Raw genomic sequence first — 84,891 nt, 5'->3', positions numbered from 1 at the left:
CTTCTTTAACCCATTTGACTTGTTTTGACATAGCTTTGCAACTCTATTTTTTAGAGCTATGAAAGACAAAAATCTGAAATAAAATCTTTTCCCCTCAGTTAATACTATAAGTTTGTTTGTCATGACGCACGTAAACTGATTTGTTGCACTAGGTGTAGATAATGTGAAAGAAATGGGTGTTTGGATTGTTATCAGATTTGGACACCAACATTATTGGAGTCTTTACTGCAAAGCGAATAGCCTCATAAATCTATCTTTCTTATTGCTTCGTATCTTTATTTACTCACTGAGCCTATTGGTAGAACGGTTTTTCCATGAACTTCGTTTAACACTTCTGCTAGGGCGAGGTAGACTGCACTTAAGCCGCAGATTATACCTTCATATCCTGCTATAGTGCCTATTATTGCGCTACCTGTCAAGTCTCGTGTTGTCAGCAAGAAGAACAGTATAGATAAGCTTAGGAACACAAACTGCAATGCACGATTCGCTTTCAATGTGCCGAAGAACATGACGAAGGTGAAAAGGCCCCACATGAAGAAATACGCTGCCATCGAAGTTGTTGAATGAGTTTCTACTGTAAGGAAGGAAATACTCGGCATGATGATTAACGCCACTAGAGACCACCAGAACAATCCATAAGAACAGAAAGCAGTCGTTCCAAATGTGTTACCCTTACGATACTCCATAATACCCGCGATTATTTGAGCTAAACCACCATATGCGAGGCCCATAGCTAGAATCATGCTGTCTAAAGGGTAGAAGCCAGCGTTGTGAAGATTCAATAGCACCGTTGTCAATCCGAAGCCCAAAAGTCCAAGGGGCGCTGGATTTGCAAATTTTTCATTCAATTATGATACCTCGTGTTGTTATGAAGACGTTAGGCGTTGAATCTGCAGAATATAAACCTTTTCGAAACCGTTAAAAGCACAAGCATGATATCTCATGAAGACCTCGTGGGGTAAGATAAAAAATGGGTTTGCTAATAATAGCGCCAATAGCTGGCTTAGCCTCTATTATTTGTGCGCTATACTTGTACTATTACTTAAGCAAACAAGAAACTGGCTCTTCAAAAATGAAAGAGATTGCAGACGCCATCAAAATTGGTGCTAACGCCTATCTCAGAAGACAGAACATGACGCTGGCAGTCTTCATCTTGATCATGGCATTAGTTCTAGCAATCTTTCTCGGAGCTCATATAGCACTGGCTTACGTTTTCGGAGCACTTTGCACAACATTAGCAAGCTATATTGGTATGGCTGCAGCAGTAAGAGCAAATGTGAAAACTGCGAATGCCGCAAGAAAGGGATTAAATGAGGCATTTCCAACCGCGTTTTTCGGAGGTTCAATAATGGGCTTGTCCATAGTTGGATTGGCTCTTTTGGGACTAGGCGTCCTTTACGCCCTCTGCACATTGATCAGTATAGAGTTCGCGCTTGATAGCATTCTAGGATTTAGCTTCGGAGCAAGTGCCCTCGCCCTTTTCGCGAAAGCTGGCGGAGGCATTTACACAAAAACCGCAGATATAGGCGCAGACTTGGTTGGCAAAGTTGAAATGGGTATCCCTGAAGATGACCCAAGAAACCCTGCTGTAATCGCTGACAATGTAGGCGATAATGTAGGCGATGTCGCAGGTATGGGCGCAGATCTCGTTGACTCTTACATCGCCGCTATTATGGCCGCAATGGTAATAGGCTGGGGAATTGGCGGAGCTTCCAGTGAGATTTTCATGATTCTTCCACTGTTAATTGCCTCAGTAGGAGTTTTGGCGTCCATAATTGGAATTGTTCTAATAAAAATCTGGAGAAAAGATAATCCAGGAGCATCTCTTAACAGAGGAACTTTTTCAACATGTTTCATATTCGTAGGGTTAATGTTCTTGATAATTCATTATTTGGAGCTTGGAGATAGCGGGCTCGGAATATTTTATGCAACACTCTCTGGACTGATTGCAGGAATGGTCATTGGTATTACAACTGACTATTTTACATCAATAGACCGCTCACCCGTCTTGAAGACCGCAGAAGCTGCAAAAACTGGCGCGGCGATAAACATTCTGTCTGGATTCTCATATGGCTTAATGAGCATTGTACCGCCTGTCATTGGTATATGCGTGGCTATTTTGGCATCATGGCATTTTGCTGGTTTATATGGTGTTGCAATGTCAGCTGTTGGAATGTTGTCCATTGTTGGGATTATAATTTCTGCCGATGCTTATGGACCAATAGTGGACAACGCTAAGGGAATCGCTGAACAATCTGGTCTGGAACAGGAAGTTATAGATGTGGCTGATAGGCTTGATGCTGCAGGTAATACTTCCAAGGCCATAACAAAAGGGTTCGCTATAGGTGCTGCGGCCTTGACAGTTCTAGCTCTATTTGCGATGTATGGTGAGATAGTTGAGCGAGTAACAGGCGAGGCATTAGTTATGGAGTTAACAAATCCTACAGTCATAACTGGTCTCTTTATTGGTGCGATGATGCCCCCACTGCTTTCAGCTCTTCTTATCTTGGCTGTGGGGACAAACGCTGACAGAATGATTGAGGAAATTAGAAGACAGTTTAGAGAAATCCCTGGCTTGCTTGAGGGAAAGGCTAAACCTGATTATGCTAAATGCGTTGATATAGCTACAAAAGGTGCCTTGAAAGAGCTTATACTTCCATGTGTGTTGGCAATTGTATCTCCTCTTGCAATAGGATTTATTCTCGGCAAAGAAGCTCTAGGAGGCTTCCTCGGAGGTAGCATAATTACAGGCGTAATCTTCGCGTTGTTTATGGCAAATTCCGGTGGCGCTTGGGACAACGCTAAGAAGTACATTGAAGCCGGAAAACTTGGAGGCAAAGGCTCAGATGCCCATAAGGCCGCAGTTATAGGTGACACTGTTGGCGACCCTTTCAAAGACACTGCAGGGCCATCACTGAATACGATGATAACAGTTATGTCGCTAGTTGCCTCGATTTTCGCTCCTCTGATAGTTGTCTTTTCCTTGTTGTAAGCTATGGAAAAGGTTTAGAGCTTCTAAAAATCTCACAGATTACACGGGAGAAGTTGTCAGTTTGTGTTTGGGGTAGGCAATTCCGGCCTTGGTCTTTCATCCTCGACAAATATGGATCTGAAACTTCTGCGGAATTTTTGTTTCTATAAGGTTGTTGTGCTTCCATTTTGGTTTTTCATTGGATGCCTCTTTGTTCAAGGATATTATGAATTTCTTTGCAAAGGTGAACCCTTTTCCTTTGTGGAAGAGCTAGCAGATCAACGGTTTGTTTCTCCTTTTGGTTTTTCAAGAGTCGCGCCTAAAAGACAACGTATCGTAAATCTTAATAAAACACTTATTTCGAAAATCGACATATATCAATAAGAGACTATCAGCAAAGAATTCAGTGCGTGCACTTTGAGAAAAATCATCTCTCTTCACCACAACTGTTTCAGGCAAATGCCTAATATTCTATTCTAAGCTCTGCACACACAAAACTTTTCTTCAAATACATCCTTCCAGTAAACATACTTGCTGAGGCCACTAATTGAGGAAGACCAAAAAGATCACATTGGAATTACTGAACGAAGAAGAGTACAGACGTGTCATTTGCTATCCAACATGTAAAGCAGAAGAATTAATGCGTCGCCTTAAAGAATTAAAGGAATTAAGAATTGAAGCAATCCAATTTGTAGGACAGAAATACGTCCAGAATATACCTGTCTTGGGAAAAGGCTGCGTAGGCATAGTAGTCATAGCTTATAGAGAAAACAAAAAAGTCGCCCTAAAGATTCGCAGAACAGATGCAGACAGATTAACGATGCAACGTGAGGCGCAAATGCTCAGAAAAGCAAACAAGACAGATGTTGGCCCTCGCCTACTCGGAACCACCAAAAACTTTCTGTTAATGGAATATGTTGAAGGTACATTGCTTCCAGAGTGGATAAAAACGCTTGATGGAAAAAACACAAGAGAAAGGCTCTGCTACATTTTGCGTTTAGTTTTAGAACAGGCTTGGAGATTGGACAAGGCAGGTTTAGATCATGGCGAGCTAAGCCATGCACCAAAGCACATAATTATCAAACAGAATGACTCACCCTGCCTTGTGGATTTCGAGACTGCGAGCATTTCTAGACGTGTCTCGAATGTCACTTCTCTTTGCCAATACCTTTTCATAGGAAGTCTAACTGCAAAGTTGATTCAAAAAGAAATTGTGAATATCAGCGAAGATGAGTTAGTGAATGCTTTGAGAACGTATAAGAAAAATAGAAACAGAAGAAATTTCGATGAAGTTCTCAGGAAATGTAAAGTTTTGAAAGGTACTTCATGCCATATAGAACAGTGTACAAGAAATATAGTAAAGAATAATGAATAATGCGCCTGACTTTCTGTCGACCTTTTCTCTTAGCGAATACTATCCCGAAGATCAAAGACGTTACCGTTTCCCTTTAACATCTTTCATAATCATATACAAGATTGCTAATAATATTTCAGCTATATGCGTAGTTAAAAGGATTAATTTGACATTACCATTGGTGTCAGCAAATAGGTTTATGTTATAGAAAATACTTATATAATATATCTAGATAAGCCATGAAGTTGGATTTTCCGTCAGGGAGAAGGGGATCTCTGGTAATTACAGTGACCATTTTGAGAGCCGCAAGAAAAGGCATATTGAAAACACATTTGCTCAGCTCAGTTTCATTAAGTTTCGAGCAGTTCAACAGATACCTTGGTTTTCTAAAAGCCAAAGGTTTTGTCGAAGAATATGGTAGATTGTATAAAACTACTGAGAAAGGGTTGGAGTTAATTTCGGAATTTGAATCTTCGCCATTAACACGCAGCGTACTAACAACTTAAAACCACGACATTGACACATATCTTCCCTTTTTTTCTAATCCTCCCGACACAGCAGTATTCTGCTTTAATAATGTGGTAGGATATTGGCTATGTCTATTCAATTGTGATAATGATTGACATGACTGAAATATTCTGATTTCAATACTGATGGATAGCGAAATAATCCATTGCATTAACCAAAAATAGTAACATCTTAATACGTTCTAAAACGTCAAAAACGAACGCTTGGTTATTTTGTCTGGTTAAGATATCGTATTCTAAAATGCAGATATATAGAGCTAAATGAGTTCTGCCAATTCTGTCCATTTTCCGACGAAACTAAGCCCCTTTGGAGTTGTAGCATATTTAATTGGGCTATTATGAACTTCCAGTAGCCCTTGTGATTGAAGGTAGGAGAGATACTTCACTAAAACTTTCCATGATAGACTCACACTATACATCACTTTTGTCTTCGCCTGTGGTCGCTTGCATAAACTCAATATTTCTGCCATAATTTGGAGCCTGTTTCTTCTTTTCATTGAAATCCCTCAAGGCTGTTCGAGTGCAATGGAAGTACAAACATAAAAATCTTCTGCAAGCGTCTTGATCTTCCAGGCATGATTACGAACAGTCTCATATTCTTGATTCAAGTCAACAGAGAGGAAAGCCTTAAAATTTGAGATTACACCACAAAGGTTACTGGCTTCACTTGTGGGGTCGTCGTCTAGCTTGGTCTAGGATACCAGCCATTAGGGCTTAGTAATTTTCTATTGTCTTGCATTTTAGTAGGTCTCCATTAAGGCTTAGTATTCTTCTATCTTTTCTATCTTTTGTTTGTTTTGTTAGGATTACTATAAGTTGTTTAGCTGGTTCGTTCTAAGGTTTAGCCCATTGTTACATGGGTTCTTCTTTGGTTTGTGTTTTACTGTCTGCCTTTCTTTCGGGGTTGAAGAAAGGTGTTGTTTTTTATTTTTATTCTTCAGCGTTTCTTTCTTAGCTGTTATGCGTTGTTACGTTGGTTTACCTTAGAATGTTTTTGTGATCTGCTGGATACGTTCTGCTGGAGATTTTTGCACCTCGACCTACTGGGAGAGGCTTTGTTCTATGCAAAAATCCGACGATACCGATGATGATGCTTCAGCGTTCTCTTATCATGTAGAAGGCTGTTACTATCTTGTGATGTTACATAGAGAGGCTCTATGGTAGCCTAATGGTGTTTTCACTGTGGACAGCCCGAATGGCTCATCTTATGGAATCAATTATTGAAATAGCTCAATGGCAATCTGAGAGGCTGATGCGTTTTGCGTCGTGATGTTGCGTCGTCGTTGTTGTCGTCGTCATTAGCGTCTTCAGCGTCAGAAAGAGTCATTTTGTTTTTTCGTCTTTTCAAGAGGACAGATTTAGAGTTGCGTTTTTTGAAGGAACGTCTATTGCACCCGCATAATGTTTTTAGAGTCGGCAATGTGTGTGCGCGCTGGGAATTTACCAGTGTTCGTGGTGAACAATCTCGGTGAGTGGTTTTCTGCTTTTTACTGGGCGCTTTTCTTCGGCTGGGTGGCCTAAGGGAGTCATGGCGACCACGCGAATGTTTGAGGGTAGTTTGAGCGCTTTTCGGATAGCTTTTTCGTCGAAGTCGGCGATCCAGCAAGTTCCCAGACCGAGTTCTGTGGCTGTTAGGATCATGTTCTGCATGGCGATTGCCACGTCTACCATCCAATATTCTTGACCGTCCATTCTCGTCCAAGCTTCCTCGGGAACAGCGCATCCTATGATAATTACGGGTGCAGAGACGAACCATTCTTCGTCATAGGCTACTCTAAGTTTCTCTTTGACTTTCTTGTCGGTTACTACTATGAATCGCCATGGCTGTTTGTTGCTGGCAGAAGGCGCTAATCTACCTGCTTCCAAAATGCGATGGAGTTTCTTCTTCTCCACTGGTTTTTTCTCATACAATCGGATGCTACGTCTCTTCCCTATGATCGTAAAAACTTCCATTTGAATGCACCGAATATCACATGAAGAGTTCAGGTTTATCATTTTTGCTATATGTTCGCGCGCTAACACCAAAGACAGATGAAATCGCCATCAGAAAAAACCATATGTGCGCGCGCTTTTCGAGGTAGAGCGCGGAAAATCTTATACTGAAAGGACACGGTGATAATGTGTTCAGTGAAAGCATGTCTGTTAGAGAGAACGTGTCAAAACAGGAGACGTTGATAGGTAGAAGGGTTTACCTGAGACCTTTTGAAAGAGATGATTTGCCCTACATTCAGAAGTGGTCCAATGACGCTGAACTCAGAAGACTTATAGGTCGAGTTGCACCGATGAGTCGAGCCGAAACTGAGAAATGGTACAAGGAAATGCTTGCTGACAGGGATCGGATGTGGTTTGTGATTGCCCTCAAAAAAGGTGACCGGGTAATAGGGGAAGCTGGATTTTTGAGAATGTTTAGACCTTGGCGAAATACAGACATGACCATCATAATCGGCGAGAAGGACGCTTGGGGAAAAGGATACGGAACTGAGACAGGTCACTTGCTCCTTGACCATGCCTTTAGACGATTGGGCTTTCATAAGATTTCGATAGGGGTGGTCGGTTTCAACAAGAGAGCACTGAAATTTTGGGAAAATCTTGGCTTCAAAAAGGAAGGCGTTGAGAGAGATGAATATTACTACGACAACGAATACAGCGACGGTATCATGATGAGTATTCTGGAAGACGAATATAGAGAATTATTCGAAGCTCACTAACCAAATCCCATAGCGCGCGCGTCATGGAAACCTAGAATTGCAGAACTTCCGAGCTTGTGCGCTGGGCGCGCTAGGGAGGCAAAAGCCTAGTTTGAAGCATTACTAGTTCTTAATATGTGAGCAAAGAGTATGTAGTAAGCAAGATAGGCATAGGCTGAGTTTCTATGAAGTGGGCTGCGAAGAAACGCAAGAAAAGGGAAAGATACTTGAAGAGAATGCACAGGCCACCCAAGAAGAAAAGGCGCGCTAGAACCACTTCCTCCTAGTTTGCCCGCGCTAAAGTTTTAGTGGTAAGTTGTATTCTGTTTGTTGTTGTTTGTTTGATGCGAGCGGAACGGAGTGACGCGAGCATCGGATTAGAATGATTGACTGATATAAAAAAAAAGAGGGTTGTCTTGGTTAAATTGGCGGGCGTAGGCGTGACAACGACTACGCGGTCATTTACGTTTTTTGAATAGTTTGAGTCCATCCATTTCTGTGATGTATTGGAATCCATTTTCTATTAGGTCGGTGGCTTCTTTTACGGTGTTGGCGGTCTTGCATGTGTATTCTTCTTCTTCGTTGAATGTGATTAGTTGTGTGTAGAACATCGTTGTTTCGATTTTCTTGTGTCCTAGTCTCTGTTTTACGAGTAAGATGTCTTTCGTTTTGTCGTATAGTCGTGTTGCGTGGTAGTGTCTTAGGTTTCTAAGTGGGATTGTTTTGAGTTGTGGTTGTTGTAGTGTTTGTGATAGTTTGTTTCTTGCTTTTCTCCATGCTTCGCCCATTGCTCTTGAGTTTGGGAATGGTTGGTTTTGTGTGTAGGTGTGTAGGTAGTGTCTGAGCATGTCGGCGGTCTTTGACTTGAGTTTCAATGCTCTTGAGTTGTGTCCTTTACAACCTTGTGCGCTTATTATTCCTTGTTCGCTGTCTATGTGTTGGCGTGTGGTTGTTGCTAGTTCGTGTCCTTCTAAGCCTGTTTCTTTGAGTATTGTGAAGATTGTTGCGTATTTTCTTGTTGATGCTGATATTATCTTGTCTATGTTTGCGGTGGTTGGTATGATTGGTATTTTTCTTTCCCATTTGTACTTTGGTCTTGTCCATTGGATATTATTGGTTTGGCAGAACCAGTTGTATGCAAAACAGAGTTTTGTTTTGGTGGCGTTGCAGACTGTTGAGTTGGCAAGATAGGTTTTTACTTCCTCAGGGTTTTTGAGGTCTGCGTTTTTGTTGAGTTGCCTTAGGCTGTATGAGATTGAGCGTACGGTGTTTTTGGCTTTTCCTGAGTTTTTGGCTTTTATCAAAGTGTTTATTATCAAGTCGTCGTATTTTGTTGGCTGTTGGGGTCGTCGTCTAGTTAGTGTTTCGTTGGGTATCATGGTGCCCAAACACCTTGAATGGTCTAGGATACCAGCCTGGGGCGCTGGCGGTCCTGGGTTCAAATCCCAGCGACCCCACCATAACCGCTTTTTTCAGAATGTTACCTTTGTAGGTTGACTTGTGAGTCTCTCTAGGATTGTTATCTGTGTTGAGGGGAAGGTTTAATGCAGATTGATACTATTGATGTGCTTCTGTCGAAGCTAGGAGCAGTTAGTTTGGTCTTGCTTGACCCTGTGGTGGCGCTTGTTGCTTCATTCGTCTTTCTAGCAGTTATGTTGTATAAACGTGTGAGTATAGGAGTGACGTTGGTTTCTACCGCAATAATTATGAGCTTTCTTTCAATGGGTCTAGCTGGTGTTTTCAAGGTCTTGGTTGAAACCACTTTTAACCTACTTACAATATCGCTTGTGGCAGTAACATGGGGGATAATGCTGTTGAGCCTTCTTTACAGGGAAACAAAAGCTTTAGAGTCCCTTAGCAGAAGCTTCAGCGGTTTACTTAAAAATCCTAAACTCATAGTAAGTGCACTTCCAGCCATGATAGGGCTTCTTGCAGTGCCAGGAGGAGCTTTGATGTCAGCGCCACTCGTGGAGAAAGAAGCGGAAAAGCTCAAACTGGAAGAAAATAAGAAAGCTTTTGTGAACGTGTGGTTCAGACACGTAATCTTTCCAGTGTACCCGATGAGCCAAGTCATAATACTTGCAGCGACCCTTACACACACGTCGATAACGTCGATAGTTATAAGCCAGATTCCTGTCGCCATTACTATGATAGTAATAGGATATTTTACTGTTCTCAAGAAAGCTACTGTTGCTGAAGACGTGATCTTAAAGACAAAATTTCAGGAGAATCTTAAGAGGTTCTTAATATCATTTTCGCCAATATTGGTGATGATTTTGACTGCTGTAATTTTTGGGGTTGACGTTTCCATCGCGGCATTTATAGGGATAGCCTTGCTGCTCCTCATCACCAGACCTCGCCGATGTATTATTCTTAAAACGGTCTCAAACGTCGCAGTTTACAAGATAACTTTGGCTGCGTACGGCGCCATGTTACTGCGTAACGCCACTATGACTTCTGGAGTATCAGAGGTTCTGGGTCAAACAATTGCTACATGGAACGCGAACGAGGTTTTATTACTATCAGCGGTTCCAGCAGTTCTAGGATTCCTTGTCGGTTCACCTTCTGGAAGTATAGCCATAAGCGTGCCAATACTTGAGGGAATATTGAATTTTACTTCTAGAAGTGCAAGTTTGCTTTATATTTCAGCTTTCCTAGGGTATTTAGCAGCCCCTACTCATCTCTGCCTGGTTTTGACTGCTGATTACTTCAAAATTTCACTAAACAAAGTGTACAAGTTTTTGGTGCCATCATTAGCAATATCGTTTGCTGCGGCTTTACTAGTCTACCATGTAATGTGATGCATTTTCTGAAATTCGCATGTGTATACCTCAAAAAAAATGCTTTTTTCCATTGAGTTTACACATAAATCACGCGAATTGACATGTAAACCTTAAAAACTTATTTACATGTTCGCATTTTCTGAGTGAAGGTTAAATAAAGCAAAACGGAAGATAATGAGGGGCCTAAATGAAACAGCTGATTCACAACGGTGTCCTTATCCCGAAAAAGCCTGAATGGAAAGAACTATACATTACATTGCAGAGTAAACGTGTGAACTTGACGCCAAAGCAGGAGGAAATGGCTGTCGCGTGGGTCAAGAAGCTTAACACGGAATACGTAAAAGACCCTATTTTCGTCAAGAACTTCTTCAAAGACTTTCGCAAAGCATTGGGCATAAAAAATAAGATACCGCCAGAAAACTTCGACTTCTCAGTTATAATCAAACATGTTGAAAAAGAAAAAACCTACAAACTGAGCCTTACAAAAGAGCAAAAAAGGAAATTGGCTGCCAAACGCAAGGCGATTAGAGAGAAAAACAAAGAGAAATATGGCTTTGCCAAAGTGGATGATTTCAAAGTAGAAATCGGTAACTACACTGCTGAGCCCTCAAGCATTTTCATGGGACGAGGAAAACATCCGTTACGAGGACGCTGGAAACATGGTGCGCACAAAAGCGACATAATTCTTAACCTTTCACCAGATGCGCCAAAGCCACTGGGTAACTGGAAAGAAATAGTGTGGAACCCAGATAATATGTGGATAGCCAAGTGGGACGATAAACTTCGAGGTAAAGAGAAATATGTGTGGCTAGCGGATTCATCACCTTTAAAGCAACGGAAAGATATTGAAAAATTCAACAAGGCTATTGAGCTTAGCAAAAAGATAGAAGAGGTCCGAAAACATATAGCAGCTAATCTGGATGCCGAAGACGTTACAAGGCGCAAAATTGCCACTGTGTGTTATCTGATTGATGCTTTGAAATTGCGTGTGGGCGACGAGAAAGAAGCTGATGAAGCGGACACGGTAGGTGCCACAACGCTGAGACCTGAACATGTAAAATTTGGAAAAAACCGTGTGGTAACCTTTGACTTTCTAGGTAAAGACGCGGTTAGGTGGCAAAAGCGAATACGACTACCTGAACAGATCATTAATAATATTCAGGAGTCTATGAAAATTGCCAATTCATCAATTTTTGAAGGAGTAAGGTCAAATAATGTCTCACTTTTTCTCGACGAAGTCGTGACGGGTATTTCAAGCAAAGTTTTCAGAACCTACCACGCCTCCAAAGTAGTGGATGATTTTCTTTATAGTTCGGATGTTTCTAAGCCAGATCCAGATTATGAAAAGAAGCACATTGCTACTATGGCTAATCTTGAAGCTGCCATCATTTGTAATCACAAAAGAAAGCCTAGGAAGAACTGGAAGGAGTCATTGGAAAAGAAGATGGATAGGTTAAATAAATTAAAGGCTAAAGGTACCCCTAGCGCGAAGAAACGAGCTAAGATTCTTCGGTCCAAGATTAAGGCTTTTCGTGAAACAAGAGATTATAATCTTGGGACTTCTTTGAAGAGTTACATTGACCCGCGAATTTATTATCGGTGGGGGAGAAAAGTAGATTTTGATTGGAAGCTTTATTATCCCAAGGCTTTACAAAAGAAGTTTTCATGGGTTGAACGCAAAACGAACTAAATTTTTTTGAAGCGTATAATGTAGACTAGTTGATCTTCGTTCCATTCACCGTGCTTCTCTTTCCAAATTTCCTTAAATTCTTCTAATGAATATCTTCCTTCTGCCTTGGCGTCTTCTTCGTTGAAATACTTTAATCGTTTTCTTTCAACTGAGATGATGCGTAGATCCGTGAAGTGTGGTTCTAATACTGTGGCGTAAACTATTTTGCCGGTTTTTATTTTTGTATCTGGAGGGGCTATTCTTGTGGTTTGAGTTTGCAAGCCTTTTAGAATGGGGTCTCTGTTGGGTGCGGTGAAGGTGAGTTCGCAAGGTTCTTCAATGATCTCTTTGACGATTTCTTCAACAGGTTTTTTTGGTTCTTTGGCAGCTTTTGCAATTACTCGGCGTGCTTTTCTGCCGTGAACTGGTTTGCTGGCGATTTCTTTAGCGACTTCAATTTGCCTTGTTGGTCCCTCGATTTGGCGGGTGATTGTGAGGGCTGTGCTGTAGTCAAGCTTGCCAAGTTCTCGTGGCACGCCTACTTTTTCTGTGGGTGTAATCATTTTTTGGATTTCTGTGGGTGCTTCTGTTAGTTTAAGCCAGTTGTTGATGGTGCCGGAGGAGACGCTGATTTTCTTTCCGATAACTTCTTTCGACGGGTATTTTTCAGGATATTTTTCTAGGAGTTGTTTACAGCAGTTTCCTTTTTCTACAGCATTTAGGTCTTCCCTTTGTATGTTTTCGATAAGGTTCAACTCTATTACTTGCTCATCTGTGAAGTTCCGAATGATTGCAGGAACCCTTCGCAGTCCTGCCTGTTGCGATGCACGATAGCGTCGTTCGCCTACAACAACCTCGTATTTGTCGTCCATAGGTCGGAGTATAAGCGGTTCCAGAAGACCTACTTGTTTAATGCTGTCAGCAAGCTCATTGAGCCTTTCAATGTTCATGTCAAGGCGTGGATTTAGCCTGTTTGGGCGAATTCTGTTTAATTCGATTTGCCTTAGCTCGACCATACGTTGTTCGCCTTTCTCTTCTTTAAGAAGAAGTTGTTCTTAATCTTTTAAACTACATGTGAGCGCGCCGCCTTTGAAGTTCTCTCAATTTTCATTTGGCTCTAAGCAGGCGACTAATAAAAGTCAAATAGGGCATGAATGGTGAAAATGTCACAAATTGCTGCGCGCGTACATAGATATGAGCCTTTTTGCGTCACAGTTTTTGGAGGAAGGAATTGAGCTTTCCATAATGTTTAAATGTTTTATGTGTCAAGCCACTATTTCTTCAAACAAGGAGAAATAACCAGTAATGACCGAAGAAAAAGTCACCGTTGAACAATTACTCGAAAAAGCTAAACGCCCCGCAAAACTGGCCCTAGCTTACCATCCCTTCTACGAAGGTAAAGTTCAAGTCATGCCAAAATGTGCCATCCGCAGCCCGGCTGACTTCGCTATCTGGTACACCCCAGGTGTCGCCGCCAGCTGCCGCAAAATTAAAGAAAATCCATCGGAAGTCTGGACCCAAACCAACCGAGCTAACTATGTAGCTGTAGTCAGCGATGGCACCCGCGTCCTCGGCCTAGGCGATATTGGCCCTAAGGCAGGCATGCCCGTCATGGAAGGCAAAGCATTACTCTTCAAATACCTAGGCGGGGTTGACGCGTTTCCAATTTGCCTCAATACCAAAGACCCCGATGAAATTGTCCATGCTTGTGAGCTTATCGAGCCTACTTTCGGTGGCATAAACCTCGAAGACATTAGCAAACCCAAATGCTTCTATGTACTAGACCAAGCCCGCAAAAAACTCAACATACCCGTTTGGCACGATGACCAACAAGGCACCGCAACAGTCATCCTAGCAGGCTTGCTTAATGCGCTGAAGATCGTAGGCAAAAAACCCTCCGAAGCCCTCATCACCCTCATAGGCGTCGGCTCTGCCAACACTCGTACCGCCTACGTCCTCTTCCGCGCCGGATTCAAACCAGGAAATATTATTCTCGTCGACTCCAAAGGCATCCTCCACCCCGGAAGACCCGACATAGAAAAAATAAAAGAAGAAAACCCGTGGAAATACGATCTAACCCAGAAAACCAACGCAGAAGGCAGAACAGGCGACATGGCAGCAGCCCTCAAAGGCGCAGACGCGATGGTAGCCGCCAGCAAACCAGGCCCAGGCACCATCAAAAAAGAATGGATAAGCCAAATGGCTACAAACAGCATAGTCTTCGCCTGCGCTAACCCCATCCCAGAAATCTGGCCATGGGAAGCAAAAGAAGCAGGCGCACGAATAATAGGCACAGGACGCAGCGACTTCCCCAACCAAATCAACAACAGCCTAGGCTTTCCAGCTATATTCCGCGGCGTCCTAGATGTCAAAGCCACCACAGTAACAGACGACATGTGCGTAGCCGCAGCCAACGAGCTAGCCCAGTTCGCTGAAGAGAGAGGCATAAACGAAAACGACATCGCCCCACGCATGGAAGAATGGGAAGTCTACCCACGGGAGGCAGTTGCCTGCGCCCTACAAAGCATAAAAGAAGGTGTCGCACGTATCAAACCCTCCAAACAAGAACTGTGGGAAAGAGCTGTAGCCATCATCAAGAACGCAAGAGAGTCAACTCACCTCCTAATGAAACATGGACTAATCAAAACGCTGCCGCCAGAAGAGGACATACTAGCTACTGGTCCATAGTTCCTCCCTTCTCTATTTTTTTTAACACTCACATATTTTTGTAACAAGCACACTAGATTCAATTAATTCTCAAATTTATAAATCAATTAAAGATTTCATAAACTTCCAAATCTCGCTCTGTACTCAAAAAGCCGTAAACTAAGGACCATACTATATTATGTGCAATCCAAGCACAAACTACTTCCCTTTAATAACATTACAGAAAATGCTAGATTCGTCAACTTCAATGATAGACGCATTCAACCCAGATTCATCAAACAAACTGGCGAATTGGTCGTTGCTTACAGTAGTGGCCTCAAAACCGTCCGTGCACACAATAGTTCCGTCGCAGGTCTTTTCCTCATCTATCTCTCCTATAAGACCAACTCGTGATTGTTGTCTAAACCATTCCACACGAGCTTCCCATATTTTTGGAGAATAACTAGAAAAGAGAATAACTCCATCGTCTTTTGTCACTCTTACCGATTCGGCGATGAGCCGTTTCTTATTGACCCCAAGTGCAGATATGCCGTTTTGAATACAAAACACAGCATCAAAAATGCATGAACGAAATGACATTTGAGATGCATCCATCAGAAACACGCTATAGTTTTTGTGACTTCTCATATATGACCTTGCTAGTTCTAAGCTTTCCTTGGAAATATCATTTCCAACAATATGTGAAACAAACTGTGATACCGCTTTCATAACTCTACCATAACCACATCCAAGTTCAAGAACCAAATCTGTACCATGAAAGTTAGAAATGACGAATTGGACTTCTGCGTCAAGATACTGTTTAATCCTTGGAGGAGCTATCTCATAACATCTAAGAAGCTTATTAGCTGAAAGCTTCTCTTTGTAATAAGTGCCTTTGCGCATGGACCAATTTAAGGAAAAAATCAAGATTTAAATCCGTTGGCTCCTATTTCAGTGCGTACTATCGAAACTTGTTTTGTCAAAGCAGCGGTGATTTGCATGGAGATTACCATTCTGGAGAAGCCAAAACATAGCTTGGTCAAAGTATTATCAGATTGTTTAGATATTTTTTTGGCTGATAAGACTCTATGAAAATTGGCAAGATTGAGTTCGCTGAGCTTGAGAGGGAGATTTCAGAGACAGGCAAATCTTCCTTAGAATATTTGGCTCCCGACCTTGGAAAAGTCTATGTTGTCGCTATTGCTAGGGATGGGTGCTCAGCATGTGAAAAGCAGAAACCGAAGCTGAACGAATTAGCAACAGAAGTAGCACAAAAGTTTGAAGGCAAAGTAGTTTTCACTCAAATACACACTAAGCACTTGCCTAGTTCAAATGAAGAATCATTGCGAAGCAAAGATATATTTGGTCACTATTTCTATCCTACTAACCTGATTCTGATAAGGACTAGAGACCGCGGAGCGATAGAGCTTTACAGAAACGTTTCACCGGATATGGATGAGCTAAAAAAGAACATTGTCGTTGCTGTTGAAATTACAACAATGATTGAAAAAGAGATCACTTGATATTGAGAGAATGCCTTTGATTGATGGAAGTTTCTAAATGTCCTTAATCTTTATCACACCAACCTTTAGAATTTGAAGTGAAATTGAGGGCTGCCAGCGACAGGCTTTAGAAAAATTTATATTGCTAAGCTGTTTCTGTTGTTCCGCGTAATAAAAGAAAGAAGGTGTATGTAAAATTGTCAGTAGGACTATCAGGAACTCCTGTTTTAATTCTCCGTGAAGGCTCCTCAAGATCAAAAGGAAGAGAAGCTCAACACGCCAACATTATGGCAGCAAAAATCGTCGCAGAAGCCGTAAAATCCTCACTCGGCCCGAAAGGTATGGACAAAATGCTCGTTGACAGTTTCGGCGACGTCACTATAACAAGCGACGGACGCACAATTTTAGACGAAATGGACATACAACATCCAGCAGCCAAAATGATGGTAGAAGTGGCTAAAACCCAAGACAACGAGGTCGGCGACGGCACAACTACAGCCGTAGTCTTCTCAGGCGAGCTCCTATCACTAGCTGAAGACCTCATCAACAAAAGCGTTCATCCCACCGTTATCATAGACGGATACAAAAAGGCAGCTGAAAAAGCTCTAGAAACACTGGAGAAAATCGCTATCAAAGTAGACTCTACAAACAAGAAATTCCTCAAAAAAATAGCCATGACTTCCATGGCAAGCAAACTCGTATCAGAAAGCCGTGACTATCTTGCGGACTTGGCGGTGGACGCTATTCTTTCCGTGGCAGAAAAAACTGGAACAGAATACAAGGTCGACTTGGACGACGTGAAAATCCAGAAGAAGCCGGGCGAATCCATTAGGGGAACCAAGCTCATCAATGGCATCGTAGTTGACAAAGAAATAGTTCACTCAGGAATGCCAAAACTAGTTGAAAAAGCGAAAATAGCGTTGCTTGACACCGCTTTAGAGATTGAGAAAACTGAATTTGACGCAAAAATCAACATTGAAAGCCCCGAACAAATGGAAGCTTTCCTTAAACAAGAAGAAAACATGATAAAAGCAATGGTGAACAAACTCGCGAAAGTAGGCGCAAGTGTGGTCATTTGCCAAAAGGGCATCGACGACTTAGCCCAACATTTCATGGCGAGAAAGAATATTCTAGCGGTGCGGCGGGTCAAAAAGTCAGACATGGAAGGCTTGACTAAAGCCACTGGTGGAAAAATTGTTAGCAACTTAGATAGCATAACCAAGAAAGACCTTGGCTACGCTGCAGTCGTGGAAGAACGCAAGATAGGCGACGATAAAATGACCTTCATTGAAGGATGCAAGCACCCCCACTCGGTAACAATTCTAATACGCGGCGGAACAGAACGCATCGTAGATGAAGCTGAACGCTCAATACACGACGCCCTCTGCGTCATCAGAGACGTAGTGAAAGAACCAAGAATTGTAGCGGGCGGAGGCGCACCAGAACTTGAAGCAGGAAGAATATTGAAAAACTACGCAGAAACCTTACCTGGAAGAGAGCAACTAGCAGTAATGCGTTTTGCAGAAGCATTAGAAGCAATACCGACGACTTTAGCTGAAAACGCAGGACTAGACCCAATAGATATCATATCTGAGTTAAGGGCACGCCACGAAAAGAAGCAGACATGGGCAGGAGTAGACGTTTTCAACGGCAAAGTAGGCGACATGAACAAAGCAGACGTTTACGAACCCCTCGCCGTAAAGAAGCAAATTATAAAATCCGCAACTGAAGCCGCAACAATGATCTTGAAGATCGACGACATCATCGCATCCGGCAAAGCGAAAATGCCTGCTGGACCTCCGGGCGGTCCTGGAGGCATGGGTGGTATGGGTGGTATGGGTGGTATGGGCGGTATGGGCGGGATGCCTCCTGGCGGTGGGGAGTTTTAAGGAGACGTCTTCCCACAATAAAATCCAAATAGGTCCTCCGAAGTTAACACGTTTCGAGAAGGCTCGCATAGTTGGTGCTAGGGCGCTTCAAGTCGCTATGGGTGCCCCCCTCCTTGTAGAGCCTTCCACTCTTTCTAGCCCCATTGATATTGCCCTGAGTGAACTTGAAAGCGGTATGCTTCCCATGACTATTCGCAGAACGTTGCCGGACGGCACGTTTCAAGATATACCGCTTAAATGGCTTCTTCAAGAAAAATAAGCTGCCTTGTTACCCATCTAGCATTTTATTTGCTTCTTTCAATGTTTCAGTAATTCTTTTCCAGTGGGCTCCTTGCCAATAGATTTTTCCACATTTTGGGCATTCCCAAAACTCTTTGTAATAAGTTTTGGTTGAGGGCGGGATTTTGTCGAAGATTTTATCTTTCTTAACAGATTTTATTTTGGCGTTGCATTTAGGGCACCGAGAAGCGTCAGGGTTGAGTTCAAGCTTTAGGTTGAACTGTTTTGAGAGAGCTGCGAGTCGTTCTGCCTCGTTTTTTCCTTTGACGAGAAAAGCTTCTGCATGTTGACTCGTTGCTTGTCGATATAGTTCAACGTCTCGTGTTAAGAGGACGCGTTTTTCTGTTTTTGCAATTTCTACAAGTAATTTATCTTCTATGTTATTAGCATATTCTACATTGTGGCCTAGCATGCGTAGCCATCGTGTTAGCTTGCCCAGCATACCGTTTGTGATAAACTTCAATCCTTCTCACCTTCTCGATTTTACATTATCTTGTTTCCTTCATAAAACACTTCTTTTGACAGAATTATTATCCATGTTTTAGGAATGCTTAGGCTACTTTTAAGTTCCAAGAAGCGTCTAGGTAGAACCGTTGGAGAAGGCTCTCAGGTCATTTATGTCCCATATTAAGATGCGCAGTTCTTGAGGGAACACTTTGCCAGCAAACTGGCTTTTCAGTTCGTCCACAACTTTCTTGTTTATGGCTTCTGGGATTTCCCATTGACTTGAATAGGCTCTTTGGCTCAAATAAGCAAGGCGCTCATCCGCGTTATTAGTATAAGAAGCCACAAACACCGACTTTGAAGGCTTGACTAAGTCTTTCAGTTCCCATTCTCCTTTCCCAAGTCTACGGCTTTCATATCCGTAGTTTCTGAGCAGTCGGTTATAGGTTTCTCTAATCGGGTTTTTAAGCACATAAATTATTGAAACCATAAGTTTTTGAGTAACTCTGCAGATTTCCTGTAGAGCCATTTTCCACTCACTGATTAGATGAAGAATATGTATGCAAACCGTAACGTCGAAAGAGTCGTCTCTAAAAGGAAGAAAGCACACATCACCTTGAAGCAAATCACGTACATCTTTTTCCACCGCCTTGTCTATCATCTTCTTGGCGATGTCCACGCCTACTACCTCAAATCCGTTGTCCTGTAAAGACTTAGAAAATCTTCCAGTTCCAACACCAGCATCCAAAACTGTGTTGTAGCCGTGCAATTCGTCGATCAGTGTTTTGACAAGTTGCTTCATAACTTGCTCGGGAGGACCCCTTGTTTTGTCATAGATTTCTGCCGCCAAGTCAAATGATATTTTCATCTCGAACCACCCAAACATGTGCACGCGTTTAGTAATGGAATTATTGGAGCATCAAAAGCGTAAGAGTACATAAGCAAAAAAGGTATTCGGAGAGACAGTTAAAGCTATTTGAAACGATGTTCACTTATCCGAGGATTGACATCAATAATTGCGAAGGATAGGGATTGAAACAAATAAGAATCCAAACCTTGACCATCGAAAATTACGACACCATAATTGAGCTTTGGAAGCAAGTAGGCTTACCCTTCAAGCCGAAAGGCAGAGACAGCAAACAAATGATGGAGAAGCAGATGAAAGCTTTTCCAGAGTTCTTCATCGGTGCTTTCCACGAAGAAAAGCTTGTAGGAGTTGTGATCGGCAGCTATGAAGGAAGAATGAAGGGATGGATAAACCGCCTAGCAGTAGACCCTGAATATAAGCGGAGAGGAATCGCTCAGCAGCTCATTAACATGGTAGAGAAAACCCTAGAAAAATATGGCGCCGCAATTTTCTGCGCGTTAATTGAAACGCCAAACGAAGAATCACTCAAACTCTTTCAAAGAATGGGATATGTGACTCATCAAGACATTTCATACGTTTCTAAACGGAAAAGCAAAGACATCTGAAAAACCGTATATTCTATCGCAAAGCTTGCCTGTGCAGAACTCTACCAACTCCTGCTTCAGCGACGATTTCTCCTTCATCCATAACCAATAGTCCATTTACAAACGTCTTCACTGGCATGCCCTTCACCTGGCAACCATGAAAAGGAGAATATTTTGCCTTCGAACAAAACCTGCTCGCATCTATTTTGACTCGTCGATGCATATCAACAACTGTGATATTGGCGTTGTAGTCTTCCTTTAAAAACCCGTCGCCGTTAAAGCGGAATATTTTGGCTGGTTTTTCAGCTGTCAACCTGACCAAATCATCCAAAGTAAGTTGCCCTTCATTCACTTTCGTTAAAAGCAACGGCAATGATGTTTCAAGTCCAGGAATTCCTGGCTTCACGTCCCAGACAGAATCTGCTTTTTTCTCGGTTACTAGGTGTGGTGCATGGTCGGATGCTATAATGTCAACTTGACCATTTCTTACTGTGTTCCAAAGCTCCTCTACAATGTTTTTGCTTCTCACTGGAGGGTCGGTAAGCAACATTGTGCTTTGCTGTTTCAAGTCTTCAGATGTCAATAACAAGTGATGCGGCGTGACTTCACAACTAACTCTCAACCCGTTTTTTCTTGCGTTATAAATGAGGCTAACTGCTTTTTTGGAGCTGATGTGACAGAAGTGAATTTGCACATTAGATTTGAAAGCAATTTTAAGGATTCTTTCAACCGCTTTAGTCTCTACTTCAGGCGTGTGTGCTTTGAGGTATGCTTCAACATCATTATGCCCAAGCCGCTGTTCAGCCTTTGCAACATTCTCCACCGTTTCATTGTCTTCGGCATGAACCGCCACAGGAACTCCAAGCTCACTGACCATATTGAAGGCGCGTAGCAAGGCTTCATCATCATTGATGTCAAGTCCACCTATCTGAGCGGCAAGATAAAGCTTGAAAGCCATCGCCCCTTCTCTGACCACTTTGCCAATTTCGTCTAGATTTTCAGGGAATGCAGAGTAGAAACCTACATTTGCCAATATGCGACGCTTAGCCACTCGCATCCGTTCTCTAAGAGAAGATGAATCCATAGTTACTGGCTTGTTGTTAGGCATATCAAGAACTGATGTGATACCGCCTGCAATAGCAGCCGCCGTTCCAGTGAAAAAGTCTTCCTCAAAAGCCTGCAGTTGACCACGGAGATGAACGTGCACGTCAATTAAGCCGGGAAGCGCTAAACATCTATTCAAGTCTATTCTATCAGAAGCAGGGGGCAAATTCAGTTCTTTCGCAACCTTAACTATCTTGCCTTCTTCAACCGCAATTCCAGCGTCTACGATTTCGCCTTCACAGTAGACTTTCGCGTTGTAAAGAACAAGGTCAACGGTCAAAGTTTTCTTTCACCCACCTCTCCAGTTTCATAAGATACTTTGCTTCGCATCGGTTAAATACAAACTCATCCCATTCCTTTTTTGGCTTGCGGTTTATGAGTGAATCTTAGTGAATGCATGGAAGAAAGTCTGATTATTTCAGCTCTCCCTTTCACAAATGCAATGAGCCGCAAGCCCCCTTTTTTGTCAGGTGTATCCGTCTAATGGTCCCTTTGTTTCCGGCTTGAATTTGTTGCAGGTCACATGTTCTGGGTCAACGTAATCGCATTTTTGTTGGCGCCAAAAGCGATCTTTAGAAATTAGGTAGTTGACGAAGCAGCAATCATGACATGACTTAAGAGACATGTGCAGGCGTTCTATTCGCTGATGAGTTTAAAGAAGTCACGTTCTGTAATTATACCAACCAGCCGTTCATCATCAACGACTAATAGTGCACCAATATTTTTTTCGTTCATGATTCTTGCTGCTTCGCTCAAATCTGCGCTAGGCATAATGGTAATCAGGTCCTTGACGCCTATTTCTAAGGCAGGGGTTTGAAGGACTTGAAGCATAGTTCCGGAGCGTAGATGTTGGAATACTTTGCCCGAACCAAAGAACCTAACCACATCCATGGCAGTCACTATGCCAACAATTTTTCCATCAGAAATAATAGGTAGGCGGCGGAAGCTCTTCTCTACCATTGTTCTTTCAGCTTCAAATATTGTCGTTCTAGGATTTGCGGTTACCACGTTTTTTGTCATCAAATCAGCAATTTTGGCTCCGCTTATTTTACTCTTAAAAATCCTTACCATATCTCTTTCAGTAACTATGGCCCACACGCGATCTGCATGGTCTAATATGGGTAAGCCACCTACGCCGTGTTGCTTCATTAGTCTAATTGCGTCGCCTATGGTGGCAGTGGTTTCAATTGATGGTGGATTTGATTGCATGATGGACTTAATTGATTCGTTTATTGCTTTGAAGAAGGAGCCTTTGAATTTTTGTTGGATTATCTGAAATTTTTCGCCTCCGCCAAAATAATTGACCATATCAGTGCTCGTAACTATTCCTTGAAGCCTATTTGTTCCGGGATCTACGATTGGTATGCGGCGGAAACCTTCCGTCGCCATAATTTGAACAACGTCATAGACAGACGTTGTGAGCGACGCCGTGATGACTGAACGCTTTGCAATCGTCATGATTTCTCCTTCACGTGGCTTAGATGCGTGAGTCTTCAGTTTTACTGGTCCATCTCCCCGCAATGTCCGCCTGAAACTTTCATTTTTTCTGCTATAAGACAATTTGAAACCTCAAACAAGTAATTTTGTGATATCCTCTCGATCTACGATGCCGACAAGCTCGCCTTTCTCGTCAACAACGGGTAACCGTCCTATGTTTTTTTCAAGTAGGAGTTCAGCAGCTTCTCTTATGGTAGAAGTGGGCTTAAGCGAAAACACAGATGTTTTTATGACCGCAGAGATTTTCGAAGATTTCTTAAATCTGCCTTTCTTTGATTCAAAGGCAGGGAAGAAACAGCCACTGTTGAGCATGTTAGCTTGGGTGATGATGCCCACTAATCTTCTTTTTCTCACGACTGGGTAACCTGAAAGTTTGCGGTCTTGCATTCTGCGCCAGACATTGTCAATTTCGTCTTCTGGTGAACAAGTTACCAATTCACTTGACATGATTTCAAGGACGGGTCTTGAAAGTTTTTGAGAATCTTTTTTCAGAAAGGCAACTATGAAGTTCTCCAGTCCCAGCATTCCCACGTAATTTTTATTTTGAGAAGATTTCACCACAGCGACATACCATTTGTCAAGACGGTTCATTTCTCTTAAAGCCTGCAAGGCGTCCATTTCCATGGTGGCGACGAAGAGTGGTGTTGTCATTATTCCTTTAATGCGCATGGGTGAGACAGATGATGTTATCGTCATAATGTTGCGGCGTGAAAGAGTGCCCACCAGGCGCCTTTCATCGTCAATTATTGGTAGAACTCTAAGGTTTTGGTCACGAAGAATTGCTCTTGCTTTTGTTGCGAGCTCGTCTGTATAGAGTGAGGGATAGCTGTGGTTCATTATTTCTTTAACGAGCAAGTAATCAGCCCTTTTAGTATTCACCTCGACTATCAGTGCGGCAGTCCTCACAGAGAAATTCGCCCTCCATTTCCTTCAGTCGACTTGACCATTGTGTGCAACGGTCGCAATATCCAGCCATTGGAGGATTTTCTAAGGGTTCTTCCATGTTTCCGTTTTCAATACGGGTCTTCTCTTGAATTGTTTCAATGAGCTCTGGTGTGATGGCTAAAATATCTTTGCTTGAAATGATGCCAACGAGGTTGCCCTTGTAAATTACGCCGAGTCTTCGCACGTTAAGTCTGCTCATCTGCCTTGCTGCGTTGCTGAGTGTTTCACTAGGGTTAATAGTGATCAAAGGTGTTGTCATAACGTCTTTTGCTATGAGTTGGCTGGGTAGCTTATTTTTGGCTAGAACTCGTGTTACAAGGTCTCTTTCTGTGATTATTCCCAGGGGCCTTTCATCTTTGTCAATTATGATTATGCAGCCTAATTGCTGTACTTCCATAAACTTTGCTACTTTGTCCACTGCTTCGCTCTCGCCAACCGTGATGACGGGGCTAGACATAACGTCTTTGACGATCATTCGCGGTCTTAAACCGATTTCTGCCACTGCTATCCCCACATACGAGAATAAATGGAAGATTTATTAAAATGTTGTTCAACTCACATAGCTCGCGTGTTCAAGAAGGTTCAGCGAAACGGGTATTCAAGCATCTTTTTGGCTACTCATTCGCGATTCTTATAGCTGACGAAATCTTTCCTTGAGGCTTTCAATGGAAAACTAAGAAGGTTTTTGAGATTCCTAAGACTTAAAAGGAGGTGAAAACAAGTAAATGATAATGGTCGAAATGAGCGAAAAACTCAAGAAAGATAAGGCGTTCATGGATTGGTTTGCTTCGATAAAATCTAAGAGCTATCAGAAATCTGCAAAAACAAGCATGAGACGGTTCTTAGAATTTCTGAACGAAACGTATCCACAAAAAAATCTAAAGTCGGCAAGTGACATCTTGCGATTGAGGAAAGAGCAAGACAAACTAGAAGACGAAAAAGAAAAGAACTTTTTCGCGGACATCTTAAGCGACTTCGTAGAATGGCAAGTCAAAAAATTTAACCTAAGCATGAACTCTGCATTGATAGCCACGAACCCAATTCGTGGATTCTTTAGTTACTCACGTTATCCCCTTAAAGTTCGAAAAGGATCACTTCCGCAAAAAAGGATTGTTGAAGGCGATCACAAATTTACAATTGAACAATTGAGACGGATGCTACGCTATGGCAATGCAAGGGAAAGAGCAATCTTGTTAAGTGGTAAGGATTTGGGTTTGCGCGTGTCCGACTTTATCCGACTAAAGAGAAGCTTAGTTTTGCCACAACTCGAAAGAGCCAAACAAGAAGGGAAAGAACTAGATTACCCTTTAGAGTTTGAAATCGAATGCTTAAAGGAGCATACGCGCGCGAAATGCCACATAACACACGAAACAACCGAAGCGCTCTTAACCTATTGGGAAAGCACACCGCGATCGGAATATTGGTTTCCAAGTGAAAGAGGATACGGACACGAAACGGAAGCGCAAATAAACTATACACTTCGTAAGCTGTGGAGTCAAGCCTATAACGATCCTAAAGTTTTTGATCCGCCATTAGGTATTGGAGAAAAGACAAGTGGGCGTTTAAGATTTCACGGATTGCGAGACTTTTTCATAAGCGCTTTGGCTAACAGTGGATTAAACGCTTGGAGCATAAAGCTGATGGTTGGCAAAAAGGTAAGCGAAGACATGATTTCTTACCTCAATGGGTTAGACTTGAAAGAACAGTACAGAAGCGCCGAATCACGCTTAGTCTTAGGAGCATTGACAAATAGTAACCATGCAAGCTTAGAAGCGATGCAAGAAGAGATGAATGACATGAAACGAGGCATGCAAGTTATAGCAGATGTGATAATTGAACAGATGAAGGAACAAGGCTTAGTAATGACGGAAAGCACACGAAGAAAGCTAAAGAGGTTAGGTGTCGAAGTCGAAGAACCAAGAAAGAAACGTGGCTTACGAAACATCATGAGAGTGAAAGGAAAAGACCAATAACCCTTTTCTCTTTTTTTCATCCAAGTCAGAACGTAAGGCTTGCGCCACCTCTCTATTTTTTAGTTGGAGGTTTATTTTAGCTTCGCTTAGGAATCCTTAGAAATTTCTTAGATTAGTAGTGAATCTTTTTTAAGCCTAGAACAAGGCGCTTTCACCGAAACAAGCCAAATCCAAGCCACGCCAAGCCCTAAAAGTATCCCCCCATACTTCAAAAATCGCAATGGATTCCGACCATGGCTAGCCCACCTTACACCTATCCAGAACATGCAAAAAGTTAATCGGATGCGCGCGCGACCAAATGGGTTAGATTATTTAGAATAAACAAGTTCGAAGTTCTCACAGATCACCAAAAGGTCTTCTTTCATAGCGAATCCAAGTTTCTGGCCTTTTCGGGTCCAGTATATCCTGTGTTCTTTCCTCCAAGATTCCAGGGTACGGTCATTCTCGCCCTCGGAGTAGGCAAACGCTTCTTCCACTTCATTAAATGGTTTGATTTCAACTGATGTGGTCCGGATGATTGCGGTAGGTTTTTCTTTACCATCTAGGATAATGTTGTAGTCTCCGACCTCAGGCATCTTCTCTCCTTCTCTCTTTAATTCAATAACCAAGGTTGCTGTTCCTGTTTTTTTGCCTGTTAACACCAGTTCCAACAATTCATCACCTAGTTCAGGATTATCCCCGAAATACCAAGCATCCACAAAGTTTTTTGTTATCCCATGTTCTTTCTGAAAGTGGTCCCAGTAATCTATGATCTCCTTTGAAATATCCATCTAGACACCTTGCCATACAATGCATGCGCGCGCATGTTACATCATATTACATTTGTGTGGAAGATGGATAAAAATTTGCTCTATTCTTGTTTTTGAACTTCTTATTCCTCATCGTTTCTTCGGAGTTCCTCAACGACAGCTATAGGAATCATCTCTGCCATACCATCAAGCCTTTCTCTTGCCTTGTTAAGACTAAATACTACTGAAATAATAGGTGGAAGTTCCTTCTTCAACATTTCAGTAGCCTCTTCTGAGGACTTAAATTTCTGTTGTTTGATATACCTAATCAACTCATCCAATTGCTTTAGAGCCTTTGGCAATTGTTCACTACGAATCTGAGTCAAATCTTTTTCATATCTGGCAATCCTTTTACTTGCATTATCTGTAGGAGCTACATTGCCAAGATGTGAAATTTCGTCTTCTAAGTCTTTGAACTCATCATCAATCCAAGTATCTACAGTTTGCCTCAATTGACTCAGTATTGGTATTAAATTTTGAAACATTATTCTATCTCTTGTTTCCCGCCTTTGTCTAATAATTTCTATAATCACTTCAGAATCACTCATTTTTCAACACCTCTTTTCTAATTAGTTCTTTTGGTTCTGCTATAACTTTTCCTACTATCTTTGATAAATTCACAAGCGACAAATATTTAAAAGATTATGAGCAAAAATAGAAGATGAATGAGAATGAGATGCCCCTATTTAAGCGAAGACAACGTGTGCAAGTTGGGCGAACCGTGGAAAGTGCCATATAACGAACTCCAAACCTATTGTAAGACTGAGAAATGTGATGAATGTCCAAGATTGCGAGCAGCGAAGAAAACATGATAAGGAAATCATGTTCAATGTGTTGGAAAAGGTGAATTCGTTTTCATGGTTAATATTTTATCTTCAACGTACTTTAGTCCGAGTTTGGTTGGTTTGTTTCCATTGATGTTTCGATGAATTAACTTTTCACCTTCGAGCTTGATCAGTATTTTTTCTGCATACGTAGGATTATGATAGCGAACTGCATTAATCAAATCTCCATTTGTAATTCTGTTAGGATAGGTATAATAAAGATAGATCAAGAACTCGTCTTTAACAAGTAAATCTTTCTTGAGAATAACAATACCTCCGTTTTCGAATTCCTCGATCAACGGAATTCTCTTTTCTAATAAGGAATTTATCAGCTCGCTTGCTTCTTTTGGGTTGGAAGTGTAAAATAACATAGCAAGCTCAGAGAGCATCCAATCACAAGCTGATCCACAATAGGAAGAATCGATGAAACTCGGATCGATTGTTTTTACATGAGCCACGACTTTCTTGCTACGGATTGTGTAGATGGATTCCGCAACTCTTGGGATGGCTAAGGTTAGAATGACATCCTCGGCACTTGGCTTAGGGTATTTCACTATCTCATCAAGCAACTTGTTGAAGTATATGTTGTCTATGTCCACAACTACTCCTGTCACTTTGTTTTTGATCAAAGCAAGGATTAGATCGGAAACTTTTGCTGAATGAAGAATTGCCTTTCGTCTTCACGGTTTATGACATACGTCAAAAAATTGGCGTTTACGATTTGAGCACTATTTACGACATTTCAAAGTTGCGTCGAACGGAAAAAAGGCAGTTCATTGAAGCCTTCAACCAAGCAATAATGAATTTGGTCGTGAACCAAACGGAAGAAAAACGTAAATGGCGATTCGTGATTTTCGAAGAAAGCCAACTTGTTTTCCCTGAAGGCAGTTTTAGAGGGGATCGGTATAGTGCAAGTGTAGAGCTCGCGTCAATGGGGAGAAATTACAAGGTTCGATTCTGTTGCATAACACCTTTTTCGGCGAATGTGGATAAGATGCTTATCAAGATAGCACAACAGCGATGGTTCGGATGGACATCGGAACGGAACGACTTGGCTTATTTGAAAGGATTCATTGATGAGCAAGCAAGCCAATTACAGAAATTGAGCGCAGGCGAATTTCTCTATCACTTTCCCCAAAAAAGAATCTTGAAAAAGATTCACATAGAACCGCATACACGCACAGTGGAACTTAAACGGTTGACAGTGCCAAAGACAAGCACGCGCGCAAGTGGCAGATCATAACAACAGAAGGTAAAAATCAAGTGTTAGGCTCATTGATGGTCTTAGGTATGCTTGCAGTAATGATTCTGACGCTATGCTTTATATGAGAGATTGCCCTATGTCTAGGTGTGAGAATCCAAAACAAAGTTTCAGTTTTCAATGGAAATCCCCAAAACTTCAATATTTGCGATGTCCCCTTCGCCAAGCATGCATGCATGTCCCCAATCTTTTTTTCCAATTTTGGTGATTTTTTTAGCTGTTTCCTGAGGGCAAGGCTTCCGACAGCTTTTTTAGTAGGGTTTTCCATTGTTTTCCAAAACATCTTACAATGTGCGTGTCTCTCTTTCCAATCTTAATACTTGGCCGTAGAAAGGCCTTTGCGGGCGTGCGCATCAATTAGATGGATCCTGTGTGATAGTTATGTTCACAAAGTATGAAGAAAACTACTCAGAAGCTTTAGTATTAGCAGCGGGCGAAGGAAGCAGACTGAGAAAACATGCAAGACAAAAGGTTCTCCAACCCATTGCAAAAATCCCATTACTTGGCAGAATCCTTCAGGGCTTAAAGGAAGCCGGAATAAAGAAAGTCCATATAGTTGTAGGATATGAAGGACATAATATACGAGAGGCAATCGGAAAAACCTATTGTGGACTTGAAATTAACTACATAACAGCGCAAAACTGGGAAAAAGGAAACTTATACTCTTTCATGGCGGCTAAAGGAATTTTCCAAAAGGAATTTATACTCTGCATGGGTGACCACATTTTTGATCCTCAACTTGTAAAATCTCTTATGAATGCTAGCGTTGAAGACGTTCTGGTTCTTGCTACAGATAAAATAAGCCACTCACATGACGACACAAAAGTGCTAGAGAAAGACGCGGAAATTCTCAGCATTGGAAAAAAAATAGACAGTTGGAATTGCATAGATACGGGATTTTTCCTATGCTCACCTAGAATGTTCGACTATGGTGCTAAGGCAATGGAAGCTGGGGCATCAGAACTCGCTGACTGTGTTCGACTTGTTGCCACGAATGGATATGCACGAGTGGTCGATATAACTGGCAAACACTGGGTGGATGTCGATACAAGAATGGACGTCGAACGTGCAAAAAATTTGGTTGCTAAGCATTCCCAGAAAAAGCGTGGGCCATCAGATTTTATTGCTCATTACATCAACCGACCAATAGAGAATAAAATTGTCTATCTTATTTCAGATTCTCGGATTACTCCAAATCAGATAACCATTCTCTCGAATGTGCTGGCATATGCTGTAACTGCTCTATTTCTCTTTGGTCACCTCTTAACTGGGGCGATTCTAACCTTCGTAGTAGGCATTGTAGATGGTTTAGATGGGAAGCTGGCGAGGACACGTGGTTGTTCAACCAAACTGGGTCTCATGGAACATGTGTTTGACTTGCTGTATGAGTTTTCATGGCTTATAGCGTTGGCTTTCTTTCTAAGTGGCAGCCTAGGTTCAACACCGTTAATGATTGCTATATGTTCTATAACTTTCATTGCATTCTACAGGTTTTGCTACGACCAGTTTGGAAGGGCCATGGGTGTTAGTTTGGATGTTTATGGGCCATTTGAACGTGCTTTCCGCAGAGTGGCGGGAAGAAGGAACATCTACAACGTCTACATTTTAATAGGAGTCCTTCTAGGAATGCCATTTTACTCGCTAATTGGAATCTTGTTTCACTCTGCCTTAACAGCAGTGGTCTACGCTTACAGAGCAGCAGTTCACTTACACGCAGCTGATAAAGTAAACATGCACGCACACTAAGCATCTTGCATGCATTGACTATTCTTAAGAGGCGGAGTAACGCGCGCCCATTTCTGAGGAATCTGTCTCATACGCTTCCGCGCAAGACTCTACGATTTCGATAGCCACTCCAAGAATTTGGGCAACAAAATGGGGAAGACTCTTAGAAGCAGGAAAAATATCAAAATTAGCACTGCTATCAGGGCAATGCCGTTAGCTGCTGGGTGAAAATTAGTTAGGAATGGGGAATAAAGCCCGTAAAAAATCAAGGAGCAGATCATATATAGTAAGTGTGTAAATAATGTTGATGCATTTTCGTGATTAAGCCCTTTTGCAACACTATGTTTTCTTGCCAGAAAGTAAGCAAACACGTCTATCAACTCTTTCAAACCTGGTAATGTCTTGACAATTGAAAGGCTAAATGCAAAAAAGAACAACATAGAGACGAATACTCTGGTTTGCCAGTTTAAAGATTCAGCTAATGGAATGAACACTAAAATGCCGAAAAGCCATATTAAGAGAGCAGCGAACAAACTAGTTAGTGTCTTTTGTCCACGCAATCTTAAGTATCTTATTGCTCTTTCAATCTCTTCCCGATTCTTAATCTTCATATTGAACCCATCAATTTCTCGCGTTCATATTAAATACTAAAAAGGGGGGCACGCTGTCGTTTTGTGTTAATTGTATGCTATTCTTTGCTCAATTTCTCTATTTCGTTTGCCATTTTTCCAGTGTATTTACCGATTTCTGCCGCTATTGCTCTGGCACTTTTCCAAAGGGCAAAGATCGACCATACCACAATGAGAATGAGCAATATTGCAGGTATTGCAGCGTGGATCTTGGCAAGATAGTTGGCAAACAGCAAATAGCTCAGAACCACTACGACTACGTATAATAATCCGTCTAAGGCTGTTCGATAATGCTTAAATGATTCAAGGTCTACATCTCCACTTACTTTTCCGAACTGGTAAGCCAGTATTCCTGCTAGTCCGCTAGTTAGTCTGCGAACGTCAACGAATACTGTGAAGATAATAATCGCCAATGCCGCAACGAAAATGGAGCTGATGATTGCGTCTACTGGATATCCAAAGAATATCTGTTGCATTCCTTCTGCGATAGGTATGATGACTAGGGTTCCAAACAGCCAGATAAGTATCGCCGCGCCGACGGAGAGTACTACGCGAGTGCCAACTTCCCTAACGGCCTTCGCGGACTCAAGATACATTTTCGAGCCGAAAGCCTCTATCCTTCTCTCGTCTAAGCCGTGTTCTTCTCTTTTAGGTTCATCTTTCTTTATACTCATTTTACCACTTCATTTGTGTGTGCATCTAAATCTACTCATAGAATATCGTCTAGCATAAAAAGCTTCAGGTGCGTGCTATGTTATTTCACAATTTCAAGCCGATACATACATATCTTAATCCAGATTTTTATCAACAATACATTTAGACTACTTATACTGAATATTTATTCCACACATGACGTTTGCAGCATCCGTATGCGTCATAGCTTTGCTTGTTTACTCCGTGTGCATCTTGGATTAGTTTATGCCGCAATGACAAGAAGAATCTAAGTATTCATGATGATACTCGGAATGTTCATTACTTTGACGTTAAAATGGTTGACATGATTATGTCAAAGGAGGTATTTATAAACTGATTCACATTTACTTCAAGGCGATTATTTTGTCAGAAAAAACGCTGAAATTTGAGATCTACAAAGATTCTGCTTGCATACATGCATTTCTTCATATTAGATTGAAACGCGCGCGCATAGTCAAATGTTCATAGGCTAAGAGTGCTACGGAGAGACATGTTATTATGAAAATGGCAACTCCATCAGCCCTTTCCAAAATCTTTTCACGAGGCTTCCATCCTTCTGCTTTGACTATGAACTTATAAATTACATGATATTTATTTGTCTTTTAACCGTGTTTATCGGTATTAAATATTTGAACTACTAAGCGCAATATACGTTATCTCAATGCGCTCTGCGAGGATGGTTTATTGCTTCCGTATGCACCGTGGCTTTGTTGGCTTATTCCGATGATTGGGGCTCTGCTTACGCCACTCTTTGCCTCAGTACATCGTAAGCTGAGAGATTATGCGCCAGTGGCATTTGTTGGCGCAAGCGTCGTTTTTTCGCTCTCCATGACACTCGACGTTTTCACAGGAAATGCAGTCAACTGGGTTAGCGGGGAAGTGTTGGGCAACATTCCTCTTGATTGGCAGATTCCGTGGGTCGGATCTCTCGGCGTAAATATAGGGGTGCTGGTCGATCCGTTTAACGTACTTATGGCTATTGTAGTCAGTAGTATAGGTTTTTTGGTCACCCTCTTCTCCGTAGGATTCATGCGTGGAGACCCTAGCTTAACTAGGTTCTGGTTTCTCATCCAGCTTTTCATCGCCGGATACGTGATAATAGTGATAGCTGATAACCTCCTATTCATGTTCATAGGTTGGGAATTAGTTGGGATATGTTGCACCGGCCTTGCAGCTTTTTGGTACAAAGACCCCAAGAAGGCGCATACAGGCTTGAAAACTTTCCTCGTCCTCCACGTTGCAGATGTGCTCTTGCTCGCGTCTCTTTTGATAATATATTCCTACGCTCACACTCTTAACATCATGGAACTCTCACAAAACAATAACTGGATGGGAGAATTATCAAGGTCTGGCTTGTTGTTTGTTACGGCCCTGATGTTCTTTGGTGGAGCCGTAGGAAAGGCAGCTCAGTTTCCCTTGCAAGAATGGCTTCCGGATGCACTAGCTGCCTCACCTTCCTCTTTCAACGCTCTAACTGAATGTCTGGCTGGTCCTTTTCTTATGGCTAGAGTCCTCCCAATTTTCCATGAGGCTTCCCTCATGGGATACAGTGGCATGATTAATTTCTTTCTAGTCATGACATTTGTGGGTGCACTCACAGCTGTGATTAGTGCTCTTATAGCGATCGTTCAAGTCAACATATTCAAAGTTCTTTCATATGGTATCTCAAGCGCGATCGGGTACATGATGGCAGCTTTTGGTTTAGCAGGATTAATGGCTGACATGAGCTGGGGATACTTAGCTGGCACCTTTCTCTTAACCATAGACGCCTTCGTCTCAGCGCTGCTATTCCTCTCTGCGGCGTACATTTCATATGCAGTTGGATCGGACAATTTGCACTATATGAGCGGGTTCAAAAGTAGGATCGCACATAGAAGCATGGAAGTGGGAGCTCTTGCTCTAGGAGGCATACCTCTACTAAGTGGCTTTTGGTGTGCGAATTGGATTCAAACAGTTGCTTTGGATTTTGCACAAGAGGCTGGCTTAAGAGGACAGTTCACGCTGATGGTTTCTGGCTACTTGATTTTTGCTCTGTTAATAATTGGAGCTGGAATAACAGCCTTTTACGCTCTCAGAATGATGGGGCTTGTCTTCGGAAAGGAGAGTTACGGATCAGATGGAAAGGTTATCAAGAATCCCCCATTCTTAATGCGTAGTTCCCTTACAATAACTCTTTTAATCACCGCATTCTTGGATTTCCTAGCAATTCTCCTCATCTGGCCCTTTAACAAGTTTCTTCTACCCCTACCCTTCTTAGGGCAGTTGACTTTCAACAACATTGTTGAGGTTCTTGTATACCTTGTTCCTTCTATTAGTACGGTCTTAACATGTGTGGCGGTGGCGATTGGAGGCTATCCAGCCTACAGAATTTACATATCACACAAGGCTGATGCTAGGAGGTTGACGGAAAAGTATCGGTTTCTGAAGGCAGCCCATAAGCTTCTGCTAAATCGCTTCTACATCAACGCATTCTATTATAAAGTCGCCTACTCCACATGTTTCCTTTCACATAAAATACATAACAGCTTAGAACATAGCATTGATGCGCTCAACTACTCCGTTGCAGGCTTCTTCAGAAGACTTTCCGAGGTTGTGTACAAGTACCCAGAACTTAGGGGCATTGACGCATTGAACTATTTAATAGCAAACCTTTTCACATCATTTTCTCAACGTTTCAGAAAGATTCAGACAGGTGTGTTGTCCTATAATATGATATTGGCTTTTATTGGAGCTATGTTGCTAATAGTTCTGTTGTTCCTATTTGGAGGACATATTCCCTAGGAGAAGTCAACTTGATCCCCCACGCCCCCCTATTGGCGATCATTATCCCCATAATTTCAGCGGTCGCCCTTTATGTTTTTGGAAGGCGTGTCGAGAAGTATGCCGGATGGTTAGCGACGATAGCGGCCTCGCTATCCGTCTTTATGATTCTTTCAATGGTGACAGACCTCATTGAGCGAGGTTCCATACACTTTACATATGCATGGATCCGTACACCATCAATCAAGTTGACTTTCGGTTTCTGGGTTGACATGATTAGCTTTCCTGTTGGATTAATTGTTGCAGTTGTCAGTGCGCTCTCATGTTTTTACTCGATCAAGTACATGAAGGGTAAAAGTGGGCAAAGGGGCTATTACGCAAATCTATTGCTTTTCATGGCTGGCATGATCGGAGTAATACTTTCCGCGAACCTTTTGCAATTTTACTTCTTCTGGGAGTTGATGCTTGTTCCATCCTATTTCTTAATAGCTTTTTGGGGGACATCAAAAAAGAGGTTAGCCATCGGGTTCAAATACTTTATATTTACACATTTTGGATCGCTTGCTATGCTTCTTGGAATACTGTCCATCTATGTATTTACTGGCACCTTCGACCTTGCCGAATTGCCACTTGCTGCCATCGCTATCCCTCCAAGTAGCATACTTCCAGTGTTTGTTCTGTTACTGATTGGTTTTTGCGTGAAAATGGCGCTCTTTCCAGTTCATACGTGGTTGCCTGATGCCCACGCTGAAGCCCCAGCGCCAATAAGCGCGATGCTGTCAGGCGCCATGATCAAGTGTGGCGCCTACGCCATCGCAAGGATTCTTCTTTCTGGATTTGGTCAAACAATGGTACAGACATCAGATGTCTTGATGGCTCTTGGGGTTATCACAATGATTTATGGTGGACTGTTAGCCCTTGCGCAGACCGACATCAAACGGTTGCTAGCTTATTCTAGTATTAGCCAGATGGGGTACATCTTCTTCGGACTTGCGACTTGGCTGCCCGACGCAACACTGGGGGCCACTGGCGGGCTCTTTCACGTGATTAATCACGCCATTTGTAAGGCTCTTCTCTTCATGTGTGCCGGCGCGATCATACACCAAACAGGAACGCGCAACATCAAAAAGCTGGGAGGCTTAGCTGGAAAGATGCCAATAACTTGTATCGCATCATTGATAGGCGCCTTGTCCCTAGCCGGAATCCCACCGTTGAACGGTTTTTGGAGCGAGTGGATGATTTTCTCAGGGGGAATCTCCTCTGGAAAAATTCTCATAACCACAATCGCAGTATTTAGCACTGTAATTACCCTTGGATACTACCTGTGGTTCGTCTGGAGAGTGTTCTTCGGAACTACCCCTAAAGAATTAGAGAATACAAAAGAAGCGTCTTGGCTATTGTATATTCCAATAGTTGTGTTGTCGGCAATCGCTTTCGTCTTAGGGATCTGGCCTGATATCATATTAAGGCTTATAGCATTAGGCTAATGTATCTCTGCACTTCCAATGCCGCTTTAGCTGCCTGTGAAGCCATAGTGATAAACGGTCCTGGATAGACTCCAATTATTATGCAGAGAGCTGCGAGAATGAAAGTGGGAATGAGCATAGATGCTGGAGCCTCTTTTGCTTTTTTGGACACCGCGGTAGGCTTTTCTAATAAGATTATGCGAATAACGCGGACGTAGTAGACAACGGAAATGATCATGTTAGCGAGCATTAAGGCTGAAAACAGAATCATTTCGGCTTCTATGCCTGCCGTCACGATCATCCACTCGCTCCAAAAACCGTTCAATGGTGGAATAGCCGAGATCGCAATAGCGCCGATAGCAAAAAACATACTTGTCATGGGCATCGTCTTCCTTATCCCTCTAAGCTTCTTAAGATCCCGTGTTTTCACTTGATGAATGAATGACCCAGCGCAAAGGAAGAGGAGCCCCTTCATAATTGCGTGATTCATGATATGGAACAAGCCTCCAGTTAATCCAGACAAGGATGCCGTTGATAATCCGAAAATAATGTAACCCATTTGGGCAATAGTGCTGAAGGCGAGCAAACGTTTGAGGTCGTTTTGCCATAAGGCCATTATATTGCCGCCAAACATCGTGAAAACAGCGAAAACGGCCAGCGTTATTTGCCATACTGACTGCATAGAACCAAAAACGAGAATTAGAATACGGATGAGGGCATAAGCACCTGTTGGCACCATAACACCAGAAAGCACCGCGCTTATCGGGCTCGGTGCAGCTGAGTGGGCGTCTGGGAGCCATGTATGGAATGGGACGATGGCCGCTTTGATTCCGAAGCCGACTATGATCAATGTCAACGTTACGTAAAGCCATCCGTCAGGTGTAGCATTGTTAAGTCTAGCTGCCAGACCCGCGAAGTTCACTGTCCCAGTCATGCCATAGAGAAACGACATGGCTAGGAGGATGGTTGCACTTCCGGCAGCACTCATGATGAGGTATTTGAACCCGGCTTCTATCGCCTCCCATCTTTGCTTTCGAAAGGCGACTAATGCGTAGGATGTAAGGCACATGAGCTCCCAGAAGACAAACAGCGTAAAGAAGTCGCCAGCGAAGACAACACCTGTCATGCCAGCGATCATGCCTAAGAGAAGTGTATAATACTCTGTTAACCCGGTGTCGTGTTCCATATACCTAATTGAATAGACAACAGCAAATAACCCAGTTATCGTGAAAAGGGACGCCATAAAAACGCTGAGCATATCTATCTTGAGGCAGGCTCCTAGAGGGGGACTGAAAGGCAGTTGACCAACGATTAGGACGACACCTTTCTCAGCAACTTCCTTGTACAGTTCATAGAGAAAGTAGGCTGTGACTGAAAGCCCTAGGGCGGCATATATGCCCTGAATTTTTCGATTCGCCTTTTTGTATGCCACCCACCCAATCACTGGCGTTGTAATCGTGAATATGAGGAGGACATCCAAAGGCTGGGTAAACATCTTAGACCGTCAACCCCTCAACCGCCTTAGTTTTCGAACGTCTAATGTGCCATAATGTCTGTAGGCGTAAGTGACGATTGTCAAGGCTACGCCAGTGATACAACCCGCGAACACTATTGACATAATCACAATGGCGTGACCGAGCGGGTCTATGTAACCCACAGTTCTGTATGCTGAAAACACAATGAAGGTTAAGTGGGCAGCGTTCATTAGGATCTCAACTCCGATGACAAGTCTGATCATGTTCCGCTTTGAAGCTAGACAATACATGCCAATGACGTAGAGGGCGATAGCACCTGCGAGGTAGTAGACAAGCGGAATCACTTTTTCTCCTCAACCCTTAACATCGCTACACAGCAAGCGGCCGCCGCGAACAAAACAAATGCCTGTGCAATTAGGTCGATTAACCGATAAGTCCACAGGAACCGGCTAACCTCTGGCCCTATTGCAGTTGTTTCAGTTTCAATGAGTTCTGCAGATGGACTTGCATATTCGAAGGCTGGAAATTCATACCTCACGATCAGCATGGAAAAAACCAGTACAACTAAGGCGACAGTTGTTAAACCAGCTACTCTAACCCAGTTTATTTTCATTTTGTGGCTTCTCCTTTCTCGCCGTTAACATAACGGTGGCTATGAAGAGAACGATCACAGCCCCTGTGTAAACCAATAGCTGAAAGACAGAGACATACGGTGCGTTTAGCAGCCAAAATAATGCTCCTATGGCGGTGCACATCCCACCCATGCAGATGACAGCGTGAAGCATGTCCTTCAGTTCAACGGTCAACAATGCCAGCAAAACCGTTAAGACTATCAAAGCAATCTGCAGTAGATCATTTATCGTTAAATCCCTCTCCTATCATCTTTGTATCAGAAGACTTTGGAAGCTCTCTTTTAAAAGAGTTTTCACCAAGGTCATGAATTTTTAAAGTAAACCTAAAAGCGTTAAATAGAGTGTATCTTTAGAGATAAGTTGAAAGGTCAGTGAACCGATGCAGACCGATTTGTTGATTTCCTTGCCCTTCATCTTCTTCCTATCCATAGTTGTTGGGTTAATCCTCTACTTGGTGGGGTGGATGATTGGAGCAAAGGGTGAGAAGACCGAGGGTAAGGTTGCTCCTTATGCCTGCGGTGAAGATCTCCTGCCACTTAAGCTTCAGGTAAACGCTGAAAGATTCCTCATTTACGCCGTCTACTTCCTCGTCTTCGACATCCTCGCGTTCATTCTCGCCACATCGCTAAACACACCTGGTCCCTTTCCAGCTATTTATGCGCTAATCGTATTAATGGCCGTCGTCATTTTACTCCCATTATTACGGAGAGGGTGATATGGGATTATTAAAGTGGGGCAGAACTAAATCACCTTGGATCATCCATTTCAATACAGGTGGCTGCAATGCATGCGACATCGAAGTTGTAGCCGCCTTAACGCCAAGATATGACATCGAACGTTTTGGAATAATCATGCGGGGCAGTCCAAGACACGCGGATGTACTGGTTACTACGGGGCCAGTAACTAGACAGGTAAAGGATAGACTGGTTAGGATATACGAACAGATACCTGAGCCCAAATCTGTCATCGCGGTCGGCTCTTGCGCGATTAGCGGCGCCCCTTTCGCGGATTGTTACAACGTTTACGGAGGAATAGACACAATGATTCCCGTTGATGTCTATGTTCCTGGATGCCCTCCGAAACCCGAGGCCATAATCAACGGAATTGTAAAACTTATCGAGAAACTCAAGGCTGGCTAAAAGTGACGGAAGAAACAACGGAAGAAAACGCAATCATTAGAGAAATGAAACATCTTATTGGAAAGAATGTTCTAGAAAGTGAAGTCCCTCGCCCTCGCAGAATTTTCATTCTTATTAACAAGAAAGTGTTTATAAAAACAATTCGTTATTTAACAAAAAAGATGGGGTTCTCCCACGTTTCAACAATAACAGGCGCCGATGTTGGAAAAGAAATTGAGGTTATTTATCATCTAAACCGTGACGGAACGATAGAGCTTTCGCTGAAAATTCGAGTGGCGAAGGATAAACCTGTCTTGCCAACCATTACCGATCTTATACCTGGCGTCACACTTTATGAGCGAGAAGTCCACGACATCCTGGGAGTTATTTTTGAGGGACACCCAGATTTATCTCCCCTAATTTTACCTGATGGATGGCCGTCGGACGTTTATCCGTTGAAGAAAGAATGGACAATCAAAAAAATCCAGAAGAAAGTTACGAAGGGATGAAAGCAGTAATGCCTTATCCAACTATCCGTATCCCATTTGGACCACAACATCCATACCATATCGAACCTGAGTATTTCATGTTTGAAGTTGACGGTGAACGTGTTATAGGTGTCAAGCCACGTATTGGTTATGCTCATCGAGGAATCGAAAAGGCAACAGAAAACCGAACATTTATTCAAAACCTCTATCTAATTGAGAGAATATGTGGAATATGCTCGCACGCCCATACAACTTGTTATACTCAAGCTATCGAAGAAATTTTGGGCGCTGAAATACCTCCTAGAGCTAGGTTCATTAGAACCATTATCGCGGAACTTGAAAGAATTCACAACCACTATCTCTGGTTTGGACTGGCCTCGCATGAAATTGGTTTTGATACGCTTTTTATGTATTTGTGGAGAGACCGAGAGATAGTTATGGACTTGTTAGAGCTGGTTTCAGGAAACAGGGTACATTATGCTATGAACACCATTGGAGGAGTACGAAGAGACATAACGCCAGAAATTGCGGAAAAGATTAGAGAAGGACTCGATGCCCTTGAAGAGAGAATGAAGTACTACAAGAAAATCGCGATGACTGAACCTACAATCTCGAAAAGGACAGTTGGAATTGGAATCCTAAAGCCAAAAGACGCCATAGCACTTTGTGCCATTGGACCAACCTTACGTGCCAGTGGAATCAAACGAGACGTCAGAGCGGATGATCCCTACATAGCCTATGATGAAATCCCGTTTAAGGTCATAACCTATGATGGATGCGATGTAATAAGCCGACTGTTTGTTCGATGCGACGAAGTATTTGAAAGCGTAAACATTATCCGTTATGCTATGGACCACCTACCAGAAGGAAAGATAAGAATCAGAGTTCCACGAAGAGTCCCCGAAGGTGAAGCTGTTTCTAGAGTTGAAGCACCACGAGGAGAACTCATTCACTATGTAAAAACAAATGGGACCACAAAGCCAGAGCGATACAAAATAAGAAGCCCAACCTTAGGAAATATTCCATCCCTCTGCAAAATGCTTGTTGGAGAATACATCGCTGATATACCAGCCATTATGGTTGGAATAGACCCGTGCTTCAGTTGCACCGACCGAATGACGTTCGTTAATGTAAATAATAATAAGCAATGGATTCTGAGCAGCGAAGAATTGAGGAGATACGCAATTAAATGATACCGGAAGGAATAACAACGCTCATAGAAATTCTTCTATTTCCAGGTTTTCTCTTTTTCATAGCTTTAGCCTTCTTCTACGAGTGGGTAGATAGAAAGTTCTTAGCCAAGCTTCAAAACAGATACGGTCCGCTTTACACAGGCCCTTCGGGTCTACTTCAGCCCTTCGCAGACTTCATTAAGTTGCTCTCTAAAGAAGACATCACACCAAAAGCAGCAGATAAGTTTATGTTCAGTTGCACACCACTTCTTATACTGTCTTTTCCCCTCTTTGCATTATTCCTCATCCCCGTCACTGGTTTAACCGCCCCTATTAACTTCGAGGGTGACCTAATTTTTCTGATGTTTTTATTCACTCTAATAGCAGTCACCATTTTCATCGCTGGCTGGAGTTCAGTAAACAGGTTCAGCACGATCGGGGGCGTAAGAGCGGCATTCCAGATGCTGGGATACGAGATTCCCCTTTCTCTTGTAATGGTTGGTCCAGCAATTGCAGCTAGAACTTTGTCCATCAGTCAGATTGTGGGTTGGCAGACCCATAACGTGACTTGGTTCATCTGGCTTCAACCTCTAGGCTTTGCCATATTCGTGCTTTGCCTGCTAGCAGAGCTGGAATTTATCCCGTTCGATATTCCAGAGGCAAAAACAGAGATCGTAGCCGGGTGGTCCACCGAATTTAGCGGTAGGAAGCTGGCATTGATTCGACTTGGAAAGGACGTAGAGCTCGTGCTCGCCGCGTCACTAATTACCTCGTTGTTCTTGGGCGGCCCAAACAGTTCATTGCCAATTCTGGCTATTGGGTTTTTCCTCCTAAAGACAACACTTGTAGTTGTGCTTCTGACGACCTTACGGGCGCTGTTTGCCAGATTTCGTGTTGACCAAATGATTGGTGGAGCATGGAAGTACCTGCTGCCCCTCGCTATTCTTCAAATAATACTGGTTCAGCTTGGTTTGGGACGGTGATAGGACCTTGGCGATGTTGCGAGAATTGCTCAATCATTTGCTCAAGAGACCTGCTACCTTAAAGTATCCGCTTGAAAAAAAATCTCCTTTTAAGGGCTTTAGGGGAAGACCTATCTGGGATATGAAACTGTGCACTGGGTGCGAACTTTGCTATAAAGTCTGTCCTTCTGAAGCCATTGAAATGATTGGTAAGGGGCTAGAAGCGGAATTTAAACATTATCTTGATCGATGCCTATTCTGTGGGCAATGCGAGGAGGGCTGTCCTGTAAACGCAATCATAATGACTGAGGAGTATGAGTTAGCCAGCTACGATCGAGCTGGAATGATCATAGAGTTTAAGAGAGAAGAAAAGACTAGTGAAAAACCTATCTCGATCGAGTAAGATCTTTGACACAAAACGAATTCTTGATTTCTAAAATAGTGATGCCCCAAAAAATCGGGTGCGCGCTTGAGGCTGTTCCCTTTGAACCATCTCTCAGCATATTCATCTAGTTGTTTCAGAACTTCAGCCTGGAAACTGGTTCCTCTCTTCTCAAAAATGTTGGAGTCTTAATGGTCTTTTTCCATGTGTTCATTAAGCCGTTCTGAACAGGTTCACTATGGTTCAAACAAAACTATGAAAAATTCAAAGTTAATTCAACGGTTGAAAAAGTGGTTGTTCAATCTTTTTTGCAGTGCATACATGCATATTCAACTTTGCGGGCGTTCCTTTACATTACTTTCGAGTATTCATTAATTGCTTATTTTTCCTTTTCCAAAAGGAATAAAGGCTTGTATTTCTTCAATTGGAATTTTGGAGACCTTTTCCTGTATGTTCTTGGAAACTTTATGTTTCAGCATGTGCCGTATTTTGTTCGCTAGCTTGCTGCTTGAAAGGTCTCCAGGAGCTATTTCTACACAAATGTCAGTTCTGCTTTTCACCGCTTCTTTTGGTCCACCTATCAGGGTTAATGGCGTTCTTTCAATGTCAATTCCTATGGCAAGTTGTAACGGTGTTCTCCTGACATAATTTTTTTTGCCACGAATCATGAACGCTCCTCTTTTAAGGTATTCTCCAGAAGGCGGAGTTTTACTAACTTGTTCTGGATGGACCCAGTAAACATCGATGGCGCTAAACTTGGCTTTCCAAGCTCGTGAATGAGAAGCTGCCAGCTGGGCTGCTTCGGTTATTGACTTTTGGGAAGGCGTTTTTCCTTCAGCTTTTATTATCACGAAGGGGGCACCTGCAATGTCGGCGTGAAAAACTAAATCGTGAGGTTCTGTGTGTTTCTTAATCAAGATTTCATTAGTAACGGCGTCCTTTCCGCCAACCACTAACAGGTTTTCTGACGTGTAGAACCATCTAAACTTTTCATACCAAACCTTCTTCCTTCTCTTCTTAATCGGCTTGCTAGTCTCTTCAACCACTATTTCTTTCCGCTGTCTTAACTTTTCGATGCGAAATAAAGTTTCTTCTATCGCCTTTTCGGCGCCTTTCACCTTTTTTTCTGCCTTTTTCGCTCGTTCATAGTAGGTTCCGGCGTTTTCTTGAACCGATTTGCGAAGCTTAAGAGAAAAAGATAAGTTGCCAATAGACACGTCGAGAACTAGCGTCCTTACGTCTAAGGAGTCAAAATACACCGACGGCGCTTTCCCACGTTTTTTCTCATTTTCAATTTCTGATATGATTGCTTGCCAAGCCTTTCCATTCCTCTTTTCATCCATAATTCTCTGCAAAAGCATCTGTAACTGATAAAAATGAGCGTAGATTCTGTCACCAACTCGTCTCGATCGCCTGGCTTCTCGCCTTACCTTTTCTAAAGATTCTTTTTGGTCACTAAGAACTCTCTGCTGTCTGCCAATCTTCTCCTCAACCTTGTCTGACATTACCGTAACTTCTTGTTCAACAACAGTTTTTGCGTAGTATTCGTCCAAGGCTTCGTTGAAACTTGCGAATTTTTTACACTTCAACTCTTCATACTTTTTTAATGGAATGGGAACCACGTCAATCTGTATATCTTTTTCATCTATCATAATACAGGGTTCAAATTTTCCAGTTTGGAGACAAGAAAAGACTTCGTTTAGAGCATCAAAAATTCTCTCAAATTCGCCGTTTTCTAGCGACTTGCATTCCTTCTTTTTATCTACATGAGCACCGAGAAGAATCTCTTCCGCATACATACCACCTATGCTTAGAAGCTTCGTAAGTGCCTTGACCACCTCCAAGCCTTCAAATTTTTTCAGTTCAAGCAGATCTGGCAACCGGATTCGCATAGGATTTCTTCCACTAGATGGCGCCTGTTTAAAAGATTCGCCCCGCAAAATGTTCCGGTCACGCATCTTCTTGAACACAAGAGCCTGTTGGATAATGTCCTGAGCATCCACAAGTACTATGTTGCCATCACCGAACAACTCCAAAACCAACTTGAATTCACCTTCTTTAGTCCTAGCTCTGATTGTTACTATGCGTTCAAACTCGTACTGACTAATCTCGGCGAGAGTAGCGTTCCTAAGGTATTTTCTAAGAGCCATGCAGAAAGCAGGTGGTCTCTGAGGTTTTTCCAGAATATAGGAGGTTAGGTGTAAGCGCTTGCCTGACTCGATTAGAAGGTTCAAAGGTGGCTCGTTTGGTTGATGAAGTTTTAGAATTACGGTTTTTCCTTTGATTTGATAGATGTTCTGTATTCGAGCGCCTTTAAGCTGCTCTTTAAGCTCCGAGACAAGGGTGGCTATATCGAAGCTTGTCATCGTTTTTTTCACGGTTCTTCTCCCTTTGGACAAATACTAGTTAAAGCGCTTTAAGGGTTTATAAGAAAATTCGCGCACGCTAACCATCCATCAGTTTAGGATTTCTCTTTATTCCTCTTGTGAGGACAAATGGAAAAGTGAATGTCGTCGCTATTGTCATGACTACGAGAGCGGAGCAATTGTATGCCTGAGCCAAGTATTTAATTTTTTTTGGGTAAGCATGAGGGAAAACTCGAAAAAAGAAAAATACGGAGAATATCGCTATTGGTCTCGCTACTAGTCAAAACCTTAAATTAGAAGCCGTTGAATGTATAAGAAAAAGTAAGTTTCGTTTGAGCTGAAGCTTCATGAAACCCCTAAAGATAATTTACTGGACTCGCGCTGGTTTAGGAGTAATTATAGGTATTTTATGCGCGGTTTACGTGATTTTCTCAGTCACTTCCGACCTTGCTAATATATACACGCTGCTGACAGGATTATCATTTGCAATGCTTTTCTACATGTCCACCTATTACATTGTGAAGCTCAAGTTCTTTTCGAGAGTTGAAAAACAATCAAAACTAATGACTCAGGGAATCGGAATTTACTTCTTCGCATGGCTTGTATCCTGGACTTTAATCACTACCTTGCTCATGCCATCAGTGGCAGTGAACATATACGTCAGTGACACGGGAAGATTGGCTGAGGGGCAGAAGTTCTGGGTGGCGGCGCGGAATAACGCTGGTCAAGTGGTCCAAAATGTGACAACTGCCTCAGGGGCTCTTACGATCACTCTGTTGCCGCCCGACACTTACACCTTCGAGTTAGGAATCATCGAGTTAGGAATCTTCGAGTTAGGAGAGATGAATCAAACTCAACCATTAAGGATAGGCTGGCTACATTCTTTAAATGTAGTTTTTAATGTTACACAACCTTCTGGCTAGATTCTGCATATTGGATGATTCTTGTTTGTCCTCCAGAGTCTGGTTTAGGCTTTGACTCCTCTATTGTCCTAATTAGAAGTTGAGTATAGTCAACCCATGCTGAGAAGAAGCCGCGGTCAAAGTTGTCGTGGAATCTGCTTTTGACGTGTTTTGAGAATTCCTTTTTGTGTTGTTCAATTGCCATTTTGTCATTAAGGTTGATGTTCTTCAGGAAAGTGTGTTGGTTGCCGTTAGCTTTCCGGGCGAGGAGTATGCCTTGCAACGCTTTATAGTATCCGTGGTCCCATTTGGTTTCCGGGGCTTTTCCTTTTATTCGTTGTAATTCTCTTTGGGCTTCAGTGAATTGGCGGTTGTTGATGAGTTGGAAGAAGCGTATGGCTAGGGCTTGAGGGAAAGTCATGGTTTATCGCTTTCCTCTTTGTTCATCTTGATCTACCTCCTCTACGCCATTTTCGGTAATTTTGAAGATGCACTCGCCATCTGGGAGGTAGGGGCTGGAGACTAGGCGGGCGATTCTTACTGGTCCTCGAGCGGATTTTCGCAGGTATATCCGTGTGTTGCTGGTGTGGGCTACCACGTGACCACCGATGGGGTGGACAGCATCGCCAAAGAAGACGTCAGGTTTGGACATGACTTGGTTTGTTACTACTGCGACGGCGTTGAAGGCACGAGCTAAGCGGACTAATTTGTGCATGTGTCTGTTGAGTCTCTGTTGGCGGATTGCAAGGGTTTCTCTCCCGACATATTCGCTACGAAAGTGACTCGTAAGGGAGTCGACTATAATAATGCGGATGTTGTTTTCTTTGATTATCTTGTCGGAGTTTTCGAGGAGGAAGACTTGGTGGTCACTGGTGTATGCGTCAGCGACTATCACATTTCTAGCTACCTCTTCAGGGTTAAGGTTGAGGTGCTGTGCCATGGAGACTAGGCGTTCGGTGCGGAAGGTATTTTCGGTGTCGATGTAGAGAGCTGCAGCATTCAGTCCGCCTCGCTCTAAGGGAAGTTGGACGTTGACGCACAGCTGGTGGCAAATTTGGCTTTTGCCGCTTCCGAACTCACCATAGAATTCTGTAATTGTTTGGGTTTCGAGGCCTCCCCCAAGTAGGTTATCTATGGTTGTGCTGCCTATAGTGAGTCTGTTGATGTTTTGGCGCTGTTTTAAAAGTTCGTCGGCTCTGATAAAGGATAAGGTAATGCTGCCGCGGGCGTGGCGGATAACGTCTAGGGCCTTTTTTTCACTGATGCCTGCTGGTGCGAGTTCGCGGGCGGTGGCGGTGGCGAGAGCTTCGATAGTGTGGAAGCCCATTTCTTGTAGTTTTTTGCTGGTAGCGGGTCCTACACCTGGGAGGTCCTCTAAGCATTCATACTGTTTCTTAGGTTGAGGGCTTGTGGATTCGGTTTCTTCTGTAACTGTCATTTTAGGTGACTGCCCTTTGTGTACATGGACAAGGGAACAATTTGATGTTTGGTATATTTAAGTTGCACGAAGAATTAGAGCATATTTTACTGGGAGAGACCACTGAAACTATTGAATTTCAAGTTCATTGAACTAAGTATGATATGCAGGTAAGAGAATTAGTGTATGATCTAGCCTTGCGCTAAGCGCACACTCGTAATCTACTTTTTCAAATTTTGATTCAGGAGTTCCGCAGATAGGATAGTTCTCCGGTTTCTTATCATCAGCAACGTAGCCGCATATTGTGCAAACGTGATACTTGGTACTTCGCTGCGCTATCAAATGATTCAGTGCTCTCTTGTTAAGCCGTGCGTGTCCCTCGTCAACATCTCGAGCCTGCGAAAACACGAGGCAGCACTCTCCTCCCATCCTCATCTGCCTCCCGCAACATCCTCAACCACTGCAGCACCTACTTCACTCTGAAACGCTTGTTCTAGATTACTCTGTGTATCCTCTATATTACCTTTCAATAACGCAAAGTGCCTTTTTTGCATGGATACCCTCCGCCACAGTCACAGCACGGAACAAACTTGCAATTTGTGGTAAACCCTCACTCTCAGCTCTCTTGGCAAATAACAAAAGTCTAACAGCAGCCTTCGCCTCCTCGACAAAAGTCGCGTGCACATTATTTGCAGTGCGCTCCTTCAGACTCACAACATCCTCACAGCCAAAAAAAATCAAAACAGAAATAATTTAACCTTTCATAGCCTACACCGAAAACCAACACAATTTTGCGCACGTCAACCACTTATTTCGCCCAAAGTTCCACAAAGCACTTGCTTCGAGAATCTCTCGGAGTTCGAGATACTCATTTGCGTTCAGGAAGTTTCGAATACGTTCCATCCGATGTCCTGTAAACCGCTAATCGTCCAACGGTTTCCCACTCGTCTCCCTTCCTTCGTCTAATTTGCACAGCAATGACTTCAGCAGTTGGATCGGTTTTTCCACGCCATACCGTTATGCCTAGATAATCTTGTTCATTGACACGTGTATAGAACCGCGCTTTTGGCTGAGAGGTTTGGCTCAACTCAATCACCATAATTCCATAAGTCGCATATGTCTTTTATTTTTATTCAATTAACATTCTCTCAATTGCCTTATTTTTTCGTGTGCGCGCGATGCAATTCCATTTTCTTATCATTCCCACAATGCTTTATATCTTATGTTATTGGCTACCTGTTTTGATTGACATGGAAACAAGCAACAAAGCATAAGTTGCTGAGCAGCAAGATTATGGCAAGTGAAAAAGTTGCCTCAAACTTACGCTTGCCGACGCTGTGGAAGGACATATTCCCTTGAAGAGTATGAACAGAGTCGGTTTTGCCGCTACTGTGAAACATACTTGATGCCGAAGAGCAAATTTTCCAAACTCTTCAAAGGAATAGGCAAGGTTGCAACGCGGGAAGTGAGAGGTAAAACTTCAAAGAGTAGGCAGTTTCCTAGAGATTATGAAATACGAAAGGGACAGTCGGAATTCATTGAAGAAGCATTCGAAGCTATCAAGAATAGTAAGATTTTTCTGGGAAGTGCTCCGTGTGGTATAGGGAAGTCCATAGCCTCCCTTCTAGCTGTTTTACCCCAGCTTGAAGATAACAAGCTCATCATTAGTTTCAGAACCAGAAACCAACTGCACATTTACCTAAAGGAGTTAAAGGCGCTAGCGAGCAATCTCCCGGCAGTGTCCTTTTTCAGCAAACAGAACATGTGCCCGCTACGTGTAAAGGGTGACCTCTCATACGTTGACTTTTTTGAGGAATGTAAGAGACTGAAGGATAACTGCGAGTCGTCCACTAAGCCCTATTGCAAGTTTTTTTGGAACACAATCAGAAAGAAAAAGGAAGCTGAACAATTAGCTTTGAATTGCGCCCAAAAACTCCTTACTCCAATGGAATCGGTCAAACTGTTATCGAAGCAAGGGTTCTGCGCTTATGAAGCACTAAAAAGGGTTCTAAATAAAGTCAACATTTTTCTTGGGACCTATCATTACGTCTTCAACTCCAAAATTAGGGAAGTAATGCTAAAAAGTCTAGGAGTGGACCTTACCAAAGTCTACCTAATTATAGACGAAGCGCACAATCTTCCCCTCTTTTCCAGAGAATTGCTTTCTGATAGACTAACAACGATCACAATAGACAGAGCCCTCAATGAAACCAAGAGGTTCGAACACAAGGCTCTGCAATTAGTTCGAGAGTACCTGAATGTGTTGGATAAAGAGGTTTTTCAACGCGGTCAACAAATCTTAAGGAAGGAGAAGCTTAAGCAGCTCAACCCGCAGAAAGTTAGCGACCTGTTTCTTGAGAAAAGCGGAGTGTCTGGCTCTGAAGCGGCAGAGATCCTTCGTGAATATGGACAACATGTGAAAGAGACACGGCAAGAGCTCGGTCACGAGAGAATTTTCAGTTACAATCAGCGAGTAGGCGAGTTTTTGGAGAACTTCTTCCAGAAGATGGGAGAGAAATACATTCACTTAGTTAAGAGAGATCCGCAGGGTAGAATCAATTTAGAGGTTAGAAGCTTCGATGGAAGGGAGATAACAGATCCTGTTTTGCGACAAACGCATGGAAGCATCCTTATGAGTGGATTTCTCTCTCCGCCAAAAATCTATAGAGACTTGATGCTTTATGAAAGGAATGACGTCTATCTCAGAGAGTTTGACTCTCCCTTTCCACCTGAAAACAGGCTGATTTTAATTGCGGAAGATGTGTCGTCAAGGTTTGAAAAAAGGACTAACAAAATGCTTGACAGGTGGAAAGATTATATCGAGGCCATATTCAAGGCGAATGAAGGGAACGTTGCCGTCTTCTTTACAAGTTACGGACTAATGCGTGCCGTTCTGTCACTGATTAAAACGGATAGAGACATGGCTGTGGAGCAACGTAAGACTAGGAGAGATGAGGTGATGAGTCAGCTAACTGAATCTGATGATAATGCCTTGTTTGGCGTTATGGGTGGAAAGTTCAGCGAAGGAATAGATTATCCAAACAATCTATTAACATGTGTAGTATCTGTTGGTCTGCCTTATGCCACTTGGAACGTGTACCAAAAGGCCTTGATAAAGTACTTTGATCAACAATTTCCTGAAAATGGCAGGATGTGCGCTTACTTGGCCCCCGCAATACTCCGCTTAATTCAAACCTGCGGACGCGTCCACAGATCAACTGACGACAGAGGATGCATAGTAATCCTAGACGAACGCATTTCACACCCAAACATCAAACAGCAACTCCCAAGCTATTACCAGAAAGAAATGATAACTATAAGAAGCCCAATTGAATGTGCTAACCAGATAAAAGAGTTTTGGAAAGAACCGCACAATGCGCGTTTATAAAATGTTAACAGGATTGTTTTTTTGCTTTTAACTCGCGCGCACGTGAGCATCTCCCTATAAAATCAACAAAAATTCATTACACAAAAATAGCAGAAACTTCATTAAAGCAACACAATAGAGAATAAGACATGCTTCGAGATTTTAACCTCCTCGTGACAACTACTCGTGGAAATGAAGAAGATGCCTGCTCAGAAGTTTGGTACCTACTAGGCGAAATCGGAGATACCGCAGCAAAAGTTGACAAGACTGGAGTTTCAGGCTTGATAGCAGTGAAAACATCTCTCCCGCCTTTAGAGGCCATTGAAAAGCTCCGCGCTATTCTAAGAGAACGCCCCTACGAATTCCGTTATAGTCTCCGCATGATCCCTATTCAGGAAGTAACACGAACAGACCTAAACGAAATCGGAAGTATCGCTACAAAGCTCTCAGCAGGAATCCGAAAAAATGAAACCTTCCGCATAACCGTTGAGAAACGTTTCACAAACATATCCAGCAAAGACATCATCAAAGCTGCTGCAATGAATATCGAACGAAAAGTAGACCTGACCAGTCCAGACAAGATCATTTTAATCGAAATTGTAGGCGGACTCACCGGAATGGCAATCCTTAAACCGTCTGACATAATCTCAACAATGAAGGAGAAAACTGAAAGCTAACGTTGAGTAACCAGAATGGCAATGTGCTCAATCACTAGATCAGAAAGAGCCTTCACTTTCCCGTTTCCCTCCAATTTGGTTGCTAACTCCATGTCAGAGATACCGAAGAGTCTTCTAACACGCACAACTTTTTCGTTTGACAAATCGAGAACTGTGTCGTCGCGCTTCCCAAGAACTAATTTTGAAGCTTCTTCTAAAGATTTAGAAGCAACTCCTTCTCCATCCGCCACAATCAATATAGCGATTTGTGACGAATCTTTCTTTATTCCAATTAAATCTAAAGCAACTCTAATCTGCCTTCGAGCAGAAGCATAAAGAAGACATTCAACTGCGAAATTCTTTGAAATATTCGTTCGGTTTTTGAAAGCCTTCAAGGCATTAAGCGTAGCAAAATAAAGATGTTCCCATCCCGCAATCAGCCTAGCATCAAAAAATTGAACATCTACACTGCTCAACTTTTCACGGGTCAAATTGAGAATATAGTCAACATCGCTTATGTGAACATCTCTGAAGCCAGCCATAGCAATGTACTTGTTAAACCCCTCTACTTCCTTTATCATCCAGAACGCTCCGACACTTCTCTGACAAAACGCTCCGCCAATTCCGAGTCAAAACCATATCCTACTAACGTCTGCTTTGCATCTTCAACCGACTTCCCATTTTGCTCGAACTTTTCAATAACCTTTCTCAAAGCTTCTTTTCTTTCCCAAGGAAAAATTATCCAATCGCGAGTCGTTTTCTCATAATAGTCTGGCTTCGTGATGCTCCATGGCTTGTAATAGAGCGTTGCAATTTTGAGGCTTTTAGCTCCTTGCTCAAGCAGATGGGTTTTAACTAGGTGAAGGCTTTTACCAGTATCAGAAACATCATCAACAACAAGCACTTTTTTACCCTTAACATTGACTGAAACCGACTGAGTTATCACCGGTTCTCTCTTTGTCTTCGCTACACCTAGATAAAATTCTGCCTTTACGTTGGCGATTTCTGGATTTTCCAACAGATCTGACAAAACTCTTGCAGGGGTCCAACCGCCCCGTGAGACTCCCACAATGACATCGCAGTTGAACTCGTCGTCTAGAATTTTCCGAGCTAAATCTAAAAGCATCGCATAAATCTGCTCCCATGTGGGAACCTCAAACTTTTCATCCTCCTGCAATTTTGCAAATCTCTCCGGAAAGCTAGAAGAATAAGGAAAACAAGTCTGGATTTAAATGTTTACAGTCTTCAGAAACCGACTAATTCTGGTACATGTTACGCAGAGACCCAAACTTTAAAGGGCTACTGAAAAGGTTTTAATGAAAACAAAAGTACAAGCCAGAAGGTAGAGTGACGATGGTAGAATTCGAAATCAATGGCATTCCAGTTGAAGACACTTTCTGTGAAACTTTTACGGTGCGCATAGCTAGGATACTTATAACGTCAGTGAACAGGAAATGGGCGTTAGAATCATCATTGGAAGCTAAGGGCCTCGGCAGATCGGCCACTATTCCCCCTTCAGAAGCTTCAATAGAGACGGAAATTAACCCTGAGGAGACTCCAGATGGAAAACCTGGCTTTGTAGTTCAAATTCTTGACAGAAAGCTAGAGCAACTGAAAAAATGGCTCATAGTCAGAATAAGAAAAGGAGTCATTCCATACCCTAAAACTAATGTCTTTGACGTTTTGCCAAGGGAAATGGCTGAAGAATTCGTTAGCATCAAAGGCACTATTATACAAACTTTCGGGGACGGATACGAAGAGGAAACCGATGCATTTGGAAGGAAAGTTTTTAAAATACCTAGGATGGATGGATGGTTTTATGTAGAAAGAGATTTCGGAATCGCCAAAGGTGTGGCTGGTGGCATGTTCCTAATCTTGGCAGAATCTGATCAAGCAGCACTAGAAGCCGCTGAACGTGCAGTTGAAGGGATAAGAACAGTTCCATATGTAGTTGGGAAGTTTGCGGCTTCCGGAACCAAGGTTGGAGGGAAAAAGTACAAGGACGCTATAGCTACTACTAATGATGCGTACTGCTCATGCCTAGTTCGAAAAGAAGGGGGCAAGATTCCAGACGGTGTAAAATGTATTTACGAGGTTATAGTGAGCGGGTTAACGCTGGAGAACGCTAGCAGGGCAATGAAGATCGGCATAGAGAATGCCACAAGGGTCCATGAAGTGATAAAAATAACTACTACAAACTATGGTGGAACGCTAGGTAAGGGAAAAATTTTTCTTCGCAGCCTTTTCGACTCTGAGAGTTAGAGAAGAAACGTCAATTGAGAGAAACATTAAAGAAATATAATAAAGGAGAAGCACTTCTCGATTAGGCAGGGAAACAAGCATGCCAGAAGCCACAGAACTGATTCAAAAGGAAAAAGTGAAAGAGATAGCGTTACAGTTTACAGACATATCTGGCATTCTACATTCTCTTTGGATACCCTCTCAACTCTTCTCAAGGGTAGCTGAAGGAGGCATACATGTAGACGGATCATCCATTGGAATGGTGGACATAAGTAGAAGCGACTTGAAGTTAATCCCAGACGAAGAAACATTTACTGTGCTGCCGCCAGATATTTTTACCCAGAGAGTTGCAAGAGTAGTTTGCGATATCTACGAGCCAGATTCTAATACACCATTCGAGCTTGACCCTAGATTCATCCTCAAGAAAGTAATGGCTGATGCTAAGAAAAACTTGGGGTCATCTGTAAAGTATTATGCATCTAGTGAAATGGAGTATTTCTTATTTAAAAGAGGCGAAAATGGGCACATCAAATTACTTAACGATGGAGGATATTTAGCTACTCCACCAGCAGACCTCGGTGTTGACTTGAGACTTGAAATCGTAAAAAATCTTGGAGACATAGGCGTTTTGATTGAAAAACACCACCATGAAGTACCCCCAGGGAAGTATGAGTTAGAGTTGGGATTGGAGTTGGGAATTGGAGTTGGAGACTCGGATGCATTAAAGATGGCTGATACTCTTTACATTGTTAAGTTCCTTGTAAAACTAATGGCGGCTAGGAGAGAACTTATCGCTTCCTTTATGCCTAAGCCTTTTCATGATCAATTTGGGGCTGGGCTGCACACTCACGTTACTCTTATAAAGGACGAAAGGGCTGAAAACCTTTTTTATGATCAAGATGAGAGTCATGGTTTAAGCAAAATAAGCTTAAACTTCATAGCTGGCATTCTAGCTCACGCAAAAGCTTTGGTGGCCATAACAAATCCATCCGTTAACTCTTACAAGAGACTTGTTCCAGGATGGGAGGCGCCGGTTTACATCTCATGGGCAAGGTATAATCGGTCAACCCTCATCAGAGTTCCCCCTGGAAAAGAGATGAGAACTAGACTGGAGTATAGACCTACAGACGGGTCATGCAACTTCTATATGGCATTTGCAGCTATTCTAGCAGCTGGACTAGATGGTATAAAAAGAAAAATCGAACTCCCAGATCCAGTGGAAGAAGACATCTACGAGATGAGCGAAAAAGAAAGGTTAAAAAGAGGCATAGAGGTGCTTCCAGGAAATCTAGGGGATGCTTTGAGGGAACTTTCCGGAGACAAGTGTATTCAAGAGGCTTTAGGGATTACGTTTTGCCAAAAGTTTCTTGAAATCAAGACTAAAGAATGGAGAGATTTCAATGTTGCCGTGCATGAGTGGGAAAGAACAAGATATTTAGATGTCTAGACTGCAATGGAAGGAGAAGGGAAATAATGGCAATAAAGGCTGACTTCGCAATAATCAACGCAAATGAACTGGTAACTCTAAAGGGGACAAGCAATAAACCGCAAATTAAAGAAGAAATGAGTAGTCTTGGCGTAATAGAGGATGGCGCTGTCGCAGTCAAGGACCAGAAAATAGTGGCTGTCGGAACTACAAGAGAAGTGTTGGGCAAGCTTGAAAAAGGATTCAAAGTCATAGATGCGAGTCGCAAGCTCGTCACGCCTGGACTTATCGATCCCCATGTCCACCTAATTTTCGCCGGTTCAAGAGCAGAAGAACTCGAGTCCATGGCTGTAAAAGGAATTCCATATTTGGAAATCAAAGCTAGGGGAGGGGGCATGCCAACAACACTCGAAAAAACAGGTAAAGCAACGACTGAAGAACTGCTTAAACAAACCACCCAAATACTTGACACGATGATAATCCACGGCACAACAACAATAGAAGCGAAAAGCGGATACGAAATGACATTTCAAGGCGAAATCAGACAACTAGAAATAATTAACATCCTCAACAAAACACATCCAATCGACCTGATTCCAACCTTTCTGGCTCAAGGAATCCCCTTCGAATATGAAAACAAAGTTGATCAACTAACAGATGAAATAGTCGAAAAATGGATTCCAGAAATCGCAAAGAGAAAATTGGTCGAATACTGTGATGTTTTTTGTGAAAAGGGATACTTCAATGCAGAACAATCCAAGCGAATACTTGAGATGGGCAGAAAATATGGAATGAAATTAAGGATTCACTCCGACTGGCTTGTCCACAGCGGAGGGGCAAAGCTGGGTGCTGAACTAGGAGTAGTCTCTGCTGATCACCTAATCTTTACACCAGCAGAGGAAATTGACGCCCTAGTAAAAAAAGGCACCATCGGAGTTTTCTTGCCGACAACTCCCTTCTGCTATTTGGGTACCTATGCAAAAGCTAGAGAAATCATCAACGATGGATTGCCTATTGCGTTGGCAACAGATTTGAGCGCGGCAAATATGTGTGAATCCATGCAGATGATGATGACTATTGCAATACTCCAGATGAAAATGACCACAGAAGAAGCCCTTGTAGCGTCAACAATTAATGCGGCTCACTCTATAGAGCGCGCCCATGAAATAGGAAGTTTGGAAGAAGGAAAAAGAGCAGATATCGTCATTTTTGACGCTCCCAACCACAAATACTTCCCATACCACTACGGTATTAATCTAGCTGAAAAAGTGTTTAAAAACGGGAAGTTGGTAGCAGAAAAGGGGCGAAGAACCAAATAAGATTTCGGTTGACCTTAAAGAATCGGAGGACTTATTCTTCTATTTCTTTGACGTATAGGTAGCTGTCTTTCAATAAATCTGATGTATGTGGCAAAGAATTAAAACATGTTTGTACCATTCTGGTTTACAGTGAACTAGCTTGGTTAAGACTGAGAAGCTTGTTAAATGTGTGACAGGTCCAGAGCTGCATTGTAAGAACTGGCAAATCGAAGGCGTTTACCGCATGCTCCACCACGTTCTGGATCCTGAGGTGGCGAAGGACTCTGAACAGCTTATTGTTTATGGAGGCACAGGGAAGGCCGCCCGCAACTGGGAATGCTTCAACAAAATTGTCGAAACTTTAGAGAAACTTGAAACAAATGAGACTATGCTAATCCAAAGCGGTAAGCCAGTAGCGGTTTTCAGGACTCACGAGTGGGCACCAAGAACTCTAATTGTGAATTCCATGTTAGTTCCGAAATGGGCAACTTGGGACTACTTCTACGAGTTGGAACAGAAAGGCTTGATCATGTTTGGCCAGATGACAGCGGGATCTTGGGCTTACATTGGCACCCAAGGAATTTTACAAGGCACCTACGAAACATTGGCAGCAATCGCAAAGGAACATTTCAACGGAAGTTTGCGAAGGAAACTCGTCTTAACAGCTGGCTTAGGCGAGATGGGCGGCGCACAACCTCTAGCAGTGACTATGAATGACGGAGTAGCTTTAGTTGTGGAAATCGACAAAAGAGCTATAGAAAGACGACTCAGACACAAGTATTTGGAAACATGGACTGACAACCTTGACGACGCAATAGGAATGGCGATGGACGCTAAAAGAGAAGAAACGCCCAAAAGCATCGGGCTCCTCGGTAACGCTGCAGAAGTGCATCCAGAACTCGTGAAGAGAGGGATAATACCAGACGTTGTAACTGACCAAACTTCTGCTCACGACCCCCTTAACGGATACTACCCCATGGAGCTTACTAAGGAAGAAGCTGATAAACTAAGAGAGGAAAAACCAACTGAATACATTAAGAAAGCAAAGGCAAGTATGAAAGTTCAAGTTAAAGCCATGGTTAGGATGATGCGGAAAGGCGCAGTAACCTTCGACTACGGCAACAACCTACGTCAACATGCCTACGACGCAGGCTACAAAGACGCCTTCGCATATCCAGGCTTCGTACAACGCTACATCAGACCAATGTTCTGCGAAGGAAAAGGTCCCTTCCGCTGGACATCACTTGTAGGCACCCGAGAGGACATCTACAAACTAGATGACGTAATCCTCGAAGAATTCGCCCACAATAAGGAACTATGTCGCTGGATACAAAAAGCTAAGGAAAAAGTGAAGTTTCAAGGCTTACCAGCCCGTGTCTGCTGGCTGGGCTATGGAGAAAGAGCAAAATTCGGAAAAATCATAAACGACATGGTTCACAAAGGCGAACTCGCTGGTCCTATATGGATAGGGCGCGACCATTTAGACTGTGGAAGCGTCGCTTCCCCGAATCGCGAAACGGAAGGCATGATGGACGGCAGCGATGCTATTGCAGACTGGCCAATACTGAACGCTTTACTCAACGCGGTCGGGGGCGCAACTTGGGTTTCTGTCCATCACGGTGGTGGCGTGGGCATAGGCTATAGTATCCATGCAGGCATGTGCATCGTAGCTGACGGTACAAAAGAGATAGAAAAACGTTTAACAACAGTTCTGACAACTGACCCAGGGATAGGTATTGTAAGACATGCAGATGCCGGCTACAAGAAAGCTAAAGCAATTGCGAGAGAAAACAATATCAAAACACCCATGCTGCATTAAAATGGATGAAAGATTATGAAGAACGTAGCTATTGACGGAGAAACCCTAACTGTAGAAGGCATTATTACTGTTGCCCGTTACAATGCGCAGGTTACAATTCCTGAAAAAACCAAAAAAAAGGTCAAACAAGCGCGAGAAACCTTAGAACGCCTTGTAAAGAACCAAAAAATAATTTACGGAGTGACGACGGGTTTTGGCGCTTTGGGAAATATTGCTATCCAGCCTAAAGACATAAGGCAGCTTCAAGTCAACATCATTCGAAGCCATTCATCAGCTGTCGGAAAACCTCTAAGCAGAGATGTGACACGGGCGTTGATGCTTCTGCGCGCCAACACGGTGGCCAAGGGACATTCTGGAGTGCGCTTGGAAACTTTGAAGACATTAGTACAAATGATTAACAAAGGCGTTCATCCAATTATTCCAGAGAAAGGTTCAGTAGGAGCCAGCGGCGACTTGGCTCCACTTTCTCACATGGTTCTAGTGATGATTGGAGAAGGCGAAGCAGAATATCAAGGCGTAGTTATAAGTGGAAAAGAAGCCATGAAGAAAGCTGATATTTCGCCGATAACGCTTGATATGAAAGAAGGTGTTGGCCTGAATAACGGCACTCAGATGATGACAGCCATAGCAGCTCTTGCCATCCATGACGCGGAGAACTTGGTGCAAACATCCGAAGTCGCAGCAGCGATGAGTCTTGAAGCCCTATGTGGAATAGTGGACGCTTTCGATGAAAAAATTCATGGCACAAGACCTCATAAAGGACAGATTGAAAGCGCCAGAAACATCTGTAAGCTTCTATCAGGCAGCCAATTAGTAAAGCCTAGCAGTGAAGCGGTGAAAGAAAACAAGTACCCGCAAGACCCGTACTCCTTAAGATGCATCCCTCAAGTTTCAGGCTCAGTTCGTGACACAATAAGCTACGTTAAAAGCGTAATAGGAGTGGAGATTAATTCTGCAACCGACAACCCCCTCATCTTCGCTCAAGACGAAGTATGTCTGTCTGGTGGAAACTTTCATGGGCAACCCATCTCTGCCGCCATGGATTATCTCGCCATCGCGCTAACCACAATGGGCAACATTTCTGAAAGAAGAACAGCAAGGCTGATAGATGAAAAGTTAAGCAGAGGACTCCCTGCTTTCCTAATCTCCAACAAAACAAAGAGAGGGCTGCAAAGCGGCTTCATGACATTACAGTACACCGCCGCAGCCTTGGCCTCAGAAAACAAATCCTTAGCTCATCCGGCCAGCGTCGATTCAATTCCCACATCTGCTAATTTTGAAGACTTCGTGAGTATGGGTCCATTTGCAGCTAGAAAAGCTGTGGAAATTCTCAGGAACACTGAATATATCGTTGCTATCGAACTTCTGTCGGCTGCTCAAGGTGTTGAATTCAGAGGAGCAAACAAACTTGGAAAAGGCACAAAGACAGCGTACAATCTAATAAGGAGAAGGATCCCCGCCCTCGAGGAAGACAGAGTGCTTCATAAGGATATAGAGGCCGTTAAATCGCTAATTCGAAATAAAGAGTTTTCGAAGCTAAAAAGATAGAACCTCTATCTTATGCAAGTCTCTGAAGAGCTTTCAATCTTTTCACAATGTTTGGATGGCTGGAGAACAATTCCAGAAACCTGTCTACGCCCGTTACTTTTCTTTGCAACACCTCCTCAACTAATCTTCTATCGCCTGCTCTGAATTGAGCCATTGCCTTCGCGTCTGCCACAGCCCTGTCAGGGTCCGATATGAAGAGGGCTTTGAAAGAGTTTAGTTGTCCTGATTTTGGCATTCTCTTCTTAATTCGTCCGCTTTCGTGAACTATTTTTGCCAAGCCTTCAGAAAGTTTTCTCGGTCCGTCTTCTACAATCGATGCGCTATGACGGTCGGCGTAGTATTCCCGTAAGCGGCTCAAGTATAACATAAATAGAGTGAGTATCCAGTATAGGAAGATGCTGATTATTCCGATGATTGCTGCTGCCCCAGCGCTGTTGTTTCTGCTTCTTCCCCCAAACATTGAGGAGAATATGAAAGAGTAGCCTATGAAGTAGAAGATTGCAGGTAGAATAGAGACAAACATCATCACTTGTACGTCTCGGTGTTTTAAGTGGCCTAGTTCGTGGCCAATAACTGCTTCAACTTCTTCGCTCTCCAGAGTCTTCATTAGCCCTTCTGTAATGGCTACTCTGGTGCCTGTAATAGGAGAGCCGTAAGCGAAAGCGTTTGGAATTGGAATGCGTGCCAGCATCAATCGAGGTGTTTTGATGCCGCTTCTTTGGCTTAACTGCTCTATTTTAGCACATAGTTCAGGGTTTTCTGATTGTGAGATCGGTCGTACTCGGTAGATAGCGTCAATTAAGTACGGTGCAATTAGCCATTGCAGAATGTTGAAGCCAATTATGAAAATGATTAGCCATATGATGTTGAAACCCACAGTTAGATGCAATATAGCTGTGAAGAATAGTGTGGAAAGTCCTATGATAACTGCTAATGTTCCAATCATGGAAGCTCGTAGCTTTAGAAGAGAACTCATGTTTCCACCTGAAGAATCTCAGCAACACAATCTCTCTTATAAACCTTTTTTTGGGAAAAAACGGGAAACAGAATCTTTCCAACTTTAAATGTCAAGATGCTCTTTTCTCTACTTTGTACAGATTTCCAGCTTTGCTTACTTCGAATTTTACATCTAAAATTTCTTGAGCAAACCATATGTTGGTTTCCAAGTGGTCGGTTATTGAGCGTGTAAGGAAAACCGATTCGCCCTTTGCCAACGCCATGTACGGCACTAGCATGTCTGCAAGATGAACGTCCATGGTAGCTTTAGCCTCTATTTCCCGCACCAAGTTTTCTGCAGCTTCTCTACCCACTGCTTCGCTGGGCTTTCTCAGTTCACCAATAGCGTCGCCGCCTACAAGAATACCTGTACTAGTTTGTGCCCATAAGGAGAGAGAGCTGCCTTTCTGCAGAGGATTCGAAAAATCGTTTACAACTTGGATGTCAGCCTCGTACCCATGTGTTTTTAAAAGGTTGTTGGCAGCATTTGCCTGACGTTTAGCAACCTTTCGGTCAGCTAAAAAAGTGCAAACTGACACTCCTTTCAACGATTCAAGTAGCCCAAATTCTCCAAAGCTGAAAGAAGCAAGTTTCGGGCAGGGCATAACCTTAACGGAAACTTCGCCCATACCCTTCGGGTAGTAGCCATATTTGTGAACTGTAAGAGAAGACCTTAACCCTATCTTCCCAAGAGTTGGGAGAAAAACATGGCGCAGATAGTTTATTGTGGGAGAGTGAGAAACGTCCGTGCCGCCCTTCGAAATGTGAATGTAGACGGGATTTTTCGCGAAGGCGCATATGGGAAGAACGGTTATCAGCAGCATTGGGATACTTCCAGCAGTGCCTATTTCTGCTTCCACTTTACCACTTGCAATTTCGGTTGGATAGAACCATAGTTCCTTAGAGCCAAGCTTAGCTCCTTTCACGGTTGCGCTGCAAAGCCTTGCAGCAGTTAGCACAGCTTCCAAATGTTGAGGCTTCAAGCCTGGTTGGGGGCGTTTCTGACGTATGTTAAATATGTGAAGAGGCTCATTCAGAATTGCAGCCATTGCCACCGATAAACGGAGAATTGTGCCGCTGCCGCTTTTTTGGCTCCCATCAACTTCCAGCAACTTATACCCTCAAACAATCCTTTTCAAGATTACAAGAAGAGACTATTTTACATTGTGTTGCTAGGGAAAGCACAAAATAAATGAGGGACTAAGACGGATAGTTAAGACTTGAAAGGAGAAAAGTCAGAATGAGCGAAGCAAAACCAAACACTGAAGAAATACTGCAAAGACTAAGTGAAGTCCTCGATGTTTTGAAGAGACTTTCTGAAGACTTACAAGACATTGCAAAATCACTGAAGACCATAAGCCCGCGCGCGGCTCCAACCGTAGCGCCTCCTGTAGTGTCTTCTGCAGCGCCTTCAGTACTAACCCCTAAACCTGTAGAAAAAGGAATAGAAGATGTTCGAATGATGTTTACAAAGGAGCTAGAAGCAATGCTTATCTTCGAAGACAAGGGAGACTTCATAAAAGTAACGCCTCGCCAATTTCTTGGCTCAGATAACTTCGCAAAAATTGCGTCTACAATCCGAGAAGCAGGCGGGGAGTATATCAGCGCGGGGAAAGACTCTCACTTTAGAGTCCCAAAATAAACAGGACTCGTTTTACTACCATACTATTCGGAAGTCCCCAAACTCACCAGTATAAGTCTCCAAAACTACTTCGGCTTTGGTTACTCTTGCGCCGAGCGATCCCTTTTTACAAAACTGAATTAGTTTCTCAATGCTTTCTTTTTCCCCTTCAAAAACCGCCTCAACTCTTCCATCTGGAAGGTTTCTAACCCAGCCTGTCACGTTATATCTACGGGCTTTTCGATGTGTTTCTGATCGAAAGAAAACTCCTTGAACTCTTCCGTTGACGAACACGCGTGCCCTAACTTTCATCTGAAATCCTCCATTCTCTTAATATGAAGGAATTACAGAGCATTCCCAATGATTACTCTTTTGATAACTTATATCTAAGCGATTCTCCAATTCTGGACAACGAGATATGATCTATGGATGGAGAGGAACTGCGAGAATTATATGCAATATTGGGAACCAGCTTCTTTCTATGGATGGGGTGGCTAGCTTTTGCACCTGTTTTTCCTTTGCATGTTGATGATCTTGGCTTCTCCTTTTTTGATTTGGGTCTTTTGATGGCATTGCCTTCTCTCTTTTCCATATTTCTTAGGCTTCCCATAGGAACCATTGCCGGTCGAATTGGGAAAAAACGGATAGTTCTCTTTGCTCTAGCCATTCAATTTGTGTCATTTCTGCTTCTGGGCTTTCTATCTAATTTAGGCGCGCTTTTTGCGGTTCGAATCTTGCAGGGAATTGCCGTGGCTCTCTTCCCGCCAATAATTACCGCAGCCATATACGACTTAGCAATTCCCAAGAGCAGGGGAAAAATGTTTGGAGTCTTTTTCACATCTATCGGATTGGCCATGATTTCAGGTCCATTGCTGAGCACTCTACTTTTACAGTTTCTAAACTTCAGCGATTTTTTCTTGGTGCTATCGTTGTTTCCAGCCATCGGTTTTGGTATATACTTCACCATGTCATCGAGCAAAGGCCAATCCTCTGTGGAAAGATACAACAGTGGAATAGGATCTGTAGGGCGGGTTCTGAAGAATCGAAGTGTTTTAGCATTATGTTCTTGTAGAGTTTTATTTGCAATTACAGCGTCGATGTTTGCCACGGTCTTCTCTGTATATACTCGAGATGTTTTATTGGTCGCACCATTTCTTGTGAGCGCCTTGTTTATGATTAGAGGAATATCTAATACTCTCTTACGTTTGCCTTCAGGGAAAATCTCTGACAGAATTGGGAGAAAGAAACCTATCATACTCGCATACGTCATTTTGGTGGGCGTGTTTTTGCTGTTTTCAGAAACAGCGAGTTTCATTGCCTTTATTCTAGCTATGGCTCTCTATGGATTTGCTTGGGGGTTGAGGGTTGCTCCAGAAACTGCACTTATTGGTGATCTTGTTGACAGTGAAGATGCAAGTGTGGGAATAGCTCTTCTCCAAACCATGTTTCCTATAGGTTCCACGGTCGGGTCCATTTTGGCAGGGTGGCTTGCACTAACCGTTCCAATTCAGACAATCTTCAAATTGTCTTCACTGATAATCGTTCCCGCGATTATTATTCTCTTAACCATAAAAGAGGATAACATTGGCTATTAGACGCCTTAAGTGAAGACAGCATATATGACCGAAAAAAGAGGAGTAGATTGAGATAGGCATAGAAGATTAATCTATAATGTTTAATTGGTGTAAGCCTACTCCTAATCGTAGAGAGTGACAGAGTAAACATGAGACTTGCATTAGTTGTCTGTTTCCTATCTTATCTTTATTCATTAGTGTGAGCCATTCAGTGGAACCAGTTGTCATAGAGTTCTTATTTTACGAGCCCTGTCCAGTATGTCCGCCATCAAAGTTGTATCTGCATAATAACCAAGTAGTAGAGGCTATTCAAACAGAATATGGATCAAAAGTCTTGGTCAAGAGGATCGATTTTTTCTCTCTAGAGGGCCAAGAGAAGGTTGAACAGTACGGTATAGAACTTGGATGCCAGAACACTATTGTACTTAATTATGAAAAAGTGATTGGGGGATATGCTAATGAAACCTACGTAAGGGGAGTAGTTGATGCGTATTTATACGAGTTAGTTCACGATGTATCTGTAATCAAGGTAATGCCTTCCCACTCCGTTATAGTGGTTGGCGAAAAAATAAACATCACTGTCACCCTCAAAAATGCCGGAATTGAAAGGAGAGCTTTGAAGTTAACGTTTACTGCAACGAATCCCTGATTGGAACGCAGACAGTCACGAGTTTAAGCCCAAAACATGAGCTTTCGATAATCTACACTTGGTACACAACAAACCAAACCCTCGGAAGCTATACAATAAAAACCGAAGCAGAACCTGTCGCGAATGAAACCAACTTAGTAAACAACATCTACATTTATAGCGAAATTGAGGTTACATCTTCCCACTTTGCAGCCCTAACAACCATGCTCATGCTTGCCTTCACGCTTGGCTTTTTTGAGACTTTTTCGCCATGCCTAATCATACTATTATCCTTCGTATTGAGCTATACTATAAGCAAGACATCGCCCTTCAAGGAAAGTTTTTCGAGGGTTATGATTTTTGGAATGGGCTTTCTATCCGCAACCATTCTTCTTGCAGTGGTTCTAGGGTTAGTTTTTCTATCAATGCCAGTACTTCAATATTCGTTAACATGGATTGTATGCGTTTTCGCCTTAGTTTTCGGGCTAAATTTGCTGGGAGTGCTTAAAATTCCTTTCACGGGCCGCTTCCAGTCAAAGCCTGTAATCAAAAAGCTTGCCAGAAAGTTTGTCATCACATACGCTGGGCTTTTTCTTCTTGGATTTATCTTTTATTTTCTTGATCCTTGCATTGCACCTATTTTCGTTTCCATAATGCCTTTACTGCTTCCTGAGACTTTCTTATTCACTCTCTTTGTGTTTTGCGTAGGGGCAATTGTTCCCTTCATTGGTATTGGAGTTTTTGCTGGCTCAATTTCGAAGCTGGCTAGAAGCACGTACAGACATCAATCCAAAATTAGAGCAATCAGTGGTCTGATTCTAATAGGTTACGCCCTATACCTTATTGTTTTTTATCTTCTCAATATCATAAAATAATTTTTCTTGGCTAAGCGCATGTACACTGCTAAAATTCGCATTCTGCGTCCTAATAGTTTCACTATCCTCTCTCCACCTTGTCTGATGACGTTGCTCCGCGTTCTTTAAAAGAGCTTCGACAGAAAGTCTTCCTACGTGAAAAAAATGCTGGAAAACAATGGAAAATTCATGATCTACGCTTCTAGTATGCCAAGCCGTGAACGCTTAAAGGTTGTTGGTTCTGCAGTTGCAAAGGTTGCAAGCTCTCTGAAACTTGAAACAGAACTTTCCCCAAGGAGCAAACTTCTCTCCATTTATGTCTATTACAAAAGCGATGCGGGTGATGAAATTCCTGTGTATTGTGACTGGGGCAAAAGTTGGAAGGAAGAAGATGTCTATCGTGCCATTAAAAACATGATGTTTGTGCTTTCTTTTCATCCACGCCATTCAAGTCTACGGACAATACGAAAAGAAATATGTGTCTCTGCCTAGAGTACCTTGCTGAACTTCATGCTTTGATTTGAAAGCTCGACTTCATAGGTTTGATTAACATCGAATTTGATGTTTAGCTGGTCATATTCTTGCTCGGTTAAGAACAGGATGATTTTGGGCAGGTTAAATCCTGTTCGCATAGTTTGTACAGGAAGCTGTTGCTGTAAGGCTTGAACTACGCTTTGCACCATCCTTGCTTCTTCTGTGGCTGGTTGAATAGCGAACCGCGGTATCTTATGTTCCTCTACAAGCTCTATACGCTTTCCTAGGATACCTTCCGGGTCGCGGATTGATTCAATGCGTTGAACTCTAACAAGCACCACTTTGAACCCTCATTTCTTAATATCGTGCAGCATTAGGCTTTATGCGTTTCTGCATTACTCCATTTCGACTGTTGCAGGAGGCTTGGGTGTCACATCATAATAAACCGCAGAAATGTTCGAACAAGCCTTCAGTATTTCGTCTGCTGTCTCGTTCAGTGTTGCCCAAGAAATTTCAGCTACTTCTGCTGTGAGAAAGTCGTGCGTTTGAATCGCCCTCAAAATGACAACATAAGGTTGTTTCTTAGACGTTTCTTTAATTGTATATAGTACTCGCGTGAAGAATTGATGCTCCATAGTTACCTTAGCTTGGAGGGCAACAAGGTGGGCTATAGACGGACTATGAAGGCTGCCATTCGCAGTTTGGGCTTTCAATGCGGTAATTCCACCATACATCCTCTTGCCACCTTTTATGCCAGTAGCTTTCGCCTCGAAAATCTTGATTGACAAATGCCTTGAAGGAACATTAAGAAAACGGGCAGCAATCTCTTTAATGTGCATACTCCTAGGATAGGAAACCGTTTTGTTATCAATGATTGCAGCAAAATATTGGCTAGGCTTGTGCTTCGCGAATTTTTCTTCAACAATAGCCGTTGCCTTTTTCGCTGAATCTAGCTTATCTCTTTTAATCTCACCTACAACTCGTACAGACAGGCCTGGACCTGGAAAAGGCTGCCTTTCAGCAATTTCTGAGGGAACTCCTAAGTGGCGGGCCACTATGCGAACTTGCTCTTTGTATAGAGACGCGAGAGGTTCAACCACTTTGAAACCATAACGTTCAACCGTGTTTATTCCCATTTGCTCAAGTACATTGTGCTGGGTTTTCACGCCACCCGTTGTTTCAATTACATCAGCTTTTATAGTTCCTTGAACAAGCACATTGCATCTTTCTTTTTTAGCAGTTTCGCCTAATACCTTGTAAAATGTCTCACGGAACATCTTGCGTTTCTCTTCAGCGTCTTGTAGACCTTCAAGTGCCTTCAAGAACCTTTCCTGAACATTCAATATTCTTATCGGCAGATTTATTGATGGTTGTGATACTAGCTGGGCGATACGTTCTGTCTCGCCTTCTCGCATAAAGGCGTCATCCAGCATCACGCATAGAATGTTATTGCCAATTGCTTTGTAGGTTAAGACGGCGCTTGTTGTACTATCAACACCACCTGAAACAGCGATTAGCGCGCGTTCATTTCCAACAAGCTTCTTTATCTCTTCCACCTGTCTTTTTACGAATTCTTGTGGATTAAAAATCTGCAATAAAGAACAACCTCACAGCAGCTTATTTATAGCCTCTTTGCTTAAATATTTGCCACTTCGGGGTAATCTAGAGACTCCAACAACTTGGAGCAGTTTTTTGAGAGGAATAGGAGGATACAGCTCACGCAGATTTTTAAACCTGATGAAGGTTGTCTTGGTTCGCCCCTGAATGAAATCCAAGTATTCATCATGCGATTTGAAAACAGTCTCTTCGTTGTAGTCTTTCCACACTGCTTCGATCTCCCCAACGACACGTTCTTCGAAGTCACCGATTCCTCTAACCTCTCGTATTGGGTGGACAACATAGAAAAGCAATAATGTTGTGTCTATTGGGCCTACAGCGTTTTTGCGGACAAAAGCCTGAACACTTTTGCCTGCACGACTTTGAACAATACGTCTATTCCACCACTTTTCCCTTGTAAGAAGAATACACGCGTATTTGGACAACCGGAACACTCTCAGAATAGAATAAACAACTTGAAAACTATAAAAGACTAACCTAGTGACAACATCTCCAGCAGACTTGCATTTTTGCCATATTTCGCTCAAAAACTAATAGCAAGAGCGCGTCTTTTTGCTAAGATTTTTGGCGATATTCGTTTTCAATAAGCATAAAGGAAAGTCTGGAGTCATCGATTTTTGATGCTAAAATTTTTGTTCTTAAAGCCTCTAGTCTCTTAATAGAAAGTCTAAGGAGACAGAGTTTTTGAAAGAGATAGAGGAGCTAAAAAAAACAACTGATATATTGAGGGAATTGGGTGAAGATTGGAAAGAGAACATGGCCATAATAAATATCGCTGTTCGGGGAAATGGGGATATGCCGGAACTCATTAAACGACTCTGCAAAGAAAGTAACCGAGGCAATTTGATAAAAATTGGATTGACACTTATCGCTTTTCCATTCCCTATAGTAATTGACGACGTCTTGGGCTGGTCTTTCTTGGCTGCAGGTTTGATTCAAAGAAAAATAAAGAACTCTGCGTTGTACCTTGAAGACGTTAACAGAATTTTTCCCAGCATCCTTAGAGAATTGCATGAAATCAGGCAAGAAACAATCTAACTGTGCAAAGGAGTAATAACACAAGGAAATGTCATGCTTCTGACCCGAAGAATGTGCACGCTGAAGGAGAAAGCGATTCATATGTTTTGGAAAGCGGAAATTTAGCGGAACATCGAAAACGCATAGGGAAAATTCTATATTGCTGCATAACATGTACGTAACATGCAAAGGTGGTCTGTGTGAAGTTAGTAACAGTCTTATTGCCTGAAGCTTATTTAGAAGGATTAGACGAACTTGTGAGAGCCAACATGTATCCCAGCCGAAGCTCAGCCATCCGTTCAGCAGTTAGAGACTTGTTGAAAAAGGAGCTTTGGACAAGGGAAGAGAGGCCCTAATAGGTTACATGTTATTAAGTGCTCGCTACATGATTTTCGTTAGGCTTTTGAGCAGCATTTTTCAAATCTTTAGCAGTTCGTGAAGGATTTACAGCAAGCGTTATCGTTCTGCCGACAATGAGATACTTTGCTCCGCTTCTAAGAGCATTCTCAATGTTTCCGCCTTGCGAGCCTATGCCAGGCGAGTAGATAGGTACTTTTTCTCCAAGAATCGAATATACTTCGCTGATTTTTTCGGGGTATGTGGCACCGACAACTACACCATCAGCATCCCATTTCAGCGCTTTCTGGGCAAAAATTCTGTACTGAGGAATAACTCTACCTTTTTCAATAGATACTGCTTGTCCGTAGCCTTCCCATGCTCCTTTGTGGCTCATGTAAATTAGCAATATCACACCTCGATTCATTTGTTTCGCTGTTCTAAAAACAGGCTGCAAGCCTTCTTTCCATCCAACAAAGGGGTTTGCAGTCACAGCATCAAAGCCTGCTTTGAAATAGCATTCAGCTATCGTTTGGTTTGTGTTACCAATGTCATTTATTTTGCAGTCCATGATAACAGGTAGTCTGTAACCTCTTGCTTGCCTTAACAATTCTTGTACGTCACCGAACAATCCCAATGGTAAAATTAGGTGACGGTTAAGTTTTACCGCGCAAATATATGAGTGCACTGCTTTCAAAATTCCCTTTGCTTTAATAAATAATTTTTCAGGTTTATCTGGAGACAAATCTAGAGCTAGTACAATATTTGAGCCAGTTCTCTTTACAGCTTGTTCCATTTCAAACCTGAAAGACAAACCAAAGCACCTTATCTATCTTGTAGCAGTTCAGAAAAATGCTTTTCGGTCAAGGCTTAGTTGAAAAAGTTTCTGCGTTATTTATATTACCATTAGATTTTTGGTTCTTGTATAAGAGTGCCAAGTTTACTGCTTCAACAATTGTCTTAGCGATGTTTAGGGAGAAATCGATAAAATGTTCCACATTCAGAATGGTGAGCTTAGGAAATTGTATTCAATCATGTAATTTTATGCTCTCTAACACTTGCAAAATCTAGAAAAATCTAGGAGGGGCGCTCACAAAACAAAGATTGTATTCCAGTCTTGAGAAAACATTGATTTTAAAGACACAAGTATTATAAAACCAAAGCAAAACAATAGATTACGCGTAAAGAAATAATTTAAAAAGAAATGTTAAAAGTTGGAAAGCTCTACAATAGTGTAGTGGGAGTGCCCTTTTGCCAAGCTTGGGAAAAATTGGAAAAATCGTTCGTCGCAGTGGCGAAAAATCAGAAATTCCTAAAGCAAGCAGAGCTTCAGAAAATCAGACTTCCAAAATCTACCTGAAGGCAATGCCCCTGCGAAAGCTTTCCGACTTGAACACAGTAAAACGCGAAGTCAAATCAGGCAAGATCCTTATACTAAAAGTGAGCCCCTTAGCAGACAAGAGTATCGAAGACATTAAAAGAGCAGTAAACGAGTTATGCGAATTCGTTAAAACAGTAGGCGGCGACATAGCACGATTAGGAGAAGAAAGAATAGTCATCACTCCTTCCGGAGTGCGAATCTGGCGAGAAAAAACCGTTGTACCAGAAGAGCAAGTTCCTACCGCAGCCTAACAGTTTCCAAAGTATCAGGTGCTACTGCATCAATCCTAAATCTTCTTTTAAGGAAGTTTGAAAGGCTTAAGCACTTCGTCTTTTCACCGTGACAAACTATGACTTTCTCAGCTCTTGGTGTAACACGACGAATATAATTGACAAGTTGTCTTCTATCTGAATGCCCTGAAAAGCCTTCAATAGATTCAACCTGAAGTTCGACCTTGATTACTTCCATCCTTCCCTCATTGCTCATGATAGGAGTCTCTGTTAGTCCTTTTTGGATTCGACGTCCTAAAGTACCTTGTATCTGATAACTAACAAATATCACTGTGTTAAGTTTATCAGAAGCTAATCGCTTGAAATAATCGATAATTGGGCCCCCCTCAAGCATTCCTGCAGTTGCCATAATAATGCTTGGTTCACCTTCCACTATCTCGTCCCGAGCGCTTGGATGCTCCACTAGAGTAAAGTAATCAGATTGAAATGGGTTTATCCCCTCATGTAGAATGCTGTTTCGAACTTCCCTTGCCAAATATTCTGGATAAGCAGTGTGAATTGCTGTCGCTTCTGAAATCATTCCCTCAATGAAAACTGGTGCCTCTTTCATTAAGCCTCTTTTCATGTAACCATCAATAATCAACAAAATTTCCTGAGCTCTACCAACCGCAGGCACTGGAATCATAACCTTTCCGCCACGTTCTAATGTCGCATTTATTGTCGACGAAAGCTTTTCTTCAGCAGCAATTCTTGAAGGCATCAAATCCTGCGGAGCGCCATACGTGCTTTCAGTTATTATTGTTTCTACTCTGGGAAACTCTGTGGCAGCCGCTTCCAGAAGAGTGGTTTTTGCATATTTATAGTCACCAGTATATACAAGATTGTGCAAGCCTTCTCCAATATGTAAATGAATTATTGAGGAGCCTAAAATGTGACCGGAATTATGCAGGGTCAAACGAATGTCAGGCGAAATGTCAGTCACGGCGCCATAACGCAACGGTAAAGTATGTAGAACACATCCACGGACGTCTTTTTGGTCATAAGGCGCCATTACCCCTTGCTTGCTTGCAACGTCTAAATAATCCAGTTGAAGCAGGGTCATCAGATTCGATGTTGGGGCAGAACAGTAAACTGGCCCATCATAACCGTATTTAAATAGATAGGGAAGAAAGCCGCAGTGGTCAAGATGAGCATGGCTCACGATTACGGCGTCAAGTGCATCTATGTCGAATTGGGGCATGTCAAGCCGCGGGAAAGCATCGAGAGAGTTTGATGAGCCAGGGTTAATGCCGCAGTCTAAAAGCACATGGCTTTCTCTTGTTTGCAGCAAAATTGCAGAACGACCGACCTCTCGGAATCCACCTAGAGCTGAAATTCTTACGTCGCCCACTTCACAAATTGACGGTCGAAAAATTCTTTCGCCAATGGTGCGCAGCACTCTTTCACGTTCTTTGCTTTCCGAATGAAGGTAGTGACGCATATGAGATATTATTTTTGAAGGAATGGGAGAGCTTCTTAAGATTCTGGGTCGCCATCTTGTTTCTTTTACAATCTCTTGCAATACTGCCCCGTTCTTTCCTATGACTAAACCTGGTTTCTTCGCATCGATTATGACTTCGCCAAGGCTTGGGTCAAAATTTATGCTTGTAATTTCAGCTTTTTTTGGAACCACTTTTTTTATTATCTTTGTTGTTTCTTTTTCTGGTAACCTTACTGAGGGGTCTGGTCTCACAACGATCCTTTTGCGAATCAAACCAACTATATCTGCAATGATGGAGCTTTGCTCAAACAAAATTTCTGGCTTTTTCGTATAAACTGCTAATGCTGGCCCTTCAAACTCTATTCTGGTAACTTCTGCTTCCTTAGGTATATGCTGCAAGACAGTCTGACTTATTTCTACTTTGCTCTTCCCAGCTGTTGTCACGCTTTTCTCCTCGTCTCTGACACCGTCTCCACTATGTTTTTTTTCTCTTCTTCACCCAGTTCGCGGTAGCCTTCTTCATCGATGATTGCGACATCAAAGCTGTCGCCAGTTGCTATGTTTCTTTTCATGGCCGCTTTCACAGCGTGAACAACAATTGGCAACAAGTCCTTTGTAGACCTCTCTTCTTGATATTTGTCTTCAAGAACACCATAAGCTACTGGAGAACCGGAACCTGTAGCGACACATTTCTCCTCGATCAAGCTACCTAGAGGATCCAGCGAGAACACGTGAGCGCCTGTGTCGTCGATTCCTCCGATGAGGACTTGGGCAATCAAAGGTGCATAGCGAGATGAAAACAGGAGATTTGCGACCAGTCTAGAAGCTGCTTTTATGGGGATAGGTCTTCTAAAGCTCATTTTATATAGCTGTGCATTTGCCATAAGCACCTCAACAACACGCTGAGCGTCGGCAACGCTTCCTGATATAGTCATAGCAATGTGTTCATCAATTCTGTATATTTTCTTTCCCTTTTTGTGGGCTATAAAGGTGCCCATTGTTACGCGAGTATCTGAGGACAGAATTACGCCATCACTACAAACAATGCCTACAGTGGTGGTGCCTTTAAGGACTAGTTGATTTGATATTTCACGCATTTTCATGTCTCCTTTAAAATCGGGTGCGCTCTTTACAGTTATCTTCCAAAGGAAGTTAATCGCTATCGGTATACATACCGACTGATTTAAAAAGATTTCGTGGACACTAGTATAGATGGAAAACGTACTTTGCAAGTGGAGTGATTTCCTTTGACCATGAAGCTTCATCAAATGCAACTCCCAAGAGAAGTTCTAATCGGAAATGGAACTATAGAGCAGGTGGTACCTATCTGCAAAAAACTCGGATTTCTAAAGTCAGCTTTTGTTGTAACAGGCACCCAGACATTCAAAATTGCAGGACACAGAGTTATTGACTTACTTGAGGATTCCGGAATCGGTGTCGATCGTTTGTTAGTGTCCTCTTCCACCGTGGAGGAAGTAGCTGCTGTAAGAGCTAGGATAAACGAAACAAAGCCTCAAGTGGTTCTGGGAGTTGGAGGCGGCACAAAAATCGATATTGCAAAGCTCAGTTCCGCACAGCAAGGTACACCTTTCATAAGCGTACCTACCAGTGCGTCCCATGACGGCATTGCAAGTCCTCTCGCTTCAATCAAGGGGTCAGAAAAGCCCTACTCCGTTATGGCACAGGCTCCTATGGCCATAATTGCAGACACAAATATCATTATTCAAGCTTCTCATCGCTACACAGCCAGTGGATGTGGTGACGTCATCGCCAAATTCACCGCCGTTCGCGACTGGCATCTCGCACACAAAGTGAAAAATGAATATTATGGTGAATACGCTGCAAGCTTGGCACTAATGAGCGCAAAGCTCGTTGCAAAAAACGCGGAGTCTATTAGACCAGGGAATGAGGAGGGACTGAGAGTTCTTTTGGAAGCGCTCATAAGCTGCGGCGTCGCTATGAGCATAGCAGGAAATAGTAGACCCAGTAGCGGTTCAGAACATTTGTTTAGCCACGTTTTAGACCTAGTTGCTTCTAAGCCTGCAATGCATGGGGAACAGGTTGGCGTTGGCACTATAATGATGGCTAGTTTGCATGAGTTGAATTGGCGTCGCATTAAATCGAAGTTGGAAAAGGTTGGTGCTCCAACAACTGCTGAAGAACTTGGAGTTGAGTCAGAGGATTTGATAAAATCTTTAGTGAAAGCAAGAACCATTAGGCCCGAGCGGTATACTATTTTGGACCAAAAAAGGTTGACCGAAAAATCGGCTAAGGTGCTTGCAAAGAAAACGGGAGTAATATGAAAAGGAATGAGACTATCTTATTTGGTTCTTTGTTTCTTTGCTCTTTTCGTTCGCTTTTTCTTTGTTGTTTCTTTTATTGTCTCTGTTGCTTTGGGACTTTTGAATGTTTCAACAAATTCTATTTTTGTGATTTTGGGGAAAAAGCGTTGTATGTCGGTAACGACGCCTCTTTTTGCCAGCTGCAGGCCTTCTAGATAGAATGCCTCTTCTGGAACCTGTATTCTTACCTCAGTTTTTTCAATGTCCAAACCGAACCCTGCGATATCGGCCAAAAGTATCCTTCGGTGAATTAGCGCGTACATTTTCTCCTTATTCGTTCTAAGTTTTTTCCTTGCCGTAACTTCGTAGACTAGAGTTTTACCTGCAAGTGGTGGATTGAAGTCTAATTGCACTCTACCTGCTCCAACTGTTCTAATCGTGGCTGACTTCTTTTCATATTCGATACGCATTCCAAGCTGTGGCGTTATCCCTTTATCTCTAAGTCTCCTTAATGGAACCATCTTTAGCTTTTCTGGATCTCTGGGGCCAAAGGCCTTGTCTGGTGGGATTTCGATTGTTTTTGGCTTGTTTAGTTGAAGAGATGACAGGCTGTCGTCCAATGCCTTGAGTACCCATCCTTCACCAATGACAACAAGTTTAGGCTCATAAATTTCTCCTTCCTTGTATATTCGTTCTTTTTTTGCTATATTTTCCAAAGTAGTGTCAAATACTTCTCCTGTTTCCTTGACCTTTGCTACATATTCAATTATTAGGAAGTCTCTTTTCTTGAATGGCATTTTAACTCATCTCTTAGTTTTATTGTTATAGCTTTTTGACTTGTCTTATTGTGAGTGTAGTATTGCTGTTTATACAGCTTTTAAGCGTTGCTTGGTATTGGCTCGCAAATTAGCGAGTTCTGATTTATGTAGATGACCTTTTTCTAGTCTAGAGAGGTCTAGAAGAGGTGCACAAAGTCTCCACTTTCAGAACCTCTTAGGAGTCTACTTAGGCCAACAAACATAAATCAAAACTTGATTTCTTTAAACATCAGCACTAAGAATTTATAATTACACCAAACTAAGAAATAATCGAGATAGATTAGATGCCAAAGATAAAAGAAGCAATAATACTCTGCGGTGGACAAACTTGGATGCTGAGACCAGAAGCCCAAATACCTAAACCACTACTAAATCTCGGTGCCCAAACCCTCATTGAAAAACAAGTCAACTGGCTCACAAAGAATGGTTTCAAAAAGATTGTCCTTGCACTAAGCAAAGACCTTCTCGGATATATCATGTTGAAAACTGACATCTATAAAAAATTCAAACAAACAAAAATCGCCAACATAATAATGTCAATTGAAAACACCAGACTTGGTACAGGAGGTGCCTTGAAAAAAGCGTGTCAGCTAATCCAAAGTAAAACATTTTACGCATGTAATGTCGATGACCTTGCATTTGATTTCAATCCAAATGAACTCCTTGCAGAATCAGACAACTCAATAGTTGTATTACTGGCGAAACCCACATTGCCCTATGGGAAAGTCAAAATTAAAAACAGATACATCAAAGAATTTGAAGAAAAACCGCAGCTTGACTTCTACGTAAATGCTGGACACTACTCTATGAAAAAAAGTATCGTACTAAAACACTTCCCTAGCACAGGAAACTTCGAAGAACTGGTGCTGCCAAAACTAGCAAGGCAAAACGCCTTGAAAGGCTTTGAATATCACGGTTCCTGGATAACTATTGACACATACAATGACTACATGAACGCCCTCAGTTTATTTGAAGCTTAAACTAAATCTCAAAATGGAGGACAAGAAACAGGCACGATTGCTATGCACATGCGCAGTGAAAGGTGTTTAGAATACGTTGCGGGAGAAATTGTCCCTTAATCATTTAAGAGCCGCTATTCTTGTAAAGGATGTTTTTCTGTTTTCAAAGAAACGTCCTTCATCAAAGTTGTTGGTAGTGGTATTTCTCTAGGCAACATTTCAAGTGCTACTTCAGTTTTCGAAAGTTCCTCCGCTGCTTGGAGAGCAGGTAGCCTAAAGTAGTAACAGTAAACTGGGTTGCCGTCACAAAAATGTTTCAGATCAAAGTCAGAAAGCTCTCCATCCATATTCTTTGCTAACATTTTCACGCACTCTTTTTTTGAAGCGCTTGAGAGATATGGACACTTCATTTCTTGCACGGCTGTTTATGTGTTGAACAGTTCTTTCGTTCTTCAAATCTACAATATGTCTTTTATTAGACATATAGCAAGTATTACTATATCAGAATCGGAATATAAACGTTCCGTTTCTAGACGATCTTGGATAATGTGTATGCTTTTTATTTTATTACGTGTTGTGTTAAGCGAGGTCTGGTTTGTTTGATCGTGGGTATTCTTGGAAAGAATGTTGAGGGATGGGGAACTAAGCAGTTAGGGGCGTCTCTTGAAAGACGGGGTTTGTCGCCCGTATTTTTTAGCTTTTCCAGTCTTGCAGCGAGAGTTGGTTACCAGCCTGCTGTAGGCGTGAACAATGTTAATATGGCTAGGGATTTAGCGGCTTTAATTATCCGTTCCATTGGTCGTGGTTCACTTGAGGAAATTATTTTTCGAATGGATTTATTGCATACTCTTGAGCGGCGTGGGGTTTTGGTTGTTAATCCAGCTGGAGCGATTGAGCGGTGTGTGGATAAGTATTATGCTCTGGCACTATTAGAGGAACGTGCGTTGCCTGTGCCGCGAACTGTGGTAACTGAAAATTTAGAGGAAGCTTTGAAGGGTTTTCATGAATTAGGAGGTGATATTGTCTTGAAGCCTCTTTTCGGTTCGCGAGGAGTTGGTTCCACACGAATTTTTGATTTGGATATCGCTACGCGAATTTTTGACTCTGTAAGGTTTCATCATGGAGTTCTTTATCTCCAGGAATTTATTCCCCATGGAGATTCTGATATTCGTGCTTTTGTGGTTGGTGACCATGTTGTCGCTGCTATGCGGAGAGTTGGAAATTCGTGGAAGACAAACGTAAGTCAAGGTGCTCGACCAGTACCGATTCGGATTAGCAGGGAGTTGGAGGGTTTAGCAGTCAAAGCAGCTAGAGTTGTTGGATGCAAAGTTGCGGGCGTTGATATTTTGGAAGGCAAGAACGAGCCGCTTATTATTGAGCTAAATAGTCAGCCTGGGTGGCACGGGCTACAATCTGTTACTAATGTGAATATTGCAGATTACATTACTGATTATGTGTTGGCTGAGGTGAAGAAGAAAGATGAGTATGATGACTAAAGATGTGGTAATCTCTAGAATTGACGTTGCCACTTCGCACATGGAAAGAAGAGAAGATATCGTAGCTAAGGAAATTGCACTACATGTTTTTATAAGTACAATTCATTTTGTGTCTATTTTTTGTTCGCCAACCTTGTTGAAGGAACTTGTGGTAGGACACCTGTTGAGCGAGGGTTTAGTGAATTCGTCAAGTGAACAAATAAGTAATTGAATCCATAATTTCTGATTTATGCTCCCTGATTTGGCAATAGCGGTTTTTCTAGCAGTTTGCCTCACTATTTTTGCATGTGTAAATCTTTGTAATTTGAAACGGTTCAGCGCCAGCAAAAAAAGAGACAGATACAGAGCTGAAGTGAGACAGCTAAGTGGGTCGATTTTCATCTTGGCGGCTCTTGGTACCTTGATCTTTTTTCTAGAATCAGTTCTTTATATTGTTCTAGTTTTCACAGGGTTTTACGAAATCGCAGGTGGTTTTTTCTTTCAGCTACGATTTCCTTTTAGTTCGTTGGTGCAGTTTGTAGGCATTTTTGCCACTGTCTTTGGCTATGCACTATTCCTTTGTAGCGTCTTGGCTAGAGGCAGATACGCTGTTTCTTGGGAAATGCCTGAAAATCAGAAGCTTGTGACTTGGGGTCCTTATCGTTACGTGCGTCATCCTTCATATCTTGCTTATTTCATCTTATTCGCCGGTCTATTCTTTATTTTTCTCAACTTGATTGCAGTGATCCCGTTTATCGCAATTCCAAGCTATGTACGCATAACAATTGCAGAGGAGGAATTGTTGACGAAAAGGTTTGGTGAGACGTACTTGGGATATCAGCGTGCAACTGGCAAATTTTTTCCTAGAAGGAAACAGCAGGGTTAACTTTGATTGTTGAGTTGTCGCTTTTCTATTGCTTGTTTTAGATTTTGTGCAGCGTCTTCTGGTGGCACCACGTTAATATATGTCCCAGTGCTCTTCTCAAACCCTGCCCAGATAGACAGTTTCGGATAAACCTCCAAATGCCAATGATAAAACTTGTCTGCCACTTTGTTTGATGGTATTATGTGAAAACCATAATTGTAGGGAGGGTCATTTAGGAGTGACTCTAGTCCGCTCAGACAAATTTTCAAAGCCTCAGCCAAGTCTTCTACAGTTCTACGCTTTAAATCCAACAGTGTTGCCTGATGTCTCTTGGGTATTATCCAAAACTCGAAGGGATGAATTCCTGCCCAAGGTGCAAAAGCAACAAAACTTTCATTTTGCCAAATAAACCGAGGGCCACTCTTTTCTCTCTCAATTATGTCGCAGAAAACACATTTTCTGTGCACTTCAAAAAACTCTTTGCTCGCCCTTAGCTCATCGCTTAGAATAGTTGGTGTTGTCGGCATCGCAATTATTTGGCTGTGAGCATGTGATAATGAAGCCCCAGCACTTAAACCGTGATTTCGGAAAATCGAAATGTATTCCACGTAAGGTTTGGAAGAAAGCGCCTTCAAACGGTCTACGTATCCATTAATCACGTGGACTATCTGAGAAATTTTTGCTGCACCCGGATGCTCGTTGTGATTGGGTGATTCAATAAGCACCTCATGATGCCCCACTGCTTTACCCGATTCGAAGCTTTCTCCTTTCCTAGGAGGAGAAAAAGCGGAATACAAGTTCGGTACGCAGCGAATCAGCCAATTTTTGTGGCGTGAGCCATTTGTATCCTTTTCTTTTACCACTCCCTTTTCTCCTTTCAAATAGACAAGCACAGCGGGCGGTGTTTTTCGCTCATTTCCAGGACAGAAGGGACATAAACTCTTGTCAACACTTTGAGCAGTTGGTTCCTTTTTGGCAAAATCTGTCGGCCTACGTCTTCTGTGGGTGGCGACAACAACCCAACGGTTGAGAAGGTAGTCTTTTCGAATGTCATTCAGCAAACGATAACATCCTGCGTGTGGTCTAGATCTTTGGACAAAAGTTGCTTAATCTTTTTTCTCTTCTTTCTTCATGAGTTCATCATAAATCTCTAAAGTTTTCTTAGCTATCGCATCCCAAGTGAATTCTGTCAAGACACGTTTTCTGCCGTTTTTGCCCAACTCGAGTTTTCTGTCATTATTTTGAAGAGAGCTAACGATTCCCCAAGCAATATCTACGGGGTCATTAGGATTAATGTGAAAGCCACATTGCCCAGGACCATCAGCCACCACAATTTCTCTCATGCCGCTAACTCCGCTGGCGCCTACAACAACTGGTTTCTCCATGCTCATGGCTTCCAATGCAACGATTCCAAACGGTTCGTAAAGACTCGGAAATACAGCCAAATCGCAGGCTGCATAATGAGCAATTCGTTCTTCTTCAGGTACAAATTCAAAACGAAACTTTACAGCGTCTCCAAGTTTGAGGCCTCTAACCATATTTTCCAGATGCCCCTCCATGTCTCCTAAACCAACAATTACCAATTTCGCGCTTGGGACCTTCTGCAATACATGTGGCATAGCCATGATAAGCTTGTCAACACCTTTGATCCAGACAAGTCTTCCGATAAAAAGTATCATTTGATTGTCATCGTTAATCCCATAACTTTCACGTATCTCTTTTCGCTTCTCCTCACCCACTTGCTCGGGAGAATATTTTTGTGGGTCAACTCCGTTATAGCAAACTCTAATTTTCTCTTTCGGAAAGCCTAATTCAGCTAACTCTTCTTTCATTGCATTTGAAACAGTAACCACCAAATCAGCCATTTGTCCGCCTCGATGCTCAATGCTGCTGACAACTTCCGACCCGTTGCCTAGAGTTCGCCCTTTCTCTGTTGAGTGAACATGAAATACTAAAGGCAGTCCAAGCTCTCTCTTCGCTGTAATACCAGCAATCACTGAGAGCCAATCATGCGCAATCAAAACATCATATTTGAAACCTTCTTTCTTGACAAGTTCATTAACTATCTTGGAAGCGCTAAGATAATTGTAAACAAGAATTTTTGAGAAGAATTGTATTCCTCTCCCCCATCTTCTAACGTCCTCGGCAATCACGTCTGGCAGAGAATCTGAGACATCTATATGAAGAGGGCGGTGGATTTCAATTCCACGCCATAACTCTCTAGTAGGAAGAGCTCCTTCATCATCATTCATGGTGAATACCGATACGTCATTCTCTAAAAGTACAAATTTCCGCGTTATTTCTGCCGCATACGTACCTAAACCTCCAACTATCTTAGGTGGGTATTCGTAAACCATCACAGCCAATCTCATTAGTTCTCATCGTCCTCGTTTGTCTCGATGCTGTTTCTATGGCTTATGGCATTATTGCTTATTTGCGTTTCCTAAAAAATGTAGATGCGAAGCATGAAAAAGGGGTTTGGGGAGTTTATGGGTTAATTTTGTAGGTCTGCTTTACGACTGTTTGCAGTATCTTGTGGTGTTTTTCCTCGTCACTAGCAATATGTTCTAGCAGCAATCGTACGCCTTCATCTTTCGTTTCTTTTATCTCTTTCTTTATGAGTCCAAGCATCGCTGTCTCAGTCTTGATGTGTCGTTCCAGGTTCTTTTTAACAACTAGTTTGTCGATATAACTGTCCTGCAGAGTATCCCATAAGGGTTTAGCATCTTTTTGGCTGATCACGTCTAATATGCCTTCTAGAATCATGGCATGCTTCTCAGAATCTTTCTGGGTTTCCAATAGTAATAACTTGGCTGCTACATTATGTACATTTTTAATTTGCTCATTGACGATTGTTACAAAGTTCTTCTCCATCTTAATTTGCTCTTTAATAAGCTTCACAAGTGTTTCTTGTGGCATGTTGCTTTCTTCCTCTTTGCTCAGTTGAACTGCTACTGGGTATTATTAAAGTTTTTAATATTCTTACTTCTTTGTCTGGTGTGCTTTCATAAGGTACATAAAAAAATAAATGCGTGCAAAGTGTTTCTCTTAAAAAGAGCAAAAATCTGAAAAGGCAAAACGGACAATAGATAATATAAGATGGAGAGTAATAGATTAATGCGTTTAAACCCTATCAAAAAAACAATATTAAAAGTAATGGCTGAAGAAAGCCGACTTCGAAAGCCTAAAGACATAGCCAGAAAAGTCGAACTCAATTTCTCCTCCTGCATGATGTACATCCTTGGACTAAAAAAGGCAGGATATGTCTCTTCTCCAGAAAAAGGTTACTACCAGATAACCAATCTCGGCAGAGAAATTCTGGAGCCCAAAACCAGCAAAGAAGTAGCAGCCTCCCTCTTAAGCCCATTAGCTCCTGAAAAGGCATTCTATTTTTACACAGGAATCAACCAATATTCAGGCCTGCTGGCCAATAGCCTTCCAGATTTCTGCGAAAAAATAAAAAATGCTGACATAGACTCGGTAGAATTCCATCTTATTCGAAAAGATTTTGAACGATGGCTTGAAAGCATCGGCGACCAAGAACTGGCAAAAAAAATGGGAATAATTAGAGAAACAGAAGCGTCAGGACAGGAACTCCGAAGACTAGTCTACGAAGCCGCCAAGACTCGCTGCGACGAGCTTGTGAACCTTTCAAAGTCTACTTGGTGAGCAGGAGCTGATTAGAAGAAAGAACTAAGCTGGCTTGAAGCGATCTTTCAGTTTCTCCACTATCTGAGGTAGCGTTGTATACTCCATAGCTTCAGCACTCAAACGTGCTGGCTCAAACTCACCCATCCTGCGAAGTACTCCCGCCATCTCCACAGCCTCTCGACGCGCCATGTCAAACGCTGGATCATCAAAAATATCTTTTATCATTGGTGCACCATTATTATCACTCGCAATTCCACCATTACAAACTTGAAAGCCAATAGCAACCATTCTAGGTGGACCATCAAAAACTGTGCACTTACTATTTTTTAAGCTCACAGGCATGAGGGGTCCCCAATGGCTTCCTCGCATCCATCCCTCAACAAAATATGTGTGAAGAAATGGCACTGGAATTTCGCCAACATCAGGTAATCCGTGCTGAGCCCTCACGATGGCAACTGGATCATCCTTTCCAACATATTTCCCTGCAATAAGCGATAGTCTCGTAGTGCTAGTTACTGCACACAAAAGATTTTCTCTAGCCAGCCAAACACGCGAAACACTATAACATGTGCTCGTTCCAACGAGACCAATCAATTCATACATCTCCTCGGGGCATTTCAAAACCACTTTCTTGTTTTCTCTCGTATCTAAAACTTCGAACTTGAAACCACCAAACATGCTTGGGTCAATTACAAGTCCAGCTGTGTTCATAGGGTCAGCGAATATGCGAAACAAGGGAAAATTAAATGAGCCTGCTGAGGCCTTGTCAGCAGCAAATACGATGATTGGATCCGAACCTCTTTCTTCAATTTCCATCTCTGCTACGCCTGGACCCATACCACGGATGTTGCCGCTGAACGCTGTTTTCAGCAAATCTTGTCCTGCTCCATACAGCTTTAGGTCTTTGGCTTTATCTGTAGCTTTCTGAAAGATGTCCCAAGCTAATGCGTGGATTTCTCGGTTTTTTTCACCTTTTTCGTGAACCATTAGAAGTTCAAGGTCATCCCCGGCGTTGAACACATAAGAGCCATTAATAAGTCCTTTCTCCTTTGCTTCTTCAAGATTTGTCTTCGCTATTTCAAATAGCGGCTCAGGAACAACGTGATGTCCCACCAAAGAACCTACGTCACATTTTTATAATCGATATTGTTGTTTTCATAAGTTCTTACATCCATTCCCAGATTTAGCTACTTTTTCTTTTTGGCTTTTAAGACTTTTCTAGAATTTTGTCGTTTTATGCAGTTAATGTTTTTTATTTGCGTTCTAACTAGATATGAGGAAAATCTATGGGAAAACTTACAATAGTCTCTGCAAAGATCCCTGAAGAAGTCTATAAAGAACTCGTTCTACGAGTATCTGAGGGCGAAAGAAGCGCCTTCATTCGGGATGCTATCACGGAAAAACTTCAAACAGTCCCGAGACCAGATAAAATTTTGGGCCTTGAAAAACGAGTTGGTAAGCTGGAAGCGGAATTTTCCGAAATAAAAAAATATCTTGCGAAACTTGAAATACTTACGTATGAGCGGGGAAAAATCAACCCCCACACCTTCTGCATCGACGAAACAGACCATAAAATTATAGACTACCTGCTGCGCTACAAAGGTGCAACAACCCCAGAACTAGCCGAACATTTGAAAACAAACCGGTGGCTCATCCTCAACAGATTGCGAAAAATTCAGAAATCATCTAATAAACAACTTGGAAAACCAATAGTGCAATACAATGCAGGAGAGAAAAGGGGAAAAAAGAAAGCGTGGTGGCTGAACGAAGAACTAATAGAAGCCTAAAACAACATAATAGCTTTATCTCCATAGATACGACTTCTGTAGTGAGGGCCCGTAGCCCAGTCAGGATAAAGGCACCGAACCACTAGCAGTGATGTGCAAGCCTCCGGTCTAATAAAATGGGTGAAAGCCGGAGATCTGGGGTTCAAATCCCCACGGGCCCGCCAATCACAGCGAGCGAATCCTTTCAGCCCACACAAGCTGTCAATTATTCACAAATTATTGCCAATTCATTTGTGTAGTTCTCCAAGTTTCTTTAGTTGACTGCCTTCAAGTTCATTAAACAAAAGCGGTGGTACCTGATATTCGTAAGGATTAGGCCCAGGTTTACTTGTTTTTCTCTTCCGCCGATACACTAATCCTAACCTATGGGATTCTTGTAAGACTTGTTGAATTCTCGCCTTCGAGAAGAGAGGTAACCCCTCAGCAATCTCTTCCACAGTGTACCAACTCGAAAATCTAAGCCGAAGCCACAGCCTAATGCGACTACTGGCAGTGAAGTTAAGCAGGATATCTATCAAGGACATTTTTCTACTATGTTAAAGGATCCTTTGACTAATAAATATTAAAATAAAATATATTTAAATAATAAGAAGTTAATTGTATTCTTGGAAGTTCGACTTGATTAGGAAAGCATTTGGAAAATTCGACCCTCAAGAACCGTTACGACTTAGAGGTTTCGAGGTCTATTTCAAGATAAGAGCTCGGAAAGGACTGTATGCTTGGAGGAGCGACTATCCCAGCGTGCAGAGACTACTCGACCACCTTCAGAGGTATACCCAAAGCGAAAGTTCCAGAGAGGTATACTTGAATGTGCTACGGAGGTTCTGTGAGTGGTCGAGTTATGACTCGGAGAAACTAGTCCAGTTGCCAAAGTTCAAGGTCGAGAAGTTGGTTCAAGACTATGTGGATGGACTTGCTAAAGAGGACAGAAGCAAGGCCTATGTAAACAGCTTGATTAAGAGGCTTCGAACTTTCTTTATGGTAAACGGCTACGTGCGAAGCAATGAACTAAACATTCGAGCCTATCACGTTCCAGCCCGCTATCGCAAGGTCCCAGAGTATATTCCGACCAAAATTGAAGTTCACGCTATGGCCAATGCTGCGGGAAGCTGCAGGGATAGACCCATCATTCTCATGCTCTGGAGCAGTGGTTTGAGAGTTAGCACGTTATGCGCTCTTGATTACAGAGATGTGGAGACTGAGCTGAAGAATGGTAAACCCTACATCATGATTCCGGTCTATCCAGAGATGAAGCGTAGGGTGCCTGATGCCTGTAAGGGTCAGATCTCTTACTACACCTTTATCTGCCCGGAAGCTGGCGAGGCGCTCAGGATCTATGTTATGGAACGAGAAGAGAAATACGGTAAGATCAAACCTAAAGATCCATTGTTTCATTCGGACTGGACTCTATGGAATAGAGAGGAAAGATCTAGTAGAAGGTTGGGGCGACGTGGAGTGGGTCTGATTGTGAAGAGAGCAGCAAGGCTCGCAGGGATCCCGCGGTGGAAGTTGGTGACCCCACACTGCTTGCGTAAGGCTTTCGAATCAGTCCTGAGGAGCCCAACAGTCGATGGTGGAAGAATGGACAAGTCGACACAAGAGTTCCTTTTTGGGCATATACTTCCAGGCTCACAGGATCCTTATTACGATCGAACAAAGGTTGACTTCCATCGAATCGAATATGCGAAGCTGAACTTTTCAATGGACAG

The 84,891-nt window shown here is 42.5% G+C and carries 90 protein-coding genes, 2 tRNA genes and 1 pseudogene; 48 read left to right on the top strand and 45 right to left on the bottom strand.

The annotated features are described in order from the left end of the window. Positions 1-275: 275 nt before the first annotated feature. The gene (locus KAU88_02475; GenBank protein MCK4477377.1) at positions 276-848 is read right to left on the bottom strand and encodes an acetate uptake transporter; all 573 of its coding nucleotides are present in this window, start codon (positions 846-848) and stop codon (positions 276-278) included. Positions 849-970: 122 nt separating this feature from the next. Here KAU88_02475 and KAU88_02470 point away from each other — a divergent pair, with 122 nt between their 5' ends. The 3 genes from KAU88_02470 (at position 971) to KAU88_02460 (ending at position 4,831) form a co-directional block, all read left to right on the top strand. Then, a complete protein-coding gene (locus tag KAU88_02470) occupies positions 971-2,992 on the top strand; it encodes a sodium-translocating pyrophosphatase (protein MCK4477376.1) in 2,022 nt (673 codons plus the stop codon). 526 nt (positions 2,993-3,518) lie between these two features. After that, positions 3,519-4,346: a serine/threonine protein kinase gene (locus tag KAU88_02465; protein ID MCK4477375.1), complete on the top strand. Its 828-nt coding sequence runs from the start codon at positions 3,519-3,521 to the stop codon at positions 4,344-4,346. A 218-nt stretch (positions 4,347-4,564) separates the two neighbouring features. Next, positions 4,565-4,831, top strand: a complete 267-nt coding sequence (locus KAU88_02460; protein MCK4477374.1) for a hypothetical protein — start codon at positions 4,565-4,567, stop codon at positions 4,829-4,831. A gap of 278 nt (positions 4,832-5,109) precedes the next feature. Here the strand turns inward: KAU88_02460 and KAU88_02455 are convergent, their stop codons facing one another. Further along, a complete protein-coding gene (locus KAU88_02455) occupies positions 5,110-5,349 on the bottom strand; it encodes a hypothetical protein (GenBank protein MCK4477373.1) in 240 nt (79 codons plus the stop codon). 943 nt (positions 5,350-6,292) lie between these two features. Then, positions 6,293-6,805 (bottom strand): nitroreductase family protein, encoded by a 513-nt coding sequence (locus KAU88_02450; GenBank protein ID MCK4477372.1) that lies wholly within the window; start codon positions 6,803-6,805, stop codon positions 6,293-6,295. A gap of 182 nt (positions 6,806-6,987) precedes the next feature. On the opposite strand from KAU88_02450, the gene KAU88_02445 reads away from it, so the two are divergent. Next, on the top strand, positions 6,988-7,560 hold the full coding sequence (locus tag KAU88_02445) for a GNAT family N-acetyltransferase (protein ID MCK4477371.1): 573 nt from the start codon (positions 6,988-6,990) through the stop codon (positions 7,558-7,560). A gap of 437 nt (positions 7,561-7,997) precedes the next feature. Here the strand turns inward: KAU88_02445 and KAU88_02440 are convergent, their stop codons facing one another. Next, positions 7,998-8,918 carry a tyrosine-type recombinase/integrase gene (locus KAU88_02440; protein ID MCK4477370.1) on the bottom strand — a complete coding sequence of 307 codons (921 nt, stop codon included), beginning with the start codon at positions 8,916-8,918 and terminating at the stop codon, positions 7,998-8,000. Between KAU88_02440 and KAU88_02435 the strand changes: the two genes are divergently transcribed. The 3 genes from KAU88_02435 (at position 8,882) to KAU88_02425 (ending at position 12,012) form a co-directional block, all read left to right on the top strand. Next, positions 8,882-8,999, top strand: a tRNA-Pro gene (locus KAU88_02435). The two genes, KAU88_02440 and KAU88_02435, sit on opposite strands and share 37 nt — an antisense overlap. 84 nt (positions 9,000-9,083) lie before the next feature. Next, positions 9,084-10,340: a DUF401 family protein gene (locus tag KAU88_02430; protein ID MCK4477369.1), complete on the top strand. Its 1,257-nt coding sequence runs from the start codon at positions 9,084-9,086 to the stop codon at positions 10,338-10,340. A 169-nt stretch (positions 10,341-10,509) separates the two neighbouring features. Further along, positions 10,510-12,012: a DNA topoisomerase I gene (locus KAU88_02425; protein ID MCK4477368.1), complete on the top strand. Its 1,503-nt coding sequence runs from the start codon at positions 10,510-10,512 to the stop codon at positions 12,010-12,012. Here KAU88_02425 and KAU88_02420 read toward each other — a convergent pair. Then, complete coding sequence (locus KAU88_02420) at positions 12,009-13,007, bottom strand: ParB/RepB/Spo0J family partition protein (GenBank protein ID MCK4477367.1); 999 nt, start codon at positions 13,005-13,007, stop codon at positions 12,009-12,011. The two genes, KAU88_02425 and KAU88_02420, sit on opposite strands and share 4 nt — an antisense overlap. 289 nt (positions 13,008-13,296) lie before the next feature. Here KAU88_02420 and KAU88_02415 point away from each other — a divergent pair, with 289 nt between their 5' ends. Next, complete coding sequence (locus tag KAU88_02415) at positions 13,297-14,679, top strand: NADP-dependent malic enzyme (GenBank protein MCK4477366.1); 1,383 nt, start codon at positions 13,297-13,299, stop codon at positions 14,677-14,679. A 177-nt stretch (positions 14,680-14,856) separates the two neighbouring features. Here the strand turns inward: KAU88_02415 and KAU88_02410 are convergent, their stop codons facing one another. Further along, positions 14,857-15,540 (bottom strand): class I SAM-dependent methyltransferase, encoded by a 684-nt coding sequence (locus tag KAU88_02410; GenBank protein ID MCK4477365.1) that lies wholly within the window; start codon positions 15,538-15,540, stop codon positions 14,857-14,859. A gap of 185 nt (positions 15,541-15,725) precedes the next feature. On the opposite strand from KAU88_02410, the gene KAU88_02405 reads away from it, so the two are divergent. The 3 genes from KAU88_02405 (at position 15,726) to KAU88_02395 (ending at position 18,287) form a co-directional block, all read left to right on the top strand. Then, the gene (locus KAU88_02405; protein ID MCK4477364.1) at positions 15,726-16,160 is read left to right on the top strand and encodes a hypothetical protein; all 435 of its coding nucleotides are present in this window, start codon (positions 15,726-15,728) and stop codon (positions 16,158-16,160) included. Between the two features lie 176 nt (positions 16,161-16,336). Beyond that, the gene (locus tag KAU88_02400) at positions 16,337-18,028 is read left to right on the top strand and encodes a TCP-1/cpn60 chaperonin family protein (GenBank protein MCK4477363.1); all 1,692 of its coding nucleotides are present in this window, start codon (positions 16,337-16,339) and stop codon (positions 18,026-18,028) included. Then, complete coding sequence (locus KAU88_02395) at positions 18,015-18,287, top strand: DNA-directed RNA polymerase subunit K (GenBank protein ID MCK4477362.1); 273 nt, start codon at positions 18,015-18,017, stop codon at positions 18,285-18,287. Before KAU88_02400 ends, KAU88_02395 begins: the two co-directional genes overlap by 14 nt. A gap of 9 nt (positions 18,288-18,296) precedes the next feature. On the opposite strand, the gene KAU88_02390 is transcribed toward KAU88_02395, so the two are convergent. Together KAU88_02390 and KAU88_02385 are read right to left on the bottom strand one after the other, a co-directional pair. Further along, positions 18,297-18,770: a Mut7-C RNAse domain-containing protein gene (locus tag KAU88_02390; GenBank protein ID MCK4477361.1), complete on the bottom strand. Its 474-nt coding sequence runs from the start codon at positions 18,768-18,770 to the stop codon at positions 18,297-18,299. Between the two features lie 117 nt (positions 18,771-18,887). Then, the gene (locus tag KAU88_02385; GenBank protein MCK4477360.1) at positions 18,888-19,619 is read right to left on the bottom strand and encodes a class I SAM-dependent methyltransferase; all 732 of its coding nucleotides are present in this window, start codon (positions 19,617-19,619) and stop codon (positions 18,888-18,890) included. 164 nt (positions 19,620-19,783) lie between these two features. Here KAU88_02385 and KAU88_02380 point away from each other — a divergent pair, with 164 nt between their 5' ends. Continuing rightward, positions 19,784-20,224, top strand: coding sequence for a GNAT family N-acetyltransferase (locus KAU88_02380; protein MCK4477359.1), 441 nt, complete (start codon positions 19,784-19,786; stop codon positions 20,222-20,224). Positions 20,225-20,237: 13 nt separating this feature from the next. Here the strand turns inward: KAU88_02380 and KAU88_02375 are convergent, their stop codons facing one another. From KAU88_02375 to KAU88_02360, 4 genes are all read right to left on the bottom strand, one after another. Further along, complete coding sequence (locus KAU88_02375; GenBank protein MCK4477358.1) at positions 20,238-21,587, bottom strand: dihydroorotase family protein; 1,350 nt, start codon at positions 21,585-21,587, stop codon at positions 20,238-20,240. Between the two features lie 356 nt (positions 21,588-21,943). Beyond that, the gene (locus tag KAU88_02370) at positions 21,944-22,867 is read right to left on the bottom strand and encodes a CBS domain-containing protein (protein MCK4477357.1); all 924 of its coding nucleotides are present in this window, start codon (positions 22,865-22,867) and stop codon (positions 21,944-21,946) included. 9 nt (positions 22,868-22,876) lie between these two features. Then, the gene (locus KAU88_02365; protein ID MCK4477356.1) at positions 22,877-23,710 is read right to left on the bottom strand and encodes a CBS domain-containing protein; all 834 of its coding nucleotides are present in this window, start codon (positions 23,708-23,710) and stop codon (positions 22,877-22,879) included. Further along, entirely contained in the window at positions 23,673-24,251 is a 579-nt protein-coding gene (locus KAU88_02360) for a CBS domain-containing protein (protein MCK4477355.1), read from the bottom strand. The genes KAU88_02365 and KAU88_02360 overlap by 38 nt, the downstream gene beginning before the upstream one ends. A 223-nt stretch (positions 24,252-24,474) precedes the next feature. Between KAU88_02360 and KAU88_02355 the strand changes: the two genes are divergently transcribed. Then, entirely contained in the window at positions 24,475-25,722 is a 1,248-nt protein-coding gene (locus KAU88_02355) for a hypothetical protein (protein ID MCK4477354.1), read from the top strand. Between the two features lie 308 nt (positions 25,723-26,030). Here KAU88_02355 and KAU88_02350 read toward each other — a convergent pair whose 3' ends face one another. From KAU88_02350 to KAU88_02340, 3 genes are all read right to left on the bottom strand, one after another. Further along, positions 26,031-26,492, bottom strand: a complete 462-nt coding sequence (locus KAU88_02350) for an ASCH domain-containing protein (GenBank protein MCK4477353.1) — start codon at positions 26,490-26,492, stop codon at positions 26,031-26,033. Positions 26,493-26,593: 101 nt separating this feature from the next. Next, positions 26,594-27,058 carry a hypothetical protein gene (locus KAU88_02345; GenBank protein MCK4477352.1) on the bottom strand — a complete coding sequence of 155 codons (465 nt, stop codon included), beginning with the start codon at positions 27,056-27,058 and terminating at the stop codon, positions 26,594-26,596. 278 nt (positions 27,059-27,336) lie between these two features. Then, positions 27,337-27,963 (bottom strand): hypothetical protein, encoded by a 627-nt coding sequence (locus tag KAU88_02340; GenBank protein MCK4477351.1) that lies wholly within the window; start codon positions 27,961-27,963, stop codon positions 27,337-27,339. Positions 27,964-27,986: 23 nt separating this feature from the next. On the opposite strand from KAU88_02340, the gene KAU88_02335 reads away from it, so the two are divergent. Both KAU88_02335 and KAU88_02330 read left to right on the top strand, forming a co-directional pair. Continuing rightward, complete coding sequence (locus KAU88_02335) at positions 27,987-28,577, top strand: hypothetical protein (GenBank protein MCK4477350.1); 591 nt, start codon at positions 27,987-27,989, stop codon at positions 28,575-28,577. Positions 28,578-28,976: 399 nt separating this feature from the next. Then, positions 28,977-30,341, top strand: a complete 1,365-nt coding sequence (locus tag KAU88_02330; GenBank protein ID MCK4477349.1) for an NTP transferase domain-containing protein — start codon at positions 28,977-28,979, stop codon at positions 30,339-30,341. Between the two features lie 89 nt (positions 30,342-30,430). Here KAU88_02330 and KAU88_02325 read toward each other — a convergent pair whose 3' ends face one another. Both KAU88_02325 and KAU88_02320 read right to left on the bottom strand, forming a co-directional pair. Beyond that, a complete protein-coding gene (locus KAU88_02325; GenBank protein MCK4477348.1) occupies positions 30,431-30,931 on the bottom strand; it encodes a hypothetical protein in 501 nt (166 codons plus the stop codon). Between the two features lie 77 nt (positions 30,932-31,008). Next, complete coding sequence (locus tag KAU88_02320; GenBank protein ID MCK4477347.1) at positions 31,009-31,623, bottom strand: hypothetical protein; 615 nt, start codon at positions 31,621-31,623, stop codon at positions 31,009-31,011. 703 nt (positions 31,624-32,326) lie between these two features. Between KAU88_02320 and KAU88_02315 the strand changes: the two genes are divergently transcribed. Together KAU88_02315 and KAU88_02310 are read left to right on the top strand one after the other, a co-directional pair. After that, a complete protein-coding gene (locus KAU88_02315) occupies positions 32,327-34,423 on the top strand; it encodes a hypothetical protein (protein ID MCK4477346.1) in 2,097 nt (698 codons plus the stop codon). Between the two features lie 11 nt (positions 34,424-34,434). Continuing rightward, on the top strand, positions 34,435-35,889 hold the full coding sequence (locus KAU88_02310; GenBank protein ID MCK4477345.1) for an NADH-quinone oxidoreductase subunit M: 1,455 nt from the start codon (positions 34,435-34,437) through the stop codon (positions 35,887-35,889). Here KAU88_02310 and KAU88_02305 read toward each other — a convergent pair. The 4 genes from KAU88_02305 to KAU88_02290 are packed head-to-tail and all read right to left on the bottom strand — an operon-like array spanning position 35,873 to position 38,179. Continuing rightward, complete coding sequence (locus KAU88_02305; GenBank protein MCK4477344.1) at positions 35,873-37,363, bottom strand: hypothetical protein; 1,491 nt, start codon at positions 37,361-37,363, stop codon at positions 35,873-35,875. The genes KAU88_02310 and KAU88_02305 overlap by 17 nt on opposite strands. A gap of 9 nt (positions 37,364-37,372) precedes the next feature. Beyond that, positions 37,373-37,687, bottom strand: a complete 315-nt coding sequence (locus KAU88_02300) for an NADH-quinone oxidoreductase subunit K (protein MCK4477343.1) — start codon at positions 37,685-37,687, stop codon at positions 37,373-37,375. Continuing rightward, positions 37,684-37,956: a hypothetical protein gene (locus tag KAU88_02295; GenBank protein ID MCK4477342.1), complete on the bottom strand. Its 273-nt coding sequence runs from the start codon at positions 37,954-37,956 to the stop codon at positions 37,684-37,686. Before KAU88_02295 ends, KAU88_02300 begins: the two co-directional genes overlap by 4 nt. After that, on the bottom strand, positions 37,937-38,179 hold the full coding sequence (locus KAU88_02290) for an NADH-quinone oxidoreductase subunit J (protein ID MCK4477341.1): 243 nt from the start codon (positions 38,177-38,179) through the stop codon (positions 37,937-37,939). Before KAU88_02290 ends, KAU88_02295 begins: the two co-directional genes overlap by 20 nt. A 175-nt stretch (positions 38,180-38,354) precedes the next feature. Here KAU88_02290 and ndhC point away from each other — a divergent pair, with 175 nt between their 5' ends. The 6 genes from ndhC to KAU88_02260 are packed head-to-tail and all read left to right on the top strand — an operon-like array spanning position 38,355 to position 42,118. Then, the gene (ndhC, locus tag KAU88_02285) at positions 38,355-38,690 is read left to right on the top strand and encodes an NADH-quinone oxidoreductase subunit A (GenBank protein ID MCK4477340.1); all 336 of its coding nucleotides are present in this window, start codon (positions 38,355-38,357) and stop codon (positions 38,688-38,690) included. Position 38,691: 1 nt separating this feature from the next. Beyond that, entirely contained in the window at positions 38,692-39,114 is a 423-nt protein-coding gene (locus tag KAU88_02280) for an NADH-quinone oxidoreductase subunit B family protein (protein MCK4477339.1), read from the top strand. A 2-nt stretch (positions 39,115-39,116) separates the two neighbouring features. After that, positions 39,117-39,602: an NADH-quinone oxidoreductase subunit C gene (locus KAU88_02275; protein ID MCK4477338.1), complete on the top strand. Its 486-nt coding sequence runs from the start codon at positions 39,117-39,119 to the stop codon at positions 39,600-39,602. Between the two features lie 8 nt (positions 39,603-39,610). Further along, entirely contained in the window at positions 39,611-40,774 is a 1,164-nt protein-coding gene (locus tag KAU88_02270; GenBank protein ID MCK4477337.1) for a nickel-dependent hydrogenase large subunit, read from the top strand. Next, entirely contained in the window at positions 40,771-41,736 is a 966-nt protein-coding gene (locus KAU88_02265) for an NADH-quinone oxidoreductase subunit H (protein ID MCK4477336.1), read from the top strand. The genes KAU88_02270 and KAU88_02265 overlap by 4 nt, the downstream gene beginning before the upstream one ends. A 7-nt stretch (positions 41,737-41,743) precedes the next feature. Beyond that, positions 41,744-42,118: a 4Fe-4S binding protein gene (locus KAU88_02260; GenBank protein ID MCK4477335.1), complete on the top strand. Its 375-nt coding sequence runs from the start codon at positions 41,744-41,746 to the stop codon at positions 42,116-42,118. A 350-nt stretch (positions 42,119-42,468) separates the two neighbouring features. Here KAU88_02260 and KAU88_02255 read toward each other — a convergent pair whose 3' ends face one another. Beyond that, complete coding sequence (locus tag KAU88_02255; GenBank protein MCK4477334.1) at positions 42,469-44,475, bottom strand: NFACT family protein; 2,007 nt, start codon at positions 44,473-44,475, stop codon at positions 42,469-42,471. Positions 44,476-44,810: 335 nt separating this feature from the next. Between KAU88_02255 and KAU88_02250 the strand changes: the two genes are divergently transcribed. After that, positions 44,811-45,386 (top strand): hypothetical protein, encoded by a 576-nt coding sequence (locus KAU88_02250; GenBank protein MCK4477333.1) that lies wholly within the window; start codon positions 44,811-44,813, stop codon positions 45,384-45,386. Here KAU88_02250 and KAU88_02245 read toward each other — a convergent pair. From KAU88_02245 to KAU88_02225, 5 genes are all read right to left on the bottom strand, one after another. Next, positions 45,367-45,786 (bottom strand): hypothetical protein, encoded by a 420-nt coding sequence (locus KAU88_02245; GenBank protein ID MCK4477332.1) that lies wholly within the window; start codon positions 45,784-45,786, stop codon positions 45,367-45,369. The two genes, KAU88_02250 and KAU88_02245, sit on opposite strands and share 20 nt — an antisense overlap. A gap of 3 nt (positions 45,787-45,789) precedes the next feature. Then, positions 45,790-46,803 (bottom strand): DNA repair and recombination protein RadA, encoded by a 1,014-nt coding sequence (gene radA, locus KAU88_02240; protein MCK4477331.1) that lies wholly within the window; start codon positions 46,801-46,803, stop codon positions 45,790-45,792. A 132-nt stretch (positions 46,804-46,935) separates the two neighbouring features. Beyond that, positions 46,936-47,190: a hypothetical protein gene (locus KAU88_02235; GenBank protein MCK4477330.1), complete on the bottom strand. Its 255-nt coding sequence runs from the start codon at positions 47,188-47,190 to the stop codon at positions 46,936-46,938. A 111-nt stretch (positions 47,191-47,301) separates the two neighbouring features. After that, positions 47,302-47,496, bottom strand: coding sequence for a rubrerythrin family protein (locus tag KAU88_02230; protein ID MCK4477329.1), 195 nt, complete (start codon positions 47,494-47,496; stop codon positions 47,302-47,304). Between the two features lie 154 nt (positions 47,497-47,650). Continuing rightward, positions 47,651-47,881, bottom strand: a complete 231-nt coding sequence (locus KAU88_02225; protein ID MCK4477328.1) for a hypothetical protein — start codon at positions 47,879-47,881, stop codon at positions 47,651-47,653. Positions 47,882-48,187: 306 nt separating this feature from the next. On the opposite strand from KAU88_02225, the gene KAU88_02220 reads away from it, so the two are divergent. Next, positions 48,188-50,170 carry an ATP-dependent DNA helicase gene (locus KAU88_02220; GenBank protein MCK4477327.1) on the top strand — a complete coding sequence of 661 codons (1,983 nt, stop codon included), beginning with the start codon at positions 48,188-48,190 and terminating at the stop codon, positions 50,168-50,170. Positions 50,171-50,298: 128 nt separating this feature from the next. Then, complete coding sequence (locus tag KAU88_02215; protein MCK4477326.1) at positions 50,299-50,826, top strand: THUMP domain-containing protein; 528 nt, start codon at positions 50,299-50,301, stop codon at positions 50,824-50,826. Here KAU88_02215 and KAU88_02210 read toward each other — a convergent pair. Together KAU88_02210 and KAU88_02205 are read right to left on the bottom strand one after the other, a co-directional pair. Continuing rightward, positions 50,823-51,386, bottom strand: coding sequence for a hypothetical protein (locus tag KAU88_02210; GenBank protein MCK4477325.1), 564 nt, complete (start codon positions 51,384-51,386; stop codon positions 50,823-50,825). The two genes, KAU88_02215 and KAU88_02210, sit on opposite strands and share 4 nt — an antisense overlap. Continuing rightward, entirely contained in the window at positions 51,383-51,931 is a 549-nt protein-coding gene (locus KAU88_02205; protein MCK4477324.1) for a phosphoribosyltransferase, read from the bottom strand. The genes KAU88_02210 and KAU88_02205 overlap by 4 nt, the downstream gene beginning before the upstream one ends. A 227-nt stretch (positions 51,932-52,158) precedes the next feature. On the opposite strand from KAU88_02205, the gene KAU88_02200 reads away from it, so the two are divergent. The 5 genes from KAU88_02200 to hutH all read left to right on the top strand — a co-directional run bounded on the left by KAU88_02200 (position 52,159) and on the right by hutH (position 59,137). Continuing rightward, complete coding sequence (locus tag KAU88_02200) at positions 52,159-53,067, top strand: formylmethanofuran--tetrahydromethanopterin N-formyltransferase (GenBank protein MCK4477323.1); 909 nt, start codon at positions 52,159-52,161, stop codon at positions 53,065-53,067. 79 nt (positions 53,068-53,146) lie between these two features. Continuing rightward, a complete protein-coding gene (gene glnA, locus KAU88_02195) occupies positions 53,147-54,493 on the top strand; it encodes a type I glutamate--ammonia ligase (protein ID MCK4477322.1) in 1,347 nt (448 codons plus the stop codon). Between the two features lie 26 nt (positions 54,494-54,519). After that, complete coding sequence (locus KAU88_02190; protein ID MCK4477321.1) at positions 54,520-55,791, top strand: imidazolonepropionase; 1,272 nt, start codon at positions 54,520-54,522, stop codon at positions 55,789-55,791. A gap of 139 nt (positions 55,792-55,930) precedes the next feature. Then, positions 55,931-57,589 (top strand): urocanate hydratase, encoded by a 1,659-nt coding sequence (gene hutU, locus KAU88_02185; GenBank protein MCK4477320.1) that lies wholly within the window; start codon positions 55,931-55,933, stop codon positions 57,587-57,589. 15 nt (positions 57,590-57,604) lie between these two features. Then, positions 57,605-59,137, top strand: coding sequence for a histidine ammonia-lyase (gene hutH, locus KAU88_02180; GenBank protein ID MCK4477319.1), 1,533 nt, complete (start codon positions 57,605-57,607; stop codon positions 59,135-59,137). Positions 59,138-59,147: 10 nt separating this feature from the next. On the opposite strand, the gene KAU88_02175 is transcribed toward hutH, so the two are convergent. Further along, positions 59,148-60,113, bottom strand: a complete 966-nt coding sequence (locus KAU88_02175) for a M48 family metalloprotease (protein ID MCK4477318.1) — start codon at positions 60,111-60,113, stop codon at positions 59,148-59,150. A 91-nt stretch (positions 60,114-60,204) separates the two neighbouring features. Then, positions 60,205-61,245: an RNA 3'-terminal phosphate cyclase gene (locus KAU88_02170; protein MCK4477317.1), complete on the bottom strand. Its 1,041-nt coding sequence runs from the start codon at positions 61,243-61,245 to the stop codon at positions 60,205-60,207. Positions 61,246-61,373: 128 nt separating this feature from the next. Here KAU88_02170 and KAU88_02165 point away from each other — a divergent pair, with 128 nt between their 5' ends. Then, positions 61,374-61,775 (top strand): hypothetical protein, encoded by a 402-nt coding sequence (locus tag KAU88_02165; GenBank protein MCK4477316.1) that lies wholly within the window; start codon positions 61,374-61,376, stop codon positions 61,773-61,775. A gap of 15 nt (positions 61,776-61,790) precedes the next feature. On the opposite strand, the gene KAU88_02160 is transcribed toward KAU88_02165, so the two are convergent. Then, a complete protein-coding gene (locus KAU88_02160) occupies positions 61,791-62,066 on the bottom strand; it encodes an acylphosphatase (GenBank protein ID MCK4477315.1) in 276 nt (91 codons plus the stop codon). A gap of 113 nt (positions 62,067-62,179) precedes the next feature. Between KAU88_02160 and KAU88_02155 the strand changes: the two genes are divergently transcribed. The 5 genes and pseudogenes from KAU88_02155 to KAU88_02135 all read left to right on the top strand — a co-directional run bounded on the left by KAU88_02155 (position 62,180) and on the right by KAU88_02135 (position 65,302). Then, on the top strand, positions 62,180-63,349 hold the full coding sequence (locus KAU88_02155; protein ID MCK4477314.1) for an MFS transporter: 1,170 nt from the start codon (positions 62,180-62,182) through the stop codon (positions 63,347-63,349). A 190-nt stretch (positions 63,350-63,539) separates the two neighbouring features. Then, a complete protein-coding gene (locus tag KAU88_02150) occupies positions 63,540-63,977 on the top strand; it encodes a hypothetical protein (GenBank protein MCK4477313.1) in 438 nt (145 codons plus the stop codon). Then, positions 63,974-64,129, top strand: a pseudogene (locus KAU88_02145) (hypothetical protein). Before KAU88_02150 ends, KAU88_02145 begins: the two are co-directional and overlap by 4 nt. Before the next feature lie 51 nt (positions 64,130-64,180). Beyond that, positions 64,181-64,831, top strand: coding sequence for a hypothetical protein (locus KAU88_02140; GenBank protein ID MCK4477312.1), 651 nt, complete (start codon positions 64,181-64,183; stop codon positions 64,829-64,831). 144 nt (positions 64,832-64,975) lie between these two features. Beyond that, the gene (locus KAU88_02135) at positions 64,976-65,302 is read left to right on the top strand and encodes a hypothetical protein (GenBank protein MCK4477311.1); all 327 of its coding nucleotides are present in this window, start codon (positions 64,976-64,978) and stop codon (positions 65,300-65,302) included. On the opposite strand, the gene KAU88_02130 is transcribed toward KAU88_02135, so the two are convergent. The 3 genes from KAU88_02130 to KAU88_02120 are packed head-to-tail and all read right to left on the bottom strand — an operon-like array spanning position 65,299 to position 67,326. Continuing rightward, entirely contained in the window at positions 65,299-65,622 is a 324-nt protein-coding gene (locus tag KAU88_02130) for an arcadin 1 (GenBank protein MCK4477310.1), read from the bottom strand. The two genes, KAU88_02135 and KAU88_02130, sit on opposite strands and share 4 nt — an antisense overlap. 57 nt (positions 65,623-65,679) lie before the next feature. Next, positions 65,680-66,879: a GMP synthase gene (locus KAU88_02125; protein MCK4477309.1), complete on the bottom strand. Its 1,200-nt coding sequence runs from the start codon at positions 66,877-66,879 to the stop codon at positions 65,680-65,682. 12 nt (positions 66,880-66,891) lie between these two features. Beyond that, on the bottom strand, positions 66,892-67,326 hold the full coding sequence (locus KAU88_02120; GenBank protein ID MCK4477308.1) for a hypothetical protein: 435 nt from the start codon (positions 67,324-67,326) through the stop codon (positions 66,892-66,894). A gap of 259 nt (positions 67,327-67,585) precedes the next feature. Here KAU88_02120 and KAU88_02115 point away from each other — a divergent pair, with 259 nt between their 5' ends. Together KAU88_02115 and KAU88_02110 are read left to right on the top strand one after the other, a co-directional pair. Beyond that, positions 67,586-67,939 (top strand): hypothetical protein, encoded by a 354-nt coding sequence (locus tag KAU88_02115; protein MCK4477307.1) that lies wholly within the window; start codon positions 67,586-67,588, stop codon positions 67,937-67,939. Positions 67,940-68,118: 179 nt separating this feature from the next. Further along, entirely contained in the window at positions 68,119-68,274 is a 156-nt protein-coding gene (locus tag KAU88_02110; protein MCK4477306.1) for a ribbon-helix-helix protein, CopG family, read from the top strand. A gap of 14 nt (positions 68,275-68,288) precedes the next feature. Here the strand turns inward: KAU88_02110 and KAU88_02105 are convergent, their stop codons facing one another. Then, complete coding sequence (locus KAU88_02105; protein MCK4477305.1) at positions 68,289-69,068, bottom strand: orotidine 5'-phosphate decarboxylase; 780 nt, start codon at positions 69,066-69,068, stop codon at positions 68,289-68,291. A gap of 542 nt (positions 69,069-69,610) precedes the next feature. On the opposite strand from KAU88_02105, the gene KAU88_02100 reads away from it, so the two are divergent. Beyond that, positions 69,611-69,886 carry a cell division protein SepF gene (locus KAU88_02100; GenBank protein MCK4477304.1) on the top strand — a complete coding sequence of 92 codons (276 nt, stop codon included), beginning with the start codon at positions 69,611-69,613 and terminating at the stop codon, positions 69,884-69,886. Here KAU88_02100 and KAU88_02095 read toward each other — a convergent pair. After that, positions 69,873-71,789, bottom strand: coding sequence for a beta-CASP ribonuclease aCPSF1 (locus tag KAU88_02095; protein ID MCK4477303.1), 1,917 nt, complete (start codon positions 71,787-71,789; stop codon positions 69,873-69,875). The two genes, KAU88_02100 and KAU88_02095, sit on opposite strands and share 14 nt — an antisense overlap. Beyond that, on the bottom strand, positions 71,786-72,442 hold the full coding sequence (psmB, locus tag KAU88_02090) for an archaeal proteasome endopeptidase complex subunit beta (protein ID MCK4477302.1): 657 nt from the start codon (positions 72,440-72,442) through the stop codon (positions 71,786-71,788). Before psmB ends, KAU88_02095 begins: the two co-directional genes overlap by 4 nt. A gap of 171 nt (positions 72,443-72,613) precedes the next feature. Here psmB and KAU88_02085 point away from each other — a divergent pair, with 171 nt between their 5' ends. Beyond that, positions 72,614-73,648: an NAD(P)-dependent glycerol-1-phosphate dehydrogenase gene (locus KAU88_02085; protein ID MCK4477301.1), complete on the top strand. Its 1,035-nt coding sequence runs from the start codon at positions 72,614-72,616 to the stop codon at positions 73,646-73,648. 17 nt (positions 73,649-73,665) lie between these two features. On the opposite strand, the gene KAU88_02080 is transcribed toward KAU88_02085, so the two are convergent. Further along, on the bottom strand, positions 73,666-74,424 hold the full coding sequence (locus KAU88_02080; protein ID MCK4477300.1) for a peptidylprolyl isomerase: 759 nt from the start codon (positions 74,422-74,424) through the stop codon (positions 73,666-73,668). A gap of 305 nt (positions 74,425-74,729) precedes the next feature. Between KAU88_02080 and KAU88_02075 the strand changes: the two genes are divergently transcribed. After that, the gene (locus KAU88_02075) at positions 74,730-75,425 is read left to right on the top strand and encodes an NDP-sugar synthase (protein ID MCK4477299.1); all 696 of its coding nucleotides are present in this window, start codon (positions 74,730-74,732) and stop codon (positions 75,423-75,425) included. A gap of 113 nt (positions 75,426-75,538) precedes the next feature. Here the strand turns inward: KAU88_02075 and KAU88_02070 are convergent, their stop codons facing one another. Further along, complete coding sequence (locus KAU88_02070) at positions 75,539-75,766, bottom strand: hypothetical protein (GenBank protein ID MCK4477298.1); 228 nt, start codon at positions 75,764-75,766, stop codon at positions 75,539-75,541. A gap of 237 nt (positions 75,767-76,003) precedes the next feature. On the opposite strand from KAU88_02070, the gene KAU88_02065 reads away from it, so the two are divergent. Then, complete coding sequence (locus KAU88_02065) at positions 76,004-76,900, top strand: RimK family alpha-L-glutamate ligase (protein MCK4477297.1); 897 nt, start codon at positions 76,004-76,006, stop codon at positions 76,898-76,900. A 241-nt stretch (positions 76,901-77,141) separates the two neighbouring features. Continuing rightward, on the top strand, positions 77,142-77,765 hold the full coding sequence (locus KAU88_02060) for an isoprenylcysteine carboxylmethyltransferase family protein (GenBank protein ID MCK4477296.1): 624 nt from the start codon (positions 77,142-77,144) through the stop codon (positions 77,763-77,765). Here the strand turns inward: KAU88_02060 and galT are convergent. The 3 genes from galT to KAU88_02045 all read right to left on the bottom strand — a co-directional run bounded on the left by galT (position 77,762) and on the right by KAU88_02045 (position 80,663). Next, a complete protein-coding gene (galT, locus tag KAU88_02055; protein MCK4477295.1) occupies positions 77,762-78,805 on the bottom strand; it encodes a galactose-1-phosphate uridylyltransferase in 1,044 nt (347 codons plus the stop codon). The two genes, KAU88_02060 and galT, sit on opposite strands and share 4 nt — an antisense overlap. A gap of 45 nt (positions 78,806-78,850) precedes the next feature. Continuing rightward, positions 78,851-80,116 carry a glycosyltransferase family 4 protein gene (locus KAU88_02050; GenBank protein ID MCK4477294.1) on the bottom strand — a complete coding sequence of 422 codons (1,266 nt, stop codon included), beginning with the start codon at positions 80,114-80,116 and terminating at the stop codon, positions 78,851-78,853. Positions 80,117-80,231: 115 nt separating this feature from the next. Then, positions 80,232-80,663, bottom strand: coding sequence for a hypothetical protein (locus KAU88_02045; protein MCK4477293.1), 432 nt, complete (start codon positions 80,661-80,663; stop codon positions 80,232-80,234). A gap of 198 nt (positions 80,664-80,861) precedes the next feature. On the opposite strand from KAU88_02045, the gene KAU88_02040 reads away from it, so the two are divergent. Continuing rightward, positions 80,862-81,413, top strand: a complete 552-nt coding sequence (locus KAU88_02040) for a winged helix-turn-helix domain-containing protein (GenBank protein MCK4477292.1) — start codon at positions 80,862-80,864, stop codon at positions 81,411-81,413. 24 nt (positions 81,414-81,437) lie between these two features. Here KAU88_02040 and KAU88_02035 read toward each other — a convergent pair whose 3' ends face one another. Then, positions 81,438-82,511: a fructose 1,6-bisphosphatase gene (locus KAU88_02035; GenBank protein ID MCK4477291.1), complete on the bottom strand. Its 1,074-nt coding sequence runs from the start codon at positions 82,509-82,511 to the stop codon at positions 81,438-81,440. A gap of 170 nt (positions 82,512-82,681) precedes the next feature. Here KAU88_02035 and KAU88_02030 point away from each other — a divergent pair, with 170 nt between their 5' ends. After that, positions 82,682-83,182: a hypothetical protein gene (locus KAU88_02030; GenBank protein ID MCK4477290.1), complete on the top strand. Its 501-nt coding sequence runs from the start codon at positions 82,682-82,684 to the stop codon at positions 83,180-83,182. Positions 83,183-83,227: 45 nt separating this feature from the next. Continuing rightward, positions 83,228-83,346, top strand: a tRNA-Arg gene (locus KAU88_02025). 63 nt (positions 83,347-83,409) lie between these two features. On the opposite strand, the gene KAU88_02020 is transcribed toward KAU88_02025, so the two are convergent. Then, complete coding sequence (locus KAU88_02020; GenBank protein ID MCK4477289.1) at positions 83,410-83,706, bottom strand: hypothetical protein; 297 nt, start codon at positions 83,704-83,706, stop codon at positions 83,410-83,412. Between the two features lie 94 nt (positions 83,707-83,800). On the opposite strand from KAU88_02020, the gene KAU88_02015 reads away from it, so the two are divergent. Beyond that, a partial coding sequence (locus tag KAU88_02015; GenBank protein MCK4477288.1) for a tyrosine-type recombinase/integrase occupies positions 83,801-84,891 on the top strand: 1,091 nt, incomplete at its 3' end.

The organism is Candidatus Bathyarchaeota archaeon (assembly GCA_023131225.1).
GTDB lineage: Archaea > Thermoproteota > Bathyarchaeia > Bathyarchaeales > SOJC01 > JAGLZW01.
Note: the sequence above shows the minus strand (reverse complement) of the source record. Positions and strands in the feature narration are given on the sequence as shown.

Bases quoted from the DNA above. Each gene is read 5' to 3' on its own strand.
- KAU88_02325 (MCK4477348.1), bottom strand. From the start codon at position 30,931: ATGAAGATTAAGAATCGGGAAGAGATTGAAAGAGCAATAAGATACTTA.
- KAU88_02460 (MCK4477374.1), top strand. From the start codon at position 4,565: ATGAAGTTGGATTTTCCGTCAGGGAGAAGGGGATCTCTGGTAATTACA.
- KAU88_02445 (MCK4477371.1), top strand. From the start codon at position 6,988: ATGTCTGTTAGAGAGAACGTGTCAAAACAGGAGACGTTGATAGGTAGA.
- KAU88_02450 (MCK4477372.1), bottom strand. From the start codon at position 6,805: ATGGAAGTTTTTACGATCATAGGGAAGAGACGTAGCATCCGATTGTAT.
- KAU88_02425 (MCK4477368.1), top strand. From the start codon at position 10,510: ATGAAACAGCTGATTCACAACGGTGTCCTTATCCCGAAAAAGCCTGAA.
- KAU88_02355 (MCK4477354.1), top strand. From the start codon at position 24,475: ATGATAATGGTCGAAATGAGCGAAAAACTCAAGAAAGATAAGGCGTTC.
- KAU88_02345 (MCK4477352.1), bottom strand. From the start codon at position 27,058: ATGAGTGATTCTGAAGTGATTATAGAAATTATTAGACAAAGGCGGGAA.
- KAU88_02075 (MCK4477299.1), top strand. From the start codon at position 74,730: ATGCCAAAGATAAAAGAAGCAATAATACTCTGCGGTGGACAAACTTGG.
- KAU88_02140 (MCK4477312.1), top strand. From the start codon at position 64,181: ATGCTCATGCTTGCCTTCACGCTTGGCTTTTTTGAGACTTTTTCGCCA.
- KAU88_02415 (MCK4477366.1), top strand. From the start codon at position 13,297: ATGACCGAAGAAAAAGTCACCGTTGAACAATTACTCGAAAAAGCTAAA.
- KAU88_02295 (MCK4477342.1), bottom strand. From the start codon at position 37,956: ATGAAAATAAACTGGGTTAGAGTAGCTGGTTTAACAACTGTCGCCTTA.
- KAU88_02070 (MCK4477298.1), bottom strand. From the start codon at position 75,766: ATGTTAGCAAAGAATATGGATGGAGAGCTTTCTGACTTTGATCTGAAA.
- KAU88_02385 (MCK4477360.1), bottom strand. From the start codon at position 19,619: ATGAAAATATCATTTGACTTGGCGGCAGAAATCTATGACAAAACAAGG.
- KAU88_02210 (MCK4477325.1), bottom strand. From the start codon at position 51,386: ATGATAAAGGAAGTAGAGGGGTTTAACAAGTACATTGCTATGGCTGGC.
- KAU88_02440 (MCK4477370.1), bottom strand. From the start codon at position 8,918: ATGATACCCAACGAAACACTAACTAGACGACGACCCCAACAGCCAACA.
- hutH (MCK4477319.1), top strand. From the start codon at position 57,605: ATGAAGAACGTAGCTATTGACGGAGAAACCCTAACTGTAGAAGGCATT.
- KAU88_02305 (MCK4477344.1), bottom strand. From the start codon at position 37,363: ATGTTTACCCAGCCTTTGGATGTCCTCCTCATATTCACGATTACAACG.
- KAU88_02470 (MCK4477376.1), top strand. From the start codon at position 971: ATGGGTTTGCTAATAATAGCGCCAATAGCTGGCTTAGCCTCTATTATT.
- KAU88_02200 (MCK4477323.1), top strand. From the start codon at position 52,159: ATGGTAGAATTCGAAATCAATGGCATTCCAGTTGAAGACACTTTCTGT.
- KAU88_02155 (MCK4477314.1), top strand. From the start codon at position 62,180: ATGGATGGAGAGGAACTGCGAGAATTATATGCAATATTGGGAACCAGC.
- KAU88_02175 (MCK4477318.1), bottom strand. From the start codon at position 60,113: ATGAGTTCTCTTCTAAAGCTACGAGCTTCCATGATTGGAACATTAGCA.
- KAU88_02225 (MCK4477328.1), bottom strand. From the start codon at position 47,881: ATGGTGATTGAGTTGAGCCAAACCTCTCAGCCAAAAGCGCGGTTCTAT.
- ndhC (MCK4477340.1), top strand. From the start codon at position 38,355: ATGCAGACCGATTTGTTGATTTCCTTGCCCTTCATCTTCTTCCTATCC.
- KAU88_02280 (MCK4477339.1), top strand. From the start codon at position 38,692: ATGGGATTATTAAAGTGGGGCAGAACTAAATCACCTTGGATCATCCAT.
- KAU88_02050 (MCK4477294.1), bottom strand. From the start codon at position 80,116: ATGAGATTGGCTGTGATGGTTTACGAATACCCACCTAAGATAGTTGGA.
- KAU88_02160 (MCK4477315.1), bottom strand. From the start codon at position 62,066: ATGAAAGTTAGGGCACGCGTGTTCGTCAACGGAAGAGTTCAAGGAGTT.
- radA (MCK4477331.1), bottom strand. From the start codon at position 46,803: ATGACAGTTACAGAAGAAACCGAATCCACAAGCCCTCAACCTAAGAAA.
- psmB (MCK4477302.1), bottom strand. From the start codon at position 72,442: ATGCGTGAAATATCAAATCAACTAGTCCTTAAAGGCACCACCACTGTA.
- KAU88_02045 (MCK4477293.1), bottom strand. From the start codon at position 80,663: ATGCCACAAGAAACACTTGTGAAGCTTATTAAAGAGCAAATTAAGATG.
- KAU88_02430 (MCK4477369.1), top strand. From the start codon at position 9,084: ATGCAGATTGATACTATTGATGTGCTTCTGTCGAAGCTAGGAGCAGTT.
- KAU88_02205 (MCK4477324.1), bottom strand. From the start codon at position 51,931: ATGCTTTTAGATTTAGCTCGGAAAATTCTAGACGACGAGTTCAACTGC.
- KAU88_02270 (MCK4477337.1), top strand. From the start codon at position 39,611: ATGCCTTATCCAACTATCCGTATCCCATTTGGACCACAACATCCATAC.
- KAU88_02135 (MCK4477311.1), top strand. From the start codon at position 64,976: ATGCTGGAAAACAATGGAAAATTCATGATCTACGCTTCTAGTATGCCA.
- KAU88_02265 (MCK4477336.1), top strand. From the start codon at position 40,771: ATGATACCGGAAGGAATAACAACGCTCATAGAAATTCTTCTATTTCCA.
- KAU88_02320 (MCK4477347.1), bottom strand. From the start codon at position 31,623: ATGAGTATAAAGAAAGATGAACCTAAAAGAGAAGAACACGGCTTAGAC.
- KAU88_02085 (MCK4477301.1), top strand. From the start codon at position 72,614: ATGCAACTCCCAAGAGAAGTTCTAATCGGAAATGGAACTATAGAGCAG.
- KAU88_02350 (MCK4477353.1), bottom strand. From the start codon at position 26,492: ATGGATATTTCAAAGGAGATCATAGATTACTGGGACCACTTTCAGAAA.
- KAU88_02245 (MCK4477332.1), bottom strand. From the start codon at position 45,786: ATGACTTTCCCTCAAGCCCTAGCCATACGCTTCTTCCAACTCATCAAC.
- KAU88_02040 (MCK4477292.1), top strand. From the start codon at position 80,862: ATGCGTTTAAACCCTATCAAAAAAACAATATTAAAAGTAATGGCTGAA.
- KAU88_02455 (MCK4477373.1), bottom strand. From the start codon at position 5,349: ATGAAAAGAAGAAACAGGCTCCAAATTATGGCAGAAATATTGAGTTTA.
- KAU88_02250 (MCK4477333.1), top strand. From the start codon at position 44,811: ATGAAACCCCTAAAGATAATTTACTGGACTCGCGCTGGTTTAGGAGTA.
- KAU88_02405 (MCK4477364.1), top strand. From the start codon at position 15,726: ATGAAAATTGGCAAGATTGAGTTCGCTGAGCTTGAGAGGGAGATTTCA.
- KAU88_02215 (MCK4477326.1), top strand. From the start codon at position 50,299: ATGCTTCGAGATTTTAACCTCCTCGTGACAACTACTCGTGGAAATGAA.
- glnA (MCK4477322.1), top strand. From the start codon at position 53,147: ATGCCAGAAGCCACAGAACTGATTCAAAAGGAAAAAGTGAAAGAGATA.
- KAU88_02190 (MCK4477321.1), top strand. From the start codon at position 54,520: ATGGCAATAAAGGCTGACTTCGCAATAATCAACGCAAATGAACTGGTA.
- KAU88_02330 (MCK4477349.1), top strand. From the start codon at position 28,977: ATGTTCACAAAGTATGAAGAAAACTACTCAGAAGCTTTAGTATTAGCA.
- KAU88_02030 (MCK4477290.1), top strand. From the start codon at position 82,682: ATGGGAAAACTTACAATAGTCTCTGCAAAGATCCCTGAAGAAGTCTAT.
- KAU88_02020 (MCK4477289.1), bottom strand. From the start codon at position 83,706: ATGTCCTTGATAGATATCCTGCTTAACTTCACTGCCAGTAGTCGCATT.
- KAU88_02220 (MCK4477327.1), top strand. From the start codon at position 48,188: ATGCCGAAGAGCAAATTTTCCAAACTCTTCAAAGGAATAGGCAAGGTT.
- KAU88_02420 (MCK4477367.1), bottom strand. From the start codon at position 13,007: ATGGTCGAGCTAAGGCAAATCGAATTAAACAGAATTCGCCCAAACAGG.
- KAU88_02410 (MCK4477365.1), bottom strand. From the start codon at position 15,540: ATGCGCAAAGGCACTTATTACAAAGAGAAGCTTTCAGCTAATAAGCTT.
- KAU88_02080 (MCK4477300.1), bottom strand. From the start codon at position 74,424: ATGCCATTCAAGAAAAGAGACTTCCTAATAATTGAATATGTAGCAAAG.
- KAU88_02165 (MCK4477316.1), top strand. From the start codon at position 61,374: ATGAGCGAAGCAAAACCAAACACTGAAGAAATACTGCAAAGACTAAGT.